This window comes from Rhizobium sp. NXC24 (genome assembly GCF_002944315.1).
In the GTDB taxonomy this organism is placed as follows: domain Bacteria; phylum Pseudomonadota; class Alphaproteobacteria; order Rhizobiales; family Rhizobiaceae; genus Rhizobium.
The window spans coordinates 1545348-1660690 of record NZ_CP024314.1 but is presented as its reverse complement, the minus strand read 5'-3'; the positions used below and the strand labels follow the sequence as shown (position 1 = coordinate 1660690).

Sequence of the window (115343 nt, the reverse complement as noted above, 5' to 3'; positions counted from 1 at the left end):
GGGAGTACGAAGCCCTTGTGGCGCGTGTCGTCGGCCTCGTGGAGGCGCCAGGTCTTGGGATCGACTTGCCGCTCGACGTTCGCGGTACGGCATTTCAGCAGCGGGTTTGGCAGGCGCTACGGGAAATCTCGGTTGGCCGGACCGTCTCCTACATGGAAATCGCCCGCCGCATCGGTTCACCCAAGGCGGTGCGCGCCGTCGCCGGAGCGTGCGCGGCCAACAATCTGGCCGTCGCAATCCCATGCCATAGGGTGGTGCGGAACGATGGTTCGCTTTCCGGCTATGCCTGGGGCGTAGAGCGAAAACGCGTTCTGCTTGACCGTGAAGCGACCGAAGGCCGTTGAGAACCCGATGAGCATTTTCCCGCATCGTACTGTCATGCGGCGATATCTCTGGCGCATGCGGCGCGAGCGAGGCACTATTCTGACATGAGTGCTCCCCTTCAGAATCGCGTCACCCCCTTCGGCGATATCGTGGCGATTTCGCAACGGGGACTGTTCACCGGCAACCGCGGCATCATCCACGATCCGGCGACCAAAACGCTTTTGAACAAACGCTGGTCCAGCACGGCATGGTTGGTTTGCACTTGTGAATACAAAGGCCGCCGCCGCGATGTCATGGCCAACAGGAGCTGGACCGAGCTGTTCTTTCTGGATGAGGCGGTGGCGCTGGCCGCAGGTCATCGCCCGTGTTTCTTCTGCCGGCGTGATGTGGCCAAGGCATTTCGCGCGGCATGGGCCGGCGCGAGAGGGCAGGCTGAACCCTCGGTTGCCGTTATGGACGCTGTCCTGCATGGCGAACGGATGGATCGCGGGCGAAAACGGATCCATCCCCTTCCGGGACAACTCTCCGAGCTGCCGAATGGTACGGTTGTCGTGGCATCCGGTTCGGCCTGCACGATCGCTGACGGCCACGCTTACCGCTGGACCGAGCATGGCTACGAGCCGCCTCAGACGCTCATGCACGCCGAAGGCATGTTGACGCCGCCCTCCACCTTCATGGCCCTGCAGGCCGGCTATCGGCCGATCCTGCATCCGATGATCGAGACATTGCGATCGGATCGGCACCACCGAAAATGAATTGTTTTTCCCACGGGCCGAAAAACTTGCCGATTTGATAGCAAGGACCGGAGTGAGGAGGAATGGCCGCGGCTCTATTGTCGATCATCAGAAAGATCATGGAGTTAAGCCGATGAACGTCATCAACATGGAAACCGCCTCGCGGCCCAAGCGCTCGACGAAGAGCGTAGATGCTTCAAACGATATCGCCTATTCGATCAGCGATAGTGCATTGGGCAAAATTCTCGTCGCTCGCAGTGCCCTCGGCGTCTGTGCTATCCTGATCGGATCGGATGGCGATGAACTGATCGATGATCTCGCGGCCTGCTTTCCGACGAGCAAACTGATCTCAAACGAAGCGCGCCTCCGCGACGATATCGACAAGGTCGTTCGGTTTATCGAGAGACCGGACGCCGGGCTTGATCTGCCGCTCGACATGCGGCGCGGCACGCCGTTCCAACGTCGGGTGTGGGATGCCCTTCGCGCAATTCCGTGCGGGGCAATGGTCACCTATGCCGCGCTTGCCCGGCGCATCGGTAAGCCGAAGGCCGTTCGCGCCGTCGCCAGTGCTTGTGCGGCAAACGCGATCGCCTTGGGCATACCTTGCCATCGGGTCGCCCGCAGCAATGGCACGTTGTCCGGCTATCGCTGGGGCATCGAACGAAAGCGCGCGCTCATCGAGAAGGAAGCCAAGTCGTGAATGCTCATTCGAAGCTCAATCCATCAGCCTCCGCGGCACGGTCCGCAGAGGCGCGTGTCGCCGCGTATGACTGGCAGAAACTATCAGAGGAGCTGAGCGGGTTTGGCTGCGCGGTCATGGAAAAGCTTTTGTCGCCCGAGGAGTGCCGGGAGATTGCCGGCCTTTATCCGCAGGAAGAGCGTTTTCGCAGCCATATTCACATGGCGCGGCATGGCTTCGGCAAAGGAGAATACCGCTATTTCAGATATCCGCTGCCCAATCTGCTTGGCGATTTGCGCACGGCGCTCTATCCGCGATTGGCCGAGATTGCCAACGACTGGAACGGCCGCATGGGCATCGATCAGCGTTACCCCGCAGATCATGCGGACTTCCTCAAGCAATGCCATGATGCGGGCCAGACGCGGCCGACGCCGCTGCTGCTGCAATATGTCCCAGGCGATTTCAATTGCCTGCATCAGGATCTCTACGGCGACCTCGCATTCCCGCTACAGGTGGCGATCCTGCTTTCCGAACCGGGGAGGGATTTCACAGGCGGCGAGTTCGTTCTGACGGAACAGCGTCCGCGGATGCAAAGTCGCGCCGAGGTGGTGCCGCTGCGCCAGGGTGATGCGGTCGCCTTCGCGGTCCATAATCGTCCCGTCCAGGGCTCCAAGGGGAATTATCGCGTCAACCTCCGGCATGGCGTCAGCCGTCTTCGTTCAGGCATGCGCCATACCGTCGGCATCATTTTTCACGATGCAAAATAGTGGTCCATCTAGCCTATCGAAGGCAGCTAAGACCCGTTTCCGCGTCGAAAAGATGTATCGCTTCATCGCCGAAGAATAGCGTGAGCTTGCCATTATAGTCGATTGGTGTGCGAGGAGGGAGGCAAGCCGTCAATCGCTGATCTCCGGCGAGGGCGGTGACGACGAGTTCGGGGCCGGTCAACTCTGCAATTTCGGGCACGGCTTCGATCGATAAGGCGGCTTGTTCCAGGCGCAATGCCTCTGGCCGTAGGCCGAGAACAAGTTGTTGGCCCTCTTTGACTTTGCCTTTGAAGCGTTCGGGGAGCGGCAGGCAAGTGCCTGCGCCTTGCAACTGCAATCCTTCGGGGCGAACCGTGGTCTTCAAGAGGTTCATCGGCGGCACGCCGACAAAGGTTGCCACATAGAGTGTTGCGGGACTGTTGTAGATCTCCTCCGGCGTGCCCAATTGTTCGATCCGTCCGTCTCGCATGACGGCGATCCTAGTGGCGAGCGTCATCGCCTCGATCTGATCGTGGGTGACGTAGACAACCGTCGTCTTCAGCATCTGATGAAGACGCTTGAGTTCGGTACGCATTTCCATGCGCAGCTTGGCGTCGAGGTTCGAAAGCGGCTCATCGAAAAGGAAGACTTCCGGCTTGCGCACGAGCGCGCGGCCGATCGCAACACGCTGCCGCTGGCCGCCGGAAAGCTGGCTTGGCTTGCGCTCCAGCAAATTTTCGATCTGAAGCAATTTAGCAGCCTCGCGCACGGCCTTGTCGCGCTCTGCCGCCGGCACTTTGCGCATCTCAAGACCGAAGCCGATATTGCGATGGACAGTCAAGTTTGGATAGAGCGCATAGGATTGGAACACCATGGCGATGTCGCGGTCCTTGGGATGCACGCCAAGAACCGAGCGCGCGCCTATCCGCACATCGCCGCTGGTCGCCTCGGCAAGACCGGCGATGATGTTCAACAGTGTGGACTTGCCGCAGCCGGAAGAGCCAAGCAGCACCAGGAATTCGCCGCTTTCCAGCGCGATATCAATGCCCTTCAGCGTTTCGACCTGGCCGTATGTCTTGCGGATGTTCTGGATTTCGAGCGCGCTCATCGTGCGGCCTCCTTGGTAGCCTTGAGCTCGCCATAGCTGCGGGGAAGGGTGGAAATGGCGCGCGATGCGACCTCCGTTCCCGCAGCCAAACAGGTAGAAAGCATTTCGTCGCGGGCAAGCGCCGCCAGAAATGCGGCATTGAAGACGTCGCCGGCGCCGATCGTATCCACGACTTTCACCTGAGGTGCAGGGACCACAACGAGTGCGCCGTCTCTGCCGATGGCAATCGCCCCATCGGGGCCGCGTTTGACGACGACGATCGCTCCGTCCGGCATATGCGAGCGAAGATGGCGCGCGGCGTCTGCCGGGTCGTCCAGACCCGCGAGCGTGGTCGATTCCACCTCATTCAACAGGGCAATACCGCAGCGCGACAGCCAGCCGCGCGTGGCGGCGCAATTTTCATCCGTCCAGCCATCGAGCGGCCATCCGGTGTCGAGTGCGACCGTGATCCCATGCTTGTCGGCCCAGTCGAACAACGCGTCGTAATCCCGCGTCAGGTCGTCGGTCAGGAAGGGGCCGCAGAGAAGGACGTAACCGCCGGAGAGCGTCGATCCGTCGAGAACGGCAAAGACATCGACAAGGCTGAGACGTGGCAGGTGACCGCGCGTCGTGAAGAACGTGCGTTCGCCGTCCGGATGGGTGATCCCAACCGAAAGCGTCGTGCCCTCCGGTCGCACAGGCCATTTCGCAGCCCGTTTGCCGAAGGCTTCGCTCAGCCAGCGGCCGAACTGATCGTTGCCGACATTGGCCGCGATCTCGAAGTTGACGCCCATTCCTTCCCAGGCAAGCGCGCTATTCCCCGCCGCGCCGCCGACACGAAGCTCGTCATGGTCAACGATGATCTCGGTGCCCGCCTTCGGCCAAGGCGCGGCAGGCCCAAGGATCAAGTCGACATTGACATTGCCGATGACTGCAAGCGGCTTCATTCATTCACTCCGCGTAATTTTCGTCGAGCGGACGGGCGTTCCGGCATTATCGACGCGGGCTTCGGCAAAGGCGATCATCAGCCGTTGCGCGACCGGCAGCATGGCGAAGATTGCCGCAAGGCCGGTTGCCGGCTCGAAGCGAAGCGTCACTGCTCCCGCCACCGGCTCCTCGCCGGATGCATCGAAGACGACGGTCGACGCACCGGTTTCGACAGCGGAAACGATCATCGCGGTGACGAGGCCCGCCGTCTTGTCGCGCCCGCGGAAAAGAACGACGCCAATATTTGGCCCGAGCATTTCCGTCGGCCCGTGCCGAAGCTGTCCGCCTTCGAGCGAAAAGCACGGGCGACGGGATAGCTCCGTCAAACCAAGGGCAAGCGCTTCGGCGACGCCCTGCAGTCGGCGGCCGGATGTGACGACCGTTTCGACAGTCGCGAGTGCGGCGAGTGCCGCCGCGATATTGACGTCCTGAGGCGCTTTCAGCACGGCAAGTGCGGCCGCCGGGTCTTCGCCAAGCGCGGCAAGGACGGCGAGATGCAGGGCGAAGGTGACGGTCAGGCTGCGGGTGGCGGCAAAGGCCAGTTCCGTGCCGCCCGCGCCGACCAAGGACGGTGCGGCCTTTGCCAGGAAAGAGTTGCCTTCGAGCGTTAGCCCGAATGTCTCGTCCGAGCCGCCGGTCTCATTGAACCAACGAACCACTTCGGCGCTTTCGCCGGATTGCGAGGTTACGAAGATCGTCCGCCCCTCCAACGACAAGGGCTGGCCGAGCTGTTCGGAGAGCGGCGCTGCGATCGCATCGATGCCCAAAGCGCGATAAAGCGGTTCCACCGCGCGGTTCACCGCATGCGATCCTCCCATGCCGAGAAGCATGAGCTTACCCGTTTTCTGCAGAGAGGCGGCGGCCTTGGCGGCCATTTCGCCACCGCCTTCGTAGGACGCGATGGCGTCCGCCTGCTGGCGTGCCATTTCGCGATCGATCGCAACAAGCCCCGGCGGTCGTGTCTTTTGTCCGGTCATGGTCATCCCTTGACGCCGCCGCTTGTCAGCCCCGAGATCAGGGCACGTTGCATGACGAGACCGACCAGAACCGGCGGCAGGGCGGCAAGCACACCGGCGGTCGCAATCAGTCCGTAATCGGATACACGTCCGCCCGCCAAATCGGCGATGGCGACGGTCAGAGTCTTCGCACGCTGATCCGAAGTGAAAAGCAGCGCATAGAAGAATTCATCCCAGGCCAGAAGGAACGCGAAGAGCGCCGATGTCGCGATGACCGGCATGGCAAGTGGCAGCGTGATGATCTTCAGCGTCTGGAAGAGGCCGGCACCGTCGATCATGGCGGCGGATTCGATTTCTTTCGGAATGGAGTCAAATCCGGATTTCATGAGCCAGGTCGTGAACGGAGCGAGGATCGTGAGATAGACGAGCGCGAGCCCGAAGACGTTGTTGAGCATGCCGAGATAGGCAAGGCCCATATAGAGCGGCACGGCGAGCGCGACCGGCGGCAGCATGTAGGTGGCGATCACCAGGGAGAGCGACCAGCCGACGGACGGCGTGCGCGATACCGCCCAGCCCGCCGGAATGGCAAGCGCAATGGCCGCTATCGTGGCCATGCCCGCAATTTCGATGCTGTTGCGCAGCGAGGAGGTGAAGGCGGCGCCGGTGCTGTTCTCGATCGTCGAGAACAGCAGCCGATAACGGGAAAAATCGGCCGTTTGCGGCCACCAGCGCAGCGGTTTCGCTGCGAGATCAGCGGCCGGCGAGATGCTCATGACGAACAGCCAGAGGATCGGGGCGAGAATGACGGCGGCAAGCAGCACCGCCGCAATATAGATGAAGATGGTGAAGATCGGGTTCCTGCGCTCCATCAGGCAGCACTCCCCACTGTCTTGCGCACCAATGCGGCATAGCCGGCGGCGAGCACGGTCACCAGCAGCGTCACCATCAGCGCCAGCGACGCGCCGGATCCGGCGCGCTGAAAGGAGAAAGCCTCCTGATAGACGAGGATCGACAATGTGCGCGTGCTGTTGGCCGGGCCGCCGCGCGTCATAACCCAGATGATGTCGAAGACCTTGAAGGCTTCGATGGTTCGCAGCACCAGTGCCACCATCAGCGGTCCCGCGAGATAGGGCAGGATCACAAAGCGAAAGCGGGCGATCGGTCCGGCGCCGTCGACCAGCGAGGCGGCGGTGATATCGCGCGGAACCGCTTGCAACGCCGCCAGTGCAATCAGCGCGACGAGAGGAAAGTTCTTCCAGCAATCGGCGACGATCAATGCCGAAAGTGCGGTGCCGGGCTCTCCCAGCCAGGAGCGATAAGCATCGATCAGGCCAAGCTGCGTCAGCGCCGCGTTCAAGGCGCCATATTCCGGATTATAGATCAGCCGCCAGAGCGTTGCGTTCACGACGGTCGGCAGGGCCCAAGGCAGGATCATCAATGCGCGAAGCGCAGTGCGGCCGCGGAATTCCTGATTGAGCAGCAATGCGGCTAGCACGCCGATCACCATCTCGGCGGCAACGGAAATGATCGCAAACAAGGCGGTCGTGACGAGGGTCCGCTGGAAATTCGAACCGGAGATCATCTTCGTGTAGTTATCGATCCCGACGAAATTGCCTTCGGTGCCGACGAGCTTGGCATCGGTGAAGGAGAGACGGACGGTATCCACCAGGGGCCATCCGATGACGGCGATCATCACCACAAGGAGCGGCAGCATCAAAAGCCACGCGCGGGTTGTCATCCAGGTGCCGGACATTTTTAGGCCACCCTTTTTATTTGTCGGACTGGATCGGAAACGGGCGGCGCTTTGCGTCGCCCGTTGGCGGCGGTCTTAGAGACCGCTGTTGTCGGCAGCCGATTTCAACGCATCTTCCGGCGAGGACTGGCCGAGCAGCGATTCCTGGATCGCCTGCTGAAGTGCTGTCGAAAGCTCCTGATATTTCGGCGTCGTCGGACGCGGGTACATGGCTGCAAGGCCAACCTTTGCTGCCGCGATCAGTTCTTCCTGTCCCTTGGTGACAGCCGGATCTGCATAGGAGGATGCCCAGATCGGCAGACTGAGCTTGGCGTACTGGTTCTGGGTCGCCTGCGAGGTCATGAAGCTGATGTATTTCCAGGCTTCGTCCGGATGCTTGCTGGCGGAGGTGATGCCGAGGCCCATCGAACCGTTCACGGCAGAGGCTTCGCTCTTACCTGCAACGCCCGGCGCCGGTACGACACCGACCTTGCCGGCCACTTTGCTGTCCTTCGGATCGTTCGCCATATTGTACATGTAGGTCCAATTCAGCGCGAAAGCGGCATCGCCGTTTTCGAAGACCTTGCGGACATCCTCCTCCAGGAATTCCTTGGAATTCGGATTGGTGAGGCCGGACTTGTAGCTCGAAACCATGTATTTCAGGGCGTCAAGGCCGCCACCGGTCTGGAAGGCTGGCTTGCCGTCCTTCAGGAAATCACCCTTATAGGCGCTGACGAGTGTCGTGTAGTCGCAGATCGCGGCTTCGGCCTGTGACCAGCTCCAGGCGATCGGCGTTGCGAGCAGGCCCTTGTCCTTGATGGCCTTTGCCTGTTCGGTCAGCTCGTCCCAGGTTTTCGGCGGGGCCTTGATGCCGGCCTTTTCGAGGATTTCCTTGTTGTAGAACAGGTATTTCGTATCGAGAATCCACGGCATGCCGAAATATTTGCCGTCGTACTGAACGGTGGTCCAGGCGCCGGGCAAAACGCCCTTCTTCATATCGTCGGTGATGCGCGAGGACACGTCGACGAGCACTTTGTTCGTCGCGTATTCCGCCGGCCAGATCACGTCGAAGAGGACGACGTCATAGCCGCCGCCGGAGCCCTGTGCCAGCACGGTCTTGTCGTGCAGGCCCTCATAGGGAACGAATTCGAGATTGACCTTGATATCGGGATTAGCCTTGGTGAAGGCATCGGTCATGGCGCGCACGTCGGCTTCGCTATAGGCGGCCTGGGCCATGAAAAGTGCGTTGATCGTCGTTTCGGCAAATGCATGCGATGCGAAGGATGCGCCGATCAGCGCGGCTCCGAACAACGTCTTGCTTATGGATTTCAACATTCCACCCTCCAGTTTTTGACTGTCACTTCGTTTCCAATGGCGGCTTGCGTCGCGATCGGTTGTTGAGAAGGCAGCCGGTGTCGGATGCCTGATCTCTTCTGATCATCGTCGGGCCTTTGTCGGCCCTTTGTTCCCACGAAACTCTCCGGTTTCTTATTAAGTCAATTGTCTTGACTTAATTACTTCTTCAATATTCTACTGGTGTCAAGAGGGAATTGCACATGAACGATACGCGTCCGATCCGCGCTAAGAGCGGCACCAATCATGAAGGCACCAGTGCCCATAACCGGCGAGTTATGATCGATGCATTGCGCATCAATGGAGCGCTTTCCCGGGCGGATCTGGCGCGCGCGACGCGGCTGACGAAGCAGACGGTTTCCAACATCATCGACGAACTGGAACGCGACGGCCTAGTGACATCGCAGCAAACGGTGCGCAGGGGGCGTGGGCAGCCGTCGACGCCCTATGTTCTGGTCCCGGAAGGTGCATTTGCGATTGGTCTTCAAATCGACCGGCACATGACGAGAGCGATCGCCGTCGATCTCATCGGAAATGTGCTGATCCGGCTGGAGGCGAAGCTTCCCTCGGGTGGACCGGCGACGGGCGCAAAGGTCATACTCGATCTTGTTGCTGATGTCCGGCAGCGATTGGCGGAGGTCGCGACGCAATCCGAGCAGCGGCTGGTCGGCCTCGGTGCGGCAATGCCGGGCCCCTTCGGCCTTGCGGGCAACGGCGATGATCCCTGGATGATGGAGGCTTGGCAGAAGTTTCCGTTGCTTGAAACCCTCGCCGTCGGCACGGGCCTCGACGTCAGCATCCAAAACGACGCGGCCGCGGCGACGATTGCCGAACGAATGGTCGGAGCGGCCCACGGGCTGGATCACGCGGTTTGCCTCTATGTCGGCTACGGCATCGGTGCCGGCCTCATTCTCGGCGGCGAGCTCTATACCGGCGCGTACGGCAATGCCGGCGAAATCGGGATGGCCTTGCTCACGGTCGGAGGCAAGTCGACCCCGCTCGAGCATCGCGCGTCGCTCGCTTCACTCTATCAACATCTGTCTCTCGATCCGGCCGATCCGGAGCTTTATGCCAAGATCCATGATCTGGTATTGGCCGATGATCGCAGGATCGTTGAATGGATCGAAGCCGCTGCCTCGGATCTCAGATGGAGCGTGCATCTGATCGAAACCATCTTCGATCCGCAGACCGTCATTTTATGCGGCAGCGCACCGCGGATTTTGGTGGACCGGCTCATCACGGCCATGGGGCCGTTGCTGCCGTCGATCGCCGAGCGTCGGGATCGTACGGTTGCGCGCCTGCTGATCGGGATGGCCGACCCTTGGTCCGTCGCACTCGGAGCGGCCGCTGGACCGATCAGCCTTGAATTCGATCCGCGCTATGACGCGATTTTATTGTAACGGCTCTTGAAGGCCGCATGACGACGGCACACCGAGCACATCCAGAAATCTTCCAGGACTGATCAATCCTGGTGGATCCAGGTGGGCGAACCGGCTCAAAGCCTGGCGTCAGATGTCGCGCTTTAGAATGGACCCATTCTCCTGAGTCTTGCCGCTACGCAAGCGGGATGATGGTGCTGCCGAACGCAGCGGCTACCGTATGTGAGTTTGAACCGGCGACGGAAACGTGCCGCGTCATGCGGTCTGGCTCAGACGTTGGATGCGATATAAATCGGAAGGACGCAAACTATGAGCCAGTGATTGATCTTGATGGCGAAATCCTCATGTGAGCCTTTGAGAAGGGAGGGGGAGCCGGCGGGCGGCGTTGTTGTACGAGCGGTCGCTTGGATGCCGGAGGTTCCGTACGAAGAGGAACACAGGCGCCACGGCGGGGGTGTCGCGAGCGGAGTGTCACCGATGATAGGTTTCCTTATTGTGCTCAAATAACTCAGCTATCACTGTATCCCGCAAATCGCGGATTTGTCGCTCTGTGAACTAACGCACGATTCCAAGACGAAGTTATTGAATCTTGTAGAGAATTCGGTTGCGAAGCAAATCGAATTCCTCTATCTTTTTCTGCGAGGCAGTACGCGCTGCCTTGGGGCTTAGCAACCCCTGCAAGCGGTTGGTGTCGGCCGGTACGGCATCACACTCCTTGACCTTTTGGGTCGGGGAGCCTGTGGCGTATGTCCAGGTTCTCCGGAACTAAAGGCCATAGGGCCGTCTTGCACGGTTGCTAACTCCCCGATCAGTGGGTTGAGCGAGTTTTCAGCGGGGGCGTACCGCATGAAACTCTCCATTCGGGGTGTCGATCATGAATCGTCGTACAGCCGCCGCACAAGTCCGATCGGCGAGAAGACAGCAAAGCAAGCAGCCGAACATTGAAATCCAGTCCGCGCATCCCGTCGATCTGCATGTCGGACAACAGATCCGTATTCGCCGGATACAATCGAATGTATCGCTCGGCGATCTCGGCGCCGGCATTGGCGTCAGTTTCCAGCAGGTGCAGAAATACGAAAACGGCAGGAACCGCGTCAGCGCCTCCATGCTCTACGAGGTCGCCAAACGGCTGAGGGTGCCTGTCGCCAAATTCTTCGAAGGCCTTCCAGATCCCGAAGGCGCAGCGGACCCGCAAATCGTGACCGAGGTCGATGACCGCATCGCCTACATCTCCACCGCGGAAGGCCGTCGCCTCATCGAGGACGTTCTGCTGCTTCCGCCGCGTGTCCGCAGCCGCGTCGTGGCGCTTGTCAGTTCAATTGCCGATGAAGAGATGGAAGAGAGGGGGGAGGCTGAATATTAGCGGCGATAACAGTCGCCATTGTCGCGACCGGGTTGTGGAAGCGCCACCAAAATGGGCTTTGCGATTTAGAGGATTATCCGACCGATCCCGTTTTCGAGGGGCGCATTGCCTCAAGCAAAATGTTGCCAATAGGGTTGATGCTCCCGACGGGGCGCTGCTGATTTGCTGTCCCGGCTCGGGTGTTTGCGGTCCGCGCGAGCCGCGCTAAGATCGGGGCTGACAGTCATTCAAGGAGCTTGAAGTAGGGGGCAACCACTGATGCCTGGGGCCTTGCCTGAAATGCCCTTCTTATATTTGGCTTGTCATCGGGATCTTCGCTTCAGCAGCTAACTTCTGCACGAACACGTCGAAGTCGTTCATGGCGAGTGGCAATGGGGGATACCCGTCGTTCCGAAGAGATCCGCCCAGTGCAATGCTCCAGAAGGCAAAGTAGGCAAGAAGGAGGGGCAGGCAGCGTGAAATAATCCACGTCTTCATGCCGTGCCATCCACCTCGCCATCCTCATCCAGTTCCCGCACCGGCAGATAGGCGTTCGTCTCCAGCCATTCTTTGATGATGTGGCGGACAATGTCGTTTCGCGTCATACCGAGTTCGCCAGCGATCGAGCGCAATGCGTCTTCCATTTCTCCATCCAGGCCGATCGGTGTTGCGTTCCGGATCACAAGCGCCGCACGCCGCAACATAATCTGTAGGTCAGCACGAGAGGCATTTCCAATACGATCGGCTGCATATTCAAGTTGCCCCGCCATATCACTTGGCGGGCGTTCTTCATTCCGTTTCCAGTCACTCATGCGGGCACGCTCTCTGGCGAAAGTAATAGCAGTTCATCGTCGGGCATTGGACGCTGCAGCCGTTTCGCTTCCTCCCATGAGGCCGTCAGCCATAGTTCGATCTCTTCCACATTCCGTAGAATGACCGGCATCGCCTTTTCGTGGATTTCACCGACGACCCTGTTCGCCTCGGTCGTCAAGAAGCCGTAGAAGTCGGCAGTGATTTCTCCTTCCTTTTCTTCCGCACCGATCGCCATTGCGCCACCCATATGCCGGCGAAGAACATGAGTGGTTGTTCTTCATTGGCTGCAAACCAGGCGTTCGGCACACGGCCACCTTCTACGCGACTTCCATAGTCGGGCTCGGCAAATCGGCTGAAAGGCACGACGCACCGGTTTTCTACACCGAGCCAGCGTGTCCAGTGCTTACTGTTGGTATTTCGCACATTGGTGGTGCCGCCGTCCGGTCCCATCTTCAGGAGTTGCGCGAAGTCAAACGGTATGCCTTTTGCCTGCAGCTTGTCGGCGCGTTTCTTGGCAGCCTGCATGAGCGCCTGTTGCGAGCTGGGCAATCCCCACCGCACCATCGCCATTTCGCGACCGGCCGGAGTGTTTCGAACGACTGGCCCCATGCGATCGGGATAGACGTCGAGCGACGGCTCCAGGTTGCCGATGCTGTCGATCATCGCCCTGGTGAATTGTCGGATGGCTTCCTGATTAGTCGTGACATTGTACAGATTGCACACCGTCTTCCGCGCTCCTTCTTCCTAAAAGCCATCATCGTAAAATTCTCCGGGGTGTCTACGACACACTCGGCGTCGATGCATCGACTATCGCTTTTCATCTTTCCAGACGGGACGCCTGAGTGTTTTGATCCTGACCAGGCGACGGACAGTAATGCCGACGGCCTCAGCGCCGCTAACGGATCGTAGTTTCGACGTGAGATATTCTTTCTTCCCACACTGACTGCACCGGAACTTCCCCTCGATCCCCATGAACGGAAGGTCACCGAAAATCTGCACGAGATCGGCTGGCTCGTAAAGATGTTGGCTTCGACACCAACTGCATTTGATCTGAACATAATGCCTATCTTGGAAGCTTGAAAGCTTCGGAAATTGCGCGATCTTCGCTGGCGATAGGTAAGCTGGTGGATGCGTTTCGGGCACAATCAGGCGACCTTATGTGCGGGCTCGTCTTCTCCCTGCATCAGAGCAAAGAACTCATCTACGGGTAGCGCATCGGCAAAGGTCTGGATCACGTCATTCACATCCGCCTTCGTCTCGATCCAGGCAGGGCCAGCGATGAAGTCGCTTCCATTGGCGTTTAAGCGGAATACGCCGCACACCTTTCCGGTGTCGTCATCGAATGCCATTTCGAGTGACCCAAGATAAAACTCCTCACTCTGGTAAGAAAGATCGACTTGCAGCATTCGCACCTGCCGATTGCCGATCTCCTCCAGGAGTTTGGGATGGACTTCGTCGACGGCGAGCGGGAAAGGTTCCCTCCAGAAGAAGCCCTCGAAGTCGGGCGCTCCTGGGTTCATGAGCTTCGCAAGGATCGCATCTATGGGGCGTTCTAGCTCCTGAAGCTCGAACGATTTACCGCGATGGCCCGGCGGATCTCCGAATACATCGAAGACGTTGTAGCCGATGAACCTCATCAGCAAGTAGATGGCAATGACATCCTCTTGGCCAATAGTCGAGTTAGGCCGCAACCTGGCAACAATACCTCCGACACGTTGGATATGAGCCAAAAACTCCAGAGACTTTTCACGGAATTCAAGCCGACTTCCGTGAAAGTGATCAAACGCGTCGTCGCTGATGTATTTCACCAGAGCGCTTATGGCCTCGATGTCCTTCTCACTGACCGTTAAAGTGCCTTCCTTCGGCGTCGGATCCCACTCAGGATCATACTTGACCTCTAACATCACGTATCTCCTTTGATTTCAAAACGCGGCTTCCAGCCCCGCGTAAAGCCAACCGACATTCCGGCTTCGCTCAAGGCCAACTGGCCGCGGACGAAACGCAATTCGTCGAGCAGGGCGGCAATCGTCGCATGGGCATCACCGCCACAAAAGGCAAGTGCTGCCTCAACTGGATCGAATTCCGGTTCTTCGGTTTGGGCGACTACGGTACTCATCGGGCAAGCGTCTTCCTTCTCCGCTGTCGCCAGGGAGTTTCATCACAAAACAGGGTATCGAGGGTGAACGGCGGGTCATTCCGCCGTCAATTTGTTCCTGTTATGTTCCTGTATTCAAGGTGAGTCAAGAACGCTTTTTGATTGCGCCGAGCAGCTCGTCAATTTCACCCGATGTTATCAGGCCAAGCATGTGATGATCGGCGAGATCGACGAGTGCCGCCGCAACCTCCCGCTCGCCCCAACCGGCGTCGACCGCCTTGCTGAGAAGTTCGGCGAAGGACAAATGCAGCGCGTACTGGCACCAAAGGTGCCGATCCGGATCGGAATTATCACAGCGAGGAGGTTGAATATCAGACATCTCTGAAATGTCGTGATTATTTCCGTCTGCGTCAAGTGATGGGCCTTTTGCTACTCCATCAGGATGACTCGACTCTTTCGGATCAGTCTGCTGCACTATCGCGTATGACAAAGGCTCCTCGTAAGCCATCTCGCCCGCTTCTTCGCGAGACGGGGTAAGGAGATACGAAGAAAAAAAGCCACTATCATCCCGCGTCATGAAAGATCATGGCCCAGCTATCGCTTACAAACAACCGAGAACCTCGGGAAGATCCAAAACAGCACAGCGTTTGATACGCGTCCAAAAGGCCGGTTTTCTCGCATTTTTCGGGTTGGGAAAAACCTAACCGTGATTTTAGGAGCGTACTACCTGAATTTGGGAAATTCTTAGGGCGCATTTCTACTAGGAAGGGATCTAGCATCCACACCTTTAATCGATTAAAATAAATTCAATCGTTTAAACTTTTTAATGCTGTGATTTACAAAGCATTTCTCCCGTGGCATTCAAAGATCGTCAACGTCAGGGAGAACTCGATGCAAGAGCGTGAAACGGTGCGGAAGGAAATACCCGAGCATGTGGTGGATCGTCTGGAAAACGAGTGGCGGGTGATGCAGGCCGAGCGCTCGCCGAAGCTCGAGCCGGAGATTGAGGGAGCCGATAAGATCGCCTCCGCACCGGCCAACGGCCTCAATACACGCTAGGCGCCGTCGCGCATTGTTGCGCTGATCCTCAGGGTTGGCAGACTCCATCTTAAATGCTTTGCGCTTGGGATCCGAACCGGTCGGGTCCCGTTTGGCCTCCCATTCCTTTATGCGGACTTTGCGAGCGCATAAGAAAGAGGCTCTCCGTCAGATTTGGCTGAATGATCCGGCTGGTCGAGGACCGCTTGGCTGACGGTGTCGACGATGGCGTATTTCTCGGCCTGATAGTTCCAGTATTCTAAGACGAAGTTTCGAGAGAGCCAGAAGCTGCTTTTGCCCGGAGCGTCGACCCAGCCGGCGCTTCCGAGTTCAGTCGCCTGCTTCAAAAGCCGCTTCAGATGAGTGCTCGAAATCATGAACTGGCTCTGGATGACCTTCGGCGAGATGGGGCCGATCAGGACCCTGTCTGAGCCTGGATCAATCTTGCTGATTCGGGAGATGAGATAGTCCATCACCACGCCGCCGGAGGTCGCCCAGTTGAACAGAGCGAAGGTTACTCCGGGATTCTGCAGGCTTTCGCTATCCAGGATCATCTTGGCGATCTTCGGCTGCATTCGCAGCACCGAAGCGGAATCGGTGGTCGTCCTCGCCATCCTGTCGCCGCCGTCCAGGGCATCCAGAACCAGCAGATGCGTGTAGATCCAGCGAGCCATGTATTCGCGGGTCGTTTCGGTGGGCTCAAGCAAGATGATGCGGCGGTCGGAACCGCCGGCAGTCGGTCGAACGAAGCGGTAAGCAATCATTTCCTTCAGAAATGCCGCCGCCGTATTGCGGCTCGCGATCTTATGCTTGACCGCGAAATCGACAAACCTGCCGGTATAGAGCGCCGGGGTGGGGTCATCCGGATAGCCGAGAAAGAGAGCATAGCCAGCATGCGCCAGAAGCCATCTTTGCTGCGCGGCAAAGATCGAGGCTATGCGCGGATTCTCGTCGTAGATCGCCATCAGTTCATGCGCGCTACGCAATATAGCGGACAGAAAATGTTCATTTTGACTGAGTTCTTTTGCTGTGAAGGCCATAAGTGCCAACATTCTTTCAATAATTCAGGATCGGCCGGATCATCGGCTCGATATTTAACTAATGGTATTCTTTAAATACCAAAGTTTTGTTTGGCTTGTCGACCGCGAAGCAGGCGTCGAAAACAAAGGGGCGGTCAACTCTGTGCGAGCATTATGCCGGCATCCGCCAATGCAAGGGCCGTCATAGCGCGATCTTATCGGAATGATCTAGCTGCCTTGCTTCTTGCGGGATGTGCTGCTAGTGACCCCCGCATAGCTTTGAAAGGCTCAGATATCCGGTCGCAGCCCACCCGGTCAAAACAAGGGACCTCAAATTATGACGACTATCGTCATCTGCTCCGGCGGATTGGACTCCGTTTCGCTCGCCCACAAGATCGCGGCGGAACATCAACTCATCGGCCTCGTCTCGTTCGACTATGGCCAGCGGCATCGTAAGGAGCTGGATTTCGCTGCCGCCTGTGCCCAGCGGCTTGGCGTACCGCATCATATCATCGATATCACCGCGATCGGCAGGCACCTGACCGGATCGGCCTTGACGGATAATGTCGAGGTGCCGGACGGACACTATGCCGAGGAAACGATGAAGGCGACGGTGGTTCCGAACCGCAACGCCATTATGCTCGCCATCGCCTTCGGCCTTGCCGCCGCGCAGAAAGCGGATGCTGTCGCCGTTGCCGTTCATGGCGGCGATCATTTCATCTATCCGGATTGCCGGCCTGGCTTCATCGACGCGTTTCAGCAGATGCAGAACCATGCCCTCGATGGCTATGCCAGCGTTTCGCTCTATGCCCCCTACGTCACCGTCTCCAAGGCCGACATCGTGACCGACGGTGCGAAGAACGGCACGCCGTTTGCCGAGACCTGGTCCTGCTACAAGGGTGGCATTCGTCACTGCGGCCGCTGCGGCACCTGCGTCGAGCGGCGCGAAGCCTTCCATCTCGCCGGTGTCGAAGATCCGACTGAATACGACGATCCGGATTTCTGGGCGACGGCGACGGCAAGCTACTCGGCCGAGGAGGTGAAGTAATGTTCCGCATCACCAAGCAATTTCACTTCTCAGCATCGCACCAGCTCACCCACCTTCCTGCCGATCATCAATGTGCCCGGCTACATGGGCACAATTATATCGTCGAGGTAGAGCTTTCGGCTGCCGAGCTCGATGCCGACGGATTCGTCCGCGACTATCATGAGCTTGCGCCACTGAAGCGCTATATCGACGAGCATTTCGACCATCGCCATCTGAACGAGGTTCTCGGCCATGACCGCGTGACGTCGGAATATCTGGCCAAGCATTTCTACGACTGGTGCAAGCAGCGGCTGCCCGAGACTTCGGCGGTGCGCATCAGCGAGACGCCGAAGACCTGGGCGGAATACCGGCCATGAGCGAGACGCGCGAAACCACGATCCGCGTCAGCGAGATATTCGGGCCGACAATCCAGGGCGAGGGGATATTGATCGGGCTTCCGACCGTGTTCGTCCGGACCGGGGGGTGCGATTATCGCTGTTCCTGGTGCGATACGCTGCATGCGGTCGACAGCGAATATCGCGATCAATGGCAACCGATGTCGGTTGACGAGATCTGGCAAGAGGTGATCCGGCTTTCCGGAGGCAAGCCGCTAACGGTTTCGCTTTCGGGCGGCAATCCCGCGATTCAGCCCCTCGGGCCGCTGATCGCTCGCGGCCATGACCAAGGCTACAGGTTTGCGCTGGAAACGCAAGCGAGCATCGCGAAGGACTGGTTCGCCGATCTCGACGTGCTGGTGCTAAGCCCGAAGCCGCCTTCGAGCGGCATGGTGTCGGATTGGGATGCGCTTGCCGACTGTCTCCGTCAGGCGGGGGCGAGACCGCAGATCGCCTTGAAAATCGTCGTTTTCGATGACCGCGATTATGCTTATGCGCGCGATGCTGCCGCCCGTTTTCCGCATCTGCTGGTCTATCTGCAGCCCGGCAACCATACGCCGCCTCCGCCTGAAGCGGATGACGCATCGATCGATATCGACGGCATCATGGATCGAATGCGCTGGCTGGTGGACAAGGTGACGGACGATAGATGGTTCGAGGCTCGGGTTCTGCCGCAGTTGCATGTCCTGCTTTGGGGAAACAAACGCGGCGTTTAGTGTCGGCGCCGTCAGGCGAGCAGGGGCGACATTGCCTAGAATTCGCCGAGCTCAGCAATCGGGGCATAGTACAGGTCTCCCCAGGTGAGCGGTGCTGAAGAATTCGGCCAGGCGCACCATCGGATAGGTTGTGTATAATATTTTCCACGAAGATTAGGCGAGAATATCAGCGGTAGATTTCGCCCGATTTTTGGCCAAACATAACCCGTCAATCATTCTGGTTATGCCGATTATACTCAGAAAGGATGATGGGACGCCCGAGATTATCCTATGGTAAAACATGGATAATCTTGGAGGGTCGGATGTTGTATCCGCGTGACACCGTGATCGCTGTTCTGGGCGTCATGCTGCTCGCGCCCTTGCCTTCGAGAGCCGCCGAGAAGGTCGGCCAGGCGGTGCTGATCAAAACCGAGGTCACGGGCCAAGGCGGCCCGATGGAGGTCGATGATCCCGTCCACCGGGACGAGCAAATTCGCACCTCCCTTTCCGGTCTTGGACAGTTCACATTTAGAGATGGCACGAAACTGGCTGTCGGAGCCGGCTCGTCTGTCGTCATCGACAAATTCGTCTTCGACGACTCGGGCTCTGTCAAAAAGCTGACCGTAAATGCGGCGAAGGGCACTTTTCGCTGGATGAGCGGAAATTCGAACCACTCGGCCTATCAGATCGTGACTCCTGCCGGTACGATCGGCGTGCGCGGGACGGTATTTGATTTCTATGTCGGCTCCAACGGCACGACGGCGGTCGTTCTGTTGAGTGGCGCGGCGCAGTTCTGCGGTGCGGGTGGCTGCAAGCAGTTGAAGCAGCAATGCGACTGCGTCGTTGCCAAACGCAACGGTGAGATCAGCGATCCGCGCCGGGTCAACCGCGACGTTCTCAAGACGCTTGGCAATCAGCAAGCCTTGCCGTTCCTCTCCGGCGATCAACAGCTTTCAGGACGAATGGGCTTTGTCGGGGGCGGCGGATGCGGCCTGTCGACGGCGATGAAAGATCGGCCCAATGGCATATCGCCGCGCAGCGTTCCCGCGAATAATCCCGCTCCAGCACAGCCCAATGAGCCCAGCGCACCGAGCCCGCGGGCCGAGGCGCCGGCTGCGCCAAGTACACCCGAAACACCCAGCACGCCGAACACTCCAGACCCGCCAAGCACACCTGACAAGCCGGGTAAACCTCACGAGCATGACAGGGACGACGGCAAGCATCACGGTCACCACGATCATCACGGCAAAGGCGACCACGGATGGGGTGATCACAGCCGTGGCGACCAAGACGACGATGGCGATGATGATGGCGGCGACCACGGCGATCATGGCGATCACGGCGGCGGGCATCACCATCGGTAGCGCAGACGGTGTTGCGGGCGATGGCTGCATATTCGGCTAGAGGTCGGCCGCCTTGTCTGCAGATTCGTCGATGAAATGTCCGGCTCGCCGCGAAATCTGGCCGTAAAATTCCTGCAATAGCCCTGTCGCCACGACCTGCGCCTTGAGCTTTGTGGCGCTGACGAGTTTGCGGCTGCTCGTCGAGCGTGTTCGCAGGGCAGCGACAAGCCGCCTGTGCATGGCCCAAAGTTCCACAAAATCGGCCGATCTTGCCAGGCGCGCATCGCCGACCACCGCAAAGAGTTTGGTCCGCATGCTCTTACCCTTCAGGGTCAGCGCTCCCGCCTCGAGCAGAGCGCAATTGGACAGCAAGCTTGCTGTCGGCTCGGATACCAGAATGTCGAAATTGATGTCCTTGCAGGCGGATTCGATACGTGCTGCAATGTTCACGGCATCGCCGACTGCGGAGTAATTGAAGCGTGTCTCGGCACCCATGTTGCCGACGCAGGCAAGCCCCGTATGTATGCCGATCCCTATCCTAACCCGCCGCTCGTCCCCGAAACCGAATGCGTCGGTGTTGTTGAGGCGAGCGAGTGTTTCCCGCATGCCCAGCGCTGCCTGCACGGCCTTGCCGGCATGGTCGGAGACATCGACGGGAGCATTCCAGAAGGCCATGATCGAATCCCCGATGAACTTGTCGAGCGTGCCGTCGTTGGCGATGACATGGTGGCTCAGCGCGTCGAGCAGCGTGTTCAGAAATGCGACGAGGGCGCTTGGGGTCATCTCCTCGCTGATCTGGGTGAAGTTTCGCACGTCAACGAACATGACGGTCAGCTCGCGCTCGTCTCCTCCAAGGCGCAGGGCATTGCGCGTATGTTCGATGCGATAGAGCAGCGACGGCGAGAGATAGTGGCCGAAAGCCCGCCGCACGTCGCGCCGCTCCCGGTCGGTCACAAGAAAGCGGAATGCCGTCGCGGCGAAATGCGTAATCGATCCGGCGACGATCGGTGCCAGCGGATCGAAGAGAAGTCCGCCATAGAGGAAGGCAAGCCAGGAGGCGATTAGGGCAAAAAAGGTAATCAGCAGGCCGCAGCCAAGTGCGACCGCCGGATTGACGAAGGTGGTGAGGATCACCAGAAGGCTGCCCAAGACGGCAATCGACAGGATTTCCATCCCATCCGCCCAATCCGGCCGGGAAAGAAAGCGACCTGAAAGGATCTGCTCGACGATCTGCGCATGAATGGAGACACCCGGCACGTTTTCACCAAGGGCCGTCGTGCGGACATCCTGGAGGCCGGAAGCGGAGGTTCCGACGAAAACGATACTGCCTTCTACCGCGCTTCTGATATCGGGGGAGGCGTCTTCTGGCGCGAGTACCTTAGCTGCCGAAATATACCGTTCCGCGGTGTCGGGGCTGACATAGAGCCAGAGCTCTCCCGCTGCCGTTACCGGCACCACGAAATTACCGATCTTGACCCGGGTCAGGGTATTCGGCGTGTTCGGCGCTGCGTCGAGGACGTAAGTGGAGGCTCCCTGTGCGACACGGAGCGCTTCAAGCGCGAGATTGGGATAAAGCTGTTTGCCGTCGCTGAGGAAAAGCGGAACTGCGCGCACCACCGCCGATGATGCGCCGGGATTGAGGCTGATATGACCGAGGCCCGCGGCATTGGCTTCCAATTGCGGCTGCAGCGGCGTCGCCGCCTTGATTGCTGGCGGCGCACCGAAGGGGCTTTCGCCGGTATAGGCAAAGCCTGCCTTGACGGGCGGCAGATAGTTTCCCTCGTTGGAGAGACCAAAGCCCAGCACCACGGGCTTTCCGGATAGCGATTGGGAAAAAATCTCATCATTATCCGGGAGTTTGCCCAGCAGCGAGGGGTCGATACCGGAGACGTCGCGAACGACATTGCGAGGAGACAGGCGGTCGGGCTCGGCGAAAAGGACATCGAAAGCGATGGCGGACGCGCCCATATCGGAAAGCTTGTCCACAAGGGCGGCAATCCGGTTTCTTGGCCAAGGCCATTGACCGAATTCGCGTAGGGACGCTTCGTCTATGTCGATGACCCGGACAGGCTGGTTCTCGAAGGTCCGGGGCACCAGGCGCTGATACTGGTCGAATGTCAAATCGCGGGCGAGCCGTAGCAATTGAGGATCGCTTGCCCGCAGGGTCGTCAGCGCTGTGACGATCGCCAGGCCGATAACGACGCCAATTTGCTGTGCGCGCGTCACCATTACGGTGTCAGTCCCTTTGCCCCCGCGTCCCGGCAATAGTAGCAATTCAGAGAAATACAAAAATCTATTGATCTGCTGCTGCACCGAGGAAGAATATGCTGCCTTGTTCCTGGGGGCGATGCAATGATCAAAGTATCTGAGGAATACCAAACAAGATTTTTGCGCAGTCAGCTAGCATGAGGCTGGCTCGGTGGCCGCCCTCGCAATCATCGAGGGCTTTTGATGAAGATGGTCGAGAGTGGCGGCAGCCGAAGGGATAGCGAGGCGGGGCGCCCGTTCAGCGAAGACAGGGCCGCCGGCACGGCGCCGTTCACCAAGCCGGTGCCACCATATTCATGTGCATCGCTATTGAACTCCTCGATCCATATCCCTTCGGTCGGAACGCCGATGCGATAGTTGTCGCGCGGAACGGGCGTAAAATTCGACACGACAAGGATCGAATAGGAGCGGTCTTTCGGAAACCGTAGCATCGCGAAAACGGAATTGGCCGCGTCGTCGACCACCGCCCATTCGAATCCTTGTGGATCAAGATCGCCGAACTGCAGGGCTTCCTCCCTGCCATAAAGGCCATTCAGATCTCTTACCAGACGCTGCAAGCAGGCATGTCGCGGCTGGTCGAGGACATCCCAGGTCACGGATTGATCGTGTTGCCACTCGCCCGGCTGGGCGATTTCCCCGCCCATGAAAAGAAGCTTCTTGCCCGGATAGCCCCACATGAAAGCGAGATAGGCCCGAAGATTGGCGAATTTCTGCCAGGTATCGCCCGGCATTTTCGTCAGAAGCGAGCCCTTTCCGTGGACCACTTCATCGTGGGATAGCGGCAGCATGAAGCGTTCGGAATAGGCATAGATCATGCCGAAGGTCATCATGTCATGATGATGGCTGCGGTAGACGGGATCCTTCGACATGTAAGTCAGGCTGTCATGCATCCAGCCCATATTCCATTTGATGTCAAAGCCCAGGCCGCCTTGCTCCGGTGGCTTTGTCACCCCGGGCCACGCCGTGGATTCCTCGGCGATCATGAGTGCGTGGGGGCATCGTTGATGAATGATGCTGTTGAGGTGCTTGAGGAATTCGACGGCTTCCAGATTTTCCCGTCCGCCATATTGATTGGGTATCCATTCGCCTTCATTGCGGCTGTAGTCGCGGTAGAGCATCGAAGCCACCGCATCCACCCTCAGGCCATCCACGTGGTAGCGCTCCAACCACTCCAAGGCGCTGGCGATCAGGAAGCCTTTCACCTCGTTGCGGCCGAGATTGTAAATCAGCGTATTCCAATCGCCGTGGAAACCTTCCCGTGGATCCTCGTGTTCGTATAAGGCGCTGCCGTCGAAGCGGGCGAGGCCCCAGACATCGGTCGGAAAGTGCGCGGGCACCCAATCCAGGATCACGCCCAAGCCTGCTCCATGGCACCGATCGACAAAATAAGCGAAGTCTTCCGGTGTTCCATAGCGTCCTGTCGGGGCGAAAAGGCCCAGAGGCTGGTAGCCCCAGGAGCCGCCGAACGGATACTCCATGATGGGAAGCAACTCTATGTGGGTAAACCCCATGTCATGCGCATAGGGGACGAGCCGCTGGCTGAGTTCGATCCAATCGAAAGACCTGTTGCCGTCCTGAAGATTTCGAAGCCAGGAACCCACATGCACTTCGTAGACCGAGATGGCGCTTTCCAGGCCATTTTGCGATTGCCGGGAATGGATCCACTTGTCATCGCTCCAGCGGAACGGCCTTGAGGAGGCGACGATGGAGGCTGTGGAAGGAGCAGCTTCGCTCGCCCGCGCCACCGGATCGGCTTTCTGCGGAAGGCAGGTGCCGTTTGCATCGATAATCTCGAACTTATAGCGCTCGCCGGGCGTCAGCCGGGGAATGAAGATTTCCCAAACGCCCGCAGGCGCCCGCAGGCGCATGGGGTTGCGTCGGCCGTCCCAGGAATTGAAATCTCCAACAACCGAGACCCGTCGTGCATTCGGTGCCCATACCGCAAATCGAACTCCGGCGATGCCGTCGATCTCCATGGCGATGGCGCCGAGAGTCCGGCTCAGATTGTAATGGGTTCCCTCGGAAATCAGATGGAGATCGAGTTCGCCGAGCAGAGGCCCGAAGCTGTAGGGATCCTCAGTCGTTTGAACCGCGTCCGGCCACTTGATCCGAAGGCAATAGTCCATTTTTGAAGCAATGGCGGCGGCAAATAATCCAGCGGGGTGAACAAGCTTGCAGGCCGTCAGAACATGGCCGCTCGCGGTATCGATGATATCAACCGCATCGGCGCCGGGCATGAAGACCCGCACGATCGTGAATATGCCGTGCTTATGGATTCCAAGGATGGCAAACGGATCGCCATGGCGTCCTTGCGTCAGTGCCGCAATTGCGTCGTGTGAGACGTCGGCGAGAAGATCGGCGCGTTCGATATCCACTAGCGAGCCTCCATAAGATTGGACAGGATGCCCGAAAGCCCTGCTAACGGAATGGGCAGCCATTTCGGCCGGTTCCGCGCCTCGTAGGCGACTTCATAAGCAGCCTTTTCCAGAAGAAAGGCGTCGAGAATCCTACGCCGCTGTTGGGGCGGCATGGACAGTGCAGCCGACGCAGAAATTGCTTCGAAATAGGCGGTCAAAAAAGCCCGTTCGGCATTCCCTGCGAAACGCGCGATGGCCTTCCGTCGACGCTCGTTCTCGTGCTCGATGACCGCATCGTTGTCGAGGTCGGCGGTCGCGGCGAGGTAGCTCAGCGACCGCAACAGTCCGGCCACATCCCGCAAGGGACTTGTCTTGGCCCGGCGCTCGGCAAGGTTCCTCGCGGGCTCGCCTTCGAAATCGATGATCACTGCATCGCCTTCGCTGACGAGGATCTGGCCGAGATGAAAATCGCCATGCACGCGTGTCATGAGCGTGCCGCGGACGCTTTCGGCCAGCATATCGGCGAGGTCGATAATCGATGCCTGGCGCTTCAGAAGCGGCTTAGCAAGCGCATCGATATCCGGATCGGCGGTCTCATCCATTTCCGCAAGCTTCGATAGGGCATAGGAGACTTCGCCGGTGATTGCTTTCTTCAGCAATGCGACCTCGGTATCGGCCGCAGTGACCGGTTTGAAAGCCTCCTCCTCGGTACTTTGGGCGAGAACCACATGCAACTCGCCGAGCCGCTGACCGACCATGCCGACGAAATTCGTCAGCGACTGGAAAAAATCGTCGCGCGGCTGAGCGGCCGGATCGCTCAAGGCGAATTCGTCGGCGGCGCGACGAAGATTGCTCAGCATCCAGTTCCAGGCGTCGCCCTGGTTTCGGATCGCGCCCTGGACGATGAGGAGAGTGGATCGGCGTCCGCCGGAATCCGTATGCGCAACCTCGCCCAGGAAGGGGGCAGTGTGGTCATAGCCGGCCCGGGTCAGAAAGCGCGTCATCTCGACTTCCGGGTGCATGCCGGGAAAGATATGCCGGATCAGTTTGATGATGACCAAGTCGCCGATGATCAGCGAACTATTCGACTGCTCCGCCGAGAGCCAATGGATCGGCATGTCAGCGGTCATTTCAAGATGATCGAGCTGATCGGTACCGATGAACTCTATGGTTCCCGTACGGCCGGTTGTGTGGGACCGTTCGCAAAGGCCGCGCACGATCCCGCGCGCCATCGCATCCACGGCAAATCCGTCTGTTAGGAAACCGACGCGCCGGCCCTGGCGGAGCCTGCCCAGCGCGAGCTGCTGGGCGAGTATCGGGGGCTGTGTGTCATCCCACGCTACGGCAAGCGGAAGCTGGTACGATTCCATATGATCCGGAAGCGTCGCCTCCAATTCACCAAGCACGACACCTTCGGTAAACGGAATTGGTGTCGCAGAAATCAGCCGGGCCGCCTGCAGCGTCTGGTCTTTCGCCCCAAACCAGCGGCGCTTGGCAAGATAGGCCGGCAGGATCTCGGAATTCAGGATGTTTGAATGTCTGGGCTCGTCCACCAATTCCAGCAGGTTCCGGCGGATGACCATCGTCAACAGGTCGGGGAGCTGCTCGGGAGGGGCTGTCCGCCAGGCCGGTCCGTCCGCATCGGCAACCAACTGGAACCAGAAGAAGCCGTAGGGCGGTAGTGTCAACAGGTAGGTCAATTGACCAATGGGCGGAAATGGCGACATGCCCGTCAATTCTATCGGCACACGCGCCTCGAACTGCGACAGGTCCAGTTCCACGGCCTGCGGCAGCCGGGAGAGATTGGCAACGCAGAGAATGGTTTCGTCTTCATATTCGCGGAGATAAGCGAGGATCTTGCGGTTGTCCGGCGAGAGGAACCGCAGCGAACCGCGTCCGAATGCAGGATGTTTGCCGCGCAGCGCCAGCATCCTGCGCATCCAATTCAGGAGCGAATGGGCGTCCGTGCTTTGCGCCTCGACGTTGACGGCTTCAAATCCATAGAGTGGATCGGCAATCGGCGGCAAAACGAGGCGCGCGGGGTCCGCGCGGGAAAAGCCGGCGTTGCGGTCGAAAGACCACTGCATCGGGGTTCTGACGCCGTCCCTGTCGCCCAAATAGATATTATCGCCCATGCCGATTTCATCGCCGTAATAAATCACCGGCGTTCCCGGCATGGATAGGAGAAGCGCGTTCATGAGTTCGATGCGGCGGCGGTCGCGCTCCATCAGCGGCGCAAGGCGCCGGCGGATGCCGAGATTGATGCGCGCGCGCTTATCGGAGGCGTAGGTTTCCCAGAGATAATCGCGCTCGGCGTCGGTCACCATTTCGAGCGTCAGCTCATCGTGATTGCGCAGGAATATTGCCCATTGGCAGATGTCCGGAATTTCCGGCGTCTGGCGCAGGATATCGGTGATTGGAAAACGGTCTTCTTTGGCGATCGCCATGTACATGCGCGGCATCAGCGGGAAATGAAACGCCATATGGCATTCGTCGCCGTCGCCGAAATATTCGCGCGTATCTTCCGGCCATTGGTTCGCCTCCGCCAGCAGCATCACGCCGGGATGGGTCGAATCCAACGCCGCGCGTATCCGCTTCAGGATCGCGTGGGTTTCGGGCAGGTTCTCGTTGATCGTGCCTTCCCGCTCGACGAGGTAGGGGATCGCATCCAGGCGAAAACCGTCGATGCCCGTTTCCAGCCAAAAGCGCATTACTTTCAGCAATTCTTCCATCACCAGGGGATTGTCGAAGTTCAGATCCGGCTGGTGCGAGTAGAACCGATGCCAATAATAGGCGCCGGCGACCGGATCCCAGGTCCAGTTGGATTTTTCGGTATCGACGAAAATGATGCGGGTTTCTGAAAACCTCTGATCGGTATCCGACCAAAGGTAAAAATCCCGTTCGGGCGACCCTGCTGGCGCATGGCGGGCGCGCTGGAACCAGGGGTGCTGATCCGAGGTGTGATTGATCACGAGTTCGATGATGACGTGGATATTGCGCTGATGGGCGGCGTCCACGAAGGCGCGAAAATCCTCCATCGTCCCGTAATCCGGACTGACGTTGCCATAATCGGCAATGTCATAACCGTCGTCGCGGCGCGGCGAGGGGAAGAAGGGCAGCAGCCAAATGGCGTTGATTCCAAGCGCCGCGATATGGTCGAGCTTTTGATGCAGCCCCGCAAAATCGCCGACGCCATCATTATTGCCATCGTAGAACGATTTGATATGGAGCTGATAGATCATCGCATCCTTGTACCAGAGCGGATCGCGTTCTCTGTCGCGCTGCATCGTATCCATTCATGCCTCCCTTGACCGGACGCGCCAGATCGCGAAGGGCAGGCTTTGTGGATCAAGCCTGATCCTCTGCCGTTTGCCGGTCCAACTGAAGCGACCGCCGCCGATGAGATCCTCGGCGTCCAACGTGCCGCCATCCCCGAGTGACCAGTGCCAGAGCGGTATGTCGATCTCGCTCTCCTGCGGATGATCGGGATCAAGGCTGATGGCGACGAGCAGGACGTTGTCGCGGGCAGGGTTCGCTTTTTCGAAAAAGAGAATATTTTCGTTGGGTGCGTTGAGAAGCGTTAACCCCAGATGCGAATGCAATGCGCTGTTTTCGCTTCTGATCCGGTTGAGCATCCGGATTTCGGCGATGATGTTTCCGGGCCGATTATGATCCCAGGCGCGGATCTCATATTTTTCGCTGTCGGCATATTCCTTCCGTTTGGCGTCGGGCCGTCCCTCGCAAAGTTCAAAGCCGTTATAGACACCCCAAAGACCGGAAAGGGTTGCCGCGAGCGCGGCGCGGATCAGGAAGGCCGGGCGAGGGGCATCCTGCAGAAAATCCGGATTGATATCATGCGTGTTGACGAAGAAATGCGGGCGGAAAAAATCCTTCGCGGTCGTCTGGGTGAGCTCCCGCATATATTGCTCGAGTTCCCATTTGGAATTGCGCCAGGTGAAGTATGTGTAGGATTGGGAAAAGCCGAGCTTTGCGAGCCGGTACATGACTTTGGGCTTGGTGAACGCTTCCGAGAGGAAAACCACATCCGGATGACGCGCCCTGATATCGTCAATCAGCCATTCCCAGAAAGGAAATGGCTTGGTGTGGGGATTGTCGACCCGAAACAATTTTACGCCCTGATCCACCCATAACTGGACGACCCGCAGCAGCTCGAGCCATAGTCCGGGCACCGAATCCTTCGTGTAAAAATCGACGTTGACGATGTCCTCGTATTTTTTCGGCGGGTTCTCGGCGTAACGGATCGTTCCATCCGGCCGCCAGTCAAACCAACCCGGATGCTGCTTCAGCCACGGGTGATCGGGCGATGTCTGGATGGCGAGATCGAGCGCGATCTCAAGGCCGTGATGCTCGGCCGCTTTGATCAGGCGACGAAAATCCTCGAAAGTGCCGAGTTCCGGATGGATGGAATCATGGCCGCCATCGGCAGAGCCGATGGCATAGGGGCTTCCAGGGTCGTCGGGGGTCGCCTGCAGGCTGTTGTTTCGGCCTTTCCGGTTGGTCGAACCGATCGGATGGATCGGCGGAAAATAGAGCACATCAAAGCCCATGTCGCGAATGGCCGGCAGTCGGGCGATAACGTCGTCGAAGGTGCCATGCCTGTCTGGATCGCCGCTCTGCGACCGCGGGAAGATCTGGTACCAGCTTGCATATGCCGCGCACTTCCGCTCGGCGTCGACTGCGCTAGCCTCCGAGCGAACCCGGAATGGCCGCTTGTCGGCTCGGGCCATCAGATCGGACGTATGCGCATTGAGCAGAATTGAGGTCCGCTCCGCCTGGGAGGAGAATTCCAGTTTCTGAAACAGGGCCTGCAGCTCGGCTCGAAGGGTGCCTTGCGCCTCCGCAAGTGCTGCACGAATGAGGTTCATTCCTTCCTGAATCTCGAGCTTGAGATCGAGCCGTGCCTCGTTCTTCTTCACCAGCTCATAGCGAAAGATCGCAAACAGGCTCCTCCAGGCTTCGACTGCGAATTCATAGCGACCGACCCGTTCCAGCGGGAATTCGGCCCGCCAGCGATCGTTCTCGACCAGCCGCATTTCCGCCTCGCTCCATGCGCTCGCATCCGTGGAGCGCCACATCAGAGCCGCGGCGATCGGATCATGTCCGTCGGCGAAGATGTCAGCTTCGACGGAAACGATGTCACCGACAACCCGCTTGACTGGAAATCGTCCATCATCGACCCGCGGCATGATGTTTTCGATTGCTAGGCGCGGCGAAGCGGTTGCCCGTGCAATGTCGAGCGTTGGGGCGATCGTGATGGGCGTCGATGCGGTCGCTTCGAACGCTATGATTTCTCCCGCGCGCAGGCGAAGGGTCGCATCAACCCCATTCGAGAAGGGGAGAAAGCCAGACGCCGCTTCCCGCAGCGCCATCAAAGGCGCAGGCGCACTTTGCCGAAGATCCCGGTTGAGGAGGATGATCTGGATACGATCGGCGTTCCGCAGATCTTCTTCGTTTGAATGAATGAGAGCCGATACCGGGCTTTTTGCGCTGCGGATGAGAGAAAGCGACGAATGGAATCTCGCGCCGTTCGTGCCGATTTGCGTGTTCGCAGCGCGAACCTCGGAGGAGATATCGAAGGTCAGGTCATGGCGAAGACCCCGCAATCCCGATCCGTCTCCATGGGTGGGATCGAGCGGCAGGGCGGCGCCATATTCGAATCCCATCGGAATCATGAGCCCGCCGCCCAATGACGTGGCAAGCCGCAACGCCCTTATGGACCGGCGCTCGCGTATTTCCCGGCTTTCCGTGCCGTGGGCCATCCGTTTGGCAAAGGGTGGCTCCGGAAAAGCGATTTGCCAGCCAAGCGGCTGCTGGACGCGGTGTTCCTCGATGAACCACCTTTCGTCGAAGTCCCACCAGGCCATCGATGAAAAGCAGCCGTTGAAGCCTGCACCGCCCAATCCGGCTCGCGCCTCGAAGGCGGTACCGGGCGTCCAGGCAAAGAATTGCACATTCGGCGCCTTCTCCCGGACCGCCGCGATCAAGGATCGCCATAGCTCCGGGGGCACCCGATCGGTGCCAAGGCAGCGATAACCCGATATTCCAAGCTGGGTCAGCGCCTGCAGCCGTTTTGTCCACTCTGCCAATAGCTGCGATTGCTGATCTTCCGCGGCGAGGGTGACAAGCGAGCTGTGCGCGTCCAATGGCGAGAGCCTCGGATCGAGCGGGAGCGTATCCTCGGATGCGTCGCGCGCCTTCCTGTCGAGCACGAGGTCCATCATGAGCGCCATGCCGCGCTCTCTGGCCGCCAGCGTCAAAGCTCTCAAACCATCGACGAGAGATGTTCCAAGCGAGAATTCGGGATCGAGATTTTCGAAATTCCGTGGCGCGAACACGCTGTCGCCGCCCCGCTCGAAAAGAGGTGCGGTCAGAACTGTATCGAAGCCGATGTTCTTTGCGTGGTTGAAGACTTCGCGCCAGGCATCGATCCCTCTGAGAAGCAGGGGATTGACGTAGTAAATCTGGGGTGGAGTGCTCGGCAACCCCTCGTTCGCAGTTGATGTCATCGCCGCTGCTCACGTTGGTTCGACATGAGAGTTCGACATGACAACTTTCGCCGCCGCCGCTTTGTTCCCTTTTTTATGCCGCCAGATTGGCTCGCCGACATGTTCTCCCTTGAAGCAGCATGATGCCTCTTCAGATCGTCGCGCCGGATTTTCCCGCGTCTCTAAGCAGTTACCGAATTCCTTGCTGCGGTAAGGAAAGCGCCACTCAAAGGCGAAAAAATGCTCTATACCGAGGGTCCCGCACGGTCGCGAGAATTCGTTCATTGGAGGGCGGCTTTGCACCAGTCACATTGGAAGACCAGGACAGGCTTCAAAAAACCCTTCAGCCGCCGGTGGGCCGCATGTGCGAAGAAATCGGCGGTGCCGTACTCCCGAAAAATGCTTTCCGACACGAGGATCTGGTCTGCAGAGGCCGAGGCGCACAATCGCGCAGCAAGTTGAACGGTCGAGCCGAACAAGTCATTGCTGTCCTCGACGGGCTCGCCGCAATCCAATCCGATGCGTATATGAAGCGGCTCAAGGTTGCCCTGATTGTAAAGCTCGAATTCCTGCTGGATCGCTATTGCGCAATCGACGGCTGCGGTCGTTGAGACGAACGTCGCCATGATGCCATCGCCGGTATGTTTCACCTCGCGGCCTGAAGAACGGGCAAGGCATCTGCGAACAATGGCGTCATGAGCCCTCACCAACTCGGTCGCCATGCGGTCGCCGAGACGCGACGTCATTTCGGTCGAGCCGACGATATCGGTGAAGAGAATTGCCCTATGGGCGGCATCCATTGCGACCGAGGACTGTCCTGACGCCGGCTCGGGATCGTGAATTCGGCCGAGAAATGCCTCGACCGCCGACAGCGCGACTTCGACAACTTCTGCGGCGATAAAGCCATGTGCCTCGCGGTGCACGCATTGAGCCGTTTCCATATCGGGCGCGTCCATCAGGCAAAATGCAGTTCCGCGCCGCTCGTCGAACCAGTAGGTGAGGAACTTGACCCCATACTGATCTTGAATGTCGAGGTCCTTACGATGTGCTTCGGCAATATCGGCTGCTGTGACCCCCGCAAGATCATGCCGGTCCATGAAGATGGCCATTCTGCGCCCCCGCTGGAATCTCCCCGTGTATATTAGTTTACCCTAAAGCCTTGTCGTGGCCCATATCATCCTTACAGGTGACGGACGGAAAGGATCTGATGGGCGGTCGCCGCGGCACGGCGCGCATTCCTGCGCGCCGATCGTTTGAGCCCTTTTCAGAGGGCCGCTACCGGATGCGGCGATCCGTCGTAAGCGCCCCAGACCGATTGATCGAAACAAATAACCGAGCCGGTCATGAGACCGGATTCGGCCGACGAAAGGTAGGCGCAGGCGCGGGCCACCTCTTGTGGGTCGACCAGACGGCCGAAGGGCTGGCTCGCCGCTGCCTTTTCCAGCCAGTCGTCGGGCGCATCGTGATATTCCTTCTGGATCCGGTCTTCGCCTTCAGAGGCCATCCAGCCGATGTTGAGGCCGTTGACGCGGATACGGTTGCGCAGCAGTGCGTAGGCGGTGTTTTTCGTCAAGGTTTCCAGCGCGCCCTTAGAGGCGCAATAGGCGACGATGAAGGGCTGGCCGGCCTTGGCGGACATCGAGCCGATATTGACGATCGTGCCTTCGATCTTCTCGCGCCTCATGACTTTGACAGTTTCCTGCATCAGGAAGAACGGCGCCCGGACATTAACGGCGAACATGGCATCGAAAAGCTCGGGACTGGTGTCCAGAATGGTGCCGCGATCGGTGATGGCGGCGGCGTTGACCAGCGCATCGACACGACCGAAGGTCTGGTCGCAGACATGCACGACATTGCGTGCCTCGTCGACATTGCCGAGATCGGCTTTCACGTAGACGACCTTTGCGCCTGTTGCAGCCGAGATCTCCTCGGCCGTGGCCTTGCCCTTCACCTCGTTGCGGCCGCAGATGACGATGCCCTTGGCGCCGCGATCGGCAAAGAGACGGGCGATGGTGGCGCCGAGCCCCTGTGTGCCGCCGGTGACGATAGCGATCTTGCCGTCGAGACGGCTGTGGTCTGTGCTCATGTGGTTCCTCCCGGAAATGGTCTATTACGATATGCGGAAAGCCCTCGCGGATGCGAGAGGCCTCATCTTGTTGGACGCGTCTTCGGTCCTGTCAGGTCAGCTTCTTGTCCGCCTGTTCGGCAAGCGCCTTGCTGAAAGTCGCGTCACTCCAGTTTTCCTCCAGCGCCTCGTGCATCAGTTGCGCCTGCGTCTTTGGCGCGAGGCCGCCGATGGGCGGGTCGCGGTCGAGATTGGTTGGGAAGGAATAGCCTTCGGCACAGGCGGCAATGGCGTTCGACACTTCCGCCGCGGAGAGCTTGCCTGCTGATTTCAGTTCCTTCAGCGCCGGAAACAGGCGTGCGCTCATGCGTTCGCGATTGACCGTTTCCATGGCGCGGCCGAAGGCAGAGGAAACCTGCAAAAGGTTAGCCACGCGCTTGATATCGGCCGAGCGGTTGTTGCCGGCCGCGTGGAAGAGGGCAGGGTTGAAGAAGACGACATCGCCTTTTTCGAGCGGAAGCTGAACATGGTTGCGATCGAAATAGTCACGGAACTCCTGGCGCTTCAGCGCGAGATAGCCGGGCACATAGGTCTGGCTGTGCGGCAGGAAAAGCGTCGGTCCGCTTTCGAGCGGCATATCGCAATGGGCAACCGCGCCCTGCAAGGTCAGAACAGGTGAGAGCCTGTGCACATGGGCCGGAAACTGCTCGATCACCTTCGATGTCTGGAAACCGAGGTGGTAATCGCGGTGAGCGGACTGCGCCGCGCCGCCGGGATTGACGCGATTGACCTGCGCCGTCATCTGGTAGTTTGGTCCGAGCCAAGCTGCGCTGGCGATGGCGACAATGGCATTGCCGTAATATTCCGCGAAGTTGGCGGGATCGGCGAGGCAATGTTTTTCCAGCGAATTCCAGATGCGGTCATTGGCGCCGGGCTTGGCGAAGTGGTCTCCGCCGCCGGTGGCCGTGCGATGCTGTTCCTTGATGATGTCGTCGAAAATCGTGCTGGCGCGATCGATGACGGAGAGATCCTCATAAGCGCGCTTGAAGACGACAACGCCTGGACCTTCGCCGAAGGCCTCGCAGATTTCAGTGAGCACGGCGCGACGGCCTTGAGGATCGGCAATGTCAGCCAGAACCTTGCGGCTGTCGTAGATCAGGACGTTTTTCTCGACGTGATCGGCGGTCGGATAGTCTGAAAGCGAGGTGGTCTTCTCAACCAGAGTGCGAAAATCGTCGAGGTCACAGGCGTCCTCGGTCAGCCAGACGCGGTCGGCGCGCTGCTTCTGAAGATTGTCGGTTTTCATCAGATGTTCCTCCATCCCTGATGGAGGCACTATACGGCACATGCCGGTGTGTTATAGATCACAAATCCATCAAAAAACCATCAGAACGAGCCGCATGTCACATCCATTTCTCGTCAAGGACATCGCTTTTCAAGCCGGCCTCAGCACTGCGACCGTCGACCGGGTGCTGAACGGGCGGGCAGGCGTGCGCCAGCAGTCAGAGATGCGGGTGAAGGCGGCGATCGCCGAGTTGGAAAAGCAGCAGGCGGGGGTTGCAGTGAGCGGGCGGACGCTGGCAATCGACATCGTGATGGAGACGCCGGCGCGTTTTTCCGATGCCGTGCGCGCTGCCTTCGAAGCCGAGGTTGCGACCTTTTTGCCGACGGTCTTCCGCTGCCGTTTTCATTTTGCGGAAGTCATGAAGCCGCTTGAAATGGTGCACCTGCTCGATCGCATCCGGCTCAGAGGTACCCATGGGATCGTGCTGAAAGCTCCCGATATTCCCGAGATTACGGCTGCGGTCGAGCGTGCGGCCAAAGCCGGCATCACCGTCGTTACCCTGGTGACGGACCTGCCAAATTCTTCGCGCGCGGTTTACGCAGGCGCCGACAATCGTGCCGCCGGCGAGACGGCGGCCTATCTTGTCGGGAATTACTTCGCTGGGGCCGCCGCCCGGGTGCTTGTAACGTTGTCGAGCGGTCGCTTTCGCGGCGAGGAGGAGCGGGAAATCGGCTTTCGCCGCGTCCTTCGCGAGCGTTATCCGCAGATCGGCGTTGCCGAAATCAGCGAAGGCCACGGCGCCGACGCTGCCACGGGAATCCTCGCCGCCCGCGCCATCGCGGCGGATGCGACGATCAATGCGGTCTATTCCATTGGCGGCGGAAACAGGGCGGTGCTTGCCGCCTTCGAGGAGGCCGGGAGGGACATCCGCATTTTTGTCGCGCATGATCTCGATGCCGACAATCGCGCACTCCTTGCCGCAGGCAAGATTGGTTTTGTGTTGCATCACGACCTGCGAACAGATGCACGTTCGGCATTTCGAGCAATCATGAGCGGTGTGGTGAAAGAGCGCGTGGCGCCGGCTGTGCTGTCTGCGGTGGAAATTATCACGCCCTACAATATGCCTGCGGGCAACTGACGCGTCGGCGTTTTCCCGCTCAGCGCCGCCCTCCCACTTCATCGATGTGATAGAGAAGGTCGGCCGGATCTTCATAGACGCGGATCGCCCCGGCATCCTTGAGTTCTTCGCGGCCATAGCCGCCGCTCAGCAGCCCGACCCCGAGCGCCTTGCAACGCGTCGCCGCAAGCATGTCCCAGATGGCGTCTCCTACGACAATAGAATTTTCTATCGCAACCCCGAGGGCTTCTGCTGCGGCAATAAACAGGTCCGGGTCGGGCTTGGCGTATTTGACCTTGTCCCGGGTGATGATCGGGAATGCCGTCGAGTCGATCCCCAATGCGGCAATATTGACCGCTGCCGTCTCCATGCGGCCGCTTGTGGCGATCGCGAAACGAATTCCGGCGTCCGAAAGCCAGCGGAGAAGCTCGCTTGCGCCGGGAAGAGGCCGTATCTGGGTGCCGAGACGGCGATAGGCATCGGCATGAAGTTGCCGCAACCGCTCATTTTTCTCGTCGGTTGTCTCGATGCCGGTTTCACGAAGCAATTGGTTGGTGAACAGGCCGCCGCTCATTCCGATTTTTCGATGGATGCGCCATATCGAGAGCTCGATACCTTCGGCATCCAAGGCTTCTTTCCACGCCAGCACATGCTGATAGACGCTGTCCACCAACGTGCCGTCAAGATCGAATAGAAAGGCATGTTCAATGCGCATGGAACTCTCCTACCCCAGATCTAGGGGAGGAGCGAAAGGCATCAATGGGAAAAGGGTGCAGAAAGGCTCTCCTAACGGCGACGAGGCTCATGGCCGCTACCGCTTATCGCTCTCCAGCACCTGCAGCATGGCGGCAATGTAGCCATAAGTGAAAGCAAAGGCGGTGTTTTCCGGATCGCGCCCGGAGAGGCGCGGCACATGATCCGGCATGATCATATATTGGTAGCCGACCTCGGCGTAGGTTTTCAGCGAGCGCCACATATCCATGTCGCCTTCCTCCGGAAAGGTCTCCATGAAGGAGAGCTTGCGGCCGCGGATGTTGCGGAAGTGGACGTTGAAGAGCTTGCCCCGCTCTCCGAACCAGCGGATGACGTCGAAGATTTCCTCGGCTGGATTGTCGAGCATCTCGCCGACCGTGCCCTGGCAGAAATTCAGCCCATGGTAGGGGCTCTCATGCATCTGGACGAACTTCTTCAGGCCTTCGACGCTGCCGAGAACGCGCGTGACCCCGCGATAGCCCGGCGGCGTATAGGGATCGTGCGGATGGCAGGCAAGACGCACTTTGCAGGCTTCGGCGACCGGAACGACGCGTGACAGGAAATAATCGATGCGCTCCCAATTCTCCTCCTCGCTGAGGATGCCGGCGATCGAAGGCGGAGCATCGTGATCGGCCCTTTCCCAGCGAAAGGCCTCGTTTCTCGATCCGCCGCGGCCGGTTTCCATCTCCGTACGAGGGATCCCGATGATATTGAGATTGTATTTGACCGAGGGAATGCCGACTGCGGCGGCATTCTCGATCAGGCGGCAGATGGAATCGATTTGGCGATCGCGATTCGGTCCGGCCGTCAAAATGTCCGGGCTGTATTGCCGTTCGATCACGTTCGAGCTCATAGGGAGCTGGATCATATCGAGAATGAGGCCGAAGCTCTCGATATGGTCACGATGGGCCTTGAGAATATCAAGCGTCCAGTCGTGCGGATTGCCATCGGGATCGGCATTGACGTGCCTGACGCCCAACTGTGCCATGACCCGGTAGTCATCATCGTCGCGAGCCTGAAACTGCGTACCGACATACATGTGAAATCCTCTCCTCGAATCTCGCCAATGCTAAGCAGCGGGAAGGCGAATTCCTCCCATCAAATCGCGTTGGCGGCAATCCGCCGCGGCTGGAGCAGGCGAAGACCTCAAGCGGCATTGGGAGACGAATTCAGCTTCCTTAGTGGATCGTACTGAGCACTGTCGGGCTTGCGGCAAGATTGTCGACAAGCACCGTTGTCGCATAGCAGGCGACTATTAGTTGAGCTGAAAAGCTCAATACAGGTCTCCAGTTGCGGGCAGGCCGAGATCGATTGTCGGTTGCGATGGAGCAGGTCTCGGCCTCAAGCGGCGCAGCCTCCAGGGTTTTGGCGCCGGAGGCCAGAAGCACGAGAATGTTGAATATGATGAACTGGCGCGGGCTCGCCCCGATAGTACAGAACATGAGATTGCAGCACAGACAGGCGGCGCAAAGGCAGACACGTTGCTGCTTGCCGAGAAAGCATTTTAAGGCGCTCAATCCATTCAGAATTCGTCCCGGATTGCTCCATCTGGCATTGCGGATTGGTTTCACATCCTGCCTCCCTGCTCGAATCAGGCAGGCCAAGGAAACCAGCTTTCGCCGGCCGCATGTGTTGCATTGTATTACGGCAAATTCTTTTAGTTTGCGGCGGTCAAGCCCATTGGGCGTGGGCATCAAAGGATGCGCCACGCCGCTGCAACAAAATGAAACAAGATACAACACTGCTTTACATCGAAAAGCTCTATGTTTGCCTCGAATTTGAATGAGAGGTCACGAGATGCTTTTGGATTCTCCTTCACAGCATGGTCAGGCAGATGTGCTGATCTGCCTCGACAATCAGCAGGTCGCCACGCGCATCGGCTCGGTCCTGTCCGCGCGCGGGCTGACGGTTGCCGCCGTTCCGGCTTCCGGCATGGATGCGGAATTCGAAACGAAGGGCTGCCAGGTTGTCGTGACGCATACAGCTATGATCGGACGGGTGCGCAACCGCCTGCGCCTGCCGGTGGTCAATGTCGAGGCGTTCATATTCGAGCGGCCGGATCATTCCGCTGAAGGCGCCCCGAAGCAGTTTGACGGCGCAGCCTTCGTAAAACGTGTCCTGACGGTCATGAGCGATGCCGAACGGCGATCGACGCGATGACGGGCACGATAACAGCGCCAGTTTCTACAGGCGCTGTTGGGTCTGCCTGTCGAAGAAGTGGATGCTCGGCGATTTGAGGGAGAGTTTCACCGTCTGGTCCGGCACCAATTCGGCGCGCTCGCGCATGACCCATGTCAGTTCGCGCCCTTCCAGATCGAGGGCGACATGGGTTTCCGAGCCGGTCGGCTCGACGACGGTGACCTTGGCCGGCACTCCGCCATCCGTTGCGAAGGATATGTCTTCGGGGCGAATGCCGACGATGACATCGCGGTCGCCGGCCTGGACCGGAGCCGCCAGGAGCTCGATTGCGGTGCCGCTCGGGAGTGTGAGCCTCGGATTCGAGCCGCCCGTCAACCTGCCTTCCAGGAAATTCATTGCGGGGGATCCAAGGAAGCCCGCGACGAAGACATTCCTTGGCCGATCGTAAAGCTCGAGCGGCGTTCCGATCTGCTCGACTTTCCCGCCCTGCAGCACGACGATCTTGTCGGCCATCGTCATCGCTTCGATCTGGTCGTGCGTGACATAGACGATCGTCGTCTTCAGCCGCTGATGCAACGCCTTGATTTCGGCCCGCATCTTGACGCGCAATTTGGCATCGAGGTTGGATAGCGGTTCGTCAAAGAGGAACACTTTCGGATCGCGTACGATGGCGCGTCCCATGGCGACGCGCTGGCGCTGGCCGCCGGAAAGTTGCGCGGGCTTGCGGCCAAGCAGGGGCTGAAGCCCGAGGATCTGTGCCGCCTCACCGACTTTTCGGTCGATCTCCGTCCGCTTAGCGCCGGCCAATTCCAGCGCAAAGCCCATGTTTTGGGCGACCGTCATCTGCGGATAAAGCGCATAGTTTTGGAAGACCATCGCGATGTCGCGATCCTTCGGCGGCAGGTTGTTGACCACGCGGCCGCCGATCGAGATTTCGCCGCCGGTGATTTCCTCCAGCCCCGCAATCATCCGGAGAAGGGTCGACTTGCCGCAGCCCGATGGCCCGACGAGAATGACGAATTCGCCGTCCGATATATCGACATCGACTCCATGGATGATATCCGCCGCTCCGTAGGATTTCCTGACGCTTTTGATGCTCAATCCGGACATGAAATTCCTCCTGTAGACCCGATCAGTTCTTCTTGCGGATGCGAAGGGCCTGGTACGGCTTACCCGGCAGTTCGACGCCAAAGGCTGCATCCGCCTTGCCGCCGCGCACGATTGCGCCGTGCCGGGTGGGGTGCGGGATCGGGGCTTCCACTTTCTTTGCGGGGGTGATCGTCATCTCCCAGGTGTCGATGATGTCGACATCGTAGTCAGTGCCGTCTTTGGGCAGGCCGGTGGACCAGACGACGGGCTGGTGCTCGCCAAGATAGATATAACGGAGATCGCCATCTTGGGCGCCCGAGACGCGCGTCCAGGGCCATTCACCACTTGCGCCGAGCGGCTCTAGCCCCTTGACCACATCTTTCTCCAGCAGGTCGCGCAGGAAGCCGATGCGTTTCCACGCCTCGCCATGCAGTTCCCCGCCTTTCGCCCACCAGATGAGGTCTTGCGGATGGGAGTAGGTTTCGCCGTGGCCGGCATAGCCGCCGCGCGTCACCGTGATCCAGAAACGATGCACCAGTTCCTGCGGCGTCAGATTGCCCCAGGATTGGATGATGTTGCCTTCATATTCAGGCTCGTCATTGACGACCGGCTTGCCGTAGGCGTCGCGCCATTCCTGCGTGCGCTTCACATCCCAGTTCTGGATGCAGGTGTGGGTCACCCAGGGCTTGCGATGATCGAAGTTCATCGTCGGTTCGCCATTATGGATGGACTTCAGATGGCCGTAGGGGTCGTTCTCTTCGAGAATATGGAAATAACGATCCCACTGCGCCATCGGCTTGGTGTCGAGAAGGAAGTCATATTCGTTGGCGAGCGCCCACCAGACGTTCCGATAGGCGGCAAGCCGCGCCGCGAGATAGGCGACATAGCGGAAATCCTGTTCGGCCGACATGTCGGCATAACCCCAGCGATCGTAGGGGTGAAACATGATGATGTCGGCCTCGATGCCGAGTTCGCAAAGTGCCGCCACCTGCTTTTCAAAATGCCGGAAGGCGACCGGGTTGGGCCGATCGAAATCCTCTTTGCCATCGGCAGCCTTTTCGAAGCAGGGATGGAGAGGTTCGTTGACATTATAGGGATAGTCCTTTGGAAACACGCCCATGCGGATCTTGTTGAAGCGCGCCTTCTTCAGGGTATCGAGTGTCTGCGCCTGCATCTCCAGCGGCTGATGTGTCCAGGCATAGCAGGTCGTCCCGAACGAAAGGAACGGCTTGCCGTCGGCATAGGCGAAATGAAACTTGTTGCGCACGCGCACGGGGCCGTGATTGCCCTGCGAGGGTTTGGTGGCGGTCAGCGAGCCGGTCTTGCCGTCGAGTTCCGGGGTCTTCGAACGCGTCCTGAAGGACCATTCACCTTCATTGTCGGGCATGAAGCGGAGGCGATAGACGCCGTCGCCGTCATAGAAACCGGGCACGCGGATTTCGCGGCTGTTCTGGCTGAACACGGCATCGAATGCTGCGTCGAGATAGGGATTGCCGCCCGAAGGACCGTTGAAAGCGGCCTCGAAGACGCCCCATTTTTCGACGGTTGCACTGGACATGATATTCTCCTCGAAAGACTTGCCGATTAGGTGATTGATCAGCCCTTGACGGCGCCGGAGGTGAGGCCGGAGACGAAATATCGCTGAAAGATGAGGTAGACGAGCGTTGCCGGCAGCACGGTCATGACGATCGCGGCATTGAGCTGGCCGTAGTCGTTTGAAAACTGTCCCTGGAAGGACATGAGCCCGAGCGGCAGCGTCCACATGTGCTGATCCTGCAGGAGCACAAGCGCCATGGCGAATTCGTTCCAGGTCGAAACGAAATCAAGGATGAGCAGCGCGGCGAGTACCGGCAGGCAAACCGGCAGGAATATCCGGCGGAAGATGGTGAAATGGCTTGCACCATCGATCAGAGCGGCTTCGGACAGCTCCTTTGGAATGCCTTTGAAGAAGCCGTGCAGGATGAAGACCTGATAGGGAACGCCGAAGGCGATGTAGGGCAGGATCACGCCGGGATAGGTATCGATGAGGCCCAGTGAATTGACCAGTGTGAAGAGCGGCGCCAGCATGACCTGGAAGGGGATCATCGTGCCGAAGACGACGAGAAGCAGCAGTATCTTGCTGAACCTCAGCCGGATCTTGGCGAGCGCATAGGCCGCCATCGCTGAAAGGATAAGCCCGAGCGGCACTTTGATGACGGTAATGATGGTGCTGTTCAGGAAGGCGTTGGCAAAATTGCCGCGACCCCAGGCGCTCGAATAATTCTCGAAAGCCGGATTGAGGGGCGGCACAAAGGCGCCCGTCGTCGTCACATCAGCCTGCGTTTTGAGCGACGTGAAGACAATGAAGACGAAAGGCGCAAGCCAGATCGCGGCGACGAGGAGCAGCGCGATCCATAAGCCGATCAGGACTGGATCCCGCTTGCGCTTTGCCGGAATGATGGTCTCGAAGCCATCCGACATGGATGATGCCGATGCTGCCGTCATTGTTCGGCCTCCTCATGCTTCTGCGTCCATCGAAGGTAGGGAATGACGATGGCGATGGTGATGAGCAGCAGGACAACGGAGATCGCAGCACCGCGGCCGAAATCAAAGATTTGCATGGCTTGCGTGAAGGCCCAGAGCGCCAGCATCTGCGTGGATTGCGCCGGCCCGCCGCCCGTCAGGCCGTAGACAATGTCAAAGGCCTTCAGCGACGAGATGACCGATAACACCAGAACGATTGTCAGCGTGGTGCGCAGCGCGGGGAGGGTGACGTATCGGAAGATGTTCCAGCGCCCGGCGCCATCGATGCGTGCGGCCTCGACTAGCGTTTGCGAAACATTTTGCAGGCCTGCGAGAAACAGAACCATGGAGAAGCCGACGGATTGCCAGAGGTAGGCGACGAAGACCGAATAGAGCGCGATGTCCTTATTGCCGAGCCAGTCCTGAATCCAGTCCTGCAGCCCCATGGACGTCAGAATCTCGGTGAAAAGGCCGAAGAAGGGATCGTACATCCACTTCCACATGGTCGCGACCGCGATCGGGGCGATAATGACCGGCAGATAGAAGATGGCGCGGAAGGTATTGCGGGCGAAAAGCTTCTGATTGAGGCTCAGCGCCAGCAGCAGGCCGATCATGGGCGGGAAAATCACGCACATAATCGTCCAGATCACCGTGTTGCGGAAGGCCACCCAGAAAACGGGATCCTGCGTGAAGATATATTGATAGTTGGCCAGGCCGACGAATGGACGTTGGGGATCGAGGCCATTCCATTTCTGAAAGCTCAGCACCACCACGTTCAGCATCGGATAAAGCGCGAAAATCGCGTAGATCAGCATGGCCGGGGCGAGCAGGATCGCTGCCTGAACGCGAGGGTCATGTGTTCGATTGCGGAATAACATTCTGATTGCTCCCGGCGGCAACTGACGCGTGGGCATAGAGTGAGGGAAGCCGCCCGCTGCGATTGGCATTCGGACTGGCGGCCTCCCTCGAGGGATTACGTGCGACCCGCGATGAAGGTCTGCAACTGTTTGGCGGCATCGGCCGGCTGGATATTGCCGGCAGCGACGTCGTTGATCACCCGGAAGTATTCGGTGGTGACATCAAGCGGGAATGCCTGGTCGCCATTCATGTAGACCTTGCTGTAGGTCTTGAAGATATCCAGCCATTTCGCCTCGAGCGGCTTCTGGTTGGTGTACTGGATATTCTTGTTGACCGAGATCGAGCTGATCTGCCCGACGAGATCCTGCTGTACTTTGGTCGACAGGAAATAGTCGAGGAACTTGGCGGCGAGATCCGGATCCTTACTCTTGGTGCTGATGTAATTGTATTCGGCAAAGCCATAGAGGCGGTTGGTGTTCGTCGGGAACGGCACGACGCCGTAATCGTCGAGGTTGACCTTGCTGCCGCTCAACTGGCTGACCAGCCAGTCGCCTTCGAGCATCATCGCGGCACGGCCGGCGACGAACAGTGTGTAGGACTGCTGGTTGCTGATGCCCATGAAGGGTTTCAGCGTGTAGTCCTTGGTCCACTTGGCAAATTCGGTGAAGGCATCGGTGGCGCAGGGTTCTTTGGTCCAGTCGGCCTTCATGGCCATCAGCGCGTCGTGCTTGTCGGCGCCGCATTTGGTTTCGAGCAGCACGTCCATCAGACGCATGACGTGCCAGTTGACCGAGCCGCCGAAGGTGAAGGCCGGAATTCCAGCCGCCTTGAGCTTGTCGGCCGCCGCCAGCAGTTCCTCATAGGTCTTCGGCTCCTCGGCGATGCCGGCCTTCTGGAAGAGCTTCTTGTTGTAATAGATCGCTTCGCCCTTGAAGGTGAAGGGCACGCCATGCTTGCCACCCGGATAAAGATCGGCAAAGGCGGCGGCGGACGGTAGCAACTCGTCGTTCCACTTGTACTGGGTATAGTACTTGTCGAGCGGCAGCGAGAGGCCGGCTTTCACATATTCGCCGCCGAGACCAAGCCCGGCCCAGCTAAAATAGATGTCGGGTCCCTTGCTGGAGCCTGCTGCCACGCGAAGCGCGGTCTTGTGTTCATCGACGCCGCGTTGGACGATTTCGATATGGGTGCCGGGATTGGCGGCCTCGAAATCCGCCGCCACCTTCTTGAGGGCACCGTTTGCCGCGCCGTTGTCGAAATTGAGCGTCCATAGTGTCAGGTCCTGCGCCTGGACACTCGTCGCCGCAAAGGTTGCTGCAGCAATCGCCATCGCGCCAAATCGTTTTGCATATTTGGAGTTGATGCGCATTTCCCGTCCTCCTCTGAACAATGCTGAGGGCGGTTTTGGCAAATCAACAGGCACATGTCAACTGGTATGATGAGGTCATCATCATTAAGGTAGGAAGAACCCTTTGAAGCAAGAGATGACGACCGTTGCCGAGGCTGCTCCCGGATCGATATGGCCCAAGGCGCGCTCGCCAAGCCTGGAAGAACGCCCCTTTGTGGCCACCATATGCTTCGTTGCTTCCGTCCCGGCTTCGGCGGCGATCAGAGCTTCCGAGAGACAATCCGCCAGCGACAGCCCCTTGTCGCGCGCCGCTCGGCAGGCGGTGGCGGCGGGCGCCCAGGCGTCGACCATGGTCTTCTCCCCGACCTCCGCCTTGCCGCGGTCCTGGATCCCTTTGGCAAGCGCAACGAAGGCGTCCACCATGTCGTCATCCGTCAGCGACGGCTTGCCCTTTACCGCGGCGCCCGCACGCATCAAGGCGGTGGCATAGAGCGGGCCGGATGAAGCGCCGACGGCGTTCAGGAAAGCCTTTGCCGCTGTATTGAAGACGAGTGTCGGATCGGCCGTTGCCGAATCCAGTGGCACAACGGCCTTCGCGGCCCCCGAAAAACCGAGCTCCATGGCTATACCGTGATCGGCATCGCCGATGACGCCGTCGAGCTCGCATAAACGGTCTTTTTCGCGGGTCATCGCTTCCGCGATGAGGTTCAGAAGGGATTTGAGATCGTCAACGGTGATTGTCTTGGTCATCGGAGCACTTCACCAGAACGGAACATCGCACAATCACAGGGATGATCGATCAGTCGTTGCAGTTCATCGTCCAAATGCATCAACGTGATCGAGGCACCGGCCATCTCCAGCGACGTGCAGTAGTTCCCAACCAGCGACAAGTGGATCTCTATGCCAGCAGCATCGAGCGTCATCTTGACCTTCCGCATCATGATGTAGAGTTCCATCAGCGGCGTCGAGCCGAGCGAGTTGACAAGCACGGCCACCCGGTCGCCCCGTACGGGCTTCATCTCACCGAGGATTTTATCGAGCAGTTCGGCGGTCACCTGATCGGCCGGCTTGAGCGGACCGCGGGCAACGCCCGGCTCGCCATGAATGCCCATGCCGATTTCCATCTCATCCTCGCCAAGCTGAAAATTCGGCTTGAGCGTCTGAGGCAGCGAGCAGGGCGATAGCGCAACGCCGATCGTGAAGGTGCGGTCGTTCGCCCATCGCGCGATCCGCTCCACTTCGTCCAGGCTGTACATCAGATCGCAGGCAGCGCCGGCGGCCTTGAAGACAAAAACATTGCCGGCGACGCCGCGCCGGCGGTCCCGTTGGTCGACGGGAGCGGAGGCGACGTCGTCCGTCGTCAGCACGGTGCGGACCTCGATGTCATCCATGGCGAGCATTTCGGCCGCCATATCGAAATTCATGACATCGCCGGCATAATTACCATATAAGAACAGGACGCCGGCGCCGCCATTGACCGCCTTGGCGCATTCGATGATCGGATCCGGTGGCGGAGAGGCAAAGACATTTCCGATTGCTGCAGCATCGGCAAGCCCTTTGCCGACATAACCCAGGAAGGTCGGCTCGTGCCCCGAGCCGCCGCCGACGACCATGCCGACCTTGCCGGGTCGCGGCCCCTGGATTGCGACGAGTGACCGCGGCGATCCTTCGAGGGCGCGCACGTGGCGGGGATGAGCCGCCAGAATGCCTGCCAGCATCTCGTCCACGGCGGCTGCGCCGTCATTGATAAGCTTCTTTGTCTTCACGTCAGTCCTCCCGGTCATCTCGCTTCGGAAGACTAAGTTGCGCTTCTCGGGTGTCAGGTCAATCCATCAGCGTGATCGAACCAACGGCAAAAGGCGCGAGCGTGAGGCTTCCGCTTTTTAGTTTCTCGGCCGGGCGCAGGCATCCAAGTTCCACCTGCCGGGCCGCGGCCGTAATGTTCACCAGTAGCAATTGCGGTGCCTCGTTAGCCGGCGCAGCAACAAAAGAAAGGACGGCAGTCGGATCTGAGGAGACACATTCCCGCCATTGGCTGCCGGCGAGGCGGGCGAGCGTCGCGATCGTATTGAAGATCGGTCGCCTGCCGCCGGCCGGCGATGGTTCACCCCCTCCGGCGATCAACCCTGACGGCCCAGCCAATGCTGAAAGCGTCAGGCATTCCAATCCGGCGTCGAGCACGGTAGCCGCATAGCCAAGCGCGAAGGCTTCGGCGAAACGGCCATTGTGCCGGGGATCCCTGTTTGCCATCGGAATGCGGCGGCCGGCGGGATTATTCATCGTCCGGCTGCCATAGGGGTTCTGGCGCATCGGGATGGTGGAGGGGCCTATGCGATAGGGCTTGTCGCCGTATATGGCGCGGACCGAGCGCGTGATAAACGGCAGTGCTTCCAGCGTCTGCATCACACTGAGATCGTCAGCCGCATGTACGATCGGGTTGGTGCAATGGGTGATGAAGTCGAGCGATCCGGAAGGAACGCGCTTGCGGTTGAGTTCGGTGAAATAGCTGAGCATGCCGCCGCCAAGCCGCACGCCTGGAAAGGCTGCATGAGCGGCGGCATAAACCTCTTCAAGCGGCGGACACTCGGGCCATTTGCTACCCGGTGGCGTTGATTGCCGGTCGACCGAAGGCGATATGACGATTGCGTCCGGCTTGAAACCGGCATCTTGCATCCAGCTCGATATTTGTTGTGCTTCGACAAGCGGAGCCTGGCGGCACGGCAATGCGATTTCCAACGTCGATCGGCCGGCGTGAAGCGCCGCGATGGCCGCGAAGGAATTGAAGGCGTCAGCGCCATGGCCGGCGTCGGGGTCGAAGTGGAACAATAATTCCTGTGGCGCGACTTCGGCCAGCCGATTACGCGCCGCGAGCGTTGCCTTCGCTTCGTCCGGCGTAATGATGAGCCCGATTGCCGGCATCGTGCCGGATTTCTCTCCGAGCCTCAGTTTGACCGGGGGCGGATTCGCAGCAAGCGTGGAAGACGCGGTGGGCGAACGTCGCATATCGCCTATGGTGAGAACGATCCGTTGCCGCATGGACTCACCGGGTGGGATGCGATAGGGCCAAGGCAGGGCAAGCGGGCGAACATAGGTCTTGTAGGAGGCATCGGACCAATTGCGCTGGTCCTCCATTTCGAAAGTGTCGCCTTCCATGCGGCACTCCGCCGTCACGTTTGACGTCACGCCATGCGTAATCGCCCGCATATCCTTGAAGGGCTGCCAGGGTTCGATGAGGTCGGGTAGATGCGTGTCCTCGCGGCTGCCATCGATATGCTCGACCGAAACCGGCCTGCCGGCAACGCCGACGATCGGATGCAGGATGCAGAAGCCGCAGCGGTTCGTCTCAAAACCGGTGGTCGTCAGCGCTTCCGCCTCGAAGATCAGCGCTTCACCGGCCTCGGCCGTTATGTGAACGCCGATTGCAAGCGAGCTATTCTCGGGCCCCGCACAGCGCGCGACATAGCTGATGGAAAAGCCGTCTTGGAGCTGATTGATCCGCAGCTCGTCAATAACAGGCGCATACGTGCCCCAATCGCGATCGCGAACCAGATAGGAGACGGCCCGCAAGACTTCGGCGCCGTCGTAGCGGATGGTTCGCAGATTGCCGTCCTTGAAGTCAACGGCGAGCTTGCCGGCGGTCAGCCGCACCGGCGGTGTTTCGGTCTCGTGCGTGCCGTAGAGCTGAAACGGATCGATATTGGCCGTCATCGCAGCATCGCTCCGATATCGACCGGGCACCCGTTGGCGGCACTCTCATAGGCGGCCTCGACAAGAGCGAAGGTCTTGAGATTGTCCGCACCGGACGTGGAGGTCTCGCTGCCATCGGCAAGGCGGTCGGTCCAGTGCTGCTGGATGGCGAGGACACTCTCCTGGATGTTGTGCCAAGGGCGCGAGGCCCAGGAGAGAAGCTGCGGTGAGGCATCCGACACTGTCGTGCCTTCGGGGCTATTGACCTCGAGGCGATATCCCTGCGAGAGCCGGATCGTTCCCAGCGTTCCGTCAATCTCGATCAGCGTCTCGGGAAAGGGCTCCACACCAAGCTTGGTCGCATAGCTCACGTCGACGATTGATGTCGCGCCATTCTGATGGTCGAGCATGATCGTCGCGACGTCCTCGCCCTTGATTTTCGGATTGACCCGTTTGGTGCGCGCGGTGAGCGTCGCGACGTCGCCAAGGATGAAGCGCGCAATATCGAGCGTGTGGATGCCGAGATCCTCGATGATGAAGCGCTCGCCTTCGGCAAGGTAGGGTTGGCCTGAGAAGACGTCGTAACCGGAGCGGAAGGAAAAACGGCCCCAGAACGGCTCGCCAATCACGCCTGATTGAAGGACGGTGTGCACCGCCTGTATCGGTGTCTGCCAACGGAAATTCTCGTGAACCATCAGGGGGATGGCGGCGTCCGCGCAAGCCTTGACCACGGCTTTGGCGTCGCTCAATGTCTTGGCAAACGGCTTTTGGCAGATGGCGGGGACTTTATGGGCCGCTGCCATTTCCACCAGGGCACGGTGGCTTTGCACGGTCGTCGCGATATCGACGAAATCGAAGCCGCCGTCGGTAAAGAGAGCCGCCGCATCGCTGTACCGGCGCTCGATGCCAAACTGTTCGCCGACAATTTTCAATCGCTCTGGATCGCGATCGCAGATTGCGACGATCTCCGCGCCTTTGACGTCCTTCCACGCATGCATCTGATTGACCGCGAAGAAGCCGCAGCCGATGAGCGCACCCTTGAGTTCCGTCATTCTCAACCTGCCTTTGCCATTTGCATGAGTGTCACGCGCTGCTGGAGACGGCGCTGCGCCTGATCGACAACAACGGCGATGATGATGACCAGCCCTTTGATGACCATCTGCCAGAAGGATGAAACGCCCATCATCACCAATCCGTCTGACAGGATGCCGATGACGAAAGCGCCGATGATCGTGCCGCCGATCGTACCACGTCCGCCGGACATGGAGGTGCCGCCAAGGACGGCCGCGGCGATGGCGTTGAGCTCGAAGCTCTCGCCGGTCGCCGGATGCGCGGCCATCAGTTCCGACGAGATGACGATGCCGACGATGGCCGCGCATAGCCCGGAGAACATGTAGACGAAGATCTTCACCAGATCGACGCGAATGCCCGACATGCGCGCCGCGCGCTCGTTGCCGCCAACGGCAAAGATATGCCGGCCGATGGGCGTCGAGCGGGCAACGTAGGCGGCGAGCAGCGCGAGAATGACGAGGATCCAGATGGAGACGGGGAGGCCAAGCAGCCTTCCGGCGCCGAAGACATCGAAGCCGGTCGTGTCGAATTCCGGCCTGCCGACCAGGTTCGGAAAGGTCTGGCCATCCGAAGACAGCAATGCCATGCCGCGCGCGATATAGAGCGTGCCCAGCGTCGCGATGAAGGGCGCGACGTTGAGCTTGGTGATGAGCAATCCGTTGATCAGCCCGATCACGATACCGACGGCAAGGGTGATCAGCACGATCTCATAAAGATTGAAGTAAACCGTATATCCGATCGGTAATTCGACGCCGTTGAGGATAAGCGCGCCGGTGACCATTCCGCACAGGCCGACGATCGAGCCGACCGAGAGGTCGATGCCGCCGGTAATGATGACGAAGGTCATGCCCATCGCCAGGAAGGCATTGAGCGCAACGTGCTTCGACATCAGGATCATGTTGGCCGTCGAAGTGAAGTTCGGCGCGAAGACGGCGAAGAAGATGATCACGGCAAAGAGCGCGATGAAGGTCCTGAGTTTCATCAGCGTCAGGAGTACAGAACCGTTCGACCGCTTGGCCGCAAAAGAAGAAGATATGTCCGCGGTCATGGCGCGAGTTCCCTTGTATGTCCGTGTCCCTTGGCCGATGCTGCGACGATCGCCTCTTCAGTCGCCTCGCTTCTGTCGAAGACGGCAACCAACTGGCCGTTGCTCAAGACAGCGATGCGGTCGGAAAGCGCCATGACCTCTTCAAGGTCGGAGGTTGAAAACAGGATTGCGAGACCCTTGCCGGCGAGCTTGCGCATGGTGCGGAAGACGTCTGCCTTGGCGCCGACATCGATGCCGCGGCTCGGCTCGTCCATCAGAAGGACCTTGGGATCGGTCATCAGTGCCTTGCCGATGACGACCTTCTGCTGATTGCCGCCGGACATCGACGTCACCTCGAAATCGGGGTTGGGTGCCTTGATCGAGAGATCGCGGATCATGTCGCGAATAGCCCTCTTCTCGGCATTGGCATTGATATGGAAGAGGCGAGCGAAGCGGCCAAGACTCGCAAGCGTCAGGTTGTTGGCGATCGAGAGCACCTGCACCAGCCCCTCGCGCTGCCGATCCTCCGGGATCAGCGCCAAGCCTTTCCGGATCCGCCGGGTGGTATCGCGTTCTCGGACCTCGACGCCGTTGATGAAAATCCTGCCGGTCGAATGCATGTGCCGGCCCATGACGCATTCGAAAAACTCGCTGCGGCCGGCGCCCATCAAGCCATAGGTGCCGAGAATCTCGCCGGCGCGAACGGAGAGCGAGACGTGGTCGACAGCAAGGCCCCCGGTCGGTCGCGGCAGGCTGATGTCCTCGGCGCGGAAGGCTTCCTTGCCGATCGCATGGCCGCTGTCCTTGGCGAAGTCCTTGGCATCCGATCCGATCATCGATCGGACGATCCATTTCGTGTCGATATCGCGAACCATCGCCTGGCCGGTGATCTGTCCGTCGCGCAGCACGGTGATGTAATCGCCGATCCGCATCAGCTCTTCCAGCCGGTGGGAGATATAGACGATCGCCACGCCCTGCGCCTTCAGTTCGGCGATCACCTTGAAAAGGATGTCGACTTCCGCCGCCGAAAGCGCCGAGGTCGGCTCGTCCATGATCAGAATGCGGGCATTCAGCGAAATGGTCTTGGCGATTTCGACAAGCTGTTGCTGCCCGATCGGCAGATCCTCGACCATAGTCTCGGCATTGATGCCCGCATCCAGCTTCGTCAGAAATTCATTGGCCTTTGCGACCTGCGCCTTGTGATCGATGCCGAAAAGGCCGCGCGTGATTTCGCGTGTCGCAAAAATATTTTCGGCGACAGTCATGTTGGCGAAGAGATTGAGCTCCTGGAAAATCATGCCGATGCCGCGTGCCTGCGCATCTGCCGGACTGTCGAAATGAACGGCTTCGCCCTCCAGGAGGATACGGCCGGCGGTTGGACGTTCGACGCCAGCGATGATCTTCATAAGCGTCGATTTGCCGGCTCCATTTTCTCCCACCAGCACATTGACCGCGCCACGCCGCAGTTCGAGGTTAGCGCGCTTGACCGCGACAATACCGGAATAAACCTTGGACACGTCCTCGAGACGAAGGATGATGTCTTCCTCTGTCGTATCGCTCATGGTCATTGTTCCAACATCAGCGCCGAAGGGGTAATCAGCGGCAATTGGCCGGATGCGGGCAGCGGAAAGGCGCCAGTCACATTGATCGTTTTGCCGGTCAGGCCGTCTCGGGGCAAAGCAGCGAGAAAGGACGTGTTCACCTTCTCATTGAACGCTTTGCCGAATTGCGCCCATTCGATCTGGTTCTTGAATTCGTTGAAGTCTACGAAATCCAACGCGTCGCGCAGCGCCGTGCCGCGGATTGCCGGGCCGATCTGAACCTTCGCATCCGCCTTGCCGTCGCCATCGACATCGACGTCAAGCGTTGCGGCACGGGACGCCGTATCGGCGGCGACGATCTTGCCCTTGAGCTTTACGGCATAGGTCCAGGGCGAGGTGCTCTGCTTGCGTGGGTTGCCGTATTCTGCGCCGGCTTCATCCGGGTTCGATGCCGCAACCTGCATCACGGTTTTGAGATCGCCGGAACGCTTTTCAAGGTCGGGTACCGCCTGCGACTGCCAGATCGCGTCGACCTTGGCCGTTGGATCGAAGGCGCTCTTTGCCGCCTGCGCCGCCTTCTCTTCGGCCGTTGGCGTCTTGATGATTTTACAGCCAGGCAATGCTGCGGCCAGTATGATGACCACAACAGCGCCTCTGATCCTCAGCATGCAATGCACCTCAATCTCAAAGAAAAAACCTGGAGAGCGCGGCTTTGCCACGCCCTCCGCAATGCTCGGTCCGCCATCAATTCTTCAGTGCGAAGGTCTCAAGCTTGTCGGCATTCCCGCCATTGATGAGAACGCAATCCATGAGCTGCTTTTCTTCCTTCGGGGTCGTCTTGTTCTTGATGTACGCATCGGCCTGCTCAACCGCCATCTGGGCCTGTGCGTAGGCCGGCTGCAGCACGGTTGCCTTGATGCCGCCAGCCTTGATCGAGTCGCGCACATCGTTGGAGCCGTCGAAGCCGACGACGATGACATCCTTGCGGCCGGCGGCCTGAAGCGCGGCGATCGCGCCCATCGCCATGGTGTCGTTGCCCGAGATCACGCCTTTGATATCCGGATTCGCCTGCAGAATGGTTTCCATCTTCGCATAGGCTTCGGTCTGGCTCCAATTCGCCGATTGCTTGGCGACCAGTTTCAGGTCCGGATAGTCGTCGATGACGTCATGATAGCCCTGCGAGCGGATGCCGGCATTAGTGTCGGATTCCTTGCCGACGAGCTCGACATAATTGCCCTTCTCGCCCATGAGCTTGACGAATTCCTGCGCGCCGAGCTGGGCCCCCTGATAGTTGTTGGAAACGATCTGGGCGAGGGCAACGCCGGTGGCATTGATTTCGCGGTCGATGAGGAAGGAGGGGATGCCGGCATCCTTGGCCTTCTTGACGGCCGCAACCGTCGCATCGGCGCCGGCATTGTCGAGAATGATGGCCTTGGCGCCGCGGCCGATCGCCGTATCGATGACTTCCGACTGCTTGTTGGCATCGTCGTCATGCGTCATGACGAGCGTCTCATAGCCCAAATCCTTCGCCTTGGCTTGGGCGCCAACGGCTTCGGCTTTGAAGAACGGATTGTCATGCGCGGGCGTGATGATGGCGATCAGATCTGCCGAAAAGGCAGGCATTGCGGTGCCAAGCGCAAGAGCGCCGGCAAAGGCGGCAACAGTGAGTTTGCGTGTCAGTTTCATGGTGTCCTCCCGATTATGAAACAGGCCCTGTTCCCAGCAGGGCGAAAGAAGGGAGGGCCAAACCCTCCCGGGATTTCGGTCAGGTAATGCGGCGGATGCTTTCTGCAATTTCCTGCGGCTCGAAGACATTCTTCCAGTCGTCGCGCATCAGCGCAGGGATGCCGAATTCGATCGCCTTGTTGCAGGCATCCGAAAACACACCCTCGACCTGGTTGAAGATCACGGCGCCGAGGACGTTCATGTGGCCGAGCAGGAAATCGCGAGCGGCCTGTTCTGGGACGCCGCGCGCGACGCACTCGTCCATGGCTTGCCGCATCACAACGAGCAGCGATGCGCAGACTGTTTCCGAAAGCCCAGGCTCAAGCATCGCCATCTGCTCGACGGTGACTCGGTGCGAGCGCATGACCGGCGCCCAGATGATCTTGGCGATCTCCTCCCCGAGTGCGTAGGCAGCTTCCGGCCCCTGCATCAGCGCGGAAACGATATGCTGCTTGGCGAACAGGCCGCCGAAGTGGTCGTTCTTCGCTTGCATATCGGTTTCGTCGTTGAAGATCGGTGGATGGCAGGGATGGGTGACGAAATAGGTGAGGTCATCGCGCTTCGGCAGGTGGCCCGCAAAAGGTGCCGCGGCGTCTAGGGCGACCACTATCGTTCCAGGCTTCAGCTTGTCGACGATCCCGGCGGCAACCTTGCCGATGGCGGTGTCCGGAACGGCCAGAATGACGACTTCGGCGCCATCAAGGGCCTCGTCCACGGGCACGCACGACAGATCGAGATCGTTCTTCAGGCGGGCCTTGCCGACATCGCTCACCTCGACATGGCGGACATCGAAGCGCGAGCCTTTGAGATTTTTGGCGAGCCGGTACCCCATTTTCCCGCCGGCGCCGAAAAGAGCAATTGCAGTCATGTTTTCTACCTCGTCCATTTCAAATTGTGGTATCGCAAGTGGTATAATGAGTCAATGATCACGCCATTATCCGAAGTGCGTAAGAGACGTTTTTCTAAGCGCGCCTTCCGTCGCGGATCTGAGAGAAATACCCATCGGTCCCGACTTGTCCGCCTTTCAACGCGATCTCCAGTCCGTTAGTTGGTGCGTAGCTGCCGTGAGCCACGCAGAGCGGCGATCCCGGTGTCTGGGGAAGGGGGAGCAGCGTCGTCAGCGCTTCCACGCGCAATTCCCTGAGCGCGTGGCTCGACGTGTCGCCGCCGGCGATGACCGCACGGCCGAGCTTTTCACTTTCGACGATACGGCGCAGGATGGTGCCAAGGGCCTGTCCGAGCCGATGCCGGGCGCCCGGAAAACGGTCGATCGCGCTGCCGCGATCGGCCGAGGGGCCAAGCGCCGTGTGCAGGATGACGCTGCGGCCCGTCTGCAGGCTGGTAATGCCGGCATTGACGGCATCTTCGATCGCCCGGTCAGCACTTTCGCCGATGAGTGCCAGGGGATCGACGTCGATGCCGTCGAAACCATCCGTCATCGCCGTGCGTATCTGCCGTTCTGTCGTTGGCGAGACACTGCCGGAAACCACTGCGAGGCGTTCGACCTTTCCCGGCGGGGCGAAAACGGGGCGTTCGCCAATCAGACCTTCGTGGCGCCAAGCATTGAGAAGTGCGTATTCGACACCGGAGGACCCGGCGACGAAAGGCCCGTCCTTTGCCGCGCGCCGCCAAAGCTGCGTTCCCGTAGCCGCCTGCGTTTCGGCGCTGTCGACGTCGATCAGCATGATTCCTGCCGTCTGGCCCGCGCGTTCGTCGACTTGTTGGTTCGCATCCGGAGCCGCCAGGGTCACGAGATCAACGAGGCTGACGGGAAGCGAGGTCTGCTTGCCAAGATGCAGCGTCAGATCGGCTTCGTCCATCGGCGTGACCGGATGCCGGCTCATCACCGGATGACGATCGATGCGGTAGACCTTGCCCCGATAGGCCGCGAAAAGGTGGCCGAAGGCCGTGTAGCGCTTGAGCTGCGGCGCACCCACAACGACCGGCACCGAGGATTGCGCAAAAACCTCCCTGCCGATCTCGATCGCCTTGCCGATATTGCCGATGCGCGGACTGGAATCGAAAGTGGAGCAGACCTTGTAATGGCATATCGCCGCGCCGCGCCCTTTCAGCCACTCGAATGTCGGAACAAGGTGCTCTTCCATCCATTCCGGCGTTTCGCTGCGGCTTGTGCCGGCAATGCCGATGGCACGGCATTGCTTAAAACGCTCAAGCAGTGCCGCATCGGGGATGCCGAGAAAAAGCACGGTCGGAACGCCGTTCGAAGCCAGGGCTTCCATCACATCGGCGGAGCCGGTGAAATCATCGCCGTAATAGCTGATGAGAAGATTGCCCATCGTCGTCACGCGCCCTTGCCGTCGCTGAATTTCGCGATCGAAGCGGCGAGCTCCGGATGATCCTTGGCATAGTCTTCGAGCGGGATATCCGCGACTGCCGCCTGCCACGCCTGTTGGATCGCATGGACGCCGGCGGCTGGTCCGAAGGGGTGGCTGACGATGCCGCCGCCGCAGAGATAGAGCAAATCCGTAGTCCGGCCGGTCCGCTGGTAGGTCTCCGGCGCCTGGCCTCCCCATTGACCCGAGCCGGCAACGGGCAGCGGGCAATCGGACGGATCGAACAGCGGCGTGCTGATGGCCTTGAAGGACTCGACGAAGCTTTCGTCCGGTTCCCAATATTTGACGCGGATGCCGTTGATCTGGAATTGATCGACGCCGAGCAGGCGCCAGAACTGCTGATAGACCTTGAAATCCATGCCGGCGCCGGGATGGCGCGTCAGCACATCCCAGCCGTTGCGATGAGCGTGCAGCACCAGTCCCGAGCGCTTGCGAAGGAAGCTCATGCCGCCAAAACCGATGGAATTGACGTTGACGACGGCACAATTGCCGCCGGCCTTCAAAACGAGGTCGTGGTTGCGCATCATCTCGTCGGGATCGGCGTGGGAAATGCCGAAGGCATACATCACCTTCTTCCCGGTCTTCTGTTCCTGATCCAGGATCAGCGGCATGATCGCCGCGACACGCTCCTTGAGAGGCGAGTAGGCGGGGCTCATCAGCTTTTCGTCGTCCTTGATGAAATCGACACCGGAGCTGATGAGGTCGCCGACCAATTCCGCGGTCTCAGTGGGGCGAAGGCCGAGCGCCGGCTTGACGATCGTGCCGATGATGGGGCGTCCCTCGACCCCCGTCAGGCGCTTGCTGCCGGCAACGCCGAATTGCGGGCCGGGATGCGCGCCGCGAAAGGCCTCCGGCAGCTTCATGTCGACGATGCGAATGCCCGTCATGCCTTTGATCGAGTAGACGCCGCCGATCGCAATCGTCATCAGGGCTGAGAGATCGGTGCCGATGGCATCGAGCGGAAAGGCGATATCGATATCGGCGCGATGAAGGGGACCATGGCCGGCGGCGACTTCGGGCCATGTCGGCCGATCCGCATCTTCAAGCCGCCGGATGCTGAGGACCCGTGCCGCCACCCGCGATTTCAGCTCTTCCGTTTCACCGGGAACCGGCACGAACGTACCCGTCGACTGATCGCTGGCGATCTTGTCGGCCATCGCTTCGATGTGGCCGGGCGTCTCGATGCGATAGGTGATGGTAATGCTCATAAGCAGCCGTTGCTCCTCTCGCGACGATTTTGTCGTGGCGTCAACTCGTGATCTGGTATAATGAGTATTCCAATTTGTGCAACGATTTTTTTGTTCGGGAGGCCCTAAGTCGTGCCGAAGGGCTTTCTCGGCGCTATTTGACATTGCATAAGGGAGAAAAGCTTTGAGCCAGCGAGATGCCATGAGCCAGCCAATCGAACAGATTGTACGTCGGAAGCTCTCTGACGAAGTCTTCGACCGATTAGAGCGGTTGATCACGTCGGGAGAACTCAAACCCGGCGATGAGATGCCGTCCGAGCGTGTTCTCATGGAGCGCTTCGGCGTCGGGCGCCCGGCGATCCGCGAGGCGATGCAATCGCTCGCCAATATGGGATTGGTCAGCATCTCGCATGGCGAGCGGGCGAAGGTGCTTCAACTGACCGCGAAATCGATTTTCCGGCAGGTTGATCTGACGGCGAAGATCATGCTGTCCCAATCTTCGGACTCTCTCGAGCATCTGAAGAGCGCGCGCATATTCTTCGAGCGCGGCATGGCCCGGGAGGCCGCGCCGCGGGCAACGGAAAAAGATATTGCCGATCTCCGAGAGATCATCGAACGTCAGCGCGCTTCTCTGGGGCATGCCGAAGAATTCATCTCGGCCGACATGCAGTTTCATACCCGGATTGCCCAGATTTCCGGAAACCCGATCTTTGTCGCCGTCAGCGAGGCGATGCTGGCATGGCTGAAAACCTACCATACCGAGATGCTCATCTGGACCGGCAAGGAAAAATTCACGCTTGTCGAACATGAAGAGATATTGGAGCGGCTTGCCGTCCATGATGCCGACGGTACGGAAGCTGCGGTCCTGAAGCATCTGGAGAGGTCGAGGGCCCTCTATACCAAATAGAGTTTGCGTTTCTGCCTGCCGAACAGCGCCTTGGCGATGTGTTCGATCTCAACGGCTTTTTCGCAGAGGATGAAGCCCGTAAATCGGGTGCGAACGATGGGCGGGTGATGGCCTATCGCAAATATATAGGGAAGCTTCAGCCTCTGAAGCGTTTCCACGATCGGAAATACAAATCCGGCGTCAAGATGCAGATCAAGGATCACTGCATCCGCCTTCTTGCCTTCGATCAGTTCGAGAGCGTCCTTCGCCTTGCCGACGGGACCGATTAGGAGAATGCCAAGTTCGCGCAATTTCCCGCGCGCCTTTTCCGAGAGGAAATATTCGTCCTCGACGATCAAGAGCCGCTTGCCCGAAAACATCTGGCTATATGTCACCGCCGAGTCACTCATCTTTCGATCCAGAAACTGTCCCGCAGACCCACGAACATTCAAAGGCAACGGTTGTTCCCGAGCCGGCAAGAGGATGTCAATGATGCTGAGGAACGCAATCCTGCTGCTTGCGAGCATTCAGGGATATTCCAGCCCTACGCATGCAATGTCATATCTCTTCAAATAGCGCTCCATCCCGCGGGAACAATCATCTTGACGCCTTGTTTGGTGGGAAAATGACAGGGGGAGCAGATGAACGAGATCATCGACGTCAAATTCAAAATGCTCTGGAACGCACCGGTTTGCGTCGCAGTAGGTGGCCGCTTCGTCTCGTGCGTGAACGGACCGGAAGACGCAATCCATTTCCTTTCCGTCAGATGGCCGTCCGAAAGAGGCTCATATTATGTGAAGGCAAAGGAAAAGTGCCTCGCGGCCATTTCACATCGCGCCACCTTGGAGGCTGCGCGCGAAGCTTTTGTCATGGCCTGTCTCGAAGCACGTCTGATACGGGACGAGCGATCGGCATCGTGAAAACTACCGTTTGCATCCGATCGGCAATTCCCCGTCGCCGAAACAACAGGGAACAAAGAGAGCGACGATCGGTTGAGGAGGGTGTGACTTTCAATTGCAGCGCACCTCCCATGCTCGAAAAACACTCCTCGCCCGATAGCGGCCCATCTCTCCAGCGCGATCATGCTGATGCGGCAACGCTCGGCGAACTCCGGCACGACGCCGAATCCTGCACGCGTTGCGACCTCTATCGCAATGCGACGCATCTCGTCTTCGGAGAAGGCCCCGAAACCGCCGAGGTTGTGCTGGTCGGCGAACAACCCGGCGACAAGGAAGATCTGGCGGGCAGGCCGTTTGTCGGGCCGGCGGGCCGCTTACTAGATCTATGTCTTGAAGAGGCGGGGGTCGACCGCGACCGCTGTTACGTCACCAATGCGGTCAAGCATTTCAAGTATCAGATGCGTGGCAAGAAGCGGCTGCATTCCAGGCCCAATGCCGGCGAGGTGCAGCGCTGCGCCTGGTGGCTCGGCGCCGAACTTGAACTATTGAAGCCGAAACTGGTCGTGGCGCTCGGTGCCACGGCCGTATCCTCACTGCTCGGATCGAAGGTGCGGGTGATGCGCGACCGCGGCAGCATTCTTCATCCACCTGGGCAGCTTGACTTTCTCGTCACCATTCACCCATCGGCTCTACTGAGGATCAGGGAGGCGGACGAAAAGGAGCGAAGCCGGTTGGCCTTCATCCAGGACCTGAAGAAGATCCGAAGTTTCCTGCGGCATTGACCGTCATCCATCGCCAAATTCGCTATTCGTCGTTCGGAATATGCGCATCGACGCCGATCGTCCGAAGGTTATTTCGAACTTCCGCGACGCCTGGAATAGATAGAACGATCGCTGTGAGATGACGAGCCAGCGGAATCGTCTCGATGTTACCCTCCAGTGTCACAATGCCGTCGTTGGCGTGCACGTCGATGCTGTTGACGTCGACACCCCTCTGTTCGAGCTGTTCGGTTATGACCGCTTCCAGCTCGTCGCTGTCGATACGATCGCTCGGAAGAGGTCCGGCGGTTTGGTCCTCGTCTCTTTCGAGGCCGGTAGAATCGGCTGAATCTATGATGAAATCGCCATCCGGTTCCTCGTCGAAATTGGCTGAGGTATCGCCATATCCCCGGTTCTCGGGACTTTCAGAGGCACTTCCACTCCCGTCCGAATACGGCCAGCCGTCACGAAGATTGCGATCTTCATAATCGCGATAGTCTTCCTCGCGCGAGAGCGTTTTTGGCTTTCGGGGCTCAGTCATGTCGACCTCCTTTCCTATGAAAGGACAAACAAGACAGAGCTGATTTTGTTTCATTGATCCCCCTGCTTAACCCGAACATTCGCGACGAGAGGACGGCGTTCAGCTTTTGGACCGCGTTTTGGGCATGCAGGCATGACTATTTTTTTATTGTTTCGCTCCGTCTGGAACCAAGGTGGAGAGTGTCCGTTTCACGGGCGGAGGAAGCAGCTAAATGTCCAAATATTTGTGGAATCGTTCGGTGACGGTCGTCACCCAGGAGAGCGGCCACTACCTGACGATCAACAACACCGAACAGGCCCTTAAATTTCTTCTTCGCGAATGGCCGCCGGGCAAATCCGATCGCATTCATGCCACGGCCAAGAAAACCTTGATCAGCACCTATCACAGTCAAGGGTCGGTAGATGAAGCGCGCGATGCCTTTTTGGCGGCCGCCGTTTCGGCGGGCATAGCGATAAAGGATTGATGCGAAAGCAGATACAAGAATCGGAACCGGATGTTCCGGGCAACTTTCATGCAAAGCCACTTGAAATCGGAAACGTCCAACCGCATTTAGGCTTCACTTCCCGTGTTGATGGTCTGCTGCTCGACGTTTGTCGTCGCTGCGTTCCAGGCTGTCCGGGTTGGAAAGGGCGCTCCCCGAAAGGGTTGAGCGCCCTTTCTCGTTATGCTTGGATTCGGGCCGGAGGCCGGCTTCCTCGCAACAACAATGTAGGCTTCTTATTCTCTCGCAGTAGATTGCTGCCCCGATGATCGCCCGCCAAGCGTCAGGCAAGGCGATCCTTGAGGATCTGTGACCTCAGGGATTGCCAAGCCAACGCTCGACCGCCGGTGTCTTGCTTTCGCGATGCAGCCAAGTTGGACACATCGCCACGTCCGTCAGCCGGAGCCGGTATTGCCGAAAGTACTAGACTATATCGACAACGCCTTGCGCAAACGGGCAAACAGGCTCGGAGGCCTCCCGGCGAGCAACGGACGAATGGAACGTGCGACTACGGCAGAACTGACCGTCTCGCCGAAATGGCAGTAGCAGACAATTCCGTGCAGCTCATGATCCGTGAGTTCGAAGAAGCGCTTGGCTTCTCCGTAGCTGTCGTTTTCCAAACCTGCGGCGCGAAGAACCGGATCCGCAAATGCGACGGAGATTGGGGAGCTATCCGTCCGCATTGCCGCCCTGGTTTCACTGGGCTGAAATTCGGTTTCGCGCAAAGTGGAAAGAAACTGTCGGGGACTCCGCTCGAGAAGATCTATCCAACGTTCGAGCCGTTGGGTTCGCGACATCTCTCGATTAAGGAAGTCCTGATCGACTTTTGCAATTTTCTGCAAATCATCGCGTGCATGCTGCTTCATCTCGGCCTCCTATTTGGCGATAGTTGGTCCCCTACGATGTAACTCCAGCCCGGATTGATGGTGATCCCAAAGAGACGAGATGTCCAGTCAACTTGGGGTGCCGGACGATCTGCGGAACGAGAAAAATTGTCCGTCCCTCCTTCAATCGCGTGTGGGCAAGATCGAAAGTTTGCATCTCGGCGCTGATGCCTGTCTTTCCGGCAGAGGTATCCTGCCAACCGAGGAGGGCGGCAATGTTCCCATCCCTGCCGACGGTCGCCTTATCCGAAATGATCGCGAAAGGCCTGTGGCGTGGTTCCGAAGGCTCTGAGGAAGCTCCGCCGCATGGTCTCTTCCGAACCGAAACCGCAGCGTATACGCGCCTGACGAACGGACAAGCCCTGCTCCAGGAGGCGCCGCACAGCCTCAACGCGGATATCCTCGACAGCCCTGGCCGGCGTGCGCCCCGTTGCCTGGCGATAATGCCGGGAAAAGCTGCGCGCGCTCATGTTCGCCCGCTCGGCAAGCGCCGGCAACGAAAGATCGGCGCGCAAATTGTCGATGATCCATCCGTGCAGCCGGTCGAAACGATCGCCACTCTCCTGCAGCGAGAGCATCGTGCTGAACTGTGCCTGGCCGCCCGGCCGCTTCAGGAAGACGACGAGTTCGCGCGCGACGGCGAGCGCCAATTTTCGGCCGAGATCAGCCTCGACCAGCGCAAGTGCCAGATCGATGCCAGCGGTGACCCCTGCCGACGTCCATATATTGCCGTCCTGAATAAAGATCGGGTCGGGTTCCAACCGCACATTCGGGAAGCGTTTTGAAAACTCCCTGCATCTGTTCCAATGCGTCACGGCGCGCCGTCCATCCAAAAGTCCCGCTTCGGCGAGCAGAAAGGCGCCGCTGCAGACCGAAGCGATCCGCCGCGCGCTAGCTGACCGCCGGCGGATCCAGTCGATAAGGGCCGTTTCCTCGCACGCTTTATTGACGCCGACACCACCCGCGACCATCAGGGTATCGATCGGTTCATCATCCTGGGGCAGCAATGCCGTTGCAAGTGTCAGCCCCGAGGTCGTCCCGGTCTGCCCGTTCATGGCCACCGCGATCGCGTCATAGGGCCTCGGCTGACCGGCAGCGAGGGCCTCCTCGTTGGCGCTCGTAAACACCTGCAATGGCCCGGTGACATCGAGCAGTTGGGCATCTTCAAAGGCGAGAATTTCAATGTGGCGCATGGTTGGCTCAAAATGAGGGGACTTTGGCAAATACGCCAGATGGTGATCGCGTAAGCTTGCCGGAGTCAACCACTGGAGATGCAAATATGACCATTCGCTTCGGACTGCTCGTTTTCCCCGGCATTCAGCAGCTTGACCTGACAGGGCCCTACGAGATCTTTGCCTCGACGGGGGGTGCGGAAGTCCATTTGATCTGGAAGGACACCTCGCCGATCATCTCTGCCACGAAACTGGTGCTTCAGCCGACGACAACCTTCGATGACTGCCCTCAGCTCGACGTCCTCTGTGTGCCCGGCGGCGGCGGCATCAATGCATTGCTTGAGGATGAGGCCGTATTGTCCTTTATCCGCGCACAGGCGGAGCAGGCACGTTTCATCACCTCAGTCTGCACCGGCTCCCTGGTGCTGGGCGCCGCCGGTCTGCTCAAGGGAAAGAGGGCGACGACGCACTGGAATGCCCAGGATTTTCTGGGGAACTTCAGCGCTATTCCAACCGCCGGCCGAATCGTCCGGGACGGCAATCTCATCACTGCCGGCGGCGTGACGGCCGGCATCGATTTCGGGCTGGCAGTCGTTGCGGCCCTTATTGGTCAGGAAGAAGCGGAAATGGTTCAGCTCTCGCTGGAATACGCGCCTGCCCCGCCGTTCCATTCGGGTACGCCGGAAGAGGCGACAGCCGATGTGCTCGCGAAGACGAAGCGACGCCTTGCCGGCACGCGGGCTGCACGAGAGGCGATCATCGCCCGATTGATGGCGTCTCAGAGCGAACCGGTTTAGGCGGGCATCGCAGAAACCAACCGAGAACATCTCGGCCTCCACGCCGGCGGTTGCTTCCTGTCGATGAGACAGTCGGAACCGCTGGCGATGTCACCGAAGTGCAATCGATTGCAGATAATGAAGTGGCGATTTATCACTGTATTTATCGAGGTTGCGATGAACAATCGGGCAAATAAGATACTTCCCCACCATCGGTTTTCACATTCGCTTGGCGCACCTCTGGCTCGGGTCCAGGGTGTTGTAGCGCATGTGTTCGAGGCACCGGAGAACCACCACGGTGCAAACCACCAGCATTTCACGGTGAAGATCGAAACCGTCCTGAAATTTGACGGCGGCGACGATGATATTACCGGACAGACAGTATTCGTTGCCGTGCGTTTCGGCGACAATGAAGGGCTCGATCATGAAATTCCCGACTTGAGGACAGGAAAGGCGATCGAGCTGCAGGGCGAGTACATTTCCATTGCGTCAGCCTACCCCACCGAAGACAACAGCAACCCGGTACTGCCGGTCCTCCACTTCACGCACCATCCCGTGGGTTACGTGCTGTATGAAGGGGTCCACTATAGCTGAGCTTCGAGTTTCAGAATTCCGCCAAGCCAGGAGCGTCAGGCAGGCTCTCCTGCCGCGTGCACCACGCTTGACTCAGGCATCAATTCTGCGACCGTGGGAATATGATACTGCGTCTAGCGTCCGCGGCAGAAAGGCTAATCGTATGAACGGATTTTGGTTTTTTCGCTTCATGCGCCTTTTTGTGACGACCTCGATCGCAGCAGTCGCCATGGCTCTTTCGCCGGCACTGCCGACGTCAACGGCTTATGCGCTTGATGCCGCTTCACAGACGAAAGCCTCGGACAATCAGATCCAGAAACTCATCGAGGTCTTGGGGCAGACCTATGCCCCGCAGGACCTTCGCCAGCGGCGGGCCGCTTTCGAAAGGCTTATGGCGTCTACGCCGGATCCGACGCGCGTCCAGATCCGTCATGTCGATGCCAACGGGGTCGACGCCGATCTAATATGGCCCGCACGACTGCACCATCCTATTGGTCGGCGCGCGATTCTCTATCTCCACGGAGGAGGGTTCTACAGCGGCTCGCTCAGAACACACCGGAATATAGCGGGCTCCTTTGCGAAGGCTGCGTCAGCCGATGTGCTCTTGGTCGATTATCGCCTGCTGCCGGAGAATAAGTACCCGGCCCAGATCGATGACACTCTGGCGGCCTATCGTTGGCTTCTTGCCTCAGGATATAAGGCCGAGAACGTGGTGATTGCCGGGGAGTCGGTGGGCGGAACACTGGCCATCGAGGCCACTCTCAACCAGCTTCGGATCAAGGCATCCTTGCCAGCGGCCGTAGTCGCGATGAGCCCGGTGACCGATTTCGCTGCAACGGGTGACTCCATGACCACAAATGCCGGGAACGATCCGTTCATGGGCAAGGCCGAGCTGGAGATCATCCGCAACGCCTACCTCGGCGACAAATCTCCGGTCTCTCCCGAGCGGTCCCCGCTCTATGCCGATATGACCGGCTTTCCGCCCTTACTCCTGCAGGTTGGTTCGCGCGAAACGCTGCTCGATGACACGCGCCGGCTGGAAGACAAGGCGCGCGGGGCCGGGGTCGACGTTACTACGGAGGTTTGGCCGGGCATGATCCATCAGTGGCAAATCTTCCCGTTCTGGATAGAGGATGCGCGCAAATCGAATAAAAAAGTCGCCGAGTTTGCCGTCTCTCATTTTGCCGACAGGCCTGACGAATAGGTAATCGATGGCTGAGAGGCGACGGCTCTACAGGCATTGAAACCGAGCACGAACTCGATCAGATCGCCCTGATATCAAGGTGTTTCCCAGCTATCATTTAGGTGCGCACGCTCGCGACAGGCCAATGCAGTCTGCCGCGTTCGTGAAAATGGTCATGGGCGTGATTTCAATGCGGCGGCTTGTCGTCGCTCCTTATCTTCTGCCCATCCAGATAGCCGTGCTCATATGCTTTGGCGCGACTGCTTTCCTCTGGATAGGGATTCTTCTCCGCCTCAGTCTCCCTTTTTCCGGCTTCAACGCCGCGCGCATAGGCGGCTTCATCATCGTCCTCGCCGCCAGTACCATTTCCTGCACCCTCTATCTTGGGCGGCTCCACCGAAGGTGGCTGAATGGGATTGGGGAGCCCCGCGTCCGGAGTCGGGACCGGTGACGTCGGATCATATTTTGCCATGGCATTGTCCTCCTGTAAGAAAACGCCATCGCCCCGCCGCGGTTCCCCGTGCGATCCCAATTCTGCTTCACTATACCGCCACCTGTTCGGCCGAAAGGCAGCCTACGCCGCGGACGTTCGTCATCTGCGAAAGCCAGGTCTCATTCGCCGCATCATCGATCCAACTTGAAGGAAAGTTGCACGCCGCGCGGCAAGGGCGGCAGCGGTCGGCTGATATCGACGCGGCGCTTCCAGGCGGCGCGCCGTTCCTGTTCACGTTCCCGCAGCGCTTTCGAGACTGCGACAAACGTCATGGCGCGTTCTATGACTTGTTCCGTTTTCGTCATGGATACCTCCATTTGTTCACTTTATGTTCTCATGATGAAGGGCAATAGTCAAGCCGCTGGCAAAGTCCCGCGCAAATGCATTCCGGCCTATCAATTGAACTCTATTGCCTTTGCGCCTCGTCCCATCTGAAAGGAAGGGAGCCAGCGAACAAAACTGACTGACGTGCCGGAACAAAAACCGCGAGATATCGTTCAAGTCTATTGGTTTCACCGGAGATTTGTCGGATGTCGCCGCGTGCCCAATGGAAGGGTTACTTGCAATTCGGTTTGGTGACTTGTCCCGTGGCGCTTTATACCGCGTCATCGACATCAGAGCGTGTTTCTTTTCACACCATCAATCGTGCGACGGGCAATCGTGTCCGGCGCGAATTCGTAGACAGCAGCAGTGGGAAACCCGTCGGACGCGAGGACCAGGTCAAAGGCTACGAAGTCGGCAAGGACGACTACGTGATCTTTGAGCCGGACGAAATTGCTGCCGTTGTTCCTGGAAGCGACAAGACCCTTCATCTCCAGGCATTTGTTGAATTCTCCGATATCGACGACGTCTATTTCGACAAGCCCTACTATCTCGCCCCGAGCGATCGCGGCAGCGAAGAAGCCTTTGCGTTGATCCGAGACGGCATGCAGAAGAAGAAGGTCGCAGCCATCGCGCGAACGGTGCTTTTCCGGCGCCTGCGGACGTTGCTGATCCGTCCCTACGACAAGGGGCTGCTCGCGACGACGCTGAACTTCGATTACGAGGTCCGCTCCGCGGACAAGGCTTTCGAGGATGTACCAGACATCAAAATCACGGGTGAAATGCTTGATCTCGCAAAGCATATCATCACCACGAAAAGCGGCACGTTCGACGCTCAGACGTTTGATGATCGCTATGAGGCGGCACTCACCGAGCTGATCAAGGCGAAGCTTGAAGGCCGCAAAATTACTGTCCGCAAAGAGCGCAAACCGGAAAAGGTTGTCGATCTCATGGAGGCGCTTCGCCAAAGCGCCGGCTTCAAGGGCGAAAAGAAGCAAACACCGAAACGATCCGCTTCCCATGCTTCCCGGCAGCGAAAGGCAGGTTGATCCATGGCGCTTGAGACCTATCGCGAAAAGCGGGATTTCTCGAAGACATCCGAGCCGAGGGGACGCACGCGCAAGACAGCCGCGCAGAACAGCTTTGTCATCCAGAAACATGCAGCGCGCCGGCTGCACTATGATTTTCGCTTGGAGCTTGACGGTGTTTTGAAGAGCTGGGCGGTCGCAAAGGGTCCGAGCCTGGTTCCGAGCGAAAAACGCCTGGCAGTCCAGGTAGAAGATCACCCGCTCGACTATGGTGATTTCGAGGGCACGATTCCCAAGGGCGAATATGGCGGCGGCTCGGTGATCGTCTGGGATCGCGGTACCTGGGAGCCGGACGGCGATCCGCACAAGGGCTTCAACAAGGGTCACATCGAACTCGAGCTGCATGGCGAGAAGCTCCACGGGCGCTGGCATCTGGTCCGCATGGCAAGGCGCGCCCGGGAGAAGAAAGACAATTGGCTGCTCATCAAAGGCGACGATGAGGCGGCCCGCCCCGAGGGTGCGGATGATATTCTCGAAGAGCGACCGGAATCGGTGAAGACGGGTCGGTTGATCGAAGAACTCGAAGGCGAAAAACCCGGATGGTCTTCGAAGACGGGCAAGATCGAGCAACCGTCGAATAGTGGCAAGCAACCCCAACGGGCCACAGTGAAAACTTCGGCTGATCCTTCGTCCGTGAAAAAGGCCAGGAAATCAGCTTTGCCTGATTTCGTGCCGCCGACCTTGGCGACGCTGACGAAGACGCCACCGAGCGGGAAGCAATGGCTCCACGAGATCAAGTTCGACGGCTATCGCCTGCAGGTCCGCATCGAGGACGGGCGCGTCAAGTTGCTGACGCGCAGCGGTCTCGACTGGTCGGAAAAATTCGGGAAAACGCTTCTTACCGAGCTCGCCCGTCTTCCCGTCAAGACGCTGCTTATGGATGGCGAATTGGTGGTCGAGACCGGTTCCGGCGCATCGGATTTTTCAGCCCTGCAGGCCGATCTGAGCGACGGCAGGAACGATCGTTTCGTCCTTTATGTCTTCGATCTCCTTTATCTCGATGGATATGATCTGCGCGATGCGCCGCTGACGGAACGAAAAAAAATGCTGGAGAGGATCGTACCTTCAGGGAATGGCAAACTCCGCTTCAGCAGCGATTTCGATGCCGATGGCGAACTCATGCTGGAGCATGCCTGCCGCCTAAGCCTGGAAGGCATCGTGTCGAAGCGCGCCGATGAACCCTATCGCTCAGGCCGCGGCAAAGGTTGGCTGAAGTCGAAATGTTCCTTCCGGCAGGAGTTCGTGATTGCAGGTTATGTCCCGTCATCGACGGCGCGCAAGGCGATCGGCTCCCTCGTGCTCGGCATTTTCGACAAGAGCGGGCTGCAACATGTCGGTCGCGTCGGCACGGGGTTTACCAACAAGGTTGCCGAAGATCTCTATTCTCAACTCGAAGCCATGCGGGCGGATGAAAGCCCGTTCGACAAACGCCTTGGTGCCGACGAAGCGCGCGGCGTCCGTTTCGTTCGTCCGGAACTGGTCGCTGAAATCGAGTTCCGCACCTGGACAGCGGATGGCCTGCTCCGGCACGCCGCATTCCGCGGTCTGCGCGAAGACAAGCGGGCGACCGAAATTGTGCGAGAAACCTCCGCCAGTTCGGCTACGGAACCCGAGCTGCCGAAGCGGACGGTCGTTCTCACGCACCCCGATCGTATCTATTGGCCGGACGAGGGCGTTACCAAGGAAGGTCTCGCCGATTATTACACCGATATCTGGAAATACATGGCACCATTCGTCGTGCAGCGGCCATTGGCTTTGCTGCGTTGTCCCGACGGCATCAATGGCCAAAGCTTTTTCCAGAAGCACGCATGGAAAGGCCTGAACAAGAACATCGTTCTCATCCATGATCCGAAGGAAAAGGATGAGGCCCCTTTGGTCAGCATCGATGATCTCGATGGCTTGCTTGGTCTCGTGCAGGCGGGATCGTTGGAACTCCACCCCTGGGGCATTACAATCGCCGATTGGGAACATCCCGACATGATCATCATGGATCTCGATCCCGGTCCCGGCGTGCTCTGGGAGCGGGTGACCGAAGCGGCGGAAGAAACGCGCAACCGCCTGCAAGAGGCTGGCCTTGCCGCCTTCATCAAGACGTCAGGCGGCAAGGGTCTGCATGTCGTGTCGCCATTGAAACCAACGGCAGACTGGCCGGCCGTTAAAGCCTTCACGAAATCCATTGCCGATCAGATGGCCGCCGACAGTCCCGAGCGCTACGTTTCCACCATCACCAAATCGAAGCGCCAGGGTAAAATCCTGGTCGACTATCTGCGCAACCAGCGCGGTTCGACGGCGGTGGCGCCCTATTCGACGCGAGCGCGGCCGGGTGCCGCGGTCTCGATGCCACTCGCCTGGGATGAACTCAGTCCCGCGATCGGGCCGGCCTACTTCACGGTCAATAATACTCCCAACCGGCTCGCGGCGCTTCGCTCCGACCCTTGGGAAGATTTTCGGGCAGCCGCAGCGCCTTTGGAAAAAGCAAAATCCAGAAAGAGTAGAGCGCACTAGAGCCGGGCTTTGATGTAATCGCGAAATGCCTTTGCGCGAGCGGTCATCTGCCGTCCGGGTGCGCTGATTGCGTGGAGCGTGAGACCCGACCAACTCCAATCGGGCAGGACGCGAACGAGCCTCCCGGTCGAGACCGAATTGACAACGACAATTTCGGGAAGAGGCGCGATTCCAGCCCCGGCCTCCGCGAGTTTTAATACGCATGCGAAGTCGCTTGCTCGCACGTCGGCGCGCAGAGAGACCCTTTCTTCTCGCGCGCCGTTGGAGAGCGAGAGGTGTGTCACGCCCGGTCGCTCGCGCGGCAGAACAAGCGCATGTCGCTCGAGATCTGCTGGAACCTCGATGGGACCGCTCCCTCGCAGATAGGATGGCGCCGCGAACATGCTGACTTTCATTTCCGCGATAGGAAATGCTTGAAACTGCATATCGGGCATTTGTGCCAAGCCCACTCTGAGCGCGAGATCGATGCGATGTGCGACAGGATCCAATGTCGCGTCCGTTGCGATAACCTCAATGGCGATCTGCGGATAATCCTGCCGAAACGACGTGATAATCTCCGGCAACACCTCGATCGCGATATCAATAGGCGCGGTTATTCGGATCGTCCCACGCGCGATCGACCGGGACCTCCGGACACTCGCTCCGGCGTCATCAAGCAGCGCCAAGGCAGGCATGGCCTTATCGTAGAATTCCAGTCCTTCGGCGGTACAAGAGACGGAGCGGGGAGAGCGTGAAAGCAACCGGACGCCAACCGCCTTCTCGAGTCGCGAAATCCGCCGACTGATGCTGCCTTTGGTCTCGTTCAATTGCCGAGCTGCCGCCGATAGTGTTGCAAAGTCAACAACGGCGCAAAAGGCGCGTACGTCATCGATCGAGCCCGAGAAGGTTTCCATATCAGCAACCATATGTTCCTAAATGCAGATCTGACGCGAATTCGTAAACCATGATTTTTTGTTTGCAATATCACCCCGGAAGGAATTCGTTATGTCTGAATATGCTTTGCCAAGAAAATGGTCGCCGAAGACGGCTGCTCTGATCGGCATGCGCGTCATTCTCGCGGCCCTCTTTGCTGCCGCAGCGCTCGCAAAAATCGCCGGCGTGCCTCAAATGGTTCAGGAGTTTGACACTATCGGTCTCGGCCAATGGTTTCGTTATTTCACGGCAGTTGTTGAATTGGCCGGAGCAGGCCTGACCATCTGGCCACGCCGGTCGGCCATTGGCGCTATTCTGCTTACAGGCGTTTGTGTTGGGGCATTCTTCACACAACTCTTGGCGTTGCATGGCGATGTCATACACACGATCATTTTGGGCGCTGTCGCAGGCGGTCTAGCTTTTATGCAGCGCAGCCAGCTTATTCAAACCCGCTAACCGTCGGGTTCGAGTGAACATATGAACAAGCGCAATCCGATCAAGTCCTCGCCATCTACATTGGCGCCTGTACTATTTGCTTTGGCAATCGCTGCGATGCTGGGGTGGGCTTCGGCGATCGCGCCCGCTTTCGCAACGCAATCAAAGCCGCAGGAACATAAGGTCGTGTTTCAAGTGGACAGCAATGATGTCACGGCCATGAAACATGCCATCAGCGGTTCCATCAACGCAGCCCAATATTATAAATCCAAGCACGAAGGCATTTCGATCGAGATCGTTGCCAACGCTGCTGGAATCGAGATGTTTCGAGACGACACGTCGCCGCTGAAGGATGCCATAGCGGCCCTGCGCACGATAGTTCCAGGCATCACGCTCAGCATGTGCGGTTCTTCGAAGGCAATTGCCGAGCAGAAGGAAGGCCATCCGCTGCCGCTGATCGAAGGGGTCACGGTCGTGCCCTACGGTGTCGGGCGATTGATCGACCTCGAGGAACATGGTTGGGCCTATATTCATGCCTAGCCATCGGTCGCGTGTAACCTACAGCCGGCGGACATTGCTGCGCGGAATGGCCAGTGGCGCCGCGCTTTCCTTCCTGTCGCGGTCGGATCTTGCGAAGGCGAGCGATGACCCTCCCGTCTTTGAAAACGTGCGGCACCAATTTACGCTGCTGGAGCCTGCAAGAAACCTGCAGCCGACAAAACTCGCGGATCTTCGTGGAAACCAGCTCGATTTTCGACCGGAGCCGGGGCGGGTAACGCTCATTAATCTCTGGGCTACTTGGTGCGTCGCCTGCCGTACCGATCTGCCGGCACTTGATAAATTTTCACGCCAAATGGGTAGCCAAGCCACCGTCGTTGCCGTTTGCGTCGATCTCTCAGACGGTGCTCGGGTCGCTGAATTTGTTCAAGACCTGGGGATCAAGCATCTTCGTGTCCTGATCGATCCGAGCGCGTCGCTCACGCAACCGCAAGCACCCGCTGAAGCGCCGCTGCCGCTATACGGCATGCCGATCACCTATCTTCTAACCCCGAAAGGCCGGATCGCGGGCTTCATTGAAGGGGCGTCCGACTGGCTTTCTCCTGATGGTCAAGCCCTCATAAATTACTATGCTTCGTTTTGAGCTACTATGCAGGGAGATTGCATTGTTGCCGGACAAGGTGGATGGCCATTGCTGGTCTACTCGAAATTCCGGACAGAAAACTGCTATGCGCTTTGCCTGGAATTGCGTTAGCGCTTGGCTTTCGAGGCAGCGGCCACGCTCTTTTTCAATGCATCCAGGATGTTGATGACGTTGCTCGGCGGCGCTTCGGCTTCCGGCTTGGCTTTGGCCGGCCGTTTGCGGCCCTTCTTTTTCGCGGCAATCAGTTCATGCAGCTTGTCCTGCACCGGGTCGCTTGCCATCGACGGCGTCCAGGGCTTCGTCTGCTCGTCGATCAATTGCAGGACAAGCGACATCAAGGACGGATCGGTCTTGTCCGCCTTGATCGTTTCGAAATAGATGGCTTCGTCGCGAACCTCGTCGCCGTACCGCAATGTCCATAACACGATGCCTTTGTCCCGAGGCTCGAGCATGACGGCCCGCTCGCGGCGATACATGACAAGGCGGGAGATGCCGACGGTCCCGGTCGCCGCCATGGCATCGCGGATGACACAGAAGGCTTCCTCGCCGACGGGATCGTCCGGGGTCAGATAATGCGGCTGGTCGAGCCAGATCCATTCGATGGAATCGCGCGGTGCGAAGACATCGATATCGATCGTGCGGGTGCTCTCGAGCGCGACGGAATCCAGTTCGTCGTCTTCGATCAGCACATAATCGCCCTCGCCACGCTCATAGCCTTTGACCTCGTCATCCTCCTTCACGGCGTTGCCGGTGACGGAATCGACATATTGGCTGACGACGCGGTTCCGGGTCTCGCGATTGAGGGTGTGGAATCGGATCTTCTCATTCGCGGAGACGGCCGGCGCCATCGCGACGGGGCAGGTCACGAGCGAAAGTTTGAGATAGCCTTTCCAGAACGAACGCGGCGCCATGAATCGATCTCCCGATTCCAAAACGAACGGGAAGCATGGCGCTTTGTTCCATGGCTATTCTCGGGGTCGGCTATTCGGCCGCCGTCGCAAGGCATCCATCGATGATCCCGCGGATTTCGGCTCGGCAGGAACCGCAATTGGTTCCGGCGTTCAGCGCTTTGCCGACCGCCTCGACGCTGTGGCAGCCATTGCGAACCGCACCGACGATCTGGTTGACGCCGACGCCGAAACACGAGCAGACGGTTGCGCCGGGATCCGGGGTGTTGGCGCCCGGCCGGCCGGCGACGAGCGCAAAGCGTTTGCGCATATTGCCGTGCGATGCGGACAGTTGCGCAATCGCCCAGTTGCGGGCGACGGCCACTGGCTGGCGGGCCAGAAACAGCGCCACAATCAGCCTGTCTCCGTCGAAGAAGGCTAGACGCAGATCGCCAGAGGTTTGATCGGCATAACCGAGCGGTTCGACGTCTGCAGGAATGTCGAACGTGGCGCGGCACCAGTCCGCCCAGTCTTCTGCAGCGTCGTCGAAAGCCAGCTCCATCCGCCATCCGCCATCGGCCTTGGCGAGCGCCCAATAGGCGGCCTCCAGACGCTGCGGCTTTGCCACGGAAACGGCAAAGCCATAGCGGGATGCCTTGAAGGGACGTGCCGCAACAGCGACATTTTTCGAAGCCGGCTGGCCGGAAAAGGGATCGGTCAGCGGCGCGACGACGGTATCGATACGCGCCTTTGCGGCGAAACTGTCGTTCCAATGCATCGGCACGAACAGGCTGCCGCGCGCCTGTCGTTCCGTCACCAATGCCCGGACGGTTACCTTGCCTTGTGGGCTTTCGATCTCGATCAGGCTTGCGTCGCTGACGCCGATTTCGATCGCATCGCGGGGATGGATTTCGGCAAAGGGCTCGGCAATATGCGCCGACAACCGGGCGCTTTTGCCGGTGCGGGTCATCGTATGCCATTGGTCGCGGATGCGGCCCGTATTGAGTGTGAACGGGAATTCTGCGCTCGTGCGGTCCGAAACCGGCATCTTTACGGCCACGAAACGGGCCTTGCCATCGGCATGAAAAAAACCGCCTTTGGCGAAGAAGCGCGACGTCTGCGGTGCTGATCCCGCAGGCTGCGGCCATTGGAACGGCGAGAGCGCGTCATAGTCGTCGGCCGTTATCTCCTCGCAGGCACCGATATCGAAATCCCGGCTGCCATTATTTTCAAAGCTGGAAAGGGCGGCATGTTCGGCAAAAATGCTGGCTCTCGAGCCGAAGGAGAAGGCCTCGGCAAATCCCATCCGACGACCGACTTCGGCCATCTGCCACCAATCCGGCTTGGCCTCGCCAGGGGAGGGGAGAAAGCCCCGCTGCCGGGAAATCCGGCGTTCGGAATTGGTGACGGTGCCGTCCTTTTCGCCCCAGCCGAGGGAAGGCAGCAATACATCGGCGTGTCGTGCCGTATCCGTCAATTTCAGGACATCGGAAACGACGACGAAGGGACAGGCCTTGATGGCCGCTTCCACGGCATCGGCATCCGGCATCGAAACAACCGGATTGGTCGCCATGATCCACAAGGCTTTGACGCGGCCATCGGCAACGGCGCGAAACATGTCGACGGCCTTCAGTCCCGGCCGTTCGGCGATAACGGGGGATTTCCAGAAGCGCTGCACGCGATCGCGATCGCCTGCATTTTCGATCGCCATGTGGGCGGCAAGCATATTGGCGAGCCCGCCAACTTCGCGTCCGCCCATGGCATTCGGTTGGCCGGTTAGTGAGAACGGCCCCATGCCGGGACGGCCGATGCGTCCCGTGGCGAGATGGCAATTGAGGATGGCGTTGACCTTGTCGGTACCGGAGGACGATTGGTTGACGCCCTGGCTATAGCAGGTCACCACCTTTTCCGTCGTCTCGAACAAGCGGAAGAACTCGCGCAGTTGCATTGCCGGCAGGCCGGTCTTGTCGAGCAGGTCGCCGAAGCTCAGCGCCGAGGCTTCCGCGAAAGCGTCCGAGAAGCCCTCCGTGTGGAGCGCGATGAAATTCTGATCGATGGCGGAGCTCTGGGCGAGGCGCGCAAGCAGACCGGTGAATAGCGCCACATCGCCGTCCGGACGGATTGCCAGATGCAGGTCGGCAATGTCGGAGGTCATCGTTCGGCGCGGATCGATGACGACGACCTTCATTCCAGGGCGTTCGGCTTTCGCGGCAGCAAGGCGCTGGTAGAGGACCGGATGACACCAGGCGAGATTGGAGCCGGTCAGGATCACCAGATCGGCCAATTCGATGTCCTCGTAGGTGCCGGGCACCGTATCGGAACCGAAGGCACGGCGGTGGCCCGCGACCGAGGAAGACATGCAGAGGCGCGAATTGGTATCGATGTTGGCCGAGCCGATAAAGCCCTTCATCAGCTTGTTGGCGACGTAGTAATCTTCGGTCAGAAGCTGACCGGAGACATAGAAGGCAACCGAATCCGGACCATGCGCGGCAACGGTTTCGGAAAAGCGCTTTGCCACCAGATCAAGAGCGTCGTCCCAGTTCGCGCGTTGACCGCCGACTTCTGGATAGAGAAGACGGCCGTCAAGATCGATCGTCTCCGCGAGCGCCGACCCCTTGGAACAGAGGCGCCCGTAGTTGGAGGGATGATCGGGATCGCCTTTGACGGAAACCTTGCCGTCATCATCGATGCTCGCAATGACGCCGCAGCCTACGCCGCAATAGGGGCAGGTCGTTTTGGTCTCAGCGGGCATTGAGGCGTCCTCCAACAGCCGAAGATATTGCCGGGCGCAAGACCATCTATTCCGCCGCCATCATGAGACTATCGAGCCTGATCGATAGCACTCCGCCCTCATTGCGCACCGGGATGGTGCGGACCGAACCTTCATCCGCCCCGAGCGCCTTGCCGGTTTCAAGCGAGATGACCCAATTGTGCAGAGGGCAAGTGACGGCTGCACCGTGCACGATCCCTTGCGAAAGCGGTCCGCCCTTGTGCGGGCAATGATCCTCGATGGCGAAGACTTCGTTTTCGGCAGTACGGAAGACCGCGATCTTGCCCTGCGGCGTCTTCACGCAGCGCGCGCCGCGCAGCGGGATATCCGAAATGTCGCCGATTTCAATCCAGTTCATGCTCATCTCCTTACTCGGCGGCCTGCGGGTAGCCGATCGTCGCCATCGGCTTGAACTCATGCTTGTCCTTGCCGGAGACGCGCTCCGACCAGGGGTCGACCTGGGCGAATTTCTGGCTGAAGACGAAGCGCTCGTAGTAAGCCTTGCGCTTTTCGGCATCTTCCATGATCTGGCGGCGGATTTCGTCAAGACCGATGCGCTTGGCCCATTTGTAGATGCGCTCGAGATAGCGGGCTTGTTCGCGGTACATCTGAGTCAATGCCACGATATGCTCGAGCGCCTCGTCCTCGGTTTTGACGAGGCCAAGCACTTCCGTGCCCTTGATGTCTAGACCGGCAGCGCCTGCGAAATGAATCTCGAAGCCGCTGTCGACGCAGATGACACCAATGTCCTTGCAGGTCGCCTCGGCGCAATTGCGCGGACAGCCGGAAACCGCCATCTTGAGCTTTGCCGGCGTCCACGAGCCCCACATGAATTTTTCGATGCGGATGCCCAGGCCGGTCGAATCCTGCGTGCCGAAGCGGCACCAATCGGAGCCGACGCAGGTCTTCACCGTGCGCAGGCCCTTGGCATAGGCCTGGCCGGAGATGAAGCCCGCCTTGCCGAGATCGGCCCAGACGGCGGGCAGGTCCTCCTTCTGCACGCCGAGCAGGTCGATGCGCTGGCCGCCGGTCACCTTCACCATCGGAATCTCGAATTTGTCGACAACATCGGCAATGGCGCGCAGCTCGTTCGAACTGGTCACGCCGCCCCACATGCGCGGCACGACCGAATAGGTGCCGTCCTTCTGAATATTGGCGTGAACGCGCTCATTGATGAAGCGCGACTGATAATCGTCGGCATATTCATCCGGCCAGTCGCAGACGAGATAGTAGTTCAACGCCGGCCGGCATTTCGCGCAGCCGCACGAAGTCTTCCACTCCAGCTCCTGCATGACGGCGGGGATGCTCTTCAGCCCCTTGGCCTTGATCAGCCGGCGTACATCGTCATGGCCGAGCTCGGTGCAGGCGCACATCGGCTGCACGGCCTTCGGATTGTAGCTGTCGCCAAGCGTGATCGTCATCAGTTGCTCGACGAGCCCGGTGCAGGAGCCGCATGAGGCGGACGCCTTGGTATGGGCGCGCACCTCATCCAGGGACGTCAGACCCTTGGCAGTGATCGTCGAGGTGATCTTGCCCTTACAGACGCCGTTGCAGCCGCAGATTTCCGCATCATCCGGCAAGGCTGCAACGGCCGCCATAGGGTCCAGCGGGGACCCTCCCTGGTAGGCCTGGCCGAAGATCAGCGTCTCGCGCATCTCCGAAATATCGGTCGCCTTCTTCTTCAGGTCGTTGAACCATGCGCCGTCAGCAGTCTCGCCGTATAGCACGGTGCCGATGACGCGATTGTCCTTGAGGATCACGCGCTTGTAGACGCCGGCTGCAGCGTCGCGCAGAACGATTTCCTCGCGATCGTCGCCATCTGCAAAGTCTCCGAGAGAAAAGAGATCGATGCCGGTGACCTTGAGCTTGGTCGGCGTGTCGGAATGCACGAAGGCGGCGGAGCGGTCTCCCGACAAATGCGAAGCGGCGACACGAGCCATTTCATAGAGAGGCGCCACCAAGCCGTAGACCATGCCGCCCACCTCGGCGCATTCGCCAAGCGCCATGATGTCGCCATCGGACGTGTTCATGCCATCGTCGACGACGATGCCGCGGTTGACGGCGATACCGGCGTCCTTCGCGAGCCCGACGCTTGGGCGGATGCCGACTGCCATGACGACGAGGGTCGCGGGAATGATGCGGCCGTCTTCAAGCTCGATGCCCTCGACTTTGCCGTTCCCGACAATCGCTTTGGTATTGGCCTTGGTAATGACTTTGATGCCGCGCTCTTCCACCGCCTTTTGCAGCAGATAGCCCGCAGCCGGGTCGAGCTGGCGTTCCATCAGCGTCGGCATGACATGCAGAACGGTGACATCCATCCCGCGGGAGGCAAGGCCGGCAGCAGCTTCGAGGCCGAGGAGACCGCCGCCGATGACGATCGCCTTTTCGCGCGACTGGGCGGCAAGCAACATCGCCTGCACGTCGTCGAGGTCGCGATAGGTGATGACGCCGGGTAGATCCTTGCCTGGCACCGGAATGATGAAGGGCACTGAACCGGTTGCGATCACCAGCTTGTCGTAGTTCTCGGTGACGCCGTGATCGGAGGTGACCGTCTTGGCCGCCCTATCGATATTGATGATCCTGTGACCCTTATAGAGGGTGATGTTGTTTTTGATGTACCAGCCATCGCCATGGATGATGATCTGCTCGTAGTCCTTTTCGCCGGAAAGAACCGGCGACAGCATGATGCGGTCGTAATTGACACGCGGCTCGGCGTTGAAGATCGTCACTTCATACTGGCCGGGCGCCTTTTCGAGGAGGTGCTCCAGCATGCGGCCGGGCGCCATGCCGTTGCCGATGATGACAAGTTTCTGGGTCATAGGGAATTCCGATCCGAATTACTGGGCAAAAACGCTGGTGTTTGCGGCCGATGCGCTGCTCCGCTGCAACTGCCGGATGGAGAAATGCATCCACACCAGCGAGATGGCGACGATCGCGAAGAGCAGCATGAAGCAACTCGACCAGAGGCCGGTCATATCCTTGAGCAGGCCGAAGGCGATCGGCAGGATGAAGCCGCCAAGGCCGCCCATCATGCCGACGATACCGCCGACAGCGCCGACGGCGCCGGGATAATAGGCGGGGATGTGCTTATAGACGGCCGCCTTGCCGAGGCTCATGAAGAAGCCAAGGATGAAGATGACGACGATGAAGATGGCCGGCGTGATGCCGAAGGCCGGGCCTGCTGCCGTTGCGGCCGGCAGCGAAAGGATCAAGGTGGTGACTGCCGACACCGCCAGCATCGTGTACATGACGCTTCGTGCGCCCTTCTTGTCGGAAAGCATGCCGCCGAAGGCGCGGAAGATGCTGCCGGGAATGGAATAGGCTGCGGCGACCATGCCGGCAGTCTCGAGGTTGAAGCCGTAGACGCCGACCAGATAACGGGGCAGCCAGAGCGACAGGGCGACGAAGCCGCCGAACGCGAAGAAGTAATAGAGCGAGAAGCGCCATACCTGCACGTTTTTCAACGGCGCGAATTCCTGCAGGAGGCTCTTGGATGCGCCGCCGCCATTGCGACGGGCGCGGAAGGCCGGATCGTCCGTCGTGGTGAACCAGAAGACGATTGCCATGACGGCAAGCACCAGCGCCCAGATCTCCGCAACAGCCTGCCAGCCCCATGCAAGGAGAACGAAGGGGGCTGCGAACTTGGTCACCGCGGCACCGACATTGCCGGCGCCGAAGATGCCAAGCGCCGTTCCCTGCTTTTCGGGCGGGAAGAAGGGCGAGATATAGGCGACGCCGACTGCGAAGGAGCCGCCGGCAAGACCGACGCCGAGGCCGGCGATCAGCATCTGCGTGTAGGTGTGGGCATAGGAGAGCAGGAAGGTCGCCACTGCGGCGGCCAGCATGGTGAGCGTGTAGACGAGCCGGCCGCCATAACGCGTGGTCCAGATGCCAAGAACAATGCGGACGATCGAACCGGTCAGAACCGGAGTACCGACCAGCAGGCCGAACTCGGCCTCATTCAGGCCGAGCTCCTGTTTGATGCGAATGCCGATGATCGCGAAGATCGTCCACACGGCAAAACAGAGCGTGAATGCGAGTGTCGATATCCACAGCGCGCGTTGCGGTGCGTCAGAGGACGATGTCGGCGTTTGGTCAAAAGCAGGCATAGCTTCTCCGTGCGCGACAACGTCGCGCCTTCCTGGGTTCAAGTTGAAACAAAAAAGCTGCCGGCCAGGGTTCGCGCACGCTGGGAGCGCGTTCGTCAATCCTGATCAGCAGCTTTGCTTGGGGCGCCCCACGTTGGACGCCAATCTGTGAGCCTTATCGGCCTCAAAAATAAGAAAGCAAGTTGCGTGCCAAATTCATGACGCCAAGAAAATCTAGTATTATCAAAGGGGAAGGAAATTGTTGATCCGCTGACGGCATGGTCAAATCTTGGGCGGCCTTTGCTGCGGTGCACATTAATCGAGCAAGGCGCTCTGGCGAAAGCCGATAAAACAATGCCGCCGGGTGGCGGCATTTTGGGCGAGTTGCGCTGTGTTGCTTGGCCGCTGGGGCCTAAATGCGTTCGATCAGTCCCACGCGCATTTCGACGGTTCACGAAGCCTTGGCTTCGAAAGTGGGCGGAAAATCACCGAGCGACTTTGCCTTGAGGATCAAGCCTTCGATATCCTGCTCGACGATCGCTTCAAGGTCGGCGAAGCTGTCGATGACATAGTAGATCGGCTGGACGATATCAATCCGATAGGGGGTCCTGAGGACCGTCAGCAGATCGAACGGCCTGAATTCGCAGGCCTTGCCCTCCATTGCCGCCTTCGCTTCACTTGGCGATGAGACGATGCCCGCGCCGAAGCAACGGCGGCCTTGCGGCGTATTGATCAGGCCGAATTCGACGGTGAACCAGAAAATGCGGAACAGATGCCAGGAATAGCCTTTGCCGAGGCGCACGGCGGTTTCGCCGAAATGTCGAACGAAATTGGCATAGCTCTGGTTGGTCAGCAGCGGGCAATGGCCGCATACCTCGTGGAACAGGTCAGGCTCCTCGATATAGTCGATATGCTCGCGACGGCGCAGGAAGGTGGCGAGCGGAAATTTGCCTTGCGACAGGAGTTCATAAAAGCGCGAGGGCGGAATGAGCGCCGGTACACCTTCGACGCCGAAGCCGGTGGTCTCGTTCAGCCGTCGGTTGACATCGAGAAGCTGAGGCACCTTGTCCGACTTGAGCCCCAGGGTTTTGACGCCCTCGAGATATTCGCGGCAGGCCATATTGGCCAGCAGCTTCATTTGACGCTCATAGAGTTCGCCCCAGATCGCATCTTCTTCGGCGGTGTAATCGTATAAACCGTCCGGGCCGGGCAGTTTGGCGGTGTAGCTGCTTTCCTTGGTCATGCTAATCCTCCCAGCCAGTGCGGCTCTCCTGCAATTGTGCTCCGAGCGGGGAGGATTTTCTTTTCTTTTATGCTGGCTATTGCCATATTGGTGGCAAATATTCTCGAATATGGCGCTGAAAATGAAAGAACATGGGAATTTTCATCGCAAGCTTCTGCAGCTCATCCAGGCCGATGGCAGCCTTTCGCTGGCAGACCTGGCGGAAAAAGCCGGCATGTCTCAGAGTTCGGCCTGGCGGAAGATCCAGGAGCTGGAAGCTGACGGCGTTATCCGCAAGCGTGTGACACTGCTCGATCCGGGAAAACTCGATCTCAAGCTCTGCGTGATCGCGCATGTTACACTGGAGGATCATCACGAAGAGGCGGTGGCGTCTTTTGCCTCGGTGGTGCTGGAGCGACCGGAGATCATGGAGTGCTACGCATTATCCGGCGCCTTCGACTATATGCTGAAGATCCGGGCGAAGGATGTGGAAAGCTATGAGGCTTTCATGACCCGATACCTCATGCGCAACCCGCATGTGCGCACGGTCGTATCAAGTTTTGTGCTGCGCGAGCTGAAATTCTCGACCGAGTTGCCGATCTAGCGCTTGTCGCGCCGCATTCGCGCGTGCTGATAACTCAGCGCACACTATCGCCATGCCAACTATGCGGCATGAGCACCGGAAACCCTTCGAACGTCTTGAGCGTGTCGAGGACAATCGAAGTCTTCACGTGCTGCACCGACTCGTGGGGCAGCAGGACGTCGTTTACGAACCTTGAAAGGTCGTTGAGCCCGCGCGTCGCCACCTTTAGGTGATAATCCATTTCACCCGTCAGCGCATAGGCTTCGAGAACCTCCGGCAGCCCGTTGATCAGTTGGGAAAATCTGCGGGCATTGTCTCTGTTATGGGTTGCGAGGGTCACGGAAATGACCACCAGCATATCCAAACCCAGCTTCTGCCGGTCCAAGTTGGCCTGGTAGCTGCGGATATATCCCTCGGACTCCAATCTGGTCCGCCTTCGCGAGCATTGCGAGGGCGAAAGCGCGATCCGCTCGCCCAATTCGTTGTTCGTCAACCGGCCGTCTTTCTGCAGTTCCTGCAGCAGGCGCAAATCCAATTTATCGAGCTGTTCATCCATTGCGCAAAATCTCAAAAACTCTCACGATCCGTGCATAATATCTTCCTGGGGCATGAAGAATGCAAGAACTTTGCGCGCGTTTTGGGCCACACTTTGCATATGAAATTCATCTTCTCTGAAGGAGAAAGAAAATGGGTCCTTTTCCGCACGATGCGCCGCCTTCGGAAATAACCGCCGACAATCCGGCCGGCACCGATGGCTTCGAATTCGTTGAATTTGCTCATCCCGAGCCCGAAAAACTGCGCGAGCTCTTCACGCGCATGGGTTACGTTGCGGTCGCAAAGCACAAGACGAAAGACATCACTGTCTGGCGGCAGGGCGATATCAACTATCTCCTGAACGCCGAACCCGGCAGCCATGCCGCTCGTTTCGTTGCCGATCATGGTCCCTGCGCCCCGTCGATGGCCTGGCGCGTCGTGGATGCCAGGCATGCATTCGAACATGCGGTGGCAAAGGGTGCCGTTCCCTATGAAGAGGATGACAAGGCGCTCGACGTCCCGGCGATTGTCGGCATTGGCGGCTCGCTGCTTTATTTCATCGAGACATACGGTGAGAAAGGATCGGCTTACGACGCCGAGTTCGATTGGTTCGGCCAGCGCGACCCGCGCCCCGAAGGAGTCGGTTTCTATTATCTCGACCACCTGACGCACAATGTCTTCCGCGGTAACATGGACAAGTGGTGGGCTTTCTATCGCGAGCTGTTCAATTTCAAGCAGATCCACTTCTTCGATATTGACGGGCGCATCACCGGTCTGGTGAGCCGGGCGATCACGTCACCCTGCGGCAAAATCCGCATTCCGCTCAATGAATCGAAGGACGATACGAGCCAGATCGAGGAGTTTCTGAAGAAGTACAAGGGCGAGGGTATCCAGCACATCGCGGTCGGAACGGAAGACATCTACGAAGGCACCGACAGGCTTGCCGCAAACGGTCTCCGCTTCATGCCGGGTCCTCCGGAGACCTATTACGACATGTCCTATGACCGCGTGAATGGCCATGACGAACCCATCGAACGTATGAAGAAACATGGTATCCTCATCGACGGCGAAGGTGTGGTGAATGGCGGCATGACGAAAATTCTGCTCCAGATCTTCTCCAAAACCGTCATTGGTCCGATCTTCTTCGAGTTCATCCAGCGCAAGGGCGATGAAGGCTTCGGAGAAGGCAACTTCCGTGCTCTTTTCGAGTCGATCGAGGCGGATCAGATCAAGCGTGGCGTCATCGGCACTGCCGCAGAGTGATCTTTCGGCGACCCTGCGCACAGGTGGGGTCGCCCCAATTTTCGGGAGGAATTGAGCGATGGATCAGACGAGAACCCGGGGTTCCGATCGCCGGTCTGCGGCGGCGGAGACGCTGCAATATATGCCCGGCTTCGGCAACGACTTCGAAAGCGAGTCGCTGCCCGGCGCTTTGCCGCAAGGCCAGAACAGCCCGCAGAAATGCAATTACGGTCTCTATGCCGAACAGCTTTCGGGTTCACCGTTCACCGCTCCCCGCGGAACGAATGAAAGATCATGGCTCTATCGTATTCGCCCGAGCGTGCGTCATACCCGCCGCTTTTCGAACGCTTCCTATCCCCTCTGGAAATCCGCACCCTGCCTTGACGAACATTCGCTTCCTTTGGGGCAGCTTCGCTGGGACCCGGTGCCCGTGCCGAACGAGAGGTTGACCTTCCTGGACGGGATTCGCACGATCACGACCGCTGGCGATGTCATGACCCAGACGGGCATGGCGTCACACGCCTATGTCTTCAACGAGGACATGGTGGACGATTATTCCTTCAATGCCGATGGCGAGCTGCTGATCGTGCCCCAGGTCGGTGCCATCAGGGTGTTCACCGAAATGGGCATCATGGACATCGAGCCCCTGGAAATCTGCGTCATTCCTCGCGGCATGATGTTCAAGGTGATGCGCAAGGGCGATGAGAAAGTCTGGCGCGGATATATATGTGAGAATTATGGCGCGAAATTCACGCTGCCGGATCGGGGGCCCATCGGCGCGAACTGCCTGGCAAACCCGCGCGACTTCAAAACCCCGGCTGCCGCCTTCGAGGACAAGGAAACGCCCTGCCGCGTGCATGTCAAATGGTGCGGAAAGTTCTATGTCACGGAAATCGGCCACTCGCCCCTCGATGTGGTCGCCTGGCATGGCAACTATATTCCCTACAAGTATGACCTGCGGACGTTTTCCCCGGTCGGCGCGATCCTGTTCGACCATCCCGATCCGTCGATCTTCACTGTACTGACCGCCCCAACCGAAAGTGCCGGCACGGCGAATGTCGATTTCGTGATCTTTCCGCCACGCTGGCTGGTGGCGGAACACACCTTCCGCCCGCCTTGGTACCATCGCAACATCATGAGCGAGTTCATGGGCCTGATCCATGGCCAATATGATGCAAAGGAGCAGGGTTTCGTGCCGGGCGGCATGAGCCTGCACAACATGATGCTTCCCCACGGGCCGGACGCATCGGGCTTTGAAAAAGCATCCAATTCCGAGCTTAAACCTGTAAAGCTGGAGAACACCATGGCATTCATGTTTGAGACCAGATTTCCGCAGCAGGTAACAAAATATGCGGCCGAGCTCGAAACGCGGCAGGACAATTACCTGGAGTGCTGGGACGGCCTGGAACGCCGCTTCGACGGCACTCCGGGCATCAAGTGAAATCCGGCCAAGCATCCTCTGACACTGGGATTGGAACATGAAGCTTGCGACTTTGAAAGATTCCACAAGGGACGGTCGGCTTGTCGTCGTCTCCCGCGACCTTACCCGATGCTCCGAGGTCGGTCACATTGCCCGCACGCTGCAGGCAGCGCTCGACGATTGGGAGCATGTGGCTCCGAGACTTGTGCTGATTGCTGAGGGTATCGAGACGGGAGCGCAGCCGACGATCCGGTTCCACGAACATGATGCTGCGTCGCCTTTGCCGCGGGCCTATCAGTGGGCTGATGGTTCGGCCTATGTCAACCATGTCGAGCTGGTACGCAAGGCGCGCAACGCCGTGATGCCGGACAGCTTCTGGGTTGACCCGCTGATGTATCAGGGGGGCTCGGACGGTTTCCTTGGTCCACGCGACCCTATCATGATGGCTGATGAGGCCTATGGGATCGACATGGAAGGCGAGGTTGCCGTCATCGTCGGCGATGTTGCCATGGGGTCCAGTCCGGAGGCCGCCCGCAGCGCCATCCGCCTGGTCATGCTCGTCAACGACGTGTCGCTGCGCGGCCTCATACCTGAAGAACTGGCAAAGGGATTTGGTTTCTTCCAGTCCAAGCCCGCATCGGCATTTTCTCCGGTCGCCGTGACGCCGGACGAACTTGGGGAGGCGTGGGATGGCGGCAGGCTGCATCTTCCGCTGCTCGTGAGCTTGAACGGCAAGGCGTTCGGCAAGGCAAATGCCGGTATCGACATGACGTTTGATTTTGGCCAACTGATCGCCCACGCCGCCAAGACCCGCAATCTGGTGGCCGGCACGATCATCGGCTCGGGAACGGTTTCCAACAAGCTCGATGGTGGGCCGGGCAAGCCGATCGACGACGGAGGAGACGGCTATTCATGCATCGCCGAGATACGGATGATCGAGACCATTGAAACCGGATCGCCGAAAACTCCATTCATGCAGTTCGGAGACCAGGTCCGCATCGAGATGAAGGATCGGACTGGGCATTCGATCTTCGGAGCGATCGAGCAGACGGTCGGAAAATATGAAGGATCGAAGACGCAATGAATGAGGTCGTTCTTTACGACTACTGGAGATCATCCGCGAGCTACCGTGTCCGCATTGCGCTCAATATGCTCGGGATCGACTATAAAACCGTGTCGATCAACTTGCTGGAAGGCGAGCAGCGGAGCGCGGATTATCTGGCGCTCAATCCGCAGGGGTTCGTGCCGACGCTGGTGATCGACGGGAGGACGCTGACGCAGTCGCTCGCAATCATCGAATATCTCGCCGAACTTCGGCCGGAGTGCGGATTGATGCCACAGGATATTGCGGACCGGCAGCACGTGCGAGCGCTTGCTTACGCGATCGCTATGGACATCCATCCCATCTGCAACACGCATGTCGTGGCGCATGTCATGACCATAACGGACAAGGCCGACGCCCGCGACGAGTGGATGAAGCACTTCATCGCGAGCGGACTTGGCAAACTGGAAGCAATGCTGGGCGAGAGCAAGGGAGAGTTCAGCTTTGGAGATCAGCCGACGATGGCGGATCTCTGTCTTGTTCCGCAGGTCTACAACGCCCGCCGCTGGGGGGTGGATATGACCGATTTCAAGCGCATCGTCGATATCGATGGCAAGTGCACCAAGCTGCCCGCCTTTCAGGCGGCGCATCCTGACCGCGTGAGACCATAACGGCAAATCCCATGACGAAGTCTGAAGAATCACTAGACTAAAGGGCCTCTTGGCGCGCCTTGAGGGTTCAAGGCTGGGCTGGCATCGAGAAATGCCACCATCCGTTTGATTTCGCGATGAAGAATCCTCCAGAAGACGTCTAAAGGAGAGGCTGCGAAGCCAGCCAACTTCAGGTTCAGGCAAGCCCCTTTTCGTACCCAGCATTTAAAGATTGGCGGAATCGAGTGGCCGATGCTCATTCAGAGCTTGGGCAAACATGCCGCCTGTTGGTTGTTGAGACGCTGGACTTAACGTTTAGGATTTGCGGGCATGACTACGATCGCTTCTTCCCTGACTGTCAATCAAATCAGACTTCTTTCGACAGCGTCGGTCGCGGCGTGGTCCACCGAAGATGTGGCATCGCTTTCCACGGCGCAGATCCAAGCGCTTTCTTCGGCTCAGATCGCAGCTTTGGATACCGAAGATGTTGACGTCCTCGACACCGAGCAATTGAGCGCCATTTCGCAAGGCGCCATAATTGGTTTGACGCTGGATCAACTGAGCGTTCTCGATAAGGTTTCTATTGAAAGTCTGAGTTCAGGCCAGGTTTCCGCGCTCACCACGACGCAGCTTCATGCTCTGACGACAGATCAGGCTGAGGCTCTGACGACGGATCAGGTCGGCGCCCTGAAGATGGCGCAACTCGCAGCCCTGAGTGCGGACGATATAGCGACGTTCTCGACCGCCGATATTGCGGCGATTGCCAGCAAAGCCGTCTCGGGTCTGGGCACGGACGCTGTCGCGGCGCTTTCTACCGATCAGGTTGCGGCACTGACGACGAGCCAGGTCAGCGCCCTCAAGACGACGCAACTCCAGGCCTTGGATACCGATCAGCTCGAGACCCTGTCGACGGATCAGATTGCTGCCTTGAACAGCGGCGCGATTGCAGGTCTGAGCACCGATCAGATCGCGGCCTTGAGTGCCGCCCAGGTCGAGGCTCTGACGCCGGCGCAGGTGAAGTCGCTGAGCTCGACGCAGCTCGCGGTCCTTGGTGCGGATGACATAGCCACATTCTCGACCGCCGATATGGCGGCGATCACGAATAAGGGCATCCTGGGCTTGGCTGCCAACATTGTGGGAGGTCTGAGCACCGACCAGATCGCCGCCCTCGGAACCAGCGCGGTCGCTGGCCTGACGACCGATCAGGTCGCGGCTTTGAGTGCTGATCAGGTTGAAGCCCTGTCGTCGACGCAGGTCAAGGTGTTGAGCTCGACGCAGCTTGCGGTCCTTGGCGCAGATAACATAGCGACATTCTCGACCGATGATGTCGCAGCGATCACGAACAGGGCCGTTCTCGGCTTGGATACGGATATGATCGCAGCGCTGTCGACCGATCAGATTGCTGCCTTGAACACCAATGCGGTAGCAAGTCTTACGACCGAACAGATTGCGGCCATGAGTACTGCTCAGGTCGAGGCCCTGTCATCGGCGCAGGTCAAGGTATTGAGTTCGACGCAGCTTGCGGCCTTGAGTGCGGAGGACATGGCGACCTTTTCCTCCGCCGATATCGGGGCAATCACGAACAAAGCGATCCCAGGCTTGAGCGCGGAAGTCATCGCGGAGCTCTCCACCGATCAGATCGCCGCATTGACGACGCTTCAGATCACGGGCCTCACGACGAAGCAACTTGATGCGTTGAGCACGGAGCAGGTCGAAACCCTGTCGTCGGCGCAGGTGGCGTCGCTGAGCTCGACGCAACTCGCGGCCCTGGGCACGGCGGACATCGCGACGTTCTCCACCGCCGATATAGCGGCAATTGCCAGCAAGGCCGTGAAAGGCTTGAGCACGGAAGTTATCGCAGCGCTTTCCTCCGACAAGATTGCCGTGTTGACGACAGCCCAGATCGCCTCGCTTAAAACAACGCAGGTCGAGGCCTTGGACGCTGATCAGTTCGATGGCCTGTCGACCGCCCAGATTGCTGCCCTCAGCACCACCGCAATTGCAAGCCTGACGACCGATCAGATCGCCGGTTTGAGCACCGCCCAGGTCGAAGCCTTGTCGCCGGCGCAGGTCAAGGCCCTATCCTCGACGCAGCTGGCGGTCCTAAGCACGGATGACATAGCGACATTCTCGACCGCCGATGTCGCGGCGATCACGAGCAAAGGCATCTTGGGCCTGGGTACGGGCATTCTTGAAGCCCTCACCACCACTCAGATCGCCGCATTGAGCACTGTCGCGGTTCCAAAGCTGACGACCGATCAGATCGCAGCCTTGAGCACCGATCAGGTCAAGGCTCTGACCTCGGCGCAGGTCAAGGCTCTGACTTCGACGCAACTTGGGGCTCTCAGCACGGATGATATAGCGACCTTCTCGACCGCTGATATCGCTGTCATCACGGCCAAAGCCATACCGGGCCTGAGCGCGGACGTCATCGCAGAGCTCTCCACGAAGCAGATCTCCGTATTGACGACGGTCCAGATCGCTGCCCTCAAGACAGCGCAGATCGCGGCTTTGACCTCCGATCAGGTCGAGGCCTTGTCGTCGACCCAGGTGAAGGCGCTGACCTCGACACAGCTTTCCGCCTTGAGCGCAGAGGATATAGCGTCGTTCTCGGCCGCCGATATCACGGCGATCGCCGGCAAGGCCATGCCCGGTTTGAGCACGGACATTGTCGCCGCCTTTACCACGAGTCAGATCGCTTCATTGACGACGGCCCAGCTCAGTGCGCTCACGACAGTGCAACTCCAGGCCTTGAGCACCGATCAGGTCGAGGCTCTGACGCCGACGCAGGTCAAGTCGCTGAGCTCGACGCAACTTGCGGCCCTGAGCGCGGACGATATAGCGACCTTCTCGACCGCGGACATTGCGGCGATCACGGTCAAGGCCCTCCCGGGCATGAACACGGATACCGTCGCTGCGCTTAGCACCAATCAGATCGCTGTATTGACGACACTTCAGGTCGCAGCGCTCACAACAGCACAGCTTACGGCCTTGAGCACCGATCAGGTCGAGGCTCTGTCGCCGACGCAGGTCAAGGCGCTGAGCTCGACGCAGCTTGCGGTTCTGAGCGAGGAGGACATAGCGACCTTTTCCACCGCGGATATCGTGGCGATCACCAGCAAAGCCCTGACAGGCTTGAGCACAGATACCGTCGCGGCGCTTTCCGACGATCAGATCGCCGTGTTGACCACGCTCCAGATCAATGCCCTCAAGACAGTTCAGCTTCAGGCCCTGAGCGCCGACCAGATCGAAGCCATGTCGACCGTTCAGATTGCTGCCTTGAGCACCAGCGCGGTTGCAAACCTGACGGCCGACCAGGTCGAGGCTTTGAGCACCGATCAGGTCGAAGCCCTGTCCACGACGCAGGTGAGGTCGCTGACTTCAACGCAACTTGCGGCCCTGAGCGCGGAGGACATAGCCGTATTCTCGACCGCCGATATCGCGGTGATCACGAACAAGGCCATATCGGGCCTGAGCGAAGATATTATCGGAGCCCTGTCGACTGTTCAGATTGCTGCCCTGAGCACCAGCGCGGTTGTAGGCCTGACGGCCGACCAGATCGACGCCTTGAGCACCGCTCAGGTCCAAGCACTATCCACGGCCCAGGTGAAGGTGCTGAGTTCAACGCAACTTGCGGCCCTGAGCGCAGAGGACATCGCGACCTTCTCGACCGCCGATATCGCGTCGATCACGAGCAAAGCCATGCCGGGCTTGAGTACGGATGTTGTCGCATCTCTCAGCGAAGATCAGATTGCCGCCCTGAGTACCAGCGCAGTTGTGAGCTTGACGGCCGATCAGGTCGAAGCCTTGAGCAGCACTCAGGTCGGCCTCCTCTCCGCTGCGCAGGTCAAGGCGCTGACTTCGTCGCAAGTCGCTGCCTTGGGTGACGATGTTACGGTCTTGTCCACCGACAAGATCGCAGTGTTGAGTTCGTCGGGCATTACGGGCTTGACTGCCGATCAGATTACCGCCCTGAGCTCGGCTCAGCTCGACGCCCTGACCAGTACCCAGATCGGCGCACTCACCTCGACACAGATCGCGGCGCTGAGCACCGGCGACATAGCATCGCTTTCAACGACCCAAATCGCGGCGCTGAGCACCGCTGGCGTCGCCGGACTTTCGACCAAACAGCTCGCCGTCCTGAGCACCGATCAGATTGCGCTTCTGTCGACCAAGCAGATCGCGGCGCTGAGCTCGGCGCAGGTTGCTGCCTTGAGCACAGACGACATAGCGGCTCTTTCGACAGCCCAGATTGCTTCCCTCAGCACGGCAGGCGTTGCGGGGTTGAGCACCAAGCAACTAGCCGTGCTCAGCACCAGTCAGGCTGAAGCCTTGACCAGCGCCGAGGTCGGCGCTCTCCATTCCACACAAATTGCGGCGCTTACTTCAGACGACATAGCAACCTTCTCGACCAAGGACATTGCGGCAATCAGCTCGAGTGCGATCCCGGGATTGTCGACGGCGACGATCGCCTCCCTGACGACAGCCCAGATCGCCGCCCTGAGTACGCAGGGTATTGCCGCCCTGAGCACGGCGCAGATTGCAGCGCTGAGCACCGCTCAGGTGGAGGCCTTGACGAGCACCCAGGTCGGCGCGCTGAGCTCACGGCAGATCGGAGCCCTCAGCACGGACGACATAGCAACCTTCTCGACCAAGGACATTGCAGCGATCAGTTCGGATACCATCGCGGGCTTGTCGACAGACACCGTCGCCTCCCTGACGACGACCCAGATCGCATCGTTGAGTACGGCAGATATCAATGTGCTCAGCACCAAGCAGATCGCGGCCCTGAACACGGCGCAGATGGAGGCTTTGACCAGCACCCAGATCGGTGCCCTCAGTTCCACACAGCTTATGGTATTGGGGTCTGACGATATAGCGACGTTCTCGACGAAAGAGATAGCGGCGATCGGTTCGAATGCGATCCCGGGCCTGTCGACGGACGCGATCGCCTCCTTGACAACGGCTCAAATCGCGGCCCTGAGCACGATCGGCGTCAGTGGACTGAGCACCAAGCAGATCGCGGCCCTTAGTACCGATCAGGTGGACGCTCTGACCAACGCTCAGATCGGTGCGCTCGGCTCGCGACAGGTTGCGGCGTTGGGCACCGGCGACATCGCTACCCTTTCGGCAAGCCAGATCACCTCTTTGAGCACGGCGGGCATCGCAGGTCTGACTACCGATCAGATCGCGGCGCTCAGCACCGATCAGGTCGAGGCCCTGACCAGCACCCAGGTCGGCGCACTTAGCTCGAAACAGATTGCCTCCCTCAGCGCCGAGGATCTCGACACCTTCACTGCCGCGGAGATAGCCGTAATCACTTCGATTGCGGTCTCGGGCCTGTCGACGGCAACGATCGCCTCGCTGTCGGCGACGCAGGTCGCGGCGCTCGGCACGGCGGGCATATCGGGTCTAACCACCGATCAGATCGCGGCACTCAGCACCATTCAATTGGACGCTTTGACGACCGCGCAGGTTGGCGCTCTCACCTCGAAGCAGATTGCAGTCCTGAGCACCGACGATATCGCTTCGCTCTCGTTGGAACAGGTCGCGGCACTTGGCATTGCGGGGATAGAGGGTCTGACCACGGATCAGATCGCGGTGCTCAGCACCGATCAGGTTGAAGCCTTGAGCAGTACCCAAGTGGGCGCGCTCAGCGCGAAGCAGATCGCGGCGCTCAGTGCGGACGATCTGGATACTTTCACCACTGCCGAAATGGCCGCGATCGATTCTAGCGCGATCTCGGGCCTGTCGACGGCAACGATCGCCTCGCTATCGGCGACCCAGATGGCAGCCCTGGGTACGGCGGCCATAGTGGGGTTGACCACCGATCAGATCGCAGTGCTGAGCACCGATCAGGTGGACGGCCTGACGACGGCACAAATGCACGCACTCAGCTCGAAACAGATTGCGGCCTTGAGCACCGCCGACATCGCCTCGCTTTCGCTGGAACAGGTCACGGCACTTGGTACAGCGGGGATAGAGGGTCTGACCACCGGCCAGATCGCTGCCCTGAACACTAATCAGGTCGAGGCGCTGACCAGTGTGCAGATCGGCGCCCTCAGCTCGAAACAGATTGCCGCCCTTAGCGCGCAGGATCTGGATACCTTCACCTCAGCCGAGCTTGCGGCAATCGGTTCGAGTGCGGCTTCGGGCCTGTCGACGGCAACGATCGCCTCAATGTCGGCCGCCCAAATTGCGGCGCTGGGTACGGCCGCCATTTCGGGTCTCACCACCGATCAGATCGCAGTGCTGAGCACCGATCAGTTGGACGCTTTGACGACCGCGCAGGTCGGCGCTCTGACCTCGAAGCAGATTGCGGCCATGAGCACCGGCGACATCGCCTCGCTTTCGGAGGAGCAGGTTGCAGCACTTGGCACGTCGGGCATAGCAGGCTTGACCACCGATCAGATCGCAGTCCTCAGCACCGATCAGGTCGAGGCACTGACCAGTGTACAGGTCAGCGCGCTCAGCTCGAAACAGATTGCGGCTCTCAGCGCGGACGATCTGGATACCTTCACTACGACCGAGATCGCGGCGATCGGTTCAAGCGCGGTCTCGGGCTTGTCAACGGCAATGGTTGCCTCGCTGACGGCGTCCCAAGTCGCAGCCCTGGGGACAGCCGCCATATCGGGTCTGACCACCAACCAGATTGCAGTCCTCAGCACCGATCAGGTGGATGCCCTGACGACGGCCCAGGTCGGCGCTCTCACCTCCAAGCAGATTGCGGCCATGAGCACCGTCGACATCGCCTCGCTTTCGGATGCGCAAATCGCCGCCTTAAGTCCGACGGCTGTTGCAGGCCTCGGCAGCGCGCAGGCCGGCGCCTTGACGGTTGAGCAGGTCGAAACGCTCTCGACCAGTCAGATCGCTGGATTGAGTTCGGAGGCGCTGAAGGGCCTGACCCTTGATATGCTGGACACTTTCTCACCGGAAGAACTCGGTGCGATTAGCTCAAGCGCGATGAAGGGGCTATCCACGGACTTTATCGTGACGCTTTCCGCCACCGAAATTGCGGCCTTGAGCACGGCAGGCGTTGCGGGATTGAGCAGCGACCAAGTCGCAGTTCTTAGCGAGGAGCAGGTCGAAGCGCTTTCCACCAGTCAGATCTCCGCATTGAGTTCCACCGGGCTTGCCGGGTTGACCACCACGGATTTGGAAACCTTCTCGACGGAGGAACTTACGGCGATTAGTTCGACAGCGATCAGAGGATTGTCCACGACCGCCATCGCGTCCCTATCCTCCGACGAGATTGCGGCTTTGACGACAGGCCAGATTTCTTCGCTGAGCTACGCCCAGGTGGCGGCAATGAGCACTGCGCAAATCGAAGCGCTGTCGACATCGCAGGTCGGCTCCTTCGACGTCATGCAGGCCGCAGCACTGGATGCTACCGACCTCGCCGCGTTTTCAACCGAGCAGATCATCTCCCTGAGCACGAGCGCGATTTCGGGACTGAGCACCAGTGCGCTGGCCGCCTTGTCAACGTCCCAGGCTGAAGCCTTTACGTCAGGTCAGCTCGCTTCCATGACTTCGGCACAGCTCGCGGCGTTGACGACGAGCAGCTCCGCGTCAGACGCTTTGTCCTACCTGACGGTCTGACGTTCGGTGGTGACCAGATGGCAAATGGACAACCATTATGATCGGCTGGTCATCATTGCTGCGCGGAACAAGGCATTGAGCCTGCCGAGGCAGGCTCAAGCGTGATGGAGTTCCGTTCCCTGGATAGCCGAAAGCTTCCAGTCGGAACCGGGCTGGCGCACGAAGGTCCAGACTTCGGTGGTCTCAGACGCATTGCGATCGTCGCCGTCGACGAGCCTGCCCGTCGTGCGGTCGAGCAGCGCGTCGACGCTCGAATAGCGCATGGCAAGAGTGGCATATTCGGCATTGCCTTCGCGCCAGGCTTCTGAAATATCGCCCTGCAGCAGACGAACGTTGGAAACGCTGTTGCGGACGCCTTTGGTTGCATTCTCTCCGAGCTCCTCGGCAAGATAGGACATTGCCTCCGGCGTGGTTAGACGGCGTAGGGTGTTGTAGTCCTCGGCGCCATAAGCCGATTGGACTTCCGTCAGAAGCTGTTCGAAACGGTCGAGATCGGCTTGCGACAGCCCGATCTCGTCATTGGCATGTCTTTGCGGCGCCTGGCTCGCAGCGCCACCGCCTATCGTCGGAATGGAGAAGGAAGAAGGCCGCGGCGCGCTCATATTGTATGACGCGTTCGATCCCGATGCCGAATAAGAGGTTCGCTGCCGGTTGGCGAAAAACCGCATGGCGAAGCTGATGGCCGCGATGATCAGGCCGATCTGCAGCAGCATGCCAAGGAAGCCGAAGCCGCCGCCGAACCCGTGTCCGAGCAGCATGCCGAGAAGACCGCCCGCTATCAATCCGCCGATCATCGACCGGCCGAAACCGTTGAAGAGGCTGGGACGCGGCTGCGTATTGATCGGCGACTGCGTTTGGGTTTGGGTCTGCGGCCGGGGCGTCATGGTCCGGTCGATGGGAGCGGCTTGCGTTGGAGCTGTGCGGGTTATCGCCGGAGAGTCAAAGGTTCGCGTCCCGCGGCTGCCGAATCCACTAAAACCGCCGGCACGACGCGCATCGGCATCGCTGAAGCTCGCAAGGGACGTAGCAACGGCAAGGGCGACGATGACTGCAAGCTGAGTGAAACGCGGAACTGCACCGGGCATTGTTTCTCCTGTCCTTAGGCAGAAAGATGACTTGTTCGGTATATATAGGAACGCGGCTTGCGATTAAAAGTTGGCGGGAAGTTCGCCTTTGCGCCTGCCTGTTCCGTGTGTCGGCAAGATCGTTGCCCTCCGTCAGCAGCGTTTCCAACGGGAAGAGGCGGCATGGAGCATCGAGGAGATGAAAGCCTTCTGGCGCAGATCGCTTAGCTCAGTGTCTGCCAACTCATTGTTTTGAAGTTCACCGGGGGCATAGTCGGGACTGGATCGCCGATCCCCTCCGGTGCGAGCGGGCAGATTGCCCAAAAGCCACTGCATCACATGCATGCGATACAGAAGCCCGGACAAGATATGGAAGCGGGCTTTCTTGTTTGCGGCCGCCTGCCAATCCTGGGAGGATGCGTTCGGATCATGGTCTTCCGGATACATTTTCGCGGCTCCGTATTGGATGTCTGCCATCGGTTCCCGAAGCCACTGCAACTCCGCTCGTCCTAGTGATACCGGTGCGCAAGCTCGACATCGAAATGCGGGGGCGCATCGGAGGTGATCGGCACAAAACGACCTTTTACCCGGAACACTTTTTCGATGAGCCCAGTGCCAGCTAGGACCTTGGGATCACCGTCGAAGACCAGATTGCCTCTGTCGAGCAATGAGATCTGATCGCAAACCGACATCGCCTGATTGAGATCGTGGATCGCCATGATGATGGTGACACCCTTTTCCCGGCTGAGCCGGTGGACGAGATCGAGAACTTCCACTTGGTAGCCTACGTCGAGGAACGAGGTCGGCTCATCGAGCAGCAAAATCCGTGCTTCCTGGGCAATCGCCGCCGAAATCCAAGCCCGCTGGCGCTCGCCGCCGGACAGTTCCCGCAGGCTCCTGTCGGCAAAGCCGTGGAGCCCTGTGCTTTCCAGCGCCCAGCGAATGGCATCCTCATCCCGCGGCCCATAGCTTTTGAACAGGCCGACATGCGCGAAGCGACCTTGCCGCACCAGTTGCGCCACGGTCATCTCGTCAGGCGCGGCCGGTTGCTGCGGCAGGAAGGCAAGCTGTTTGGCCAATTGCCGCCGCGACATGGATGTGATCGGCCTGCCATCGATCTCCGCGTTCCCACCGGCTGGTTTGATCAGACCGGAAAGGGCTTGCAAGGCCGTGCTCTTTCCGGAGCCGTTGGGTCCGATCAGCGCGCGGATTTCGCCCGGCCTGAAGGAGAGATCGAGGGCGTTCAGCGCTCTTCGGGGACCATAGGCGACGGATAGGCGGGAGCAGGACAGCAGCATGGCATCCTCATGGGGTTTTGCGAAGAAGTGCGATGAGCATAGGAACGCCGCAGATCGCCGTGACGATGCCGATCGGGATTTCGTCGGCCTGCCCGATGAGCCGGCCGACAAGATCTCCAAGAGTCACGGTCACCGCGCCGAGGGCGATCGTCAGCGGCAGGACGAGGGCATTGCGTCTGCCGGCAAGAAAGCGGGCAAGGTGGGGGACGATGAGGCCGATGAAGACGATCGGGCCGACTGTGCCAACCGCGCTTGCTGCGAGGACGCAAGACAGGAGCAGAGCAAGCGAAAACTGCCGCTTGTAGGAAAGCCCGAAGGATTGGGCCATCGGGGCTTCGAAACGCAGGAGTTCCAGTGGCCGTCGGATCATGGGCAAGACGGCGAGACCGGCAATCGTATATGGAAACAGAAATGCGGCATGTTCCCAACTCCGCGCGTAGAGACTGCCCGAAAGCCATTCCAGCAGCACTTCGATCCGCGCAGAGCCCCAGCCTGCGATCAATCCGATGGCGAGAGCTTGCAGGACGGCTCCCACGGCAATGCCGCAAAGCGTGATGCGAAGCGGCCCCAAATCGAGGCGAAACGCCAGCAGATAGATGATGCCGCCGGCCAGAAGACCACCCACCGTGCCAACGGCGGGCAGCCATTCAAGGGGGAGCTCGGCGACAGTCGTCGATCCGGTATAGTGAATATAGACTGTGAACAGCAGGAAGATGGTGACTGCAAGCGTTGCCCCCTGAGAGACACCCATGATCGATGGATCGGCGAGGGGGTTGCGGGTAACGCTTTGAAGAATGAGGCCGGAAACAGCGAGGTGAATGCCAGCCAGTATTCCCGTGATGATACGAGGCAGGCGGATGTCCATGATGATCGAGTGCGCCTGCTGCGAGCCGCCTCCCGTGAACACTGCGAGGACATCCGATGCCGGAATATCGGCCACCCCAACGAACACCGCCAGCACGAAGGAGAGGAGCGCGATGATGACAAAGGCGAGCAGGAACCCGGTGCTGCCGGTGTTTCGGAGCGGCAAGGAAGTGGCCATGATCACGCTTCTCCCTTGAGCGAGAAGCTGCGGCTTTGCACGAGGTAGATGAACAACGGCCCTCCTATCAGCGCCGTGACGATCCCGACCGGAAGTTCTTGGGGAGCGGCAATGCTGCGCGCGATCACATCGGCGGCAACGACCATCAGGCCGCCGAGCGCTGCGGTCAGGGCAATGGTCCATCCCGGACCGTTCGGCCTCAAAAGCCGGGCGATATGCGGCGCGGCCAAACCGACGAACGCGATAGGACCGGCCACCGGCGTAACACCCGCTACGGGGAAAACCGCCAGAAGCAGCAGCAACGGCTTCCAAAACGAGAGCTGCAATCCCATCCCGGCCGCCGCCTGTTCGCTGAGGGCGAGAAGGCCGATCACTCGCTGGCATGCCAATGCGCCGGCGGTGCCGATGAGCACCCATGGGGTCATGTATGTGAGCTGCGTCCACGAACGTCCCTGAAAGCCGCCGGACAGCCAGAAAAGCAATGATGGCACCTGCGGTCCGCTCAACAAGAGGACGTATGTCGTGACCGCGCTGAGGAACAAAGAGATGCTGATGCCGCCAAGCGCCAGATGCAAGGGTCGTCCTCTGCCCCCGCGTGAGACCCAGAAGGTCAACAGCGCAGCCGCCAAACCGCCCGCCAGTCCAACCAATGGATAATATACGGACGAGAGCCACGGTACGAAGACGAAACAGAAAACGATTGCTGTTACCGCTCCGGATGTCACGCCGGTCAGGCCCGGCCCGGCAAGCGGGTTGCGCGTCAGGGTCTGCAGAAGATAACCGGAGACGCCGAGACCGGCGCCCCCGATGAAAGCCGCAAGGCTGCGCGGCAGCCGCAATGTCCATACGAGAATGGAATCGATTTTCCCGTCGGGAGCTAACAGGACCATCCAAAGAGCACGCGGCTGAAGCGGCTTTGCGCCGATCAGAAGCCCGCCGATGACGACAATCGCGGCAGCGACCACGATCATCATTGTCATCACCAGCGATCGAAGATCATTCCGTGGCCGCGCATCGGCCGTAAGCCTCATCAATTCTGCAGCTCGGTCGGAATCAGCTTGGCCGCCTCCGCCTTGATTTCGACGGCAGGGAAGGTGTCAGGGTAGAGGTAATGGGCGGCCTCACGCAGCACCAGCTCACGGGCGATCGGACCATTGGTTTCCACCCACTCGTCACCGACATAGAACACGCGACCGTTCTTGACTGCCGAGAGCTGCTGCCAGATGGGGTTATTTTCATGCGGACGATCCGGTCCACTGTCGTAGACGAAGATCACTTGCGGATCTTTTTCCAGCATTGATTCGAGGCTCAGTTCTTGGCCGAACTTGCCGTTTTGCGTCATCGGGCCGGCAATATTGTCGCCTCCGAGCGCTGCAACGATCGACGCCGCGGTGTTTTCCGTATGGAAGGAGAAGGGGGTATCGCCCGCCCACATGATCTGGAAACGCGGGTGCACATCCTTCGGCGCCTTCGCGGCGAAATCTTTGAGATCCTTCTTGAAAGCTGCATTCAGTTCTTCGCCGCGCTGCGGATTTCCGAATAGCTTCGAAAGGTCACTGACCTCCTGATAGCTTTGGCTCAGAAGCTCCATGTTATAGGCGACATAGGGCGCGATCTTCTCGAACTGTGCGGCGTTGCCGACGGTATAGCGTTTCATGGCAATGATGACGTCGGGCCGGACTTCCGACAGCAGTTCGAGATTGGGCTTTGCCCGTTGCCCGATCTGCTTCATGTCCTTTGTCAGGCCAAGAAGGTAGTCCGGTTGGCGTCCGGCCGTCATGTAGGTGGTCGCGACAGGCTTGATGCCGAGGGCAAGCGCGACATCGACCGCAAGGTAGGAAACGGAGGCGATCCGCTTCGGATTGATTGGCGCTTGCACGGTCACACCACGATCATCGACGATCGAAAGCGTCTGTTTTTCCTCTGCGAAAGCGCTTCCCGAGATCAACATGACAATAATGCTTGCAATATTACACACGCTCAACACGCGCCGCCTCATGGCGAATCCTCCAGGTCAATATTTGTTACAACATAGTGTTCATTCAACAGGCACAGCCTATCCGTCGCTTCCACCGCTCAAGGAGAAACGACATCTCAGCGCTTTTGCCTGAAAAACTTGATCGTGATTGTCTGCTTTAACGACAAAACATGATGAATACAATCATCTTTTAGTATGGTGTGCGGAATATCGTCATGCCTTTCCGCCAAGCCTGGCGGGTGCCCGATATTCAGGGTCTTGCGACGTAGCCGATGCCATTCTCAGGTCCGCAATGAAACGCCACCACAGCAGAAAGCTGGTCGCTCCAAATCCGACGCAAAGGCCGAACCAGATGCCGTAACTGCCCCAGCCGATCCAATATCCGCAGACCGCCATGGCCGGGATGCCGATCAACCAGTAGCCGATGAGCGTGTTTGTCAGCCCAGCCTTCGTGTTTCCGAGCCCCCGCAGCAGCCCGATGCAGATATTTTGAGAACCTTTGAAGAACTGATGGGCTATGGCGAACCAGAGGAGCGTCGTTGCGGCGGCGAGCACGGCCGGATCGGCCTCATCACCCAGGAAGGGGCGCAGCACCGCCTGCGGAAGCAAGACGTAGAGGAGCCCAACAGCCGTCATGATGGAAAAGCTGATCGTGAAGGTGCGCCTCGCGACCGCGCCGATTTCACCAGTCTGCCCTTTTCCGGCCGTGCGGCTCACCAGGATCGACGAGCCTTGAGACAGCCCGATATTGGCTTGGTAGACGATATAGGCGAGCTGATTGACAATGTTGGAAGCGGCGAGAGCGACCGGACCGAACGTCCCCATGAAGACGGTCGCGATCGAGGTGATTGCCGCTTCGGAACCGTAGGTCAATGCGATCGGCGTTCCCATCCTGGCGATTTTTCTTATCGTCGCAGGCTGCGCCCGCCATCCATCCAGCGCGAGGAGGGCGTTCAGTTTTTCGTCCCGCCGGACTGTGCGCAAATAAACGAAAAAGGTCCATATCTGGACAAGCGTGGTTGCAAGACCGATGCCTGCAAGGCCCAGTTTCGGCAAGCCGAGCCATCCATAAATGAAAGCCCCGTCGAGCAGGGCGTTGACGCCGATCGAGATGATCGTAACCCGCAAGAGCGAGCCGGCGCGACGCATTCCGACCGCAAACTGACGCAGGACATTGAGCCACAGCATTGGCAGCAAGCCCGGCGCGAGCGTCAGCATGATCGGTTTCGCAAGCTCGACGACCTCGCTGCTCTGCCCGAGAAAGACCAGGCAATAGCTGAGCGCGACGAGGATGATGCCCGCGGCGATCGCGACGATCGTCGCAAGCAGCATGGACGCCCGTAGCAAATCACGAATTTCGTCATGCGCAGTGGTGTCAATGGATGAGGTGCCGGTTCTTTTTTCTCCTCGGCCGACCGAGGCGGCAATCATGTTGCCGACGCCTGTCACCATGCCGACGCACATCGTACGCAGTTGGTTATACAGCAGGATCGCGAGACCGCCGGCAGCAACCGCCTGAACACTGATGAAGCCCATCACCAGGAGATCGGTACTGGTAAGAGCGACCTGAGCAAACTGAATGCCGGCAATGGGGGCGGCGAGCGCGATGATTTCCCGATAATTCCGAAATTGCATTGTGGCCACGTCGTTATGCTCCCACCGCTGCGGCGGTTCGAGATGCCAGATATATCGATTCCCGGTATGCATCGAAGAGCCGATGCAGTCGCCGATGTGCTGTCTCGTCGAACAGATGACGCTCCCGAAGCCACTCATCGTCGTAGATGGTATCGAGATATTTTTCGCCCGCGTCACAGACCAGGACCACCATCGTGCTGTTCGGTTCGATAAGGGCCAAACGCTTGAGCGCCACATGGATCCCGGCGCCGGCGGTGCCGCCGACAAGCATTCCCGTTCGGCGAGCGACAACACGGGCAGCAGTGAATGCATCGATGTCGCCGACCGTCAGTCCCTCATCGATCAGAGCGTGATCGACATTGGGGCCGACGGTAAATCCGCCCGGCGCGCCGGCGCCGGTCTGCCAATACTTGCCGGGTCGTCCTCCGAAGATAATCGATCCTGTCGGTTCGATGCCGATGCTCGTTACCTGCGAGCCGAGGCGGCGCAACTCCCTTACCGTTCCGCATAGAGTGCCGCCGGTGCCGACCCCGCCGACGAGATAGTCGACATCCGTGCCAAGGTCACGCAGCAGTTCGGCCGCGAGGCCAACATAGCCATTGTTGTTGTTGGGGTTATGGTGCTGATCCGGCCAGAATGCACCTGTTTCCTTGGCAATTTCCCCCGCGACGCGACGCCGCTCGACAGTGCTTGGGCCTTCTCCCTTGCCCTCGATAAAAACGAGATCGACGCCCATGGCCTTCATGGCCCGAAGCTTGTCGCGCGATGCGTGGCTGTCTACGACTGCGGTAAACTTATAGCCCCGTTCGATCGCCGCAAGCGCCAGGCCCGTTCCGGTATTGCCCGAGGTCGGCTCGACGATGCAGCCGCCTGGCTTCAGTTTTCCGTCCCGCTCGGCCGCCAAGATCATTTCCCGCGCCATTCGAACCTTGCAGGAGCCGGTCGGGTTGAACTGTTCCAGTTTGAGCAGCAATCGACTGCCGGATCCCGTCCGGGCAAGTTCCAGCAACGGCGTGTCGCCAATCAGCTCGGAGCATGTGGTTACCACTCGTTCAGCAGGCCGGCTAATGTGTCTGGTCATTGATCCATTCTCCAGGTGAAACGTTCGCCTTGCCGGGCCACAACAATCTTGGGCGGCAAGGCGAGCTGGTGAAACTCGCTCTCGTTCTTGTCCATCTGATAGCCGGCGGTATTGGGATAGATGATCAGATCGCCATACCGAGGTGCCGCGGGAAATGCGATCTTGCGCCAGGTCAGAACGTCGTATTCCATGCAACTGGAGCCGCCGATCGCTGCCCGAACGGGCTCCTGCGGGCGGGCTTCTCCCCTTTGCACCAGAACAGGGGTCGGCAGAAACTCGCTGTTTTTCCATTGTTCCGACAAGCTCATGCTGAGGCCGGCCACGGTAACGATGCCGTGCTCTGCATTTTTCTTGAAACCCTGCACCGGAAAGACCGTGATTCCCGCACCGTCGAGAAGGGCTCGACCTGGCTCGAGGTATAATTGCACGTCCGCTGCGATCAGCTTCGATGCGAGCGTTCCCTCTGCATCTCGGCTTTGCAGGATCGCGTCGAGCATGGCGGCGCCCGTGGGGGCCTGGTGGTAGGGATAGAAGTGGCTGAAGCTCTTTTCCGCATGAAAATCAGCCGGATCCACCAGCTCCTTAAAGGCTTTCCAATCGGGCTCTTCGACATAGGCGCAGGCAAAGCCTCCGCCTATGGAAATGGCGGATGCCGGAAAGCCCTGTCGGCGTGCTTCCAGGCATTGGTCGATCAACATCGATGCCAATTCGGCGCGCGGCTGCACCGCATAGCCGTCGAGATGGAACGAAAAGCCATCCATGATCAGGTGGTCTCCGGCCTTCGCGCAGCGCTCGAGCGCCACGCGAAGGTCATTTGAGTTGAGTCCGAAGCGGCTGTTCTGCCCTGAGGGCGGCAGCATACGCAGCAGGATTCGCAAGGGAGCGGTGTCCGCCGCGATGCCGATCGCCCGCTCCAGTTCGTCCAGGGCGTCGATGGCAACGGTTGCGCCGTGGCGGCAAGCCAGCCACAAGAGATCGTTGCTCTTGGCGGCGCCCGTCACGCCAATATTCTCACCCCGAACGCCGTTGGCCAGCGCATGAACAAATTCGGGTATGCTGGCGACGTCCACAGATCCGTGCAGCCTTGCAACCTCACGCAGCCATGCGCCCGCCTTATTGGCTTTCTTGCCGAAATAAACGTGTCCTGCCACGTTCCTTTCCTGCAAAATGCGCTGGAAGGCTATAAGATTGTCGGCAAAGCTCTCGGGATGGATGATGTGAAACGGGCCATCCGTGGCGCCGTGAATCTGGCTCAGTAGCTCAATGTCTTGCCTGACGGCGGTCGCCCATGCCTGTTCACGAGCGCGCATCGAATTGATCATTAGCTCCATAGTTCAACCCGCTTGCCGCGGCCGGCGGCAATCCCTCTGGTGGCCAATGCATGGGCGACAGGGATATCCGTGATGATCATGCCGCTGCTGAAGGCGAACACGCGGTCCTCTTGGGTGTTGCGTCCGGGTTTGCGGCCGCCGACGATTTCAGGCAGTTCTGCATCGATCTTGGCAACGCCGTCCGCGCCGGCGAGCCTCTTTCCGGTGACGCCCAACTGACCCTCGTTCGTCGCGATCGCATAATCCGCATCGTGCAATGCGCCCGATTCAATCCCCTTGCTGGCAACCGAGATCAATAGACCACCGGGCTTGAGCCACTTGGTCTGGACTTTGGGGTGGGCGGCCCGGCCGGAGGCGGCCACGACGATATCGGACGCTGCGACAGCTTCCGGGACATCCTTCACCAACTCGATCTCACGATCAGGAAAATACTTGGCAAATGTGGAGAGGCTCGCGGCAATCCCGTCGGGATGCGTGCCAAAGAGGCGCAGGGTTTGCAGGCGGGGCAGGGCGGTCAGAAGATATGGCAGCGTATTGATGCCCTGCGCACCTGTCCCGATCATCAGCACCGATCGAGCGTCCTCCTTGGCGCAATGCTTGGCAATGATCGTGGTCGTCGCCGGAGTGCGCGAACCGCCAACGCGATGGCAATCCATGAACGCGAAGGGAAGCCCGGTCGTGTCGTCATAGAGGCTGATCGTGGTGTAGTATTTTTCGGCGCTTTCGCTGCCTTGGCGATAGGAGGTCTTGAACCCGACCTGTTCGAGCGCGCCATCATATCCGAGCATCGAATAGGATACCGCATCCCGCTGCTCGTTCGGGAGCGGCATCATAAGCTTGGTCGGGCAACGCGACTGTCCGTTGGCATAGGACAAGTAGGCGTCTTCGACGAGCCGAATGACCTCCGCCGGTGGCAGTTCGATATCCGATAGGTCGGAACGTGTGAGGATATGGATGGCAGGCGTGTGCATGAACGTCTTGGTCATCGTCGATGCCTTTCGATGTTGCCGATGTGATGTGAGGTGAAAAGGGACGCGCGCTGAGCGAGCGTTTCGCTCATCCGACCATCGGGATGGGAGGATCTGCGCTGGGCCGTTTGGCCTCTCGCCTTAGGAGGGAGCCATTGAATGTTTGGCGCTTGGGCTGGGGTCGGGATGCCGGAGATCCCTCAAAGGAATATCGCAAGCCGGCGGCGGGCCTTCGAAAATGTGGCGCGTCGTTTTGCAGGGGAATTTTCGGCCGCTGCGCGCCATCTCGAAAATCATGTCGGGAGTGATTGTCTCACCCAGCCGCCATGCCTCCACCCGGACGGTGTCGTAGTCCAAAAGAACGACTGGCAGGACTTTGAAGCCAAGGCGTTGCGCAATGGTGAGCCTGTGGTGCCCGTCCATGACGAACCAATCGCCGCGATGGACGGTGATCGGCCGCGTCCATCGGCCGGATTGGACGATCTCCCGTTCGAGTTCAGTGACCCTGTCACTGTCGATTTCTTCGGTTGGAATGAGCCTCCTGGGGTCGAGAAGCTGGTACTGAACAATGCTCGTTTTCATTCACGCCTCCCCGACGTCATGATTTGCGAGAGCGCAAGCCGGATCGTTTATGAGCGGGAACTTACACCCTTTTAAGATGCAGTCAATAAAAGATGATGGAAATAATCAACTTTAGAATTAAACTAAGAATCTATCTAAAACAGTGCGTTAGAATCTGGCTAACAAAAGTATAACAACTATTGATAGTATAAGAGGTTGTGCGAAAATGAGCCATGCGATGCTGTCGCAAAGCCCATATGGCATGCAACACGCGGCGGGGTCTCATGTGCTCGTCATTCTGCTTGTCAGATAGTTTTTCGGCAATTTGTCGTTCCGATCATCCTTTGCGCCGACCGCCGCTGAATGGGGAGGACGACGCGCAAATCCGGCGTTTGTATTCAACGAAAGCTGACGGGAAGGTGATTGTCTTTGTTGCTGCTATGCGCCTATGTTGCCGCATCGATTGCCCCCGGAGGAGTTGCACCATGGAATATCGTCGTCTTGGAAAGTCGGGTCTGCAGGTCAGCGAATTCTCGTTCGGATCGTGGGTTACCTTCGGCCGGCAGGTCGAAGGCAGCGATGCCGTAAGTCTGATGGCGCGTGCTTATGACAGCGGCATCAATTTCTTTGACAATGCCGAGGGCTATGAGAGCGGAAAGTCCGAAGTTGTCATGGGTGAAGCCCTGAAATCGCTGGGCTGGAGCAGAGATAGCTTCATCGTTTCGAGCAAGGTGTTTTGGGGTGGCCAGAAGCCGACTCAACGGGGCCTGTCGCGCAAGCATGTTACGGACGCCGCTCACGCTGCGCTGAAGCGCCTGCAGGTGGATTATCTCGATCTCTATTTTTGCCACCGGCCCGACATCGATACCCCGATCGAGGAAACGGTTCGCGCCATGCACGATCTCGTTACCCAGGGCAAAATCCTCTATTGGGGTACGTCGGAATGGTCAGCCCAGCAATTGACCGAAGCCTATGCTGTGGCCCGCGATCTGCGCATCACGCCGCCGACGATGGAACAGCCGCAATACAATATTTTCGAACGCCAGAAGGTCGAGGGTGACTACCTGCCGCTTTATGACCTGATGGGCTTGGGTACCACGATCTGGTCGCCGCTCGCATCGGGCGTTCTGACCGGCAAGTACAATAAGGGGGTGCCGAACGACAGCCGCATGAACCTGCCGGGTTATGAATGGCTGAAGGAGAGATGGGCGAGCGACGCCGGCCGCGCTCGGCTTGCCCAGGTGGTGGAACTGGCTGATCTCGCGGAAGAGATCGGCATTTCGATCACCCATATGGCTCTGCTCTGGTGCCTTTCGAACCCCCATGTGTCCACGGTGATCCTCGGCGCCTCGCGCATGAGCCAACTGGAGGACAACCTGGCAGCGCTGGCACACAGAGATAAGCTGACACCCGAGGTGTTGGCTCGTATCGACGCCATCGCCGGAAACAAGCCGGCGGCTCCGCAGCGGTTCTGAGCCAGGAGCAGCCTGCGAGGTTTATGACCGGAATACCATCATGACCCCTTCGAGATTTTGATGAATTAAATCAAAACGACGCGTTCACGCCATATTCAGGCAAATATTATCATGTTTGAAAGCGTTCCTTAACTGAGTCGAAGACTTGAATCGTATGGCGTGCGGCGTCGGAGGTGGTCATGATGAAAAAGACAGTTCTTTCGGTTTTCTTTACTGCAGTGTTTGCAAGCAGCACATTGATTGGTGGTTTTGCCCAAGCGCAGCAATATGACTGGCGGGACGGCCCGCCTCCGGAACGGCGTCATCATCATCACCATGATGGAAATGTAATCGCTGGCGGCGTTGCAGCCGGGCTTATCGGCGGCATAATCGGCGGCGCAATCGCCAATGGTGGTGGAGTATATGAGCCTGCACCGCCGCCGCCGAGATGCTGGCATGAGAGCCGTCCTGTTCAGAACGAATATGACGACGGATATCATTACGAGCGCGTGCGCGTCTGCGATTAAGAGCCTTCCTTTCGCTCTAAGGGCAGATCGGCTCTCGGTCCCAAGGCCTGCTATGGCCGGTAAAATATCGGATGCCATCATAAGCATCAATTCAGAGCACCCCGCTTTCTGGTGGACCACCGAAAGCGGGGTGCTCTAGTTTGAAAAACGGTCTGTGCTCATTCAAACGATGACGCCTTAGGCGGTGTGAGAGCCATTGGCGACGATGACGGGGGTCAACAGGTCGCCCCAGTTGCCGTTGCCGCTGTGATGGCGAGCGGAACGTACCAGTTCGACGGAGACTCCAGCCTCGACCGCATCCATAACGACCTGGTTGAGGCGATGCAGCTCATTAGCCAGCATGCGGATAACAGCCTGTTGGTCGGCATTCATGCTCGAAGACTGTTCTTCGGTTCTTTCGCTGATGCGTGCGATGGATGGCATTGTCGTTCTCCTCCGATTGATGGTTATTTATTCTGCAGCCGGCTTGAATTGCGCGTGCTCGGTCGATTCATGCATGGCGGTGGTCGAAGACTGGCCGCCGGTGATTGCCAGTGAGACGGCGTCGAAATAGCCGGTGCCGACCTCGCGCTGATGCTTGGTGGCGGTGTAGCCATTGGCTTCGGCCGCGAACTCCGCTTCCTGCAGTTCCGAATAGGCCGCCATCTGGCGAGCCTTGTAGCCGCGGGCAAGCTCGAACATGCCGTAGTTCAGTTGATGGAAGCCCGCGAGCGTGATGAACTGGAACTTGTAGCCCATCGCTCCGAGTTCGCGCTGGAACTTGGCGATTGTCGCGTCATCGAGGTTTTTGCTCCAGTTGAAGGACGGCGAGCAATTGTAAGCGAGCAGTTTGCCCGGATGAACCCGGTGCACGCCTTCGGCAAATTTTCGCGCCTGCTCCAGATCCGGCTTCGATGTCTCGCACCAGATCAGGTCGCAATGCGGTGCATAGGCGACGGCGCGGGCGATACAGGGCTCGATGCCATTCCTGACCCGATAGAAACCCTCCACAGTGCGGCCGGCTTCGTAATCGACGAAAGGACGATCGCGTTCATCGATATCGGATGTCAGAAGCTTGGCTGCTTCGGCATCGGTGCGGGCGATGACCAGTGTCGAAACACCCATGACATCGGCCGCTAGACGAGCGGCATCGAGATTGCGGATATGGGCCGCAGTCGGGATCAAAACCTTGCCGCCGAGATGACCGCACTTCTTTTCCGAAGCGAGTTGGTCTTCGAAATGCACGCCGGCAGCGCCAGCCTCGATATAGGCCTTCATGATCTCGAAAGCGTTGAGCGGCCCGCCGAAACCAGCCTCCGCATCGGCGACGATCGGCGCGAACCAGGTTTCGACCGAAAGGCCCTTGCCTTCGGCAATCTCGATCTGATCGGCGCGTTGCAGCGTGCGGTTGATCCGCTTTGCGAGCTCCGGCCCGGCATTGGCCGGATAGAGCGATTGGTCGGGATACATGGCGGACGCCGTATTGGCATCGGCCGCAACCTGCCAGCCGGAAAGATAAATTGCCTTCAGACCGGCGCGAACCATCTGCATCGCCTGGTTTCCTGACAGCGCGCCGAGCGCATTGACGAAATCCTCTTCGTGGATGAGCTGCCAAAGACGGTTCGCTCCCATCTCGGCTAGGCTATGGCGAATAGAGATCGATCCACGCAGCCGCCTGACATCGTCAGCCGTATAGGGCCGCTCTATGCCGTCGAAGCGGCCAGCAGGCGCCGCCGAAATGAGTTTGTAAAAATCAGTCATAGCAGTTTTCCTTCTCCCAACCCTTTGCGTTTCGTGATGTGACTAAATTTACATTGCAGTGCGGCGTGAAGCCAATGAAAACGGCCGAATCCCGAATTGAAAAGAGTTAGGATGTCTTGCGCTTGACAGAGTGGTGCAGTAAATTTGTCAAATCTGTAAATCTTTGCGGCCGGACAATTTGTAAAAGGAATGACAGATGGCTGAGCGCAAGATCTTTGCCGGCCCCCGGATGCGGCGCATTCGCAATGGCCTCGGTTTGACGCAGACGGCCATGGCGCAGGCGCTGGAGATTTCCCCTTCTTATCTCAATCTCATCGAGCGCAATCAGCGGCCGCTGACCGTACAGCTTCTCTTGAAGCTCTCTTCGGTTTACCGGGTCGATCTCGACGCGCTCCGGGGCGAGGCCGGGGGCGGCGCCGGACAGTTGCGTGAGGTCTTTGCAGATCCGCTATTGGCGGGAGAAATCCCGGGAGAACAGGAACTGATCGAAGTTGCCGAAGCGGCGCCGAATGCTGCGAATGGCATGATCAGGCTTTACCGCGCCTATCGTGAGCAGGCGGCGCGGCTATCCGACCTGGCCGAGCTTCTCGCGCGTGAGGGCCGTGTTCCGGCGCTTGCCGGCCCGCGCCTGCCGCTCGATGAAGTGCATGACAGGCTGGAGCATCGCGCGAATTTCTTCGCCGGCATCGAGGATGCCGCTGAGGCCTTTCATGCGAAGCTGGCGCCGGGAGACGACCTGGCGGCGGCGCTGAAGACATGGCTTCGCAGCGAGCATGGCATTGCCGTGCGCACGCTGCCCGTCCACGCCATGCCGAACCTGCGCCGGCGCTATGACCGCCACTCGATGCGGCTCTTTCTGTCGGAGCGTCTGTCCCCTTTCGATCAGTTGCAGGAGGTTGCGACCGAAGTCTCGCTGCCGGCGTTGCGCGAGGAAATCCATGCCGAACTCGAGGCGCTATCGCTATCGACGCCGGAAGCAAACCGCATTGCCCGCTTCGAATTGGGGCGCTACGCCGCGCATGCGCTGATGATGCCCTACGGTGCCTTCCACAACGCGGCGCAGCGTTTGCATTACGATATTGACGCGCTGCGCGCCCGTTTCGGCACATCCTATGAGCAGGTGGCCAGCCGCCTGACGACCTTGCAGCGGCCGGGTGTGGCCGGCATTCCCTTTTTTCTGATGGAGATCGACGGGGCAGGGCATCGCCTGCGCAAGGTGGGGGCTCAAGGCTTTCCGCAGGCGCGCTTCGGCGGCGGCTGTCCCAAGCTCAATGTCCATGCTGCCTTTGCGCAGCCTGGGCAGATTCTGGTCGAAGCGGTCGAAATGCCAGACGGTACCGGCTTTCTGACGATATCGCGCACGATCGAGGGTCCGCAGGCCAATTTCGGCGAAAGGGTCCGCCGCACCGCGCTTCTCGTTGGCTGCGATCTCGGATTTCGGGAGGAAATTGTCTATGGCAAGGCTCTTGCCGCGGCTCCGATCGCAATCGGCACTGCCTGCCGTCTCTGCGAGCGTCAGGGTTGTCTTGCAAGGGCCGAGCCGCCGGTGACGCGGCCTCTCGGGCTCGACGAAATGGCGGCCGGGCTCAGTGTCTTCGACTTCCAGTGATGCCACTAATTGGTCCTCTTGTATCGGACAGCCGTTCAGGCCGCTGGCGGGAACCAGCCAGGATTGCCGTGACGGCTCTCTTCTGCTGGTTCCAGCTATTCGCGGCAGAGATTGGCACTTCCGATCCTCTGGAACAAGCTTGGCTCATGGCCTGGTGTTTGTGTCTTGGTTTCGGAACGCCGCCTCGCCGGCGTCCGAGACCTCGACCCACTTCTTGTCGGGAGCCGCGTCCGCGACATAGCTGTCGTGCCAGTTCCACCATTTATAGGTCGGCGTCTGGGGATAGCCCTCGGGCGAATCCTCCCAAACCTCCTGCCGACCGAGAGGCGTGATATCGAGGTAGTTCCAGGTGCCGCCCATCTGCTCATCGCCGCGATTGTTGATGAAATAGGTGCGGAACACGCGGTTGCCGTCGCGGTAGAATACGTTCGTGCCGTGCCACTCGTCGACGCCGAAGTCCGTGTCGAAATTGTCGGTGATGGTGAACCAGGGAATCTCCTCCCAGCCCATCCGCGCCTTCAGCCGCGAGATATCCGCCTGAGGCGCACGCGAGACGAAGACGAGGGTGGTGTCGCGGGCATTCAGGTGGGCAACATGGGCGACCTGGTCGGCCACCATGGAACAGCCCCGGCAGGCATGGTCGGGCCAGCCGAATACGCCCGGCTCAAAGAAGGCGCGATAGACGATCAGTTGCCGCCGACCTTCGAAGAGATCGAGCAGGCTTACCTTGCCCGAAGGCCCCTCGAATGCGTAGTCCGTCTTCGCTTCCATCCACGGCATTCGCCGGCGCTCGGCGGCCAGGGTGTCACGGGCGCGGGTCTGCTCCTTTTCCTTCACGAGCAATTTTTGGCGGGCCGCCTCCCATTCCTGCAACGACACGACCGGTGGTGCATGAATCGCAGGCCGCCCACCATTCCGACCATTCTCGGCTGATGTAGTCATGGCTTTGAATCTCCTGGCTTGGGCGAATTGCCGCGCTCGTGGTTGAGGCACGATTTCATTCGCTGGTTAACGCTCGTTGTTCGTCGTGAGATAGTCTGGCACCGGAGAGCGACCAGTGGGAGTAACAAGTGTGGCGGTATTTCAAACGGCGCCCGCTGATTGCAGCCGGCATGCGAGAGGCGCCGCGTCCTGCGCTATCCACGGTCTTGACCAGGATCAAGGCGGAGCGCCAAGATCGGCCTAGAATGGCGCTGATCGAACAACTTCAAACATGAGGTATGACCATGCGAGCCAAAACCGTTTTGAGCATCATAGGCATCAATCAAGACAACGGGGATCTGCGTTCGGCGATCGAGCTGTGCCGTGCGGCGGGGGCGCATCTTTCCGTGCTGGTGACAGCGCTTGCGATAGCGCCTGTCGGCGGATACGGCGAAGTCTCTTCCTCCGCATGGGCCGAAGAGCGCGAGCGTGAGGTGCAGAGCCTCAGCCAGCAGGTGGCAACCGCAAAAACTCTGCTGCAATCGAGCAATATTTCGTTTGATGTGGACAGTCTGCTAACGGAGTACGGATGGGTCGACAATGAAATTGGCGAACGCGCTCGCTACGCCGACCTGACGCTCGTCGGCGGCGGTCTCCTGGCCCAAAATGATATGCGGTGGCGCGTATTGGATGGTGCGCTGTTTCATTCGTCGGCGCCGATTCTCATTACACCGAGAGGGCGCGTTGCCACGCTTCAGCCGCGCGTGGTGCTCGTTGCCTGGGATTCCCGCAACGAGGCAAGTCAGGCCGTTCGCGCTGCAATGGAGCAACTGACGGCAGCCGAAAACGTGCACGTCGTCATTGTTGACCCACGCGCATCGACCCGCGGCAACGGCGAAGAGCCGGGCGCGGATATCGCCGCCTTCCTTGCACGACACGGCGTCAATGTCTCAGTCGATATTCTGTCAGGCGGAGGCAGGACCGTCGCCGAAGTCCTGCGGCAACATGCCGTGGATATCAGCGCCGAACTGATCGTCATGGGTGCTTATGGACATTCGCGCATGCGGGAGCGGATTTTCGGAGGCACCACGCGCTCGATGCTGGAGGCTGCGCCCGTCCCGTTGATGATGACGCGATGATACCCTTCGGAGGCGGCGTGCCGCCCCTCTTGCTTGAGCGTCATCATCAACCGCGAGAGCATATTTAGTTCGCTGCCCTCCGGAGTTCATCGATGATCCGGATGAATTGTGCGTTCCTCTGAGCCTACGGTTAGGCAACGGCTTCAAAGTGGATATACTGAGCGCGGACCGATTTTGGAAACAAGCACATGCTCTGGGATTCGAACCGAATTTGTCGGCGGAAGCGGCAGAGATCTCTTCTGAGGTGAAATATGTATAAGACGATCGTCTGCGCCGTAGGCCTTGGATCACGGGAGAGAGCGGAGCATCTGGTGCGCACGGCTCAATCGCTTCTCGAGACCGATGGCAGCTTGCATGTCGTTCATGTCGTGGAACGTTTTCCTTCCATCACCAGTCAAGAACCGGACGGCTGGGCCGTCTCGGTTATCGACGAGGCTGAGAAGAAGCTGTCACAGCTCTGCAAGCAACTGTCGGTTCCCGCACTTATCCATGTTCGCCCCGGTCGTGCCGGCGATACGATCTTGGCGATTGCGGCCGAAGTCAAAGCGGATTTGATCGTCGTCGCGGGCCATAGGCCCGATGTCCTCGATCGCGTCTTCGGATCTACCGTCGACCAGATCACGCACCATGCGAAATGTTGCGTGCACGTCGATCGGATTGAAGCGAAACAATGAAGATTGAAGGCATGGGATGCGAATTCTTGGTCGAGCTAAAATCTGGCCTTGGAAAAATTCGATGTAAGGATCATAGTGCCGATGCTGGATGATGGTTACCGCCTGACAAGAATGGCGGCGGCTTCAATTGCACGCTCCACACCAGTACCGTTCCGCGCCACGATGCCGGGCATGCGGATCGGCACTACGATTACCAGCCTATCGTTCTTGATTTAGGAAACGCCTACGAAAGACTGCCCATTAGAAGGCATGCTGCATCGTTTTATGCGGATTGGAAGAGCCTTCGATGAGGACGCAGGTCAAAACGAATCCACGGGAGGAAAAACGATGCTGACAACAGATCGGGAATGCCGAAGAGGTGGAGAGCGATTTGCAATGCCGACGCTCGGTGAAATCGAGGGGAAACTCATCGTTTCGGAAATCGTCGCCGCAAATTGCTTGCGTCAACTTCTCGCCGGACCAGAAACTGAACCGTTGTCCTCGATAAGGCGGGGAATCAAGCAAGCGCTTCAAAATCGATGCAAGAAATCAGGGCTTTGCGGCGAAGACACTGATGCGGCCTTGGAGTACGCTTTTCAGCTCCTCGATGCAGCCGTGGAGGCCGTGGGCAATCAGCCCAAACTGGATTCCAATGCGCGTGAGACAGCCCCTCAGTTGAGCCGCGTGGCGCCGCCTCCGCAATAGCCGACACGAAAACAACAGCAGCATATCTATGTGATTTGGATAGGCGTCACCGCCAACCTACCGTCCCCTTCAGGGATTGCTTCGGTTTGGCAGGTTTAGTCAGTCTTGGCATGGTGACGCCAAACATGAGCATTGCCCTATAAGTCGTAAGCTTCGTCAGGATATTCGTTAAACGTCCTGCAATACATCTTGGATAAAACACTTCCAAATTATGGGGGAGATTTGGGATGTTTACTAACAGTAGAATGAAGTTATTGCTGAAGATAGTAACGCCCGCTTTGATTGTTGCCGTTTGTGCAGCCATGCCAATGAACATGGCGGCCGCGCAATCAATCTCGGCTGAGCGGGGTGATCAAAACGTTATGAAGCCGGCCGATTCAAAAAAGAAAACAATCAAGAGCAAAAACGTTTCGGCAAAAACCGCAAAGCCGATTTATCTCGGCGGGGCGCCGTACATTTGTACACCAAGCGGATTCGGACATACGTCGAGATGCTTCCTGAGGTGAATGGCTTCCTCACACGCCTCAGCATCAAGTTCGCTCTGCGATAAAGTCAGAGAAGCCCTCCGCTCCGCTCCTGAAGGAGCACAAATGCAGACGGCCTCGCCAAACAGGATCAATGTCCTGCAAGAATGCTCGGTCTATTTGTTTTGCGACAATTTGATCCGCATGCGGTTGAATCCCGCCGTCGCGTAATCTCCGGGCCGCACCTTTTGGTATTCATCGTCGACATTGGCCGGAGTTTTGAATGCGTACCAATCTCCATCCGGTTCGCGCTTCTGGAATATGGTATTGCCTTTCTTGCGATGACTGAAACATGTCAACGCCAAGGCTTTCCCTGTCTTGGCGTACCAAGTGGCCCTGAAGCATAGTTTGCCGGCGTCCGTCGCAAACCAACGGCCAATCCCATAGGACCCCGTTCCCTCCCCAGACCAAGCCTTGAATTCGCGCGCTTTCGCCGCAAAATAGCCTGCGCCGTCTTTCCAGATCCAGGTACGATTGTAATAAAGTTGAAACACGTTCTCAGCAGTCAGCGGCACTGACATGGCTGGAGGTTTTTTCATCTTATCTTGCGCGGTATTGGCGGCAAAGGCACCGGTGCTGGTCACGGCAAAAACGCCCAATAGTAACAGCGTTCGGAATACAGTCATTGGTTTCCTCCTGTCTGTTGATTGTCTGTCGGCGAATGAACTACGGCAGAGCGGCTTTGTAAAAATGGAGATTCCGGCCGTCTGTTCGTCGATTTGAGCAGCTTGCGGTTGATCTTGCAAGCTGCCGAATCCTTCGCGGCGGCGGATATCGCGGCCACGCCGCATCCAAGCATGGATGGGAAGGGAGAGCAGTTCTCCAAACGAGGGCCGCGTTGCGGATGGCTATCTCTCGGCCGATCGCGATGATCTGCATGCCGAGATCTTCAGAGAAAGCGAGGTTCTTGAATTGAGCTTGGGGTTTGCGACGGAAGGCGATGGCCGCAGGTCAACGATCTGGCTATTCTGATGTGGTTGATGATTCTGAAGAAGACGAAACGGCATTGGCGCGAAAATTTCGCGCTCAAAAGGGCATTTTAGTTTCCCCGTCAGATTGAATAGATATATGCGTCATCCATCATTAACGATTTGGTTTTAAATCATTTGCTGATAGACACTTAGAGTGGTACAAATGGCCTCCCGAAAGTTGTGAGGAAATATTGCCTGACTCACCTCAGAAAGGGCATTCGTCGCAGGCTCCCGTCGAAGGACAAAAAGACGGGCAGGCGGGCACGCACCCTACATTCCAAGTCGAGCGCCGGCGTTGGCCTCGGGCGTCGGATACTATTCAAGAAACAAATCCGCCTTTGCCGCCGGCCCTGGAACCTCTGCGGTTCTCCACGCACGATTTGCCCCAGGGCGATCAATTCGCGGCCTGGCAGACGTATTTGGCGTCTCTGATC

At 59.0% G+C, this 115343-nt stretch carries 107 protein-coding genes (1 of these 107 only partly in view); 38 read left to right on the top strand and 69 right to left on the bottom strand.

Annotated elements, in window-relative coordinates:
- The 4 genes from ada to NXC24_RS31840 all read left to right on the top strand — a co-directional run.
- Positions 1-344 carry the end of a bifunctional DNA-binding transcriptional regulator/O6-methylguanine-DNA methyltransferase Ada gene (gene ada, locus NXC24_RS31855; RefSeq protein ID WP_104827287.1) on the top strand. The gene continues 748 nt to the left of window position 1, outside the view, so 344 of the gene's 1092 nt are visible here — the last part of the coding sequence; its start codon lies off the left edge, out of view; it ends in the stop codon at positions 342-344.
- Between the two features lie 84 nt (positions 345-428).
- The gene (locus NXC24_RS31850) at positions 429-1079 is read left to right on the top strand and encodes a hypothetical protein (RefSeq protein WP_104827286.1); all 651 of its coding nucleotides are present in this window, start codon (positions 429-431) and stop codon (positions 1077-1079) included.
- Between the two features lie 112 nt (positions 1080-1191).
- Positions 1192-1758, top strand: coding sequence for a methylated-DNA--[protein]-cysteine S-methyltransferase (locus NXC24_RS31845; RefSeq protein WP_104827285.1), 567 nt, complete (start codon positions 1192-1194; stop codon positions 1756-1758).
- Positions 1755-2504 carry a 2OG-Fe(II) oxygenase gene (locus tag NXC24_RS31840; RefSeq protein WP_104827284.1) on the top strand — a complete coding sequence of 250 codons (750 nt, stop codon included), beginning with the start codon at positions 1755-1757 and terminating at the stop codon, positions 2502-2504. The genes NXC24_RS31845 and NXC24_RS31840 overlap by 4 nt, the downstream gene beginning before the upstream one ends.
- 13 nt (positions 2505-2517) lie before the next feature.
- On the opposite strand, the gene ugpC (NXC24_RS31835) is transcribed toward NXC24_RS31840, so the two are convergent.
- The 6 genes from ugpC (NXC24_RS31835) to NXC24_RS31810 form a co-directional block, all read right to left on the bottom strand.
- Positions 2518-3591 (bottom strand): sn-glycerol-3-phosphate ABC transporter ATP-binding protein UgpC, encoded by a 1074-nt coding sequence (gene ugpC / locus NXC24_RS31835; RefSeq protein WP_104827283.1) that lies wholly within the window; start codon positions 3589-3591, stop codon positions 2518-2520.
- Positions 3588-4517, bottom strand: coding sequence for a PfkB family carbohydrate kinase (locus NXC24_RS31830; RefSeq protein WP_104827282.1), 930 nt, complete (start codon positions 4515-4517; stop codon positions 3588-3590). The genes ugpC (NXC24_RS31835) and NXC24_RS31830 overlap by 4 nt, the downstream gene beginning before the upstream one ends.
- Complete coding sequence (locus tag NXC24_RS31825) at positions 4518-5540, bottom strand: SIS domain-containing protein (protein ID WP_104827281.1); 1023 nt, start codon at positions 5538-5540, stop codon at positions 4518-4520.
- Positions 5537-6382 (bottom strand): carbohydrate ABC transporter permease, encoded by an 846-nt coding sequence (locus NXC24_RS31820; protein ID WP_104827280.1) that lies wholly within the window; start codon positions 6380-6382, stop codon positions 5537-5539. The genes NXC24_RS31825 and NXC24_RS31820 overlap by 4 nt, the downstream gene beginning before the upstream one ends.
- On the bottom strand, positions 6382-7266 hold the full coding sequence (locus NXC24_RS31815; RefSeq protein WP_104827279.1) for a sugar ABC transporter permease: 885 nt from the start codon (positions 7264-7266) through the stop codon (positions 6382-6384). The genes NXC24_RS31820 and NXC24_RS31815 overlap by 1 nt, the downstream gene beginning before the upstream one ends.
- A 75-nt stretch (positions 7267-7341) precedes the next feature.
- A complete protein-coding gene (locus NXC24_RS31810; protein ID WP_104827278.1) occupies positions 7342-8580 on the bottom strand; it encodes an extracellular solute-binding protein in 1239 nt (412 codons plus the stop codon).
- Positions 8581-8801: 221 nt separating this feature from the next.
- Between NXC24_RS31810 and NXC24_RS31805 the strand changes: the two genes are divergently transcribed.
- Positions 8802-9998 carry an ROK family transcriptional regulator gene (locus NXC24_RS31805; protein ID WP_104827277.1) on the top strand — a complete coding sequence of 399 codons (1197 nt, stop codon included), beginning with the start codon at positions 8802-8804 and terminating at the stop codon, positions 9996-9998.
- A gap of 853 nt (positions 9999-10851) precedes the next feature.
- Entirely contained in the window at positions 10852-11340 is a 489-nt protein-coding gene (locus NXC24_RS31800) for a helix-turn-helix transcriptional regulator (protein WP_104827276.1), read from the top strand.
- 288 nt (positions 11341-11628) lie between these two features.
- Here the strand turns inward: NXC24_RS31800 and NXC24_RS31795 are convergent, their stop codons facing one another.
- The 7 genes from NXC24_RS31795 to NXC24_RS36040 form a co-directional block, all read right to left on the bottom strand.
- Positions 11629-11817, bottom strand: a complete 189-nt coding sequence (locus NXC24_RS31795; RefSeq protein WP_104827275.1) for a hypothetical protein — start codon at positions 11815-11817, stop codon at positions 11629-11631.
- The gene (locus tag NXC24_RS31790) at positions 11814-12131 is read right to left on the bottom strand and encodes a CopG family transcriptional regulator (protein WP_104827274.1); all 318 of its coding nucleotides are present in this window, start codon (positions 12129-12131) and stop codon (positions 11814-11816) included. Before NXC24_RS31790 ends, NXC24_RS31795 begins: the two co-directional genes overlap by 4 nt.
- Positions 12128-12367: an SOS response-associated peptidase family protein gene (locus NXC24_RS36320; RefSeq protein ID WP_348632771.1), complete on the bottom strand. Its 240-nt coding sequence runs from the start codon at positions 12365-12367 to the stop codon at positions 12128-12130. Before NXC24_RS36320 ends, NXC24_RS31790 begins: the two co-directional genes overlap by 4 nt.
- Entirely contained in the window at positions 12307-12855 is a 549-nt protein-coding gene (locus tag NXC24_RS31785; RefSeq protein WP_348632770.1) for an SOS response-associated peptidase family protein, read from the bottom strand. Before NXC24_RS31785 ends, NXC24_RS36320 begins: the two co-directional genes overlap by 61 nt.
- Before the next feature lie 422 nt (positions 12856-13277).
- Positions 13278-14036, bottom strand: a complete 759-nt coding sequence (locus tag NXC24_RS31775; protein ID WP_104827272.1) for a hypothetical protein — start codon at positions 14034-14036, stop codon at positions 13278-13280.
- A complete protein-coding gene (locus tag NXC24_RS31770) occupies positions 14036-14248 on the bottom strand; it encodes a hypothetical protein (protein WP_104827271.1) in 213 nt (70 codons plus the stop codon). Before NXC24_RS31770 ends, NXC24_RS31775 begins: the two co-directional genes overlap by 1 nt.
- 124 nt (positions 14249-14372) lie before the next feature.
- On the bottom strand, positions 14373-14804 hold the full coding sequence (locus NXC24_RS36040; RefSeq protein WP_245464098.1) for a hypothetical protein: 432 nt from the start codon (positions 14802-14804) through the stop codon (positions 14373-14375).
- Positions 14805-15118: 314 nt separating this feature from the next.
- Here NXC24_RS36040 and NXC24_RS35355 point away from each other — a divergent pair, with 314 nt between their 5' ends.
- Positions 15119-15286: a hypothetical protein gene (locus tag NXC24_RS35355; RefSeq protein ID WP_158704598.1), complete on the top strand. Its 168-nt coding sequence runs from the start codon at positions 15119-15121 to the stop codon at positions 15284-15286.
- A gap of 107 nt (positions 15287-15393) precedes the next feature.
- Here NXC24_RS35355 and NXC24_RS31760 read toward each other — a convergent pair whose 3' ends face one another.
- The gene (locus NXC24_RS31760) at positions 15394-16305 is read right to left on the bottom strand and encodes a hypothetical protein (protein ID WP_245464097.1); all 912 of its coding nucleotides are present in this window, start codon (positions 16303-16305) and stop codon (positions 15394-15396) included.
- Positions 16306-16621: 316 nt separating this feature from the next.
- On the opposite strand from NXC24_RS31760, the gene queC reads away from it, so the two are divergent.
- The 4 genes from queC (at position 16622) to NXC24_RS31740 (ending at position 19765) form a co-directional block, all read left to right on the top strand.
- Positions 16622-17332, top strand: coding sequence for a 7-cyano-7-deazaguanine synthase QueC (queC, locus tag NXC24_RS31755; protein WP_104827269.1), 711 nt, complete (start codon positions 16622-16624; stop codon positions 17330-17332).
- Positions 17332-17688, top strand: coding sequence for a 6-carboxytetrahydropterin synthase QueD (gene queD, locus NXC24_RS31750; RefSeq protein ID WP_104827268.1), 357 nt, complete (start codon positions 17332-17334; stop codon positions 17686-17688). The genes queC and queD overlap by 1 nt, the downstream gene beginning before the upstream one ends.
- The gene (gene queE, locus NXC24_RS31745) at positions 17685-18422 is read left to right on the top strand and encodes a 7-carboxy-7-deazaguanine synthase QueE (RefSeq protein ID WP_104827267.1); all 738 of its coding nucleotides are present in this window, start codon (positions 17685-17687) and stop codon (positions 18420-18422) included. The genes queD and queE overlap by 4 nt, the downstream gene beginning before the upstream one ends.
- Before the next feature lie 302 nt (positions 18423-18724).
- Positions 18725-19765 carry a FecR domain-containing protein gene (locus NXC24_RS31740; RefSeq protein WP_104827266.1) on the top strand — a complete coding sequence of 347 codons (1041 nt, stop codon included), beginning with the start codon at positions 18725-18727 and terminating at the stop codon, positions 19763-19765.
- Positions 19766-19801: 36 nt separating this feature from the next.
- Here the strand turns inward: NXC24_RS31740 and NXC24_RS31735 are convergent, their stop codons facing one another.
- From NXC24_RS31735 to NXC24_RS31705, 7 genes are all read right to left on the bottom strand, one after another.
- Positions 19802-21973 carry an adenylate/guanylate cyclase domain-containing protein gene (locus NXC24_RS31735; RefSeq protein WP_281060715.1) on the bottom strand — a complete coding sequence of 724 codons (2172 nt, stop codon included), beginning with the start codon at positions 21971-21973 and terminating at the stop codon, positions 19802-19804.
- Between the two features lie 206 nt (positions 21974-22179).
- Positions 22180-24387 carry a 1,4-alpha-glucan branching protein GlgB gene (gene glgB, locus NXC24_RS31730; RefSeq protein ID WP_104827265.1) on the bottom strand — a complete coding sequence of 736 codons (2208 nt, stop codon included), beginning with the start codon at positions 24385-24387 and terminating at the stop codon, positions 22180-22182.
- Entirely contained in the window at positions 24387-27665 is a 3279-nt protein-coding gene (treS, locus tag NXC24_RS31725) for a maltose alpha-D-glucosyltransferase (protein ID WP_104827264.1), read from the bottom strand. Before treS ends, glgB begins: the two co-directional genes overlap by 1 nt.
- Positions 27666-30896: a maltotransferase domain-containing protein gene (locus tag NXC24_RS31720; protein ID WP_104827263.1), complete on the bottom strand. Its 3231-nt coding sequence runs from the start codon at positions 30894-30896 to the stop codon at positions 27666-27668.
- 260 nt (positions 30897-31156) lie between these two features.
- Positions 31157-31984 (bottom strand): nickel-binding protein, encoded by an 828-nt coding sequence (locus NXC24_RS31715; RefSeq protein ID WP_104827262.1) that lies wholly within the window; start codon positions 31982-31984, stop codon positions 31157-31159.
- Positions 31985-32139: 155 nt separating this feature from the next.
- Positions 32140-32961, bottom strand: coding sequence for an SDR family oxidoreductase (locus tag NXC24_RS31710; protein ID WP_104827261.1), 822 nt, complete (start codon positions 32959-32961; stop codon positions 32140-32142).
- Positions 32962-33052: 91 nt separating this feature from the next.
- The gene (locus NXC24_RS31705) at positions 33053-34246 is read right to left on the bottom strand and encodes a phytanoyl-CoA dioxygenase family protein (protein WP_104827260.1); all 1194 of its coding nucleotides are present in this window, start codon (positions 34244-34246) and stop codon (positions 33053-33055) included.
- 94 nt (positions 34247-34340) lie between these two features.
- On the opposite strand from NXC24_RS31705, the gene NXC24_RS31700 reads away from it, so the two are divergent.
- Positions 34341-35363, top strand: a complete 1023-nt coding sequence (locus tag NXC24_RS31700; RefSeq protein ID WP_104827259.1) for a LacI family DNA-binding transcriptional regulator — start codon at positions 34341-34343, stop codon at positions 35361-35363.
- Between the two features lie 19 nt (positions 35364-35382).
- Here the strand turns inward: NXC24_RS31700 and NXC24_RS31695 are convergent, their stop codons facing one another.
- The 3 genes from NXC24_RS31695 to NXC24_RS31685 all read right to left on the bottom strand — a co-directional run bounded on the left by NXC24_RS31695 (position 35383) and on the right by NXC24_RS31685 (position 37666).
- On the bottom strand, positions 35383-36057 hold the full coding sequence (locus NXC24_RS31695; RefSeq protein ID WP_104827258.1) for an HAD family hydrolase: 675 nt from the start codon (positions 36055-36057) through the stop codon (positions 35383-35385).
- A gap of 96 nt (positions 36058-36153) precedes the next feature.
- Positions 36154-37134, bottom strand: a complete 981-nt coding sequence (locus NXC24_RS31690) for a mannonate dehydratase (protein WP_104827257.1) — start codon at positions 37132-37134, stop codon at positions 36154-36156.
- A gap of 139 nt (positions 37135-37273) precedes the next feature.
- A complete protein-coding gene (locus NXC24_RS31685) occupies positions 37274-37666 on the bottom strand; it encodes a hypothetical protein (protein ID WP_158704597.1) in 393 nt (130 codons plus the stop codon).
- 226 nt (positions 37667-37892) lie between these two features.
- On the opposite strand from NXC24_RS31685, the gene NXC24_RS31680 reads away from it, so the two are divergent.
- The gene (locus tag NXC24_RS31680; protein ID WP_104827255.1) at positions 37893-38255 is read left to right on the top strand and encodes a hypothetical protein; all 363 of its coding nucleotides are present in this window, start codon (positions 37893-37895) and stop codon (positions 38253-38255) included.
- 24 nt (positions 38256-38279) lie between these two features.
- Here NXC24_RS31680 and ugpC (NXC24_RS31675) read toward each other — a convergent pair whose 3' ends face one another.
- From ugpC (NXC24_RS31675) to oiaX, 16 genes are all read right to left on the bottom strand, one after another.
- Positions 38280-39344: a sn-glycerol-3-phosphate ABC transporter ATP-binding protein UgpC gene (gene ugpC / locus NXC24_RS31675; RefSeq protein ID WP_104827254.1), complete on the bottom strand. Its 1065-nt coding sequence runs from the start codon at positions 39342-39344 to the stop codon at positions 38280-38282.
- 22 nt (positions 39345-39366) lie between these two features.
- A complete protein-coding gene (locus tag NXC24_RS31670; RefSeq protein ID WP_104827253.1) occupies positions 39367-40881 on the bottom strand; it encodes a DUF5060 domain-containing protein in 1515 nt (504 codons plus the stop codon).
- Positions 40882-40919: 38 nt separating this feature from the next.
- Complete coding sequence (locus NXC24_RS31665; RefSeq protein ID WP_104827252.1) at positions 40920-41807, bottom strand: carbohydrate ABC transporter permease; 888 nt, start codon at positions 41805-41807, stop codon at positions 40920-40922.
- On the bottom strand, positions 41804-42703 hold the full coding sequence (locus NXC24_RS31660) for a sugar ABC transporter permease (RefSeq protein ID WP_104827251.1): 900 nt from the start codon (positions 42701-42703) through the stop codon (positions 41804-41806). The genes NXC24_RS31665 and NXC24_RS31660 overlap by 4 nt, the downstream gene beginning before the upstream one ends.
- A gap of 95 nt (positions 42704-42798) precedes the next feature.
- Positions 42799-44052: an extracellular solute-binding protein gene (locus NXC24_RS31655; protein ID WP_104827250.1), complete on the bottom strand. Its 1254-nt coding sequence runs from the start codon at positions 44050-44052 to the stop codon at positions 42799-42801.
- 84 nt (positions 44053-44136) lie between these two features.
- Complete coding sequence (dhaL, locus tag NXC24_RS31650; RefSeq protein ID WP_104827249.1) at positions 44137-44781, bottom strand: dihydroxyacetone kinase subunit DhaL; 645 nt, start codon at positions 44779-44781, stop codon at positions 44137-44139.
- The gene (locus NXC24_RS31645; RefSeq protein WP_104827248.1) at positions 44778-45797 is read right to left on the bottom strand and encodes a dihydroxyacetone kinase subunit DhaK; all 1020 of its coding nucleotides are present in this window, start codon (positions 45795-45797) and stop codon (positions 44778-44780) included. Before NXC24_RS31645 ends, dhaL begins: the two co-directional genes overlap by 4 nt.
- Before the next feature lie 58 nt (positions 45798-45855).
- Positions 45856-47739 carry a hypothetical protein gene (locus tag NXC24_RS31640; protein WP_104827247.1) on the bottom strand — a complete coding sequence of 628 codons (1884 nt, stop codon included), beginning with the start codon at positions 47737-47739 and terminating at the stop codon, positions 45856-45858.
- A complete protein-coding gene (locus NXC24_RS31635; RefSeq protein ID WP_104827246.1) occupies positions 47736-48770 on the bottom strand; it encodes a Gfo/Idh/MocA family oxidoreductase in 1035 nt (344 codons plus the stop codon). Before NXC24_RS31635 ends, NXC24_RS31640 begins: the two co-directional genes overlap by 4 nt.
- A gap of 2 nt (positions 48771-48772) precedes the next feature.
- Positions 48773-49837, bottom strand: a complete 1065-nt coding sequence (locus tag NXC24_RS31630) for an ABC transporter permease (RefSeq protein ID WP_104827245.1) — start codon at positions 49835-49837, stop codon at positions 48773-48775.
- Complete coding sequence (locus NXC24_RS31625; RefSeq protein WP_104827244.1) at positions 49834-51384, bottom strand: sugar ABC transporter ATP-binding protein; 1551 nt, start codon at positions 51382-51384, stop codon at positions 49834-49836. The genes NXC24_RS31630 and NXC24_RS31625 overlap by 4 nt, the downstream gene beginning before the upstream one ends.
- Complete coding sequence (locus NXC24_RS31620; RefSeq protein ID WP_104827243.1) at positions 51381-52025, bottom strand: DUF2291 domain-containing protein; 645 nt, start codon at positions 52023-52025, stop codon at positions 51381-51383. The genes NXC24_RS31625 and NXC24_RS31620 overlap by 4 nt, the downstream gene beginning before the upstream one ends.
- A gap of 76 nt (positions 52026-52101) precedes the next feature.
- Entirely contained in the window at positions 52102-53043 is a 942-nt protein-coding gene (locus NXC24_RS31615; protein ID WP_104827242.1) for a D-ribose ABC transporter substrate-binding protein, read from the bottom strand.
- 79 nt (positions 53044-53122) lie between these two features.
- On the bottom strand, positions 53123-53950 hold the full coding sequence (locus NXC24_RS31610; RefSeq protein ID WP_104827938.1) for a phosphogluconate dehydrogenase C-terminal domain-containing protein: 828 nt from the start codon (positions 53948-53950) through the stop codon (positions 53123-53125).
- A 94-nt stretch (positions 53951-54044) separates the two neighbouring features.
- Positions 54045-55379, bottom strand: coding sequence for a four-carbon acid sugar kinase family protein (locus NXC24_RS31605; protein WP_104827937.1), 1335 nt, complete (start codon positions 55377-55379; stop codon positions 54045-54047).
- Between the two features lie 5 nt (positions 55380-55384).
- Positions 55385-56644, bottom strand: coding sequence for a 3-oxo-isoapionate-4-phosphate decarboxylase OiaX (oiaX, locus tag NXC24_RS31600; protein WP_104827241.1), 1260 nt, complete (start codon positions 56642-56644; stop codon positions 55385-55387).
- A 181-nt stretch (positions 56645-56825) separates the two neighbouring features.
- Between oiaX and NXC24_RS31595 the strand changes: the two genes are divergently transcribed.
- A complete protein-coding gene (locus tag NXC24_RS31595) occupies positions 56826-57530 on the top strand; it encodes a transcriptional regulator NanR (RefSeq protein WP_104827240.1) in 705 nt (234 codons plus the stop codon).
- On the opposite strand, the gene NXC24_RS31590 is transcribed toward NXC24_RS31595, so the two are convergent.
- On the bottom strand, positions 57518-57919 hold the full coding sequence (locus NXC24_RS31590; RefSeq protein ID WP_104827936.1) for a response regulator: 402 nt from the start codon (positions 57917-57919) through the stop codon (positions 57518-57520). The genes NXC24_RS31595 and NXC24_RS31590 overlap by 13 nt on opposite strands.
- A gap of 231 nt (positions 57920-58150) precedes the next feature.
- On the opposite strand from NXC24_RS31590, the gene NXC24_RS31585 reads away from it, so the two are divergent.
- Together NXC24_RS31585 and NXC24_RS31580 are read left to right on the top strand one after the other, a co-directional pair.
- Positions 58151-58429, top strand: coding sequence for a DUF982 domain-containing protein (locus NXC24_RS31585; protein ID WP_104827239.1), 279 nt, complete (start codon positions 58151-58153; stop codon positions 58427-58429).
- Between the two features lie 110 nt (positions 58430-58539).
- Positions 58540-59190, top strand: a complete 651-nt coding sequence (locus NXC24_RS31580) for a UdgX family uracil-DNA binding protein (RefSeq protein WP_104827238.1) — start codon at positions 58540-58542, stop codon at positions 59188-59190.
- Positions 59191-59212: 22 nt separating this feature from the next.
- Here NXC24_RS31580 and NXC24_RS31575 read toward each other — a convergent pair whose 3' ends face one another.
- Entirely contained in the window at positions 59213-59707 is a 495-nt protein-coding gene (locus NXC24_RS31575) for a BON domain-containing protein (RefSeq protein ID WP_104827237.1), read from the bottom strand.
- A 238-nt stretch (positions 59708-59945) separates the two neighbouring features.
- Between NXC24_RS31575 and NXC24_RS31570 the strand changes: the two genes are divergently transcribed.
- Positions 59946-60170, top strand: a complete 225-nt coding sequence (locus NXC24_RS31570; protein ID WP_158704596.1) for a DUF982 domain-containing protein — start codon at positions 59946-59948, stop codon at positions 60168-60170.
- Between the two features lie 446 nt (positions 60171-60616).
- On the opposite strand, the gene NXC24_RS31565 is transcribed toward NXC24_RS31570, so the two are convergent.
- The gene (locus tag NXC24_RS31565) at positions 60617-61054 is read right to left on the bottom strand and encodes a hypothetical protein (RefSeq protein ID WP_104827235.1); all 438 of its coding nucleotides are present in this window, start codon (positions 61052-61054) and stop codon (positions 60617-60619) included.
- Between the two features lie 260 nt (positions 61055-61314).
- On the bottom strand, positions 61315-62265 hold the full coding sequence (locus NXC24_RS31560; protein ID WP_104827234.1) for a helix-turn-helix domain-containing protein: 951 nt from the start codon (positions 62263-62265) through the stop codon (positions 61315-61317).
- 86 nt (positions 62266-62351) lie between these two features.
- Between NXC24_RS31560 and NXC24_RS31555 the strand changes: the two genes are divergently transcribed.
- The 3 genes from NXC24_RS31555 (at position 62352) to NXC24_RS31545 (ending at position 64797) form a co-directional block, all read left to right on the top strand.
- Positions 62352-63041, top strand: coding sequence for a DJ-1/PfpI family protein (locus NXC24_RS31555; RefSeq protein ID WP_104827233.1), 690 nt, complete (start codon positions 62352-62354; stop codon positions 63039-63041).
- A gap of 156 nt (positions 63042-63197) precedes the next feature.
- Complete coding sequence (locus NXC24_RS31550; RefSeq protein WP_104827935.1) at positions 63198-63614, top strand: hypothetical protein; 417 nt, start codon at positions 63198-63200, stop codon at positions 63612-63614.
- Positions 63615-63822: 208 nt separating this feature from the next.
- Positions 63823-64797, top strand: coding sequence for an alpha/beta hydrolase (locus NXC24_RS31545; protein WP_245464207.1), 975 nt, complete (start codon positions 63823-63825; stop codon positions 64795-64797).
- Positions 64798-64963: 166 nt separating this feature from the next.
- On the opposite strand, the gene NXC24_RS31540 is transcribed toward NXC24_RS31545, so the two are convergent.
- Positions 64964-65248, bottom strand: coding sequence for an Sf3a2-prov protein (locus NXC24_RS31540; protein WP_104827232.1), 285 nt, complete (start codon positions 65246-65248; stop codon positions 64964-64966).
- A 152-nt stretch (positions 65249-65400) separates the two neighbouring features.
- Positions 65401-65574: a hypothetical protein gene (locus NXC24_RS35615; protein ID WP_199773627.1), complete on the bottom strand. Its 174-nt coding sequence runs from the start codon at positions 65572-65574 to the stop codon at positions 65401-65403.
- Between the two features lie 225 nt (positions 65575-65799).
- On the opposite strand from NXC24_RS35615, the gene NXC24_RS31535 reads away from it, so the two are divergent.
- Complete coding sequence (locus tag NXC24_RS31535) at positions 65800-66639, top strand: Ku protein (RefSeq protein WP_104827231.1); 840 nt, start codon at positions 65800-65802, stop codon at positions 66637-66639.
- Positions 66640-66642: 3 nt separating this feature from the next.
- A complete protein-coding gene (ligD, locus tag NXC24_RS31530; RefSeq protein ID WP_104827230.1) occupies positions 66643-69183 on the top strand; it encodes a DNA ligase D in 2541 nt (846 codons plus the stop codon).
- Here ligD and NXC24_RS31525 read toward each other — a convergent pair.
- Complete coding sequence (locus NXC24_RS31525; protein WP_245464096.1) at positions 69180-70076, bottom strand: LysR substrate-binding domain-containing protein; 897 nt, start codon at positions 70074-70076, stop codon at positions 69180-69182. The genes ligD and NXC24_RS31525 overlap by 4 nt on opposite strands.
- A 91-nt stretch (positions 70077-70167) precedes the next feature.
- On the opposite strand from NXC24_RS31525, the gene NXC24_RS31520 reads away from it, so the two are divergent.
- From NXC24_RS31520 to NXC24_RS31510, 3 genes are read left to right on the top strand one after another with little or no spacing between them, the layout of a single operon-like run.
- Positions 70168-70551 carry a DoxX family protein gene (locus NXC24_RS31520; protein WP_104827228.1) on the top strand — a complete coding sequence of 128 codons (384 nt, stop codon included), beginning with the start codon at positions 70168-70170 and terminating at the stop codon, positions 70549-70551.
- A 21-nt stretch (positions 70552-70572) separates the two neighbouring features.
- Entirely contained in the window at positions 70573-71070 is a 498-nt protein-coding gene (locus NXC24_RS31515; protein ID WP_245464095.1) for a hypothetical protein, read from the top strand.
- A gap of 46 nt (positions 71071-71116) precedes the next feature.
- The gene (locus NXC24_RS31510) at positions 71117-71671 is read left to right on the top strand and encodes a TlpA disulfide reductase family protein (RefSeq protein ID WP_158704595.1); all 555 of its coding nucleotides are present in this window, start codon (positions 71117-71119) and stop codon (positions 71669-71671) included.
- A gap of 107 nt (positions 71672-71778) precedes the next feature.
- On the opposite strand, the gene NXC24_RS31505 is transcribed toward NXC24_RS31510, so the two are convergent.
- The 6 genes from NXC24_RS31505 to NXC24_RS31480 form a co-directional block, all read right to left on the bottom strand.
- Positions 71779-72582: a Ku protein gene (locus NXC24_RS31505; protein ID WP_104827226.1), complete on the bottom strand. Its 804-nt coding sequence runs from the start codon at positions 72580-72582 to the stop codon at positions 71779-71781.
- 70 nt (positions 72583-72652) lie between these two features.
- The gene (locus NXC24_RS31500) at positions 72653-75310 is read right to left on the bottom strand and encodes a nitrate reductase (protein ID WP_104827225.1); all 2658 of its coding nucleotides are present in this window, start codon (positions 75308-75310) and stop codon (positions 72653-72655) included.
- 46 nt (positions 75311-75356) lie between these two features.
- Positions 75357-75692: a nitrite reductase small subunit NirD gene (gene nirD, locus NXC24_RS31495; RefSeq protein ID WP_104827224.1), complete on the bottom strand. Its 336-nt coding sequence runs from the start codon at positions 75690-75692 to the stop codon at positions 75357-75359.
- 4 nt (positions 75693-75696) lie between these two features.
- A complete protein-coding gene (nirB, locus tag NXC24_RS31490) occupies positions 75697-78147 on the bottom strand; it encodes a nitrite reductase large subunit NirB (protein ID WP_104827223.1) in 2451 nt (816 codons plus the stop codon).
- Positions 78148-78165: 18 nt separating this feature from the next.
- Positions 78166-79437 carry a nitrate/nitrite transporter gene (locus tag NXC24_RS31485; RefSeq protein ID WP_104827222.1) on the bottom strand — a complete coding sequence of 424 codons (1272 nt, stop codon included), beginning with the start codon at positions 79435-79437 and terminating at the stop codon, positions 78166-78168.
- Between the two features lie 430 nt (positions 79438-79867).
- Positions 79868-80659, bottom strand: coding sequence for a phenylalanine 4-monooxygenase (locus NXC24_RS31480; protein ID WP_104827221.1), 792 nt, complete (start codon positions 80657-80659; stop codon positions 79868-79870).
- Positions 80660-80780: 121 nt separating this feature from the next.
- On the opposite strand from NXC24_RS31480, the gene NXC24_RS31475 reads away from it, so the two are divergent.
- Positions 80781-81242, top strand: coding sequence for an Lrp/AsnC family transcriptional regulator (locus tag NXC24_RS31475; protein ID WP_104827932.1), 462 nt, complete (start codon positions 80781-80783; stop codon positions 81240-81242).
- A gap of 34 nt (positions 81243-81276) precedes the next feature.
- Here NXC24_RS31475 and NXC24_RS31470 read toward each other — a convergent pair whose 3' ends face one another.
- Positions 81277-81777, bottom strand: coding sequence for an Lrp/AsnC family transcriptional regulator (locus tag NXC24_RS31470; RefSeq protein ID WP_104827220.1), 501 nt, complete (start codon positions 81775-81777; stop codon positions 81277-81279).
- Positions 81778-81908: 131 nt separating this feature from the next.
- Here NXC24_RS31470 and hppD point away from each other — a divergent pair, with 131 nt between their 5' ends.
- The 5 genes from hppD to NXC24_RS31445 all read left to right on the top strand — a co-directional run bounded on the left by hppD (position 81909) and on the right by NXC24_RS31445 (position 93708).
- Positions 81909-83018: a 4-hydroxyphenylpyruvate dioxygenase gene (gene hppD, locus NXC24_RS31465; protein ID WP_104827219.1), complete on the top strand. Its 1110-nt coding sequence runs from the start codon at positions 81909-81911 to the stop codon at positions 83016-83018.
- A 58-nt stretch (positions 83019-83076) separates the two neighbouring features.
- Positions 83077-84438: a homogentisate 1,2-dioxygenase gene (gene hmgA / locus NXC24_RS31460; protein WP_104827218.1), complete on the top strand. Its 1362-nt coding sequence runs from the start codon at positions 83077-83079 to the stop codon at positions 84436-84438.
- A 37-nt stretch (positions 84439-84475) separates the two neighbouring features.
- A complete protein-coding gene (locus NXC24_RS31455) occupies positions 84476-85501 on the top strand; it encodes a fumarylacetoacetate hydrolase family protein (RefSeq protein ID WP_104827217.1) in 1026 nt (341 codons plus the stop codon).
- Positions 85498-86130: a maleylacetoacetate isomerase gene (gene maiA, locus NXC24_RS31450; protein ID WP_104827216.1), complete on the top strand. Its 633-nt coding sequence runs from the start codon at positions 85498-85500 to the stop codon at positions 86128-86130. Before NXC24_RS31455 ends, maiA begins: the two co-directional genes overlap by 4 nt.
- A 309-nt stretch (positions 86131-86439) precedes the next feature.
- Entirely contained in the window at positions 86440-93708 is a 7269-nt protein-coding gene (locus NXC24_RS31445) for a hypothetical protein (RefSeq protein ID WP_104827215.1), read from the top strand.
- Between the two features lie 95 nt (positions 93709-93803).
- On the opposite strand, the gene NXC24_RS31440 is transcribed toward NXC24_RS31445, so the two are convergent.
- The 11 genes from NXC24_RS31440 to NXC24_RS31390 all read right to left on the bottom strand — a co-directional run bounded on the left by NXC24_RS31440 (position 93804) and on the right by NXC24_RS31390 (position 104687).
- Positions 93804-94793, bottom strand: coding sequence for a Tim44 domain-containing protein (locus tag NXC24_RS31440; protein WP_104827214.1), 990 nt, complete (start codon positions 94791-94793; stop codon positions 93804-93806).
- 132 nt (positions 94794-94925) lie between these two features.
- A complete protein-coding gene (locus tag NXC24_RS31435; RefSeq protein ID WP_104827213.1) occupies positions 94926-95219 on the bottom strand; it encodes a hypothetical protein in 294 nt (97 codons plus the stop codon).
- Between the two features lie 62 nt (positions 95220-95281).
- A complete protein-coding gene (locus NXC24_RS31430; protein WP_104827212.1) occupies positions 95282-96070 on the bottom strand; it encodes an ABC transporter ATP-binding protein in 789 nt (262 codons plus the stop codon).
- A 7-nt stretch (positions 96071-96077) separates the two neighbouring features.
- Positions 96078-97112 carry an iron ABC transporter permease gene (locus NXC24_RS31425; RefSeq protein ID WP_104827211.1) on the bottom strand — a complete coding sequence of 345 codons (1035 nt, stop codon included), beginning with the start codon at positions 97110-97112 and terminating at the stop codon, positions 96078-96080.
- Between the two features lie 2 nt (positions 97113-97114).
- Complete coding sequence (locus tag NXC24_RS31420) at positions 97115-98092, bottom strand: iron ABC transporter permease (protein WP_104827931.1); 978 nt, start codon at positions 98090-98092, stop codon at positions 97115-97117.
- A 50-nt stretch (positions 98093-98142) separates the two neighbouring features.
- Positions 98143-99063 carry an ABC transporter substrate-binding protein gene (locus tag NXC24_RS31415; RefSeq protein WP_245464094.1) on the bottom strand — a complete coding sequence of 307 codons (921 nt, stop codon included), beginning with the start codon at positions 99061-99063 and terminating at the stop codon, positions 98143-98145.
- A gap of 240 nt (positions 99064-99303) precedes the next feature.
- Complete coding sequence (locus tag NXC24_RS31410) at positions 99304-100725, bottom strand: MATE family efflux transporter (protein WP_104827209.1); 1422 nt, start codon at positions 100723-100725, stop codon at positions 99304-99306.
- 13 nt (positions 100726-100738) lie between these two features.
- Positions 100739-101806 carry a cysteine synthase family protein gene (locus NXC24_RS31405; RefSeq protein ID WP_104827208.1) on the bottom strand — a complete coding sequence of 356 codons (1068 nt, stop codon included), beginning with the start codon at positions 101804-101806 and terminating at the stop codon, positions 100739-100741.
- Positions 101803-103116 carry a Y4yA family PLP-dependent enzyme gene (locus NXC24_RS31400; protein ID WP_245464093.1) on the bottom strand — a complete coding sequence of 438 codons (1314 nt, stop codon included), beginning with the start codon at positions 103114-103116 and terminating at the stop codon, positions 101803-101805. The genes NXC24_RS31405 and NXC24_RS31400 overlap by 4 nt, the downstream gene beginning before the upstream one ends.
- 11 nt (positions 103117-103127) lie before the next feature.
- Positions 103128-104123, bottom strand: a complete 996-nt coding sequence (locus tag NXC24_RS31395; protein WP_245464092.1) for an ornithine cyclodeaminase — start codon at positions 104121-104123, stop codon at positions 103128-103130.
- A gap of 123 nt (positions 104124-104246) precedes the next feature.
- The gene (locus NXC24_RS31390; RefSeq protein ID WP_104827206.1) at positions 104247-104687 is read right to left on the bottom strand and encodes a ParB N-terminal domain-containing protein; all 441 of its coding nucleotides are present in this window, start codon (positions 104685-104687) and stop codon (positions 104247-104249) included.
- Between the two features lie 464 nt (positions 104688-105151).
- On the opposite strand from NXC24_RS31390, the gene NXC24_RS31385 reads away from it, so the two are divergent.
- Both NXC24_RS31385 and NXC24_RS31380 read left to right on the top strand, forming a co-directional pair.
- Positions 105152-106141 (top strand): aldo/keto reductase, encoded by a 990-nt coding sequence (locus tag NXC24_RS31385; protein ID WP_104827205.1) that lies wholly within the window; start codon positions 105152-105154, stop codon positions 106139-106141.
- Between the two features lie 179 nt (positions 106142-106320).
- On the top strand, positions 106321-106647 hold the full coding sequence (locus tag NXC24_RS31380; protein ID WP_104827204.1) for a hypothetical protein: 327 nt from the start codon (positions 106321-106323) through the stop codon (positions 106645-106647).
- 177 nt (positions 106648-106824) lie between these two features.
- Here the strand turns inward: NXC24_RS31380 and NXC24_RS31375 are convergent, their stop codons facing one another.
- Together NXC24_RS31375 and aceA are read right to left on the bottom strand one after the other, a co-directional pair.
- On the bottom strand, positions 106825-107070 hold the full coding sequence (locus NXC24_RS31375) for a hypothetical protein (RefSeq protein WP_104827203.1): 246 nt from the start codon (positions 107068-107070) through the stop codon (positions 106825-106827).
- Positions 107071-107097: 27 nt separating this feature from the next.
- The gene (gene aceA / locus NXC24_RS31370; RefSeq protein ID WP_104827202.1) at positions 107098-108387 is read right to left on the bottom strand and encodes an isocitrate lyase; all 1290 of its coding nucleotides are present in this window, start codon (positions 108385-108387) and stop codon (positions 107098-107100) included.
- A 196-nt stretch (positions 108388-108583) separates the two neighbouring features.
- On the opposite strand from aceA, the gene NXC24_RS31365 reads away from it, so the two are divergent.
- Positions 108584-109996: an XRE family transcriptional regulator gene (locus tag NXC24_RS31365; protein WP_104827201.1), complete on the top strand. Its 1413-nt coding sequence runs from the start codon at positions 108584-108586 to the stop codon at positions 109994-109996.
- A 144-nt stretch (positions 109997-110140) separates the two neighbouring features.
- Here NXC24_RS31365 and NXC24_RS31360 read toward each other — a convergent pair whose 3' ends face one another.
- Positions 110141-110938 carry a thioredoxin family protein gene (locus NXC24_RS31360; RefSeq protein ID WP_104827200.1) on the bottom strand — a complete coding sequence of 266 codons (798 nt, stop codon included), beginning with the start codon at positions 110936-110938 and terminating at the stop codon, positions 110141-110143.
- Between the two features lie 284 nt (positions 110939-111222).
- Here NXC24_RS31360 and NXC24_RS31355 point away from each other — a divergent pair, with 284 nt between their 5' ends.
- The 4 genes from NXC24_RS31355 (at position 111223) to NXC24_RS31340 (ending at position 113920) form a co-directional block, all read left to right on the top strand.
- Positions 111223-112056 carry a universal stress protein gene (locus NXC24_RS31355; protein WP_104827199.1) on the top strand — a complete coding sequence of 278 codons (834 nt, stop codon included), beginning with the start codon at positions 111223-111225 and terminating at the stop codon, positions 112054-112056.
- Between the two features lie 251 nt (positions 112057-112307).
- Positions 112308-112730, top strand: a complete 423-nt coding sequence (locus tag NXC24_RS31350) for a universal stress protein (protein WP_104827198.1) — start codon at positions 112308-112310, stop codon at positions 112728-112730.
- A 327-nt stretch (positions 112731-113057) separates the two neighbouring features.
- Positions 113058-113414, top strand: a complete 357-nt coding sequence (locus tag NXC24_RS31345; RefSeq protein ID WP_158704594.1) for a hypothetical protein — start codon at positions 113058-113060, stop codon at positions 113412-113414.
- A gap of 227 nt (positions 113415-113641) precedes the next feature.
- Entirely contained in the window at positions 113642-113920 is a 279-nt protein-coding gene (locus NXC24_RS31340) for a hypothetical protein (RefSeq protein ID WP_104827196.1), read from the top strand.
- A 134-nt stretch (positions 113921-114054) separates the two neighbouring features.
- On the opposite strand, the gene NXC24_RS31335 is transcribed toward NXC24_RS31340, so the two are convergent.
- Positions 114055-114564 carry a DUF995 domain-containing protein gene (locus NXC24_RS31335; RefSeq protein ID WP_104827195.1) on the bottom strand — a complete coding sequence of 170 codons (510 nt, stop codon included), beginning with the start codon at positions 114562-114564 and terminating at the stop codon, positions 114055-114057.
- Positions 114565-115343 lie beyond the last annotated feature (779 nt).

Coding starts and splice junctions, on each gene's coding strand:
- NXC24_RS31535 (WP_104827231.1), top strand. CDS start 65,800: ATGTCGCCGCGTGCCCAATGGAAGGGTTACTTGCAATTCGGTTTGGTG.
- NXC24_RS31710 (WP_104827261.1), bottom strand. CDS start 32,961: ATGAGCACAGACCACAGCCGTCTCGACGGCAAGATCGCTATCGTCACC.
- NXC24_RS31395 (WP_245464092.1), bottom strand. CDS start 104,123: ATGACCAAGACGTTCATGCACACGCCTGCCATCCATATCCTCACACGT.
- NXC24_RS31740 (WP_104827266.1), top strand. CDS start 18,725: ATGTTGTATCCGCGTGACACCGTGATCGCTGTTCTGGGCGTCATGCTG.
- queE (WP_104827267.1), top strand. CDS start 17,685: ATGAGCGAGACGCGCGAAACCACGATCCGCGTCAGCGAGATATTCGGG.
- NXC24_RS31350 (WP_104827198.1), top strand. CDS start 112,308: ATGTATAAGACGATCGTCTGCGCCGTAGGCCTTGGATCACGGGAGAGA.
- NXC24_RS31405 (WP_104827208.1), bottom strand. CDS start 101,806: ATGACCAGACACATTAGCCGGCCTGCTGAACGAGTGGTAACCACATGC.
- NXC24_RS31655 (WP_104827250.1), bottom strand. CDS start 44,052: ATGCGCATCAACTCCAAATATGCAAAACGATTTGGCGCGATGGCGATT.
- NXC24_RS31335 (WP_104827195.1), bottom strand. CDS start 114,564: ATGACTGTATTCCGAACGCTGTTACTATTGGGCGTTTTTGCCGTGACC.
- NXC24_RS31610 (WP_104827938.1), bottom strand. CDS start 53,950: ATGACTGCAATTGCTCTTTTCGGCGCCGGCGGGAAAATGGGGTACCGG.
- NXC24_RS31625 (WP_104827244.1), bottom strand. CDS start 51,384: ATGACCATGAGCGATACGACAGAGGAAGACATCATCCTTCGTCTCGAG.
- NXC24_RS31440 (WP_104827214.1), bottom strand. CDS start 94,793: ATGCCCGGTGCAGTTCCGCGTTTCACTCAGCTTGCAGTCATCGTCGCC.
- NXC24_RS31705 (WP_104827260.1), bottom strand. CDS start 34,246: ATGAAAACCGACAATCTTCAGAAGCAGCGCGCCGACCGCGTCTGGCTG.
- NXC24_RS31340 (WP_104827196.1), top strand. CDS start 113,642: ATGTTTACTAACAGTAGAATGAAGTTATTGCTGAAGATAGTAACGCCC.
- NXC24_RS31565 (WP_104827235.1), bottom strand. CDS start 61,054: ATGAAGCAGCATGCACGCGATGATTTGCAGAAAATTGCAAAAGTCGAT.
- NXC24_RS36040 (WP_245464098.1), bottom strand. CDS start 14,804: ATGACGCGGGATGATAGTGGCTTTTTTTCTTCGTATCTCCTTACCCCG.
- queD (WP_104827268.1), top strand. CDS start 17,332: ATGTTCCGCATCACCAAGCAATTTCACTTCTCAGCATCGCACCAGCTC.
- NXC24_RS31850 (WP_104827286.1), top strand. CDS start 429: ATGAGTGCTCCCCTTCAGAATCGCGTCACCCCCTTCGGCGATATCGTG.
- nirB (WP_104827223.1), bottom strand. CDS start 78,147: ATGACCCAGAAACTTGTCATCATCGGCAACGGCATGGCGCCCGGCCGC.
- NXC24_RS31390 (WP_104827206.1), bottom strand. CDS start 104,687: ATGAAAACGAGCATTGTTCAGTACCAGCTTCTCGACCCCAGGAGGCTC.
- treS (WP_104827264.1), bottom strand. CDS start 27,665: ATGGATACGATGCAGCGCGACAGAGAACGCGATCCGCTCTGGTACAAG.
- NXC24_RS31580 (WP_104827238.1), top strand. CDS start 58,540: ATGCTCGAAAAACACTCCTCGCCCGATAGCGGCCCATCTCTCCAGCGC.
- NXC24_RS31815 (WP_104827279.1), bottom strand. CDS start 7,266: ATGTCCGGCACCTGGATGACAACCCGCGCGTGGCTTTTGATGCTGCCG.
- NXC24_RS31735 (WP_281060715.1), bottom strand. CDS start 21,973: ATGGTGACGCGCGCACAGCAAATTGGCGTCGTTATCGGCCTGGCGATC.
- NXC24_RS31505 (WP_104827226.1), bottom strand. CDS start 72,582: ATGGCGCCGCGTTCGTTCTGGAAAGGCTATCTCAAACTTTCGCTCGTG.
- NXC24_RS31420 (WP_104827931.1), bottom strand. CDS start 98,092: ATGACAATGATGATCGTGGTCGCTGCCGCGATTGTCGTCATCGGCGGG.
- NXC24_RS31720 (WP_104827263.1), bottom strand. CDS start 30,896: ATGACATCAACTGCGAACGAGGGGTTGCCGAGCACTCCACCCCAGATT.
- NXC24_RS31515 (WP_245464095.1), top strand. CDS start 70,573: ATGAACAAGCGCAATCCGATCAAGTCCTCGCCATCTACATTGGCGCCT.
- NXC24_RS31545 (WP_245464207.1), top strand. CDS start 63,823: ATGGCTCTTTCGCCGGCACTGCCGACGTCAACGGCTTATGCGCTTGAT.
- hppD (WP_104827219.1), top strand. CDS start 81,909: ATGGGTCCTTTTCCGCACGATGCGCCGCCTTCGGAAATAACCGCCGAC.
- NXC24_RS35355 (WP_158704598.1), top strand. CDS start 15,119: ATGCAAGAGCGTGAAACGGTGCGGAAGGAAATACCCGAGCATGTGGTG.
- NXC24_RS31635 (WP_104827246.1), bottom strand. CDS start 48,770: ATGACGGAACTCAAGGGTGCGCTCATCGGCTGCGGCTTCTTCGCGGTC.
- NXC24_RS31485 (WP_104827222.1), bottom strand. CDS start 79,437: ATGCCTGCTTTTGACCAAACGCCGACATCGTCCTCTGACGCACCGCAA.
- NXC24_RS31375 (WP_104827203.1), bottom strand. CDS start 107,070: ATGCCATCCATCGCACGCATCAGCGAAAGAACCGAAGAACAGTCTTCG.
- NXC24_RS31400 (WP_245464093.1), bottom strand. CDS start 103,116: ATGCGCGCTCGTGAACAGGCATGGGCGACCGCCGTCAGGCAAGACATT.
- NXC24_RS31590 (WP_104827936.1), bottom strand. CDS start 57,919: ATGAGTGACTCGGCGGTGACATATAGCCAGATGTTTTCGGGCAAGCGG.
- NXC24_RS31435 (WP_104827213.1), bottom strand. CDS start 95,219: ATGTATCCGGAAGACCATGATCCGAACGCATCCTCCCAGGATTGGCAG.
- NXC24_RS31480 (WP_104827221.1), bottom strand. CDS start 80,659: ATGACCAAGGAAAGCAGCTACACCGCCAAACTGCCCGGCCCGGACGGT.
- NXC24_RS31695 (WP_104827258.1), bottom strand. CDS start 36,057: ATGCGCATTGAACATGCCTTTCTATTCGATCTTGACGGCACGTTGGTG.
- nirD (WP_104827224.1), bottom strand. CDS start 75,692: ATGAGCATGAACTGGATTGAAATCGGCGACATTTCGGATATCCCGCTG.
- NXC24_RS31620 (WP_104827243.1), bottom strand. CDS start 52,025: ATGCTGAGGATCAGAGGCGCTGTTGTGGTCATCATACTGGCCGCAGCA.
- NXC24_RS31500 (WP_104827225.1), bottom strand. CDS start 75,310: ATGCCCGCTGAGACCAAAACGACCTGCCCCTATTGCGGCGTAGGCTGC.
- NXC24_RS31430 (WP_104827212.1), bottom strand. CDS start 96,070: ATGCTGCTGTCCTGCTCCCGCCTATCCGTCGCCTATGGTCCCCGAAGA.
- NXC24_RS31700 (WP_104827259.1), top strand. CDS start 34,341: ATGTCACATCCATTTCTCGTCAAGGACATCGCTTTTCAAGCCGGCCTC.
- NXC24_RS31540 (WP_104827232.1), bottom strand. CDS start 65,248: ATGGCAAAATATGATCCGACGTCACCGGTCCCGACTCCGGACGCGGGG.
- NXC24_RS31415 (WP_245464094.1), bottom strand. CDS start 99,063: ATGTTGATCTCGGGAAGCGCTTTCGCAGAGGAAAAACAGACGCTTTCG.
- NXC24_RS31360 (WP_104827200.1), bottom strand. CDS start 110,938: ATGACTACATCAGCCGAGAATGGTCGGAATGGTGGGCGGCCTGCGATT.
- NXC24_RS31585 (WP_104827239.1), top strand. CDS start 58,151: ATGAACGAGATCATCGACGTCAAATTCAAAATGCTCTGGAACGCACCG.
- dhaL (WP_104827249.1), bottom strand. CDS start 44,781: ATGACCAAGACAATCACCGTTGACGATCTCAAATCCCTTCTGAACCTC.
- aceA (WP_104827202.1), bottom strand. CDS start 108,387: ATGACTGATTTTTACAAACTCATTTCGGCGGCGCCTGCTGGCCGCTTC.
- NXC24_RS31380 (WP_104827204.1), top strand. CDS start 106,321: ATGATGAAAAAGACAGTTCTTTCGGTTTTCTTTACTGCAGTGTTTGCA.
- NXC24_RS31365 (WP_104827201.1), top strand. CDS start 108,584: ATGGCTGAGCGCAAGATCTTTGCCGGCCCCCGGATGCGGCGCATTCGC.
- NXC24_RS31520 (WP_104827228.1), top strand. CDS start 70,168: ATGTCTGAATATGCTTTGCCAAGAAAATGGTCGCCGAAGACGGCTGCT.
- NXC24_RS31345 (WP_158704594.1), top strand. CDS start 113,058: ATGCTGACAACAGATCGGGAATGCCGAAGAGGTGGAGAGCGATTTGCA.
- NXC24_RS31560 (WP_104827234.1), bottom strand. CDS start 62,265: ATGCGCCACATTGAAATTCTCGCCTTTGAAGATGCCCAACTGCTCGAT.
- NXC24_RS31795 (WP_104827275.1), bottom strand. CDS start 11,817: ATGAAGACGTGGATTATTTCACGCTGCCTGCCCCTCCTTCTTGCCTAC.
- NXC24_RS31615 (WP_104827242.1), bottom strand. CDS start 53,043: ATGAAACTGACACGCAAACTCACTGTTGCCGCCTTTGCCGGCGCTCTT.
- NXC24_RS31385 (WP_104827205.1), top strand. CDS start 105,152: ATGGAATATCGTCGTCTTGGAAAGTCGGGTCTGCAGGTCAGCGAATTC.
- oiaX (WP_104827241.1), bottom strand. CDS start 56,644: ATGAGCATTACCATCACCTATCGCATCGAGACGCCCGGCCACATCGAA.
- NXC24_RS31810 (WP_104827278.1), bottom strand. CDS start 8,580: ATGTTGAAATCCATAAGCAAGACGTTGTTCGGAGCCGCGCTGATCGGC.
- NXC24_RS31425 (WP_104827211.1), bottom strand. CDS start 97,112: ATGGCCACTTCCTTGCCGCTCCGAAACACCGGCAGCACCGGGTTCCTG.
- NXC24_RS31665 (WP_104827252.1), bottom strand. CDS start 41,807: ATGACGGCAGCATCGGCATCATCCATGTCGGATGGCTTCGAGACCATC.
- NXC24_RS31770 (WP_104827271.1), bottom strand. CDS start 14,248: ATGAGTACCGTAGTCGCCCAAACCGAAGAACCGGAATTCGATCCAGTT.
- NXC24_RS31820 (WP_104827280.1), bottom strand. CDS start 6,382: ATGGAGCGCAGGAACCCGATCTTCACCATCTTCATCTATATTGCGGCG.
- NXC24_RS31575 (WP_104827237.1), bottom strand. CDS start 59,707: ATGACTGAGCCCCGAAAGCCAAAAACGCTCTCGCGCGAGGAAGACTAT.
- NXC24_RS31555 (WP_104827233.1), top strand. CDS start 62,352: ATGACCATTCGCTTCGGACTGCTCGTTTTCCCCGGCATTCAGCAGCTT.
- NXC24_RS31825 (WP_104827281.1), bottom strand. CDS start 5,540: ATGACCATGACCGGACAAAAGACACGACCGCCGGGGCTTGTTGCGATC.
- NXC24_RS31355 (WP_104827199.1), top strand. CDS start 111,223: ATGCGAGCCAAAACCGTTTTGAGCATCATAGGCATCAATCAAGACAAC.
- queC (WP_104827269.1), top strand. CDS start 16,622: ATGACGACTATCGTCATCTGCTCCGGCGGATTGGACTCCGTTTCGCTC.
- NXC24_RS31630 (WP_104827245.1), bottom strand. CDS start 49,837: ATGACCGCGGACATATCTTCTTCTTTTGCGGCCAAGCGGTCGAACGGT.
- NXC24_RS31800 (WP_104827276.1), top strand. CDS start 10,852: ATGAATCGTCGTACAGCCGCCGCACAAGTCCGATCGGCGAGAAGACAG.
- NXC24_RS36320 (WP_348632771.1), bottom strand. CDS start 12,367: ATGGCGATCGGTGCGGAAGAAAAGGAAGGAGAAATCACTGCCGACTTC.
- ligD (WP_104827230.1), top strand. CDS start 66,643: ATGGCGCTTGAGACCTATCGCGAAAAGCGGGATTTCTCGAAGACATCC.
- NXC24_RS31660 (WP_104827251.1), bottom strand. CDS start 42,703: ATGTTATTCCGCAATCGAACACATGACCCTCGCGTTCAGGCAGCGATC.
- ugpC (WP_104827283.1), bottom strand. CDS start 3,591: ATGAGCGCGCTCGAAATCCAGAACATCCGCAAGACATACGGCCAGGTC.
- NXC24_RS31690 (WP_104827257.1), bottom strand. CDS start 37,134: ATGTATGTCGGTACGCAGTTTCAGGCTCGCGACGATGATGACTACCGG.
- NXC24_RS31475 (WP_104827932.1), top strand. CDS start 80,781: ATGAAAGAACATGGGAATTTTCATCGCAAGCTTCTGCAGCTCATCCAG.
- NXC24_RS31640 (WP_104827247.1), bottom strand. CDS start 47,739: ATGACGGCCAATATCGATCCGTTTCAGCTCTACGGCACGCACGAGACC.
- ugpC (WP_104827254.1), bottom strand. CDS start 39,344: ATGTCCGGATTGAGCATCAAAAGCGTCAGGAAATCCTACGGAGCGGCG.
- NXC24_RS31470 (WP_104827220.1), bottom strand. CDS start 81,777: ATGGATGAACAGCTCGATAAATTGGATTTGCGCCTGCTGCAGGAACTG.
- NXC24_RS31790 (WP_104827274.1), bottom strand. CDS start 12,131: ATGAGTGACTGGAAACGGAATGAAGAACGCCCGCCAAGTGATATGGCG.
- maiA (WP_104827216.1), top strand. CDS start 85,498: ATGAATGAGGTCGTTCTTTACGACTACTGGAGATCATCCGCGAGCTAC.
- NXC24_RS31805 (WP_104827277.1), top strand. CDS start 8,802: ATGAACGATACGCGTCCGATCCGCGCTAAGAGCGGCACCAATCATGAA.
- NXC24_RS31760 (WP_245464097.1), bottom strand. CDS start 16,305: ATGGCCTTCACAGCAAAAGAACTCAGTCAAAATGAACATTTTCTGTCC.
- NXC24_RS31670 (WP_104827253.1), bottom strand. CDS start 40,881: ATGTCCAGTGCAACCGTCGAAAAATGGGGCGTCTTCGAGGCCGCTTTC.
- NXC24_RS31445 (WP_104827215.1), top strand. CDS start 86,440: ATGACTACGATCGCTTCTTCCCTGACTGTCAATCAAATCAGACTTCTT.
- NXC24_RS31775 (WP_104827272.1), bottom strand. CDS start 14,036: ATGTTAGAGGTCAAGTATGATCCTGAGTGGGATCCGACGCCGAAGGAA.
- NXC24_RS35615 (WP_199773627.1), bottom strand. CDS start 65,574: ATGACGAAAACGGAACAAGTCATAGAACGCGCCATGACGTTTGTCGCA.
- NXC24_RS31680 (WP_104827255.1), top strand. CDS start 37,893: ATGCTTTTGGATTCTCCTTCACAGCATGGTCAGGCAGATGTGCTGATC.
- NXC24_RS31845 (WP_104827285.1), top strand. CDS start 1,192: ATGAACGTCATCAACATGGAAACCGCCTCGCGGCCCAAGCGCTCGACG.
- NXC24_RS31605 (WP_104827937.1), bottom strand. CDS start 55,379: ATGGGCAATCTTCTCATCAGCTATTACGGCGATGATTTCACCGGCTCC.
- NXC24_RS31410 (WP_104827209.1), bottom strand. CDS start 100,725: ATGCAATTTCGGAATTATCGGGAAATCATCGCGCTCGCCGCCCCCATT.
- NXC24_RS31510 (WP_158704595.1), top strand. CDS start 71,117: ATGGCCAGTGGCGCCGCGCTTTCCTTCCTGTCGCGGTCGGATCTTGCG.
- NXC24_RS31550 (WP_104827935.1), top strand. CDS start 63,198: ATGAACAATCGGGCAAATAAGATACTTCCCCACCATCGGTTTTCACAT.
- NXC24_RS31715 (WP_104827262.1), bottom strand. CDS start 31,984: ATGGCCATCTTCATGGACCGGCATGATCTTGCGGGGGTCACAGCAGCC.
- NXC24_RS31525 (WP_245464096.1), bottom strand. CDS start 70,076: ATGGAAACCTTCTCGGGCTCGATCGATGACGTACGCGCCTTTTGCGCC.
- NXC24_RS31830 (WP_104827282.1), bottom strand. CDS start 4,517: ATGAAGCCGCTTGCAGTCATCGGCAATGTCAATGTCGACTTGATCCTT.
- NXC24_RS31595 (WP_104827240.1), top strand. CDS start 56,826: ATGAGCCAGCCAATCGAACAGATTGTACGTCGGAAGCTCTCTGACGAA.
- NXC24_RS31455 (WP_104827217.1), top strand. CDS start 84,476: ATGAAGCTTGCGACTTTGAAAGATTCCACAAGGGACGGTCGGCTTGTC.
- hmgA (WP_104827218.1), top strand. CDS start 83,077: ATGGATCAGACGAGAACCCGGGGTTCCGATCGCCGGTCTGCGGCGGCG.